The following is a 112,600-nucleotide window of genomic DNA, read 5'->3' on the forward strand; positions in this document are numbered from 1 at the left end:
GTGAACCCGCGCCTGCCAGCGCAAGCTCCGACACCAACACCGAGATGGAGATCGACAGGGACGCCCGCGCGCACGCCAGTGCGCGCGCCCATGCGGCCACCAATGCGGACGCTGCGAACAACGCGGACGCTGCGAACACTGCGAACACTGCGGACGCTGCGAACAATGCGGACGCCGCGCTCCTGCTCGCCGAACAGACAGCGAGCGCAATGTACAGCCGTGACGCGGCGAGCCAACTGATCGACCTGCAACTGCTCAGCGTTCGCCCCGGTTACTCGCGATTGACGATGCGCGTTCGACCGGATATGGTCAACGGTCACCATATTTGTCACGGCGGTTATCTGTTCACTCTTGCCGACTCGGCCTTTGCCTACGCCTGCAACAGCTACAACCGGAACACGGTCGCCTCGGCGTGCCATATCGACTTCCTCAGCCCGGCACGCGAGGGCGAACTGCTCGAAGCCGAGAGCGTGGAGCGATCGCTCTCCGGACGCACCGGCCTCTACGACACGACCATCCGCAACCAGCACGGCAAGGTGATCGCACTTTTTCGCGGCAAGTCGTACCGCATCGCCGGCGAAGTCATTGCCGGCCTCGAAGCCAAGGACAGCGAACAAGGCTCATCAACCAGTACCGCCGACCTGATGGCGGAACCGGTTGAAGGAAACCCGCAATGAGGCCTCGACCTCGAAGCTCGCTCCCGCCACTTTCCCCCGCAGCACAGCAGATCGACCGCACAGCGCGCCATGGCGCCGGTGTGCGGTCGCGCCTGCGCAATCCCCGTAGCCCGGTCCACAGCAGCGCGCAGGCGCTCGACCACATCAAGGAATACCCGTAAATGAACGAAGCTTTTATCTGCGACGCCGTCAGGACTCCGATCGGCCGCTATGGCGGTGCGCTCTCCAGCGTGCGCGCCGATGACCTCGCCGCACTACCGATTCGCGCCCTGATCGACCGCAACGCCGGTGTGAACTGGTCGCTGGTCGATGATGTGATCTATGGCTGCGCCAACCAGGCCGGCGAAGACAACCGCAACGTCGCGCGCATGGCCGGCCTGCTCGCCGGCCTGCCGGTCGAGGTGGCGGGGATCACGGTCAACCGCCTCTGCGCCTCGGGCATGGATGCCGTCGGTCTGGCCGCGCGCTCGATCAAGGCCGGCGAAGCCGAACTGATGATTGCCGGCGGCGTCGAGAGCATGTCGCGCGCACCGTTCGTAATGCCCAAGGCCGACACTGCTTTCTCGCGCAGCACCGCCATCCACGACACGACGCTCGGCTGGCGCTTCGTCAATCCGCTGCTGAAGAAACTCCACGACACGCACTCGATGGCGCAAACCGCCGACAACGTTGCTGCCAAATTCGGCGTTGCGCGCAGCGATCAGGACGCTTTCGCCCTGCGCTCGCAACAACGCTGGGGTGCTGCACACGAAGCCGAGCGCTTTGCCGACGAAATCATTCCCGTCCGCCTGTCACAAAAGAAAGGCAGCGCGAACGTCATCAGCACCGACGAACACCCGCGCCCGGACATGAGTCTGTCCCGATTGGCCAAACGCGAAGGCATCAACGCTGCGGGCCTCACCGTCACCGCCGGCAACTCGGCGGGCATCAATGACGGCGCCTGCGCGCTACTCATGGCCAGCGAGGAAGCGGCCGTGAAGCACGGCTTGACGCCGCGGGCCCGCGTCGTGGCCATGGCCACCGCCGGCGTCGCGCCGCGCATCATGGGCGTCGGTCCGGTACCCGCGATTCGCAAACTGCTCGCCAAAACCGGGCTGCGTCTGGACCAGATGGACGTCATCGAGATCAACGAAGCCTTTGCCGCGCAATGTGTCGCGGTGCTGCGCGAGCTGTCGATCCCGATCAACGCCGCGCACGTCAATCCGAACGGCGGCGCAATTGCCGTCGGCCATCCACTCGGCATGACCGGCGCCCGGCTGATCACCACCGCTACCTGGGAGCTGCGTCGCCGCTCCGGCCGCTACGCGCTGTGCGCTCTATGCGTCGGCGTCGGCCAGGGCGTGGCGATGATCATCGAGCGCGTCTGAACCAGCTACCGAAAATGGCGGCTACGCGGCAAGCCGCCCAGTGGCTGATCACGGGCCAAGGCCGTGACGACGGTGCCGAAGTCTTTTTGCAGCGTTTGCCGGTGCGATCCCTTGGTTTCGCGCTTGTAGTCACGCTTGAACTGCCCGGTGTACTCAATCTTCCGCATTCAGGTCCGTCATCAGGTCCTCGACGGTGGCGAACGACTTCAGACCACCACAGCAGAAAGGGTAAGTTTTGCGATGGTTTCGCGCGCCAAGGAAATCAACCGCTTGCGCATCGCAAATGTCTGTTGCAAAACGAGCCGATGAAATACGCCAGGTGCGCGGATCGACCACGACCGTTTAGGCGAACCCAAGCCAAACGGCTAACGCGCGATTGACCGCCAGCATGGTTTTGTCATCAACGTCTCCGAAGCTGTCACCGACTTTCTCGCAGGGCACGGTCTGAATCTTGTCAATCATCACTTGCGACAGGTGTTTAAGGCCGTTTTCGGCGGTCGGCTTGATTTCGACCCGAAATAGCGGGGTCTCCCGCAACTCGCTCGTTACCGGCAGGATGGTGACGGACGGATGCGTTGCAAACAGGTCGGATTGCACGACGAGAGCCGGTCGCGGCTTGCCGTAGGCTCCCTGCAAGACGATTGTCACGAGGTTGCCGCGCTTCATGCCGACCAGCCATCACGGCTGGCGGCTTCGTCGAGGAACTCCAGAATGTCCTTTTCCTGCGGGTCGTGTTTGAGGAGCGCGGATTGCCGCGCGCACTCCTCGGCGAAACCGGCGCTGCGCGTATCGGGAACCCAGATTTGAACCGGCCGCAAGCCGCTCTTCCGCAAATTTGTCCTGTGCTTTTGCACCCGTTCGATAACACCTGCCATTTCGCACCCCATTTGTTACATGCAACACTAGACCAAAATCATGTTACATGCAACAAATTGCTTCTCGAGCCCCCCGCCGTAGCTTCTCGCCTCTGCCGTCGGGCGGTCCCTAGTACTATTGAGAACGGCCACTATACTTGCAGCGCGATGCTCTGTTGGCGGCAGGCGTTGATGCCGGCCATATCTGAACGAGGATCGTGCCTCCGGTGCCAAGGATGATCGGTCTGGCTTGGCTAGGGCGCCCCGCCAGACCCTTTGGCCAGAGCCGGCGCGGCTTGCCCGCCGTCGTATTGCGGCACCAGCAAGGCCTCGATTTCCGCGATATCCTTTTCCGAGAGCACTCCGGCAGCCGTTTTCAGGAGCAAGGTACTGGCGAGGAACTCGTAGCGCGCCTGCGCAAGATCGCGCTTGGCAAAGAACATCTGCCTTTCGGCGTCGAGAACGTCGGTGTTGGTGCGGATTCCGGCCCGCATGCCGCGTCTGGTTCCTTCGGCCGCGACGATGCTGGCGTCAACCGCCTTGCGATAAGCGGCGACCCTGCCAACCCCTGTCTCGACGGCCAGAAACTGGCGCTTGACTTCGACCATCACCTCATTGGTGGCGAGATCGAGTTCGGCCATCGAGCGCCCGCGATTGGCCACCGCCTGCCCGGTCAGGGCATTCACCCGGCCACCGGCATACAGCGGGATATTGAGCTGCACGCCGACGGTGTTGATCGAGCTTTTCTGGTTCAGGGTCGAGAGGGTCTCGTTCTCCGCTTTCATCGCCCGCGCCACCAGGTCCAGCTGTGGTAAATGGCCGGCACGCGCACGTTCGACTTCCAGGCCCGACAGCTCGACGACCTTCCTGCGTGCCCGGATCTCCGGGTTGTGCTCCTGTGCCAGCGCAGACCATTCGTCGAGCTGGCTCGGCGCGATGCCGGTCGGCATGAAATCCGGTCGCAGCACCCACAGATCGCGCATCGGCGCGCCGGTCATGCCTTCCAGCACGCGCCTCGTCACGGCCACCCGATCGAGCGCCTCGGCACGACCGGCGCGGGCAAACTCGAGCCTCGACTCGGCTTCGGCAATCTCGGTAATCGTCCCTTCGCCACCACGCCGCATGCGCTCGGCAAGCTCGCGCTGGGCGCCATAGGCAGCAATCTCGGCATCGGTCAGTGTCAATTTCTCGAGCGCCAGCAGGGCCTCGAAGTAGGCGGTCGACACTTTGCTGGCCAGTTCCGCTTCCTTGCGATCAAACACGGCGTTGCTGTAGGCGGCCTGCACGCCGCCTTGTTGATAGCGCACGTAGCTCTCGTAGTTGAAGAGCGGCTGGCGCAGGGTAATCGCCGCCTGCTTGTCGTTGTAGTCGAGGTCCTGGGTCACATTGGCCACCGTCGACTCGCGTTCGCCGGTGTTCTTCGAATAGCTGCCGGTAATCGAAATCGTCGGCAGCAGGCCGGCGAGCCCGATGTCGATCGCGTACTGGCCAGCGTCGCGCTCAAAGCGCGCCGCCTGAAAGGCCGGGTCGTTCTGGCGTGCGGCTTGATAGGCATCGAGCAGACCCACGGCACAGGTGCCCGAAGACCACAGCGCCAGGCTGCAGGCGCTCAGTCCGAGCAGGCAGTTGCGCACACTCACTCACTCACTCCTCGGTCAGTGCGGCATTCATACGGTCAACCAGCGGCTTGAAGAGGTAGTTGAGCATTGTCCGCTCACCAGTCTTGACGAATACCTGTGCCGGCATTCCGGGCCTGATTTCGTGCGCCTTCAACTTCTTCATGCCGGCTTCGGTAACCATCACCTGCCCACTGTAGAACGGCGGCAGCTTGCCTTCCGGATCGGTCGTCGCGTCGGCGGCAACCTGCACGAACTCGCCGGGTATCTGTGGCGTGGTGCGCTGGTTGAAGGCCGGAAAAGTGATCTCGACCGGCAGGCCCAGGCGGACCTTGTCGATCAGGTCGGTGGGAATCTGCACCTCGATGCGCAAGGGCTCGTTTTTTGGCACGATGTCCATCAAGGGCGTTCCCTGCGCCAATACACCACCGACGGTGTGCACACGCAGGCCGACGACGATGCCTTCACTCGGCGCATGCACGGTGGTGTTGTCCAGTTCAAAAGCCAGGCCTTCAAGGCGACTCTCGAGCGAGCTGGTTTCCTTCTGCACCTCCGACAGCGCGTTCTCGACCTCCTTGTGGTACTCCTGCTGCCGCGCCACCATACGCATCCGTGTCTCGCCGATGCTCTGCTGTGCCCGCCCGAGATTGCCGAGATCCTCGGAAATGGCGCCATTGAGTTGCGCCAGCAGGCGTTCCTGCTCCGACAGGCGATTGCGCGGCAGATAACCTTCGGCCGCCAATTCGCGCAGCCCTTTCAGTTCTTCATGCAGCAAGCGCGACTGTTGCTCTTTCGAGTGCCGCGTCGCCTCGAGTCCCTTGGCGTACGATTGCAGGCCCGCCAGCATATTCTGCATCGCACCCAGTTCGGCTTGCAGTCCCGCCTGCCGCGAACGTAGAAGCTGCGTCTGCACGGCCATCGCGCTGCGCCCCGAGGATCGTCCCTGCTCTTCAGCAATTCGTCGGGAAAGACGATTTCCGCCTCCCCGGCCACGTCGGCCAGCAGGCGCGCCTCGGTTGCTTTCGCCACCAGCCACTGACTGTGCGTCACCTGATGCTGCGAGCGTGCGGTCGTCGAGTCGAGTCGCAGCAGGACGTCGCCTTTACTGACTTCGTCACCGTCCTTGACCAGGATCGCCTCGACCATTCCCGGCCCCAGGTTCTGTACGGTCTTGCGATTTCCCGTAACCACCACCTGCCCGCTGGCCGGCACGCCCTGATCGAGCGGCGCCAGCGCCGCCCACAGCATGAAGCCGCCGAAGCCCAGTGCCAATACCAGCCATCCGATTCGGGAAACGCGGCGATGATTGATGTCCACACCACTGCTGCCCGCCTTGGCCGTTTCGGCCGAGACGTCGGTCAGTTCAGTGATTTCGCTGTCGGAAGCGTTCTTGCGTTCGAACAAATTCTTGGCCATCGCCCTCTGCCTGGTAAATCAGACGCCGACGACCGGCGTCGATGGAAGACCACTGGCCGCCGCTGCAGGTGTCGCCGGTCGAGCCGTGCCTGCGCTATGCCCGGCGGGCGGTGACGTTGAGGCATTTGCCGCATTCGGCGCATTCGGCGCGTTGGCTGAGCGCATCGCCGCCAGGATCTGGTCGCGCGGACCGTGCGCCTTCACCGTCCCCTCGTGCATCACCAGAATGCTGTCGGCAACCGCCAGGGTGGTCATCCGGTGGGTGACGATGACCACCGTCCGCTTTTTCGCTTTCAGGCGCCGGATCGTGTCGGCCAGGGCGGCCTCGCCGAGATCGTCGAGGTTGGAATTCGGTTCATCGAGGACAATAAAAGCCGGGTCGCCGTAAAGCGCGCGCGCCAGACCGATGCGCTGCTTCTGGCCACCCGAGAGCGCACTACCCGCCTCACCGAGCGGGGTGTCGTAACCGTTTGGCAATAGCAGGATCAAGTCATGGACACCGGCCGCCTGAGCGGCCGCCAGGACCTGGTCCGAATCGACTTCGCCAAAACGGGCAATATTCTCGGCGACCGAGCCGCCAAAAAGCTCGATGTCCTGCGGCAAATAGCCCAGATACGGACCCAGCTCGTCCTTGTTCCACTTGAAAATTTCCGAGCCGTCCAGGCGCACCGATCCGGCCAGCGTTGGCCAGATGCCTACCAGCAAACGCGCCAGCGTCGACTTTCCGGAAGCGCTGGGACCGATCACGGCGACCACCTCGCCGGCCTGCAGCTTGAAGTTCACATTCCGGAGGATCAGCGTCTTGCTCCCCGGTGCCCCCGTCGCCGCGTTCTCGACGGCCACGTCGCCAAGCGGCCGGGGCAGCGGCATTCCGGCAGTGCGCGCCGGGTACATGCCCAGCAGGTCGCTCAGGCGCTTGTAAGCGGAACGTGCCGAAACCAGTTGCTTCCAGTTGCCGATCAGGGCCTCAACCGGCGCCAGCGCCCGACCAACGAGAATCGAACCGGCGATCATCATTCCCGGCGTAATCTCTCCTTCGATGGTCAGCAGCGCGCCATAGCCCAGCGCCAACGACTGCAGTGAGATGCGTGCAAAGCGGGTCAGCGCGGTCAGCATGCCGGCACGATCGCTGGCCAGCGCCTGTTGCTCGAGGAACTTCTGGTGCAGCTTGAACCAGCGCCCGCGAATCGCCGGCAGCATGCCCATGGCCTCGATCACTTCTGCATTGCGCAAGTTGTTGTTGGCTTGCGCGTTGGCCGCCATGGAGAGCTTTTGTGCCTCGCCCAGGGGTCCCGCCGAAACGCGTTCGTTAACCACCGCCAGTGCCAGCAGGAGCAGCACGCCGACCAGCGCAAAGACGCCCAGTTGCGTGTGCATCATGAAGATCACGATCAGATAGATGGGCATCCACGGCGCGTCGGTCAGCGCCACCAGCCCGGCACCGGTCAAGGTCTGGCGCATCGAAGCCAGATCGTGCAAGGCCTGCGCCGGGATTCTGGCCTGCCTGCCGCAAATTACGTTCGAAGGTCGCATCGAAGATGCGCTGGTTGACGTCGAGATCGAGGCGAGCGCCGACACGCACCAGGACCATCGAGCGGATCCATTCCAGCAAGGACATCAGTGCCAGCAAGCCAAGCGCCATCAGCGTCAGCATCAGCAAGGTGGTCGGATTGCGACTCCCGAGCGCACGATCGTAGAGCTGCAGCATGTAGATCGCCGGCGTCAACATCAACAGATTGGTGAAGAAGCTGAACGCGCCAACGGTCATGAACGCCTGGCGAAACGATAGCAGCACCCGTTCGAGCTCGGGGCGTTGCGAGGGATCAGTCATGCGCACTCTTCCTCGCAAACGAGGATCTCAAAAAAAGCCGGCCAGGCGCACCACGCGGCGCGGGCGGGTTGTAGCTGCCGGAGAGGGGCAACACTTGCGGCTCGGCTCTTCCGGCGACTGGCCGCGACGCCATCGCGCGCCGACCGCGAGGGGGTCGCAGGCGCGGCAAGGGCAGCAGCGGTCTGCGCAATTGAATGCAGAACTGTAATACTCATGAGGCTTTCCCAGGGGATGCGAAGGGTCTGTCACGGCTTCGACGCGCTTGTTGGTGCTTGTGTTGTTACTTCTTGGCATCAAAAACCATGCTCAGCGGTGCTTCTGGCAGCAGCGTCAGACCTCCCGCACAGCGGGCACCTGCCGCCACGCAGTCTGGCCAGCGGCGATAATGACATAAGCAGCAGGGGCAATCCAGCCCGCCGACTGCCTCGCCGTGATAAAAGTCACCCTTCTCGGAGCTTTGCTGATGCGCTGCTGCGAATAGCCAGCACACAACCCGAAATAACCCGCCACTCCCGCCCTGCACACGCGGTGCGCACCCCGCTCCCGCGCGTTGCGAACAACAAATCCCAGAGCACGCACACGCCTCCGCCGGGGCCGACCGACCTAGCGCCACACGCCGTGACGTAGTTCCTGTGGGAGCTGAGACAAGATCCTTGGGCTTGCTCGCTGAGTGAGAGCGACCAACCCACGGAACATGACTAATCAGCCCCCTGAAAAACTAAGGCTGCCAGCCTGAGTTTTTCGCCGCTGGAGGCGAAAGCGGGCGAGGCATGGCCGGTCCGTTTCCCTGAAGGGAGTGGTGTGAATCGAGAATTGACGCACCGTTCTGTACGATTCCGGGGGTGCAATTCCTCCGGCCGACCTGCCGCCGGCCACCGCCGCCAGCCGATGACCTCCGCGACCCCAAGCGGTGAAGTTGCCGGCGTTGAGGACGCGGTGAAGGGCAGGCGAAGCCCGGCGAAGCGTACCAATTTGATGAAGGGTTCGAGGTGTTAGCACTCTCGTCATCTCCAGTCGCCTTCGGGCGAAGTGATCTCGCGGAAGCCCTCAATGTTCTGCGGAGCCGACCGGGGAAGGCACAGCATGTTCACAGAAACAATTCGGCCAAAAACGTCTTCTTCATGCCCTGCGAAGTTCTTTCGATTGAATAAGGGTGGAAGATGCCAGTAGAGGCGGTAATCCAAGCGCAACAATCGTTCAATCAATTCTGTGGACTTTTCCTTGCGGTCATTCTCGACATACAACGCGGGCCGAAATCGATTGATTGTCTCAACAGCACCGGCCAGTACGTCGCCCTCCATACCCTCCACGTCTATTTTTATGAAATGGCAAGCCGCCATGTCCAATCCGTCTAGAGTGAGCAGGCTTACACACTCTCCCGTGGACCAATTGCCTAAGGACAGCCCCCCAGAGTTCACGCTTTCAGCATAGTCAATTGTCGGCACGACGATTCGGCCGGGTTCCCGGCCAACCGCAGCGTGGCGCGCATCGACGTTCCTTAGTCCGTTCAGTGCGATGTTCGCGCAAAGCATCTGGAATACAATTCGCTGTGGCTCAAACGCGACTACTCGGCCTTGTGGTCCCACGGCCTGAGCCAGAAACACCGTGTGTGCACCAATATTGCTACCGATCTCCAAGATCGTTTGGCCGGGTTTCAGCATCTGTCGAAATATATCGACCTCGCGCTCGGAAAATTCACCGTAGAGATCGAGCGACTGCCCGATGTATTGATCCGTAGTGAAATACAGCATCCAGCCATACCTGCAGCGTCTGAGCCGGACATGACCATTTTCAAGAACGGGTACATCGTACGTCACTGCTGAACTCGGTCGGATTCGGCGTGCCGACTCAGCGTTGTGCAACTCATCCAACTCCTGTAAATGTAGATCCACAACGTCAACATCCGAGGGAGCCATTTCCGCATGTATACGTTCCATGCTATTGTCTATTTTCGAATGCTTCAGTGGCACTAACCGATTTTTCAGGTCGAGTTCGCTGTTCTCTTGGAGCCTCTCCGTCAATCCCACCTGAATACGTTGAAAGACGTCGTCCCAATCGTCCAACGCCGCCTGCCGAAATAGACGCATGCTGGGATACCAGGGGCTGTCGTCACGGTCTAGTAGCCAACGCCAATCCGGCACAAAAGGCAGCAACACCCACGTCGGCTTGCCCATGGCGCCCGCCAGGTGTGCCACAGACGTATCCACCGTGATCACGAGGTCAAGGTTCTCAATCAGTGCGATCGTGTCCGCAAACTCTATTAACTGCGCGCCAAAGTGCAATATTTCCGTGTGCGCCTTGAGCACCGCTTTATCGCTATCTCTGACTTCTTTTTGCAGACTGACATATTGATAATCGTGCGGCAGGTGTTTGGCTACCTCCAAAAGGGAAATGCTGCGGTTGTGATCGTTCTTGTGTTCTGGATTGCCACTCCATACCAATCCGATGCGAGGCTTGCTGCGCGCTCCCAGCCGGGCTTGCCATTCAGTGAGCTTGCCGGGTTGACTGGTGATGTGGACCTGATGCGGGATCGATCCAAGATCGGTACCGAAGCGCAACGGAAGGCTCATGAGAGGACACTGAAAATCGAAAGATTTTCGCAGCCCTAATGAACTGACGAATTCGACTTGCGTACTCTGGCGCTGGAACAGGGGAATAAGCTGTGCAGAGCCGAAAAACGTGACCTTGGCTCCGCGCTGCGCCAACAACGGTAGATATCTGGCGAATTGAATCTCATCCCCAAGGCCCTGCTCAGAAAAAACCAGGATGCTGCGTCCGGCTATATCCTCGCCCTGCCACGCTCGCGCATTTATTTTGGCGCACTTGCTTGAAAAGCCCGCTGTCTTCCAGCGCCATTCATAATCCAGCCAGCCCTCTCGATAATTACCACCAAGCAGTTTGAGCATCCCGCAGTTGAGGTAGGCCTCGGCATAGTCCGGCTTGATCTTCAGGGCGCGGTCGTAGCAGGCCAGCGCTTCATCAAGCCGCTTGAGTTCTAGCAGCGTGTTGCCGCGGTTGGAATAGGCCTCGGCATAGTCCGGCTTGATCTTCAGGGCGCGGTCGAAGCTGGCCAGCGCTTCATCAAGCCGCTTGAGTGTTTTGAGCGTGATGCCACGATTGTTACAGGCGCCGGCATAGTCCGGCTTGATCTTCAGGGCGCGGTCGTAGCAGACCAGCGCTTCATTGAGCCGCTTGAGTTCGTGCAGCGTGTTGCCGCGGTTGGAATAGGCCTCGGCATAATCCGGCTTGATCGTCAGAGCGCGATCGTAGCTGGCCAGCGCTTCATCGAGCCGCTTGAATTCTTGCAGCGTGTTTCCACGATTGTTGTAGGCGTCGGCATAGTCGGGCTTGATCGTCAGGGCGCGGTCATAGCTGGCCAGTGCTTCATCCAGCCGCTTGAGTTCGTGCAGCGTATTTCCGCAATTGTTGTAGGCCTCGGCATAGTCCGGCATGATCTTCAGTGCACGGTCGTAGCTGGCCAGCGCTTCATCGAGCCGCTTGAGTTCGTGCAGCGTGTTCCCGCGATTGTTGTAGGCCTCGGCATAGCCTGGCTTGATCGTCAGGGCGCGGTCATAGCTGGCCAGCGCTTCATCGAGCCGCTTGAGTTCGTGCAGCGTGTTCCCGCGATTGTTGTAGGCCTCGGCATAGTCCGGCTTGATCTTCAGTGCACGGTCGTAGCTGGCCAGCGCTTCATCGAGCCGCTTGAGTTCGTGCAGCGCATTTCCACGATTGTTGTAGGCCTCGGCATAATCCGGCTTGGCCTTCAGTGCGCAGTCGTAGCTTGCCAGCGCTTCATCGAGCTGTCTGAGCTTTTGCAGCGTGTTCCCGCGATTGTTGTAGGCCTCGGCATAGTCCGGCTTGATCTTCAATGCACGGTCGTAGCTGGCAAGTGCCTCATCGAGCCGCTTGAGTTCTATCAGCGTAGCCCCGCGATTGCTGTAGGCGTTGGCATAGTCCGGCTTGATCGTCAGGGCGCGGTCGTAGCTGGCCAGCGCTTCATCGAGCCGCTTGAGCTCTAGCAGCGCGTTGCCGCGGTTGGAATAGGCCTCGGCATAGTCCGGCTTGATCGTCAGGGCGCGGTCGTAGCTAGCCAGCGCTTCATCGAGCCGCTTGAGTTTTTTGAGCGTGATGCCACGACTGTTGTAGGCTTCGGCAAACTCTGGCTTGATCTCCAGAGCGCGACGATAATGCAAAATCGCTTCCTCGAACTTCCCTTGTTCGGCCAGCGCCATGCCGAGATTCCGGTAGGCATTGGCATCCTCTGGTTTGATCTCCAGGGCGCGACGGCAACTCGGAATCGCTTCCTCGACATTCCCTTGCATTTTTCGTCTCTTACGCATCACTCGGCCTCAGTTCGACCTCACCCTCGATCTCGACGGGGATTTGGAGCGGCGAAACTCTGCGAGCCCGACCGCGCTCCTCGGTCCTGATCGAAGACGCTGATGATGAGTCACTGAACCCATGGATAACTGCCGGCTGGCGTGTGAAGCCTGGAGCAGAGTTGACCATTCCGGTGAGGCGAGCCCCAATATGTGCCTGCTCGTTACTGGCTTGCAAGCCGACCTTACCCAGCGGTTTAGCGACGCTTCCCTCCATGTTGGTTGTGGACCATGGCGAGGACCATGGCCAGAGATGATTCCTCGGGTACCGACGAAGCGGGCCCATGGAAACAGCAGCGTGACGCCTGGTGGCAGATGGAGAAGTTCTGGAAGAACCAGGCCAAGCTCAACAAGACGATGTTCTGGTGTTGGCACAGTGCGACTTCCTCGCGCCGGGGTTCTTGTGATGCCTACCGCTTAAGTTAAGGAGTCTGCGCGATATTTTCCTTGCGGCAGACATACCTCGCCAGACTGAGCCGCCACAATGACGGTTGCTAACGGTCATGGCACGCGGAGACACCCCAAATCATGAAAGTCATGACCGTCTCCCCCTTTTCCCCGACCCTTCTCCCGCGAGGTGAGAAGGGAGATTCGTGAGTCGCTTGCGCGACTTTCACATTAAGGTGAATGTAAGGCCGGACAGCCCGAAGCCAGTCGTTTGGCCTGACCAAATCCAGCGATTAAAACTCTCACCGAACAGTTGCCGGGGCTCTGGCACACGCTGTAGCGTTGATAAGCCGCTCATTGACACCATCTGAATCCCCACACCACAGAACACAGCGCTGGAATTTCTCAGCGCCACACCCCGACCCGCCAGCCCCGCGCAGTTGGGTATCGACCTGCTCGGGGTAGTCGCAGTAAAGGGTAGCCCTGTTCGCCGCGTAACAAACGGCGGCCACGACCACCGTTTTCCGCTTCGCCCAAAACGCCGTTGATGCCGGCCCACAGAGCTGCTCGACACCTCGCAAGAATCGCTTCCTCAAAACAGCGACAGATCCCAAGAAGGAATTTCACTCCTATCGCAGGGGAACGCGCTGGCAGGTGCTTTGTGGTCGGTTTTTTTTGTAAGTAATGCGGATGCGGCGTAGTTATTCTTTAATAAAACATTCTTCAGCCACTTACCATGTGATAGTGGCGGAGAGAGCGGGATTCGAACCCGCGTTAGGATGTTATCCTAAACACGCTTTCCAGGCGTGCGACTTAAACCACTCATCCATCTCTCCGCAGGACGGGGCGGATTCTAACAGAACGCTACGGAAACACCAAACCCAACTGGCCCTGCCCCCGCGGGCGGTGAAGCCCTTGCCGCCGGGCGTGATCGGGCGCTGCCTGCGAAAAGCCGCGACCTGCCTCAAGCCCTTGGGCGTATGGACGTTCCTGACGCCTTCAAGTGTACGCCTCGCCCGCCCTTGACCCCAGGCCCAACGCCGGCAACACCTCACCCGACGTCGCCGAGCACCTCACCTAGTGTCGGTGGCCAGCGGCCCGCTCCACGGAACGACGACCCAAACCGCTTAATGAACAGGCCCCTCCGCCGCATCCTCCAGTGGTCCCTGCGCGGCCTCTTGTGCCGGTTGCGCTACCTGTGCCTGCACGGCTGCCGAGTTCCGTAGCAAGCGGTTCAACTGATTGGCCAAATTGGCAGTAGTGTCCAGACTCAAGGCCATCCGACACGCAAGCGTCCCAGCAATGGCTTCGGGAGCCTTCACTCCGGGCTGCCCGAGGCGAGCCAGGTTCGCCATCGTCTGCGGTTCGACGAACCCAAAGTCGATAAAAACCACGCCGGTACCGCTTTGCACGGTGGTGAAGTTGCTAAAAACCGGCTGCTGTGAATGCTCAACGGGCTGCAGTCGGACCGCCACGGAAACGGATTGTGCAGCAGCTTGATCTGACTTGGCTACTTTCGCCTCTGGCAAGGCGTCGGCACCGCTAAGGACATCGTTCTTATCTACCATTGGGTATCTCACGTTAAACCGAAAAAGGATTTAAAACTCGCTTTGGCTGGAAGCCGTACTTCAGAGAACTGGAAACTGTCGTTTAAGCCACCAGCCGCTGCCAGGTATCCGACAGGGCCAGCTCGCGATTTTTGCAAGGCCTTTGTCATTACTTTCGCAACATTAAGCTCCAACTCCAGGCGCCAGGACGACTACTGTGCCCTACCGTCTCACCTACGAGCGCAGCGCCACCTTCCTGCGACGCAAGCAAGCGAGCCCACCCAGGCCAAGCGCGAGCAGAGCGAAAGAGCCTGGTTCAAGAACAGTTCGCGTGCCGTCATCGATAAATAGCAACGCATCAAAATATTCGTCGCGCCAGTTCACAACGCCAAAGCCAATAGTGTAGGTATCGTCTGCTAATAGAGTGTAGTTAAAGGATTCCCAGCCCGTATGCCCTGGCAGCCCAACGCTCTGACTGCTCGCTAGCAAGGCGAAAATGCTCAACCCCGAAGAGTCGGTTACGACGGCGAAAGCGGTGTCATCAGGGTGAGTTCCATCGTCGTAGACCCATTCACTGTCTTCAACAGAGAAGAAGTTGTAGTACTGCGTCAAAACGTCGTCGGCACTACCGGTGAAGGACTGCTTTATTCCGGAACCGTTGTAGGCCTCGGGGATGTATGACGTTATAGTTCCCTCCGGCAAGCCAAAGAACTCATCCAGATCCGCAATGTTCGGATTGAAATTGACTCCATTGTTACTCGTCAGCTGAGCCATCCGGGTTTGAAAAGGGTAGACAGTCCACGTGCTGCCGTCAGGAGAGGGGTCATATGTTGTCACCGTCGTGGTGGGGGTCGCGATTACATCACCAATGTGAGTCCAGCCTGTCAGACCAGATTCAAAACCTGGATTTGACAGAGCGACAGGTGCACCAAAGGCGGCAGCGCTTAGCGAACAGAAAGCACAGAAAACTCCAGATCTGGCAAGCCTGTTCATTGGTTCACACCCGAAAAAAAAGCGCCAAAACTCCTGTTACTCATGATAATTCTCCTCTGAAAAGACGCGAAACAAACCGAGTTAAAACACCACCGTAATATCCTCTTGACTCTTGCCACAAGTAGAAGCAATAAACATACCACCCATTCCAAACCATGGATTTATTTATATTTTTCCCTGGTAACAGGCAGCCTTCCAAGTAGCAATGTAAAAAATACCGACACTCAGGTGCTAAGCATCAATCCGCCACCGCCTCTATGAGCGACGCCAAACCCAGACCGCGAGCACAAGAAATATCGGCTCAGCAAATTGGCATGAGTGAAGCAGTCGGCAGGGCCGTTGGACGCCGGCACAGGAGGGAGGGGATCAAATACACATCGCCCGGCACTGTGCAGTGGCATGTTTGCCAGCGCCAACTGATTTTCGATTCTGTTGATTAATGGTTTCTGGCCATGTCTTGCGATGGCCCATATTCGAGGTCCCAGGTGACGCTCTTGAGGTGGCGTTGTTGGTGCAGCACTCTATCCAACAAAACGTATCGGCGGCATTGCCCGCGATTCCGGCGACCCGTAACGTCGTCTGGAGGATCCAGAACGAGCTTCGGACGCACCGGAATCAGGGGGTATGTCAAACAAGAATCAGCCCTTAGAACAAATCGCAGCAGGCAAATTGTGGTTGCACTTCGAGTGTACTCAAGCCTGCTGCGCCACTTGCATCAACTGAATAGTCCATAGGCGTGCCACCAAAGGTATCAGCAGCACTTGTCGTCTCCAATGGCTGATCCTCTTGTGAAACCCAATCCAGCTCCGGATTGCTCCACAGACTGTCCAAGCTATTGTCGCTGCTCATCAATTCACCAAGACTCGGCAGACTGACTCCTGCTGCAGCGGCATCGAAGGTCGAGACATTCAAGTACACGTCGGTCATGTCGACCACGGCGCCATCAGACAATGTCGCACTGCTCCGCTCAAGATGCAGGTTATCCTGCGCATCACGGAACGGCAACTCGGTAAAGTCCAGAGACAAGCTGAGCACACCGGCATCCGCAAGGCTGATCAACTCGCCAGCATCGGTCTGATGATTGCCGTTGGCATCTTGCCAGACTTTAAGGCTAGCAAAGTCTGCATCGCTGGCATCGACCACGCCATCCCGGTTACTGTCGAAGCTGGCGAGCTTCGCGAAACCATCGCCCTTTTGAGAACCGCCAAACATTTCCGAAATATCATCAATTCGATCGTTAGCGTTGCCGTCGATGACCAGGAAGCCATCTTCCCCGGACAGCCACCCCGACTTAATTCCTGCACCCGTACCGAGCAAGTCAAAAGTACCCTGAGAATCGGCACGCGAAATAGTATGGATGCCATCACCGTTCAGATCGATGACAATCGGAGTTATTCCCGCATCCCAGCTCAGATCGTTTTCACCCGAAGTCAGCACGATCGGTGCGGTAGTGAAGGCAAGGTTTGGATTGCCGGGGTCAGCTTCAACATCTGAATCAAGGTTGGGATTCCCTCCGGCGTTTTGTAGGGTCCATGGATATTTCGCCACCGAGATGGCGCCTGTTTTAGCCAAAGCCTTGTCGAACTCCAGGCCGTAAGTACCCGGGTCGAGATTCGAAAACAGGTAATTACCGAACACATCTGTCGTGGTCGTGGCAAGAACCCCTCCACCAGCGTCCAGCAGCGTCACAACTACATGACCGACACCCGCCTCGTTAGCGTCCTGGATTCCATCCTTGTCTCTGTCCAGCCAGACTCGGTCACCGAGGGTCGCCTTGCGATAGAGACCGGCATCCCAGTCGAGCTCACTTTCGCCTGGGGAAAGATTGATTATGGAAGTGACGCCAGAGCTGTCCACATCGGAGTCCAGATCATCCGGGCCAACATTCGGCTTCGTGTAGTAGTACCCGGGTTGCGCAAGCACCTGGATCCGGTAGTCGCCGGCAGCAAGGTCGCTAAACAGGTAATTACCGCTGGCATCCGTGTTCATCGACAGGCCCGTAGGACTGCCACTCGCATCCAGCAGGTTTACCACAAAGCCCCCAAGACCGGGCTCTCCCGGATCCTGTATGCCATTGTAGTTCATGTCCTGCCATACTCTATCGCCAATGGATCCCCTCTGTTCAATATGAACCACGGCGTCGTCGTCGTCGCTGACGGTGCCACCGTCCGGCGTGTCGCCGGTGGCGGTGGCGATGTTGGTGCGATCACCGGTGACGCTGAAGGTCGAGGTCAGCGTCACCGAGGCGCCAGCCGCCAGGCTGGGGATGGTGCCGATGGTGACGTCGTCGCCGGGAACACCCGCGGTGCCGTTGTCGTCCACGACGCTGACGTCGCTCAGGTCCGCGTCGCCGGTGTTGCTCACGACGTAGGTGTAGAGCACGTCGCCGGCGGTGGTGGTGAGAACGGCGCCGTCGGCGGCGCTGCCGGCGGTCTTGACGATCTGGATCGCCGGGGCAATGACATCGACCACGGCGTCGTCGTCGTCGCTGACGGTGCCACCGTCCGGCGTGTCGCCGGTGGCGGTGGCGATGTTGGTGCGATCACCGGTGACGCTGAAGGTCGAGGTCAGCGTCACCGAGGCGCCAGCCGCCAGGCTGGGGATGGTGCCGATGGTGACGTCGTCGCCGGGAACACCCGCGGTGCCGTTGTCGTCCACGACGCTGACGTCGCTCAGGTCCGCGTCGCCGGTGTTGCTCACGACGTAGGTGTAGAGCACGTCGCCGGCGGTGGTGGTGAGAACGGCGCCGTCGGCGGCGCTGCCGGCGGTCTTGACGATCTGGATCGCCGGGGCAATGACATCGACCACGGCGTCGTCGTCGTCGCTGACGGTGCCACCGTCCGGCGTGTCGCCGGTGGCGGTGGCGATGTTGGTGCGATCACCGGTGACGCTGAAGGTCGAGGTCAGCGTCACCGAGGCGCCAGCCGCCAGGCTGGGGATGGTGCCGATGGTGACGTCGTCGCCGGGAACGCCCGCGGTGCCGTTGTCGTCCACGACGCTGACGTCGCTCAGGTCCGCGTCGCCGGTGTTGCTCACGACGTAGGTGTAGAGCACGTCGCCGGCGGTGGTGGTGAGAACGGCGCCGTCGGCGGCGCTGCCGGCGGTCTTGACGATCTGGATCGCCGGGGCAATGACATCGACCACGGCGTCGTCGTCGTCGCTGACGGTGCCACCGTCCGGCGTGTCGCCGGTGGCGGTGGCGATGTTGGTGCGATCACCGGTGACGCTGAAGGTCGAGGTCAGCGTCACCGAGGCGCCAGCCGCCAGGCTGGGGATGGTGCCGATGGTGACGTCGTCGCCGGGAACGCCCGCGGTGCCGTTGTCGTCCACGACGCTGACGTCGCTCAGGTCCGCGTCGCCGGTGTTGCTCACGACGTAGGTGTAGAGCACGTCGCCGGCGGTGGTGGTGAGAACGGCGCCGTCGGCGGCGCTGCCGGCGGTCTTGACGATCTGGATCGCCGGGGCAATGACATCGACCACGGCGTCGTCGTCGTCGCTGACGGTGCCACCGTCCGGCGTGTCGCCGGTGGCGGTGGCGATGTTGGTGCGATCACCGGTGACGCTGAAGGTCGAGGTCAGCGTCACCGAGGCGCCAGCCGCCAGGCTGGGGATGGTGCCGATGGTGACGTCGTCGCCGGGAACGCCCGCGGTGCCGTTGTCGTCCACGACGCTGACGTCGCTCAGGTCCGCGTCGCCGGTGTTGCTCACGACGTAGGTGTAGAGCACGTCGCCGGCGGTGGTGGTGAGAACGGCGCCGTCGGCGGCGCTGCCGGCGGTCTTGACGATCTGGATCGCCGGGGCAATGACATCGACCACGGCGTCGTCGTCGTCGCTGACGGTGCCACCGTCCGGCGTGTCGCCGGTGGCGGTGGCGATGTTGGTGCGATCACCGGTGACGCTGAAGGTCGAGGTCAGCGTCACCGAGGCGCCAGCCGCCAGGCTGGGGATGGTGCCGATGGTGACGTCGTCGCCGGGAACGCCCGCGGTGCCGTTGTCGTCCACGACGCTGACGTCGCTCAGGTCCGCGTCGCCGGTGTTGCTCACGACGTAGGTGTAGAGCACGTCGCCGGCGGTGGTGGTGAGAACGGCGCCGTCGGCGGCGCTGCCGGCGGTCTTGACGATCTGGATCGCCGGGGCAATGACATCGACCACGGCGTCGTCGTCGTCGCTGACGGTGCCACCGTCCGGCGTGTCGCCGGTGGCGGTGGCGATGTTGGTGCGATCACCGGTGACGCTGAAGGTCGAGGTCAGCGTCACCGAGGCGCCAGCCGCCAGGCTGGGGATGGTGCCGATGGTGACGTCGTCGCCGGGAACGCCCGCGGTGCCGTTGTCGTCCACGACGCTGACGTCGCTCAGGTCCGCGTCGCCGGTGTTGCTCACGACGTAGGTGTAGAGCACGTCGCCGGCGGTGGTGGTGAGAACGGCGCCGTCGGCGGCGCTGCCGGCGGTCTTGACGATCTGGATCGCCGGGGCAATGACATCGACCACGGCGTCGTCGTCGTCGCTGACGGTGCCACCGTCCGGCGTGTCGCCGGTGGCGGTGGCGATGTTGGTGCGATCACCGGTGACGCTGAAGGTCGAGGTCAGCGTCACCGAGGCGCCAGCCGCCAGGCTGGGGATGGTGCCGATGGTGACGTCGTCGCCGGGAACGCCCGCGGTGCCGTTGTCGTCCACGACGCTGACGTCGCTCAGGTCCGCGTCGCCGGTGTTGCTCACGACGTAGGTGTAGAGCACGTCGCCGGCGGTGGTGGTGAGAACGGCGCCGTCGGCGGCGCTGCCGGCGGTCTTGACGATCTGGATCGCCGGGGCAATGACATCGACCACGGCGTCGTCGTCGTCGCTGACGGTGCCACCGTCCGGCGTGTCGCCGGTGGCGGTGGCGATGTTGGTGCGATCACCGGTGACGCTGAAGGTCGAGGTCAGCGTCACCGAGGCGCCAGCCGCCAGGCTGGGGATGGTGCCGATGGTGACGTCGTCGCCGGGAACGCCCGCGGTGCCGTTGTCGTCCACGACGCTGACGTCGCTCAGGTCCGCGTCGCCGGTGTTGCTCACGACGTAGGTGTAGAGCACGTCGCCGGCGGTGGTGGTGAGAACGGCGCCGTCGGCGGCGCTGCCGGCGGTCTTGACGATCTGGATCGCCGGGGCAATGACATCGACCACGGCGTCGTCGTCGTCGCTGACGGTGCCACCGTCCGGCGTGTCGCCGGTGGCGGTGGCGATGTTGGTGCGATCACCGGTGACGCTGAAGGTCGAGGTCAGCGTCACCGAGGCGCCAGCCGCCAGGCTGGGGATGGTGCCGATGACGACGTCGTCGCCGGGAACGCCCGCGGTGCCGTTGTCGTCCACGACGCTGACGTCGCTCAGGTCCGCGTCGCCGGTGTTGCTCACGACGTAGGTGTAGAGCACGTCGCCGGCGGTGGTGGTGAGAACGGCGCCGTCGGCGGCGCTGCCGGCGGTCTTGACGATCTGGATCGCCGGGGCAATGACATCGACCACGGCGTCGTCGTCGTCGCTGACGGTGCCACCGTCCGGCGTGTCGCCGGTGGCGGTGGCGATGTTGGTGCGATCACCGGTGACGCTGAAGGTCGAGGTCAGCGTCACCGAGGCGCCAGATCGCCAGGCTGGGGATGGTGCCGATGGTGACGTCGTCGCCGGGAACGCCCGCGGTGCCGTTGTCGTCCACGACGCTGACGCCGCTCAGGTCCGTGTTACCGGTGTTGCTCACGACGTAGGTGTAGAGCACGTCGCCGGCGGTGGTGGTGAGAACGGCGCCGTCGGCGGCGCTGCCGGCGGTCTTGACGATCTGGATGCTCCCGTCCACACCAAAGTAGTGGCTCGGGTCCGTATCCGTCGGCTTGGTCGCGCCTTCAATTGGAGTGGTGCCATCGGCGTAGACCGGTGTCCCGGTTGCCGTACCCATGTTGGTGTACTGCCCTGTGGCGGCCGTACCGGTGGCTTGGTAAACCCAAGTCTCACCGGGCTTCAAAATACCATCGTCGTCAACATCACCACTTTGATAGAGTGGAGTAACGCCAAGAACATCGTCGGTAACCATGATGTCAGCGAGGTAGACACTCCCGGCAGTGGTAGTAACTTCGTAGGTCCACGTCACCAGACTGCCGGTGGTTATATAGGGACCAGTTACACTATCAGCATCGATTCCATTGGTTGATTTTTCAATGTGGATATTGGCGTCAAAATTGATCGGCACCGTCGCATCGAATACATCAATAGTCTGGCCATTAACGCGAAGGACACCTTCGTTGACAATTGTGTCCGTACCTGCAGCCAGGTTGGTGTAATCATCAATCGTCACCAGGAAAGTGAAGGTCTGGCTTTCTCCACCGGGGAGCAATTCGGTACTGGTGAAACCAGCTTCGTCCAAAGGAAACAGCGTGGCGCCGCTATCCGGGACAGCGACCGTAGTCGCGCCGTTGTTGTAGGTGTATTTTGTGCTGTCAGCCACATAACTGGCGTCATCAAACACCGGCGTGTCGTAGTCAAGGACGTTGTAACCGCCGGCCGGGAGATCGACTCGACTGAAGTTGAGCACGGTGATGGTGTACTGTATGGTGTCGCCCGGGTCGAATTTTCCATTACTGTTGAGATCCGTGAACAGCGAAGCCGATTTGCCAGCCTCTACAACGGGCAGCGGTATGACCACGGTACCCAAATCCAGCGCATCACCATCGCCGCTGAAGGAACGAGCGGGATCCTGACCCCAGGCGACGGCAATGTCGACCGGGTCACCGTTGCTATCGGTAGCGAAGATGATCGCTCCGGACATATCCTGATCGTCTTCAGCTCCGGTGAACACTGGAGGAAAGGCTACCTGGCCGGGGGGGTTGGTTCCATCGTTACCAGTCGTTGTGTTATCTATAATCTTTATCGATTGCAGCGCCGTGGCGGAAACTGTGGCGTCGACCATACCGTCCCCGTCGAAGTCGATGTGGATGGTTGCGTCCTTCACTGGCGTAACCCATACCACGCTACGACTGGCAATATCGGAATCATTGGTGGTGTTGCCAAAACCCAGACCGACCACAACCTGTGACGTGAGCTCACTAGCGGGAATAAGGGGGTGACCCCAGTCAAAAAGCTGGCCGGTGCTGCCCGCGCTTGCGCCGGTGTCGGTCTGAGTCAGTGCGAAGAAATCAGGTCCGTCGGCCACGCCGTCCGCGTTCGAATCACTGTAAAAACGTGCTCCAGAGCCATTTGGGACAGCCGGACTGAGGGCGGCGCTATGAGCCGCGACATTAATACTGCTATCTGGACTGGAGCCGCCGAAGAAATCATAACGAACGGTAATGGCGTCGTCGTTCGGGTTGTACAGCCAGACTCTTGTTGCACCTACACTGTCGCCAACTGGCGTGTAATAGTCGTTCGACCAGTCATCGCGAGGGGCCAGTGCATACCAGCGCATCTCGTAGCTCGAGCCGATATCACCGGTCACCAGATGGACCTGCACGTCCCTGCCGGAGGTCGCGTTATCAGGATCAAAGGTCGTGATACGGGCGTCCTCGTTCACGCGAATGACGAAGTTGTCGCCAGCGTTGAGCAGCGTCGTCTGGAGAACGCCGTTGAGATAGACAGGGGTGTTCGGCGTCCCGGCCATGACGTAGAGTGCGGTGTACTCGAACGGGCTGGTACCGCTGAGGTTTGGCGTGTTCTGTCCGACCGGTGCTATAAAGTCGTCGCCCCAGGAGTCGGTATCGAAGACCTCGACGCCACCTGCCAACAGGGAACCTACACTTCCAGGGCCCGGGAATGCGGCGCGGACTACGGCAATTGGGAAAGAGGCCTTGATGAGATCGGCACCGTCAAAGAGAATATTTGCCGCGTTTCTCGGGATCGGCACCGGGTTGGACAAGACGATGGACTCACCACCAAGGAACATATCGCTCCCTCCGGTACCAGGAGCAATACCGTTAAGGAGGTTGCCATCGCCCCAGATCAGGGTTGTCGACTGCACCGCGGTGGTGACGTCGGGCTCGTAACCATCTTCCCAGTGATCGTAATAGATCACCGTACCAGGCGCCGCAACCGCGATCGAAATAAGGGTAGTGATCGGGCTGTCGGCAGCTGCGTTGATGGTATCGAAGGTGGTTAGCAGATTGGTCTCGCGCAGCGGTACGAAGTAAGTTTGAATCGGCGCTGGCAGAGCGTCAGTAAAGGTCGTTGAAGCGACGACGTTGCTGGTCGCATTGGTGGGCAGGCCGGACGGACCAAACGCCACGACGGGGGTAGCGGTCACCTGCACAGTGGCATTCCACGCCGGCGCCCGCTGCGGGCCAATGCCATCCGGATCAACAGGGACTACCCATTGGGTGATGATCTGGCCATTCCGAAGCCCATCGAGATCGCCCCAGCCACCATCCGTGGCGCTGAACTTTGGATACAGATTGGCCACGCCATCGTCACCGGGATCGCTGGCAAGGTCGAACGCCGCGAAGACATAGCTCGATCCCGTAGCGATTCCGTCCAGGGTCAAGGTGACGGTTGCGCCCGGGGCATAGTCTTTTTTGTTGGTCTTCAGTGTCGTCGCCATGGCTGCATGCTCCTGAAAGGAAATTCGTGAAATGTGATCCGGGTCTGTCCGAAGTGCCGTCGTTCGTCTTCAGCACCCTCGTTTTTCTTGCCCAATACGGGCCCAACTGCCAATGTCCTACGCGCTTGCCGCCTCGGCAGTACGAGGCACGCAGCGACGATCACGAAAACAGGAGCGACCCTACCGGGAGAAGAATCTCTTGCCTATCCCCCAAATGGGTACCCGTGCCGCCGGATAGCTTCTGTCCAGACTACGTCTCACCAGACGCACTCAGGCAATAAGCCAACTGGCCGCGTCGGTGTATGCCGACCTTGCAAAAAACAGCCTGGAGATGCTTCTTGATCGTATCCGGGGAGACGTTCAAGTCCTTGGCTATCTCCTTGTTTGTCTTGCCCTGCGCGGCAAGCCTGGCGATCAATTCCTCGCGCGCGGTCAGGAGAGCAAACGCAACGCCGTCCGGCGCGAGCTCTGCTCCGGCTTTCGGGACTGCCTCGCGCAGCAGCGGTTTCATCGATTGCCTGAACACCTGCTCCATGATCCAACGCGGCAGCCACAAGCTTCCCTGATTCATCGCGTGAATGGCTCTGGCGTATTGATGTACTGACGCGCTGACCGGGATGCAGCCGGCGATACCTCGCCTGACTACCTCTTCGACCGCCAGCGGATAGGCGTCGTCCCAAAGCAGCACCAGCCTGACGCGTGGAGCGACATCGCGTATCGTTCTCAGGCATTCGACGCCGACACGAGCGATCAGCGCCGTGTCGACCATGATCAGATCAACGGGGCGTTCCCCGACGAACGCTTGAAGGTCCTCGCTCGTCGCGATGCAGGCGCCCGTCAAATGAAGGCCATGCTCGCCCATCAGGGCCGCTCCAAGCTGGTTGATGAGCGCCCAACGAGCTGAAGTGACGAGCACCGAAATCGTTGTCGCGCCAGCCAAGGGCAAAAGCGCGCCGGAAGCCCCCTGTTGCCGAAGATCAACGATCGGACCGTGACTTGCTGACAGCCCTCGACGTGCGCCTTGCCGGCGGTCATGCTCGCACCTCTGTGCTTGCGAGCCATCGCTTCGTCGCCATCCGCTTTCCCGGCGATGGTCGCGGCGCTGCTCCAGCAAGGCGGACAGCCGAATTTCGCGGTCATCGCTGCCATCCACTTCGAGACTGCGTCGTACACGTGCTTCGAGTTGAGCAATAGAGAAGGGTCTGGCAAGCACGTCGCTTGACGCGTAGAGCCCGGTGGGTATCTGCGCTTCGCCATGCGCGGCGTCGGCCAGGAAGATGACAGGCGTTTTGCGCGCGGTTTCAGGAGCACGGATGATGCCGTGCGCGGACCATCGCTCAGGCGAACAGTCGGCAATGATCAGGCTCGGCTGAAGCCGTTCGCAAATTCCCAACTGCGCAGAAAACTCGATGGCCAGCGCGCGATAACCAAAGTTTCGGAGGCCAGCCACAAGATCGTCACCCACTTTGGCCGTGCTGCTGACGACGATGACGACGACGGCTTGCCGCTTCACGGTAGCAGCGGCGGTCGCGGGTAGCATCTCGTTGGTCACGATATTGGACATCAAGCAGCAGTTCCGCGGAAGACGCTGATCGAAACAACCCAGCCTGCGCCTATCGTTGCGGCGGCAAGCAAGCAACGACCGCCAACAGACAGGAGCAAGGGGCCGGGAGAGCAGCCCCCGCGTGCATGGTTGAGAACAGGCAAAGCGCGCGCCAGCCAACTTGCTCGATGGCACACTCCTTCGCTCACCAAGCAATATCCACGCCATAAATTGCACGTAAATGATATAAGGCAGTTATCTTTTTTCGATAGGGAACCGCTGCCGGGCAACTGTAAAATTTACCGACATAGTGAAGCTGCTGGCGGTGCATTCGTCGGTCCAGCGTCAGCGGCTGATATGCTGCCCCCGGAAAAGCGGCGCTGCCACTTGCCGGGCGGAGTTACAAAGACGTGCTTGTGGCTTACCCGGGCCAGGCAATCCTGCCTGGGGCTGATGACTTGTCGCCCGTCATGGGCAAGTGACCTGGCGACGCCGCAGGGTCTCGAAGAGGCAGACCGCAGCAGCCGCAGCAACATTCAGCGATTCACTGCTACCGAGCATCGGGATGTGCACGCGCTGATCCGCCGCAGTGGCGACTGCCGGCCTTACGCCGCGTCCTTCGCTACCAAACACCCAGGCCAGCGGTTGTCGAAGGCTGGCCGCATAGAGGCTGCTCGACCCGTCGAGCACTGTCGCCACTGAATGGCCGCGATAGAGAGCAAGAAAGGCCGCAAGATCGCTGTGCTCATGGATGTCGAGCTGGAAATGCGCGCCCATCGCCGCCCGCAGCGTCTTTGGCGACCAGGCCTGCGCGCAATCTTCGGATAGCAGCACCTGTCGGAAACCGGCGGCAGCGGCGCTGCGCAGAATTGAACCGAGATTGCCCGCATCCTGGATCCCATCGAGGAGTACCGTATCGCCATCATGAGCGAGACCGCGAACTGGCTGCGGCGGTGTGACGATGGCCATGATTCCGCTTGGCGTGTCCACCACCGCCAAGGCGTCGAACAGCGTGTCCGCCAGGAGGGTAACGGCAAGCGACGCCCGGCCCTCCAGGTAGCGGGCGTTTTCGGGCCGCCTGGCACCAGTTTCGCTGACCAGCACTTCTTCGATGCTGCCGTAATTCTGCTCGTAGGCCTCGATAAGGTGCATGCCGTCGAGCAGCACGTGGCCGCTCTTGCGCCGCTCACGACTGCTTTGCGAGAGTTTCAGGAGTGCTTTGTAATGGGCATTGTCGCGTGCGGCGATCCGTCTCATGACTCGCCAAGCCGCGCCACCGGCGCGAAGCTGCGGCGGTGCTGCGGACTCGCGCCTTGTTCGCGCAGCGCCTGCAGGTGAAATGCGGTCGGGTAACCCTTGTGGCGATCAAAACCGTACTGCGGATAGCTGGCGTGCAGCACGAGCATGCCGGCATCGCGGCAGGTCTTGGCGAGAATCGATGCGGCGGCAATCGCTGCGACCTTGCCGTCGCCGCCGACGATGGCTTCGACCGAACACGACAGCTGTGGACAATGACAGCCGTCGACCAGTGCATGACTCGGGAATACCGGACCCTGAGCGCCGGCGAGCGCCGCGACGGCACGCTGCATGGCCAGCAGGCTGGCCTGCAGGATGTTGATCCGGTCGATCTCGGCGGCACTGGCTTCAGCGACGGCCCAGGCCAGTGCGCTGCCGCGAATCTCCGCGGCGAGCAATTCCCGCTTGCCGGCCGAAAGTTTCTTCGAGTCGTTCAGACCGCTAATTGGCCGACCTGGATCGAGGATCACGGCGGCGGCGACCACCGGTCCCGCCAGCGGCCCGCGGCCGGCTTCGTCGACGCCGCAAACCAGACCTTCAACCGGCAACAGCAAGAGCATCGACGCGCAGCGCTGTTCTTGGCAGGCAGGCGATGACTGCTGCAGCCGCCTTTTCGGCGGCGTTCTGCCGCAACTGCAAATGGATCTCGCGAAATACGGCCTTGATGCGCTCGCACGCCTCTCTGTCCGCATAGAGATTGAGCAGTGCCTGTGCCAGATTCTCGGCGGTCGCTTCGTCCTGGATGAACTCCGGAACGACGAATCTGCCGGCCAGGACGTTGGGCAGACCGACATAGGGCAGGTAGCCCATACGGCGCATCATTCGGTACGACAGCGGCGCCATCTTGTAGACGATGGCCATCGGTCGCTTGAGCAGTGCGGCCTCCAGGGTCGCCGTGCCGCTGGCGACCAGAACCGCATCGGCGGCCATCATCGCCTGATGGGCGTGTCCGAAGAGCAGGCGAATAGGCAACTGCTTCGCCCCCCGGCGGTGCAGTGCGCTTTCGAACAAGACGCGCGTTTCGCGCGTCGTCAGCGGAGCGAGAAAAATCGCCTCCGGAATCTGCTCGTGCATGTGGCGGGCGGTTTCGATGAAAGTCTCCGCCATGTACTGCAGTTCGGACTGCCGGCTGCCGGGCAAGAGCGCGAAGACCGGCGTCGCCGGCGAAATGCCGAGCAGCGTCCGCGCTGTATGGCGACCGTCTTCGAGCGGCAGCATGTCGGCCAGAGGATGGCCGACATAGCTCACGGGAATGCCCTGCTTCTCGTACAGCGCCGTCTCGAACGGAAAAAGTGCCAGGACCCGCGAAACTGCCGCACCGATGCTGTGGATGCGTTCGCCACGCCAGGCCCAGATCGACGGGCTGACGTAATGGACGCAGGCAAGGCCACGCCGCTTGAGCGCCTTTTCGAGCGATAGATTGAAATCCGGCGCATCGACGCCGATGAACACGTCCGGCGGGTCAGCCAGCAAGCGGCGCTTGAGATCGCGGCGGATGGCGGCAATCTCGCGATAGTGGCGAAGCACTTCAATGTAACCGCGGACGGCCAGCTTTTCGAGCGGATGCCAGGCTGTGAAACCCGTAGCGAGCATCTTCGGGCCACCGACACCAAAAAAAACAGCCCCCGGAAGCCTCGCCTGCAAGGCCTGAATCAGCTGACTGGCGAGGAGATCGCCGGAGGCTTCGCCAGCGACCATGGCGATGCGCAGCGGTGCCGCAGCGTTCATCGAATGATGCCGCGCTTCGATGCCGCGAGGAAATCCAGGAGCGGCTGGATCTCCGGATGAACGAGCACCTCTTCGTTCAGCTTGGCGCGCGCCTCATCCAGCATCAGCCCCGACTTGTAGAGGGTGCGGTAGGCGCGCTTCAAAGCCAGCAGCGCCTCGGGAGAAAAACCACGCCGCTTGAGCCCCTCGGCGTTGATCCCAAAGGGACTGGCCGTGTTTCCAGCAGCCATCACGAACGGCGGAACGTCCTGTAGAACCACCGTCCCGACAGCGGTCATGGTATGAGCGCCGACACGGCAGAACTGGTGCACCCCGGTATAGCCACCGAGAATTGCCCAGTCGTTGATATGCACATGGCCGGCCAGCTGCGCGTTATTGGCAAACACGGTATGGTTGCCCACCTGGCAATCATGCGCTATATGCACATAGGCCATGATCCAGTTGTCATTGCCGACGCGGGTGATACCGACATCCTGGGCAGTCCCCAGGTTGAAGGTGCAGAATTCGCGAATGGTGTTGCGGTCACCGATCTCCAGTCGCGTCGGCTCACCGGCGTATTTCTTGTCCTGCGGCACCTCACCCAGCGAATTGAACTGAAAGATCCGGTTGTCACGACCGATGCGCGTCCGCCCGGAAATCACCACATGCGGACCGATCACCGTGTTGTCGCCGATTTCCGCGTCTTCGCCGATGATCGAATAGGCGCCGACTGAAACATTGCTGCCGAGTTGCGCGCCAGGCGCGACGAGCGCACTTTGATGAATCATGGCACCTGTCACACCCCGGCTCCGCCGACATCGCGCTTGGCGCACATCAGTTCGGCCTCGGCGACGATCTCGCCGTCGACGCGGGCCTCCGCCTTGTATTTCCAGATACCGCGCATCTGGCGCAGAATCTGCACGTGCAAGTGCAACTGATCGCCCGCGGTCACCGGCTTCTTGAAGCGCGCGCCGTCAATGCCGACGAAATAGAAGACGGAATTCGCGTCGGGCTTGGCGCCCATGGTCTTGAAAGACAGGATGCCGGCCGCCTGCGCCAGAGCCTCCATGATCAAGACTCCCGGCATCACCGGGTGATGCGGAAAGTGACCGACAAAAAATGGTTCATTGACGGTCACGTTCTTGTAGGCATGGATGGACTTGCCGAGCTCGAAATCGAGCACCCGGTCGACCAGGAGAAAGGGATAGCGGTGCGGCAGATGTTCGAGGATTGCGTGGATGTCCATTGCGTTCAAGACCTGTTCTCCCTTTGTTCGAGTTTCTTTTCAAGTTCGGCGACCCGCTCGGCGAGTCTCGCCAGACGCTTGATCTGTGCCGCATTGTGCAACCACTCCTGGTGCCCTTCGAGCGGAAAGATGCTGGTGTATTGCCCGGCTCGGGGCAAGCTCTTGGTCACCATACTGCCCGCCGAGATATGCACGTCGTCGGCGAGTTCCAGGTGACCGATGATCATACCGGCGCCGCCAACGGTACAGCGACGACCGATGCGGGTACTGCCGGCGATCCCGACACAGCCGGCCATCGCCGCATGCTCACCAATACTGACGTTGTGACCGATCTGAATCTGATTGTCGAGTTTGACGCCATTGCCGATCACCGTGTCGTCCAGAGCGCCTCGGTCGATTGAGGTATTGACTCCGACTTCGACATCATCACCCATCACCACCCGACCGATTTGCGGGATCTTGACCCACTGCTCACCGTCCTTGGCAAAGCCAAAGCCGTCACCACCGACAACCGCACCGGCGTGGATAATCGCCCGCCTGCCGATCACGCAACCATCATAGACCACGACATTCGGGTAGAGCACGCAATCGTCGCCAATCACGACGTCATCACCGATCACACAGCCCGGGTAAAAAGTGACATTCTCGCCAATGTGCGCGCGCTCGCCAATGACGGCATTCTCGCCAACACTTACCGATGGTCGCAGCTCCGACTTGACCACGGCGCCGCGATGGATGCCGGGCCGACGTTGCCGGAACGGATTGAGCAAGGCAACGACGCGCGCATAGTAGGCGTAGGCATTGGGGTGCACGATTCGCGGTAGCGAGGTCTCGGCTGAAAACTGCGGCGGCACGATGACCGCCGTCGCCCGCGTTATTTTCAGTTGCTGCAGGTATTTGGAACTGGCAAGAAAGGCGATGCGCCCTTCGCCGGCTGAAAGGAGGCTGGCGACCTGCGAGACAAGCACCGATCCGTCACCTTCAAGCACTCCGCCGAGGGAGGCGACGATCTCGTCCAGCCGTAGCCCCCCTGACACCTCCACTCCGTTGCCTGGCGAGCTAACGGTCATGACATGTCGAGACGCCCCAGATCGCACCACAGATCATGAACGTCATGACCGTCCTCCTCCACTTGCAGCGCGCATTCCGGCTTGCACGCCGGAATCGTTCGACGGGCAGGGGACGAAGGGCGATTCGTGAGGCGCGTACGCGACATTCACATTAAGGGCTTATTTTCCGTCCCGGGGATCGGACAAGGCCTGGATCACCTTGTCAGTGATGTCGAGTTTCGGGCTGACCCAGACCACATCCTGAACGATCAGGTCGTACTTCTCATTTTCAGCAAGCTGCTTGATCGCCTTGTTGGCCTTTTCGATGATTGCCGCGTTCTCTTCGTTCTGGCGCAGGTTCAGATCCTCACGGAACTCGCGTTGCTTGCGTTGAAACTCTCGCGACAACTCACCAAGATCCTTCTCCTTGCTACGGCGCTCGGGCTCGGCCATGGTCACACCATTTTTCTCCAGCGCTTCCTGCAAGCCCTGCACCTGCTTCGCCAGACGTTGTAAATCCTGGTCGCGCTTGGAGAACTCCTGCTCAATCTTCTTGGCCGCGCGCACGGCAGCGGGTGCGTCGCGGAAAAGACGCTGGGTATTGACGTACCCCACCTTGAGTTGATCCACCGCCGACGCATAGGACACGGGCAGCGAGGCCATCAACGCAACCAGCAGTCTGGCAATCGTCTTCTTCAAGCTTGTTCTCCTGGGTTAGAAAGTCGTTCCAAACTGGAACTGGAACTTCTGGAGTTTATCATTACTTTGCTCGTTGATCGGCTGACCGTAGCTGAATTTCAGCGGCCCGAGAGGCGAAATCCACGCCGCAGCGAGGCCGACCGAAGTCCGCAAGCCCTCTTCGGCATAGGTGTAGTTGTCGGTGAAAACATTGCCGGCATCAAAAAAAGGACCGAAGCGGAAGGACTTGTCGATGCCCGGAAACGGCATCAGGATCTCGGAATTGAACACTGCCTTGCGTGTGCCGCCGAGGCGCGTATCCGGATATAGCGGATCTACCGGACCCAGGCTGGCGGTATCGTAGCCACGTACCGAACCTACACCACCAGCATAGAAATTCTTGTAGAAAGGCAAGGTCTGCCCCGACAAACCGTCCCCGTAGCCAAGGTCGACATTGAGCATCAGCACAAGGTCCTTGACGAGTTCAAAGTAGTGTTGATTCTGATAGCTCGCCCGATAAAAAGTCAGGTCGGCGCCGGGAATCGCCACCTCCAGTCCGGCTCGCTGGGTTCCACCTTTGGTCGGATAGATGGCGCTGTCCCGCGTGTCACGAGCCCAGCCCAAAGTCGTCGGCAGGGTAAGATTGGAGTCGCCGTTCTGCGCCTGGAACTGGATATACTGGATTGGCGTTGCCAAGGTAACCGGCGTAATGTCGATATTGGTTTGATCTATCGCCAAACCGAAAGTAAGCGAGTCCACCTCCGTGAGCGGGTAACCAAAGCGGATCCCACCACCGTAGGACGTGGACTGGAATTCGTAGCCGAGAGAAGTCGGGTTGAGCGTGCGATAGTAGAGATCGAAGCCCTGACTGATACCGTCAACGGTAAAGTATGGATTGGTATAGTTGATCCCCAGAGTACGGTTCAACTTGCCCGTATTCAACTGCAAAGCCAGGTACTTGCCGCTACCAAAAATGTTCGACTGCGATATCGAACCTGAAAGGATGACCTTCTCCGAACTCGAGTAGCCGGCGCCGAGTGAGATATTGCCGGTCGACTTCTCGGCCACATTGATGTTGACATCAACCTGGTCAATGGTCCCGGGCACTGGCGGTGTCTCGACGTTGACTTCGCCAAAGTAGCCGGTCCGGTCAATCCTTTCACGCGATTTCACGACCCGGTTCGCGTCGTACCAGGCGCCCTCCATCTGACGCACTTCCTGACGAATCACCTCGTCGCGCGTTTTGGTGTTGCCGGTGATGTTGATGCGCCGGACGTAGGCACGCTTCCCGGGATCGACGAAAATCGTGAACGCCACCAGATGCTTTTCCTGGTCGAGTTCTGGCGCAGCGTTGACGTTGGCAAACGCGTAGCCTTGGGCACCGAGTTTATCGGCAATCGATTTCGTACTCTCGTTGAGTATTTTGCGCGAGAAGACGTTGCCCGGCTTGATCTTGACCGATTCCCTGAACTCTTCTTCCGGCAAGATCAGATCGCCGGCGAGTTTCACCGACGAAACAAGATAAGGCTCGCCTTCCTTGATGCTGATCGTGAGGTAGATGTCCTTCTTGTCGGGACTGATCGAAACCTGCGTCGATTCGATGTTGAACTCCAGAAAGCCACGATCCAGGTAGTAGGAACGCAGCGTTTCGAGATCTGCTGCCAGCTTCTGTTTCGAGTACTGGTCACTCTTGGTATACCAACTGATCCAGCTTGGCGTTTTCAGCTCCATCACGCTCAGCAGGTCCTTCTCCTTGATGGCATGGGCGCCGACAATGTTGATCTCCCTGATCTTGGCGGTGTCACCTTCGTCGACGTTGAAGTTGATCGCCACGCGATTACGGTCCAGCGGCGTGATGGTGGTGGTGATGGTCACCGCATACCTGCCACGCGACAGATACTGGCGTTTCAGTTCCTGCTCGGCTTTCTCGAGTGTGGCTCGGTCGAAGGTGCGCGAGACGGCGATCCCCACCTCCTTGAGGCCCTTCAGCAACTGCTCCTTGTCGAACTCCTTCAGGCCGACAAAGTCGATCTGTGCAATCGCCGGCCGCTCGTGGACGACGACGATCAGCACGTCGCCATTTATTTCAACGCGCACATCCTCGAAGAAGCCGGTGGCGAACAAGGTCTTGATGACTTGCGCCGCCTTCTCGTCATCCATCGTTTCGCCAACTTTGACCGGCAGGTAACTGAACACTGTCCCGGCTTCGACGCGTTGGATGCCTTCGACACGAATGTCGGCGACCGTAAACGGTTCCATGGCCATGGCGCCAGCAGCAAAAAGGGTGGCCAGCAGACCTGTGAGCAGCGATTTGTTCATGAACTCAGCCGGAAAACAGTCGATTGATATCGTTGTAGAAAGCGAAAGCCATCAGCAGGAACAGGAGTGCCATACCGATCTTCTGACCGATTTCCATGCTGCGCTCGGAAACTGGCCCACGCTTGATGATTTCGACGAGATAATACAGCAAATGCCCTCCGTCCAGAATCGGGATCGGCAACAGATTCAGGACACCGAGGCTGATGCTGACCAGCGCCAGGAACTTGATGTAATAGTCCACTCCCAGCCTCGCCGATCGGCCAGCATAGTCGGCAATGGTCACCGGCCCGCTGATATTTCGCCACGACACTTCGCCGGTAATCATCTTGCCGATCATCAGCAGGGTGAAGGTCGACTTGTCCCAGGTTTCCGCAACTGCCTTGCTCAGTGCCGCCAGAGGGCCATAGCTAACGGTGACCATCAACTCGGCTCGCGAGTGATCCCCATCGCTCACTGCGACGCCAATGCGCCCGACCTCCTGCCCCTGCTCGTCGACCGAAACCGGGGTCACCCTGACCGTAATCTGCTGCCCATTACGCAGCAAGTCCAGAGCAAGCGGCTTGCCAGGAGAACCGCGAACGATGTGCACGAAGTCTGACCAGTTGCCGATCGCCTGCCCATCGACGGCCAGCACCTCGTCTCCTGAAAGCAATCCAGCGTCGGCCGCAGCGCTGTTACCACTGACCGTCCCGAACACCGCCGGCAGTTGCGGGCGGAAGAGGCCCAGGCCAAGCCGTCCCAAGGCGTCCCCCTCCCAGCCCGACTGACGGACAGGCGAGACATCGAGACGACGGAGGCTGATCTCGTGGCGCGCGTTGATCACCTCGAGGTCGATCAGATCCTGATCGACTGCCCGTTGCAGCAGCAGCCAGCGCATCTCCTGCCAGGTCTGAACTTTGTCACCAGCCACCTTGAGCACCAACTCACCGTCTTCCAGGCCGGCCGCAGCGGCGGCGCTGGCCGCCACCGGCGCAGACAGCAGCGGCTTGAACTCCTCGGTACCGTGCCAGAAGAGTCCCCAATAGAGCACGATGGCCAGCAGAAAGTTGGCCGCCGGCCCTGCTACAACAATGAGCATGCGCGACAGCACCGGTTGCCGGTTGAAGCTGCGCGGCAAGTCTTCGACAGCAACCTCGCCTTCGCGCTCGTCGACCATCTTGACATAACCGCCCAAGGGGAAAGCCGCAATGGCCCACTCGGTGCCGTCCACCCCCAAGCGCTTCGCCCACAGCGGTCGGCCGAAACCGACTGAGAAACGCAGCACTTTGACGCCCACCCAACGGGCGGCCAGATAGTGACCGAACTCATGCACCACGACCAGAATTCCGAGGGCCAGAACGAATGCCGTCAGGTAGTACAGAAAGCCGCTCATTGTCGGCCCAGGGCGACGACGAATTCCTCGGCGGCGGCGCGCGCCATGCCATCGGCGGCAAGAACTTCGGCCAGCGAGCCCGGCACCCGGGTTGCCGGTAGCCGGTCCATGGCGCCAGCAATCACTCGGGGAATTGCCGTAAAGCCGATCCGCCCGTCGAGAAAAGCTTCGACCGCAATTTCGTTGGCGGCATTCAGGGTCGTTGGCGCGCAGCCGCCTTCCTTGAGCGCACGATAAGCCAGGGCAAGACAGGGAAAACGCTCCAGATCTGGGCGCTCGAAATGCAGCGATGCGACCTTGAACAGATCCAGGGGCTCGACGCCGGCGGCCATGCGCCGCGGGTAAGCCAGCGCATGTGCGATCGGGGTGCGCATGTCCGGATTGCCAAGTTCGGCGATCACCGAGCCGTCAGCGTATTGAACCAGGGAATGAATGATGCTTTCCGGATGGATCACCACTTCGATGCGCTCAGCCGGGACGTTGAACAGCCAATGCGCCTCGATCACCTCCAGGCCTTTGTTCATCATCGTTGCCGAATCGACCGAAATCTTTCGTCCCATCACCCAGTTCGGATGCGCACAAGCCTGCTCCGGAGTGACCGCAGCGAGGTCGGCAAGCGCCGTCAGGCGAAACGGGCCGCCCGAGGCAGTGAGATACAGGCCGAGCACCCCGCCGTCGTCGAGATCACCCGAATAACCACTCGGCAAGGACTGAAAGATCGCATTATGTTCGCTATCGATCGGCAACAGGATGGAGGCACTCTGGCGAACAGCACGCATAAAGACCGCGCCGGCCATGACCAGGGCCTCCTTGTTGGCGAGCAGGATCTTCTTGCCGGCGACGGCCGCTGCCAAAGTCGGCGGCAAGCCGGCCGCACCGACAATGGCCGCCATGACAGTATCAACTTCGGGCAGGGCCGCCATGCGCAGCAGCGCATCAGGACCGTAGCCAACCTCGGTCTGGCAGCCGACGGCGAGCAAGCGCGCCGCCAGTTCGGTCGCCAGCGCAGCTTCGCCGACCACCGCATGGCGCGGCTGAAACTCGAGGCACTGCTCAAACAGGCGATCGATCTGCCGATGCGCACACAGGGCCACCAGTCGATAGCCCTGCCGATGGCGGCGAATGACGTCCAGGGTATTGACCCCGATCGACCCGGTCGATCCGAGGATGGTCAGGTTTTGCACGACACTGCCAGCGCTCACGGGAAGCTCAACAGCCAAACGAGCGCCACCAGCGGCAATGTCGAGGTGAGACTGTCGATACGATCGAGAACTCCCCCATGGCCTGGCAACACATTGCTGCTATCCTTCAGCCCCGCCTGGCGTTTGAGCAGCGACTCGAAGAGATCGCCGACAACGCTGATCGAGGTCAGCGCGACCAGCGCGACGAGCAACAACAGGGGCTTCTCGGCCAGCACCACAGGCAGTTTGGACGACAACAGAAAGCCATAAGCGACGACTGCGACGCCGCCACCGATTGCCCCCTCCCAGGTTTTTCCCGGGCTGATATTGGGCGCCAGCTTGTGTTTCCCAAAGCGGCGGCCGGCAAAATAGGCAGCAATGTCCGCCAGCCAGACGACGGCCATGATCGCCAGCAGGGCGAGAGGGCCCGCTTGCCGTAGCTGTACCAGGGCCAACCAGGTTGGCAGGATCAAGAGCAAACCGGTGAGCAGGCCGAACACCGCGTTCGACAAAGGCCAGCGTTGACGAAGCCAGAGCGGCACCGCGAGCAGCCAGAAAGCGGCCGCCGGCAGATAGAGGAAGGCACCCAGACGCCACGCTGCCGGCTGAGAAAAACCCGTGCCAAGCCCAACCGCCGCCGGTTCGACGGCACTCAGCAAGGCACACAGCGCGACGGCGAGAACCCCGAGCGCCATCCGTGCCACAGCAGCAAGGCGCATCAACGCCCCCCACTCCCAGGCGGCGACGGCAGCTATCGCCGTGACGAAAACCAGCCAACCCGCTGACGACAGGTAGAACAGCGCGGAGAAGAAAGCGGCAAACAGGAAAACCGCGGTGATCACCCGCGTCCTAAGCATCTCTCCGTCCGCTCATCGCTGCTGGGGTGGTCGCGGGCGAACCGTCAAGCAGCTGCTCGCTGGTTCGTCCGAAGCGGCGTTCGCGCTGCTGAAAAGAGGCCAGCGCGGCATCGAAAGCCACCGCATCAAATTCCGGCCAAAGCAGGTCAGTGAAATAGAATTCGGAATACGCCAGCTGCCAGAGCAGGAAATTGCTGATCCGTTGCTCGCCACCGGTGCGGATGAACAGGTCGGGCTCCGGCGCATAGCTCATCGCCAGATGCGGCGCCAGGTCGCTCTCTGTCCACGTGCCGTTTTTTCCCGGCTCACTTAGCAACATGTGGTTGACTGCCTGAAGGATATCCCAGCGCCCACCGTAGTTCGCGGCCACCGTCAGGATCAAGCGCTCGTTGTCGGCGGTCCGCTCCTCGGAGCTGCGGATCAGCGCCTGCAGTTCCGGCTCAAAGCGTGACAAATCGCCAACCACCCGCAGGCGAACGCCATTACGATGCAGCTTGCTGACTTCATCCTTCAATGCCTTTACGAAGAGTTGCATCAGAAGGGAAACTTCCTCTTGCGGACGACGCCAGTTCTCTGAACTGAACGCAAAAATCGTCAGAAACTCGATACCCCGCTGAAGACAGGTCTTGACCGTGGCACGCACCGTTTCGACGCCGCGATGATGGCCAGCAAAGCGCGGCAACAAGCGCTTCCTGGCCCAGCGCCCATTGCCGTCCATGATGATCGCCACATGCCGAGGCACCGCCGACGCTACCGGAACGTCGCGAGTGGAACTGGCGAAAAGAGCCATTTCTATAACTGCTCCGAAAGCCCTAGATAGCCATCAACTCGGTTTCCTTGTGGCTGAGTTGCTGATCGATTTCCGCCACGTGACGGTCGGTGAGCTTCTGGATCTCGTCCTGGGCGCGGTGCTCCTCGTCCTCGGAGCACTCCTTGTTCTTGAGCATTTCTTTCAGCGTCGCCATGGCGTCCCGCCGCAAATTGCGGACAGCGACCTTGGCACCTTCGGCCTCGGCCTTCACAACCTTGATCAGCTCGCGGCGGCGCGCCTCGGTCAGCATCGGCATCGGCACGCGGATCAGATCGCCTTGCGACGACGGATTGAGCCCCAGGTCGCAGTCGCGAATGGCCTTCTCGACCTTTGCCGCCATTCCCTTTTCCCAGGCCTGAACTCCGAGCGCACGGGCATCAATCAAGGTCACGTTGGCGACGGTGTTGATCGGCACCATCGAGCCGTAGTATTCGACCTGCACGTGGTCGAGCAGACCGATGTGAGCGCGTCCGGTGCGTACCTTGGCGAGGTCGCCACGCAGCGCCTCCAGGGACTTGTGCATTTTCGCTTCTGTCGTCTTCTTTATATCTGCTATGGACATCTTGGTCTCCTTCAGCAATACACCAGGGTGCCTTCGTGCTCGCCCATCGTAACCCGCCGCAAAGCGTCCTTCTTGAAAATCGAAAAGACGTTGATCGGCAACTTCTGGTCTCGGCAGAGTGCGAAAGCCGTGGCATCCATCACCGCCAGGTTCTGAGCGATCGCTTCGTCGAAGCTGATCCGGTCATAGCGGATGGCCAGCGGATCCTTCTTCGGATCGGCCGAGTAGATACCATCGACCTTGGTCGCCTTGAGCACGATTTCAGCACCGATTTCGGCGCCACGCAGAGCGGCTGCCGTATCGGTGGTGAAGAAAGGATTGCCGGTACCGCCAGAAAAGATTACCGTCCGACCCTGCTCCAGATAGCGAATGGCCTTGGCACGAATGTACGGTTCGACCACCTGCTCGATGTTCAGCGCTGACTGGACGCGCGAAACCATTCCGGCCGAACGCATGGCGTCGTGCAAGGCCAGGCCATTCATCACCGTCGCCAGCATTCCCATGTAGTCCGCCTGCGCCCGGTCCATGCCGGATGCGGCGGGCGCAACACCACGAAAGATGTTGCCACCGCCGATCACCACACCGACCTGGACGCCCATGTCGACAATGCCCTTTATTTCGGCAACGATTCCCGCAATCGTCTGCCGGTTGATGCCGTATGCATCGGAACCCATAAGGGCCTCACCGGAGAGTTTGAGCAGGATGCGCTTGTATTTCGGCGAGTTGTCGGACATCGTCGTCTGGCTCCTTGGTCGGTCTGGGTACGGGTCGTCGTTTACTTCTGTGCAGCGGCAGCCTGGGCAGCCACTTCGGCCGCGAAGTCGTTGCTTTTCTTGGCAATGCCTTCGCCAACGACAAACAGCGTGAAGCCGGCAACCGACGCCGCTTTGGCCTTGAGCAATTGCGCGATCGTCTGCTTGCCGTCTTCTGCCTTGACGAAGACCTGGCCAAGCAGGGTCACCTCATTGAGGAATTTCTGCACCGAGCCCTCGGCAATTTTTTCCAGCATCGCTTCCGGCTTGCCCGCCTCTTTCGCTTTCTCGATGGCAATGCGCCGCTCGCTCTCGATCAGATCGGCGGCAACGCCCGTCGGATCAAGCGCTTTCGGCTTGCCCGCGGCGATTTGCATCGCCAGATCTTTGCCCAGGTGCTCGTCACCACCCACGTAGTCGAGCAGGACGCCGATCTTGGCACCGCCATGAATGTACGAAGCGAGCCGGCCTGTGGCTGGCATGCGCACGAAACGCCGAATCGACATGTTTTCACCGATCTTGCCCACCAATGCGGTACGCGTCGATTCAACAGTCCCGTCACCCATCGGCAGGGCCGACAAGGCAGCCACATCGGCCGGATCATGGCTGGCGACCAGCGCCGCACAATCACTGGCCAGCTTCAGAAAGTCATCGTTCTTGGCGACGAAGTCGGTCTCGGAGTTCACTTCGACCAGCGCACCCACTTTGCCATCAGCCGACAGATGGATCGCCACCACACCCTCGGCTGTAATACGACTTGCCGCCTTGCTCGCTTTCGAACCAAGCTTGACGCGCAGGACTTCTTCAGCCTTGCTCAGGTCGCCAGCAGCCTCGGTCAGCGCCCGTTTGCACTCCATCATCGGCGCGTCGGTTCTCTCGCGCAACTCTTTAACCATGCTTGCGGTAATTTCCGCCATTTCATTCTCCACTTGTGAACACGGCCGGTAGTGCCGGCCGTGCCTCACTGAACATTCAGGACAAACAGACCGACGGCGACAGCACGCCGCACGGCCGCAGCAACCGACGATCAGTCGTCGCTGGCCTCTTCAATGAACTCGTCGCCAGAGACCGCTTCGATGATTTCCTCGACAAACTGGCTACGCCCCTCGAGAACTGCATCGGCGACACCGCGCGCGTACAAACGGATGGCGCGCGAAGAATCGTCGTTACCCGGGATAACGTAGTCGACGCCTTCCGGCGAGTGGTTGGTATCGACAACCGCCACAACCGGAACACCCAATTTGTTGGCCTCGGTAATGGCGATCTTGTGGTAACCCACGTCAATCACGAACAGCGCATCGGGCAAGGTCACCATGTCCTTGATGCCACCGATCGACTTGAGCATCTTGTCCAGTTCGCGCGTGGTCATCAGCGCCTCTTTCTTGCCCAGGCGCTCAAGAGAACCATCTTCGACCATGCTTTCCATGTCCTTGAGGCGCTTGATCGACAGCTTGATCGTCTTGAAGTTGGTCAACATGCCGCCCAGCCAACGCTGGTCGACGTAGGGCGAACCGCAACGCGAAGCTTCCTCGGCCATGATCTCGCGCGCCTGGCGCTTGGTCCCGACAAACAGAATGTTGCCTTTGTTGGCCGACAGCTTGCGCACGAAGCCCATGGCTTCGTTATATTTGGTAAGCGTTTTTTCCAGGTTGACGATATGAATCTTGCTGCGGGCGCCAAAAATGTAAGGCGCCATTTTGGGATTCCAGAAACGTGTCTGGTGACCGAAATGGACGCCGGCCTCGAGCATCTGACGCATCGTTGTAGACATATGTTCTTTCTCTCTATTCAGGGTTTGACCACCATCCGCCGAGCTACAGTCTGCCGTGTTGTGTTGGCAGGCACCCTTGAACAGGCGAATGTGCGAAATGAGGCGTGCCTCGTCGGCACACCCGCTGCGCCACAGCGGCGCAGCTTCCCGCTTTGCTGACCGCGGCCAGCAAAACCGGGCGATAGTACCATCAAGGGCCCTCCAGTTCAAATGACTTCACAAGCCTTTCCGCAGCGGCGCGTCCGACGCGCCCGCGGAATGTTCGCGGCGCATCGAGTGCGCTCGGCAAATTGCCTAAGCCCGTAGCTTCCTTTATCCTTGCCGCTCTTACCCTTGGCGGCGACCCGAACGTATGAGCATTACACTCAAGACCCCTGTGGAAATAGACAAGATGCGTGTCGCCGGCCGACTCACGGCCGAAGTACTCGACTACATCACGCCGCACCTGCGATCGGGAATCACGACCGGCGAGCTTGATCGCCTCTGCCACGACTACATGGTCGATGTTCAGGGCAGCGTTCCGGCGCCCCTCAACTACGCGCCACCAGGCTACCGACCGTATCCGAAGTCGGTGTGCACCTCGGTGAACCATCAGGTTTGCCACGGCGTTCCCGGCGATCGTCAACTGAAGAACGGCGATATCGTCAATCTCGATGTCACAGTCATCAAAGACGGCTATCACGGCGACAGTAGCCGCATGTTTCAGATCGGAGAAACCTCGCTTCAGGCGCGGCGGCTGTGCGAGATCACTTTCGAATGCCTGTGGCTGGGCATCGCGCAGGTTCGCGCGGGTGCGCACCTCGGCGATATCGGCCATGCCATCCAACAGCAGGCCGAGAAATCGGGCTACTCGGTGGTCCGCGAGTTCTGTGGTCACGGCATTGGCGCCAAGTTCCACGAAGAACCGCAGGTTGTTCATTATGGCCGCCCGCACACGGGTCTACAGCTACTGGCGGGAATGGTCTTTACCATCGAGCCGATGATCAATGCCGGCAAGGCGGCGATCAAGACCATGGCCGATGGCTGGACGATCGTTACCAAGGATCACAGCCTGTCTGCGCAATGGGAGCACACCATCCTGGTCACCGAAACAGGTTACGAAGTGCTTACCGTGTCCGAGGGGACGCGCCCGCCGCCCGAGGGAATCCGGGCCTAAGCCGGTGGACACCACCGCAACCGTCGACCCGCTGGCGCTGGTCGCGCAGTACCGCTCCCATCTGCAACAAGGCCAGGCGGCGATCCGCGAGCGTTATCTGGCCAGCGGCGATGCGCCGCGCCTGTTGCACGAGCGTTGTCGTCTGATCGACGAAGTTCTCTGCGACCTGTGGCGATCGCTGCAGTTGCCGGCGTCGCTGGCCTTGCTCGCGGTCGGTGGCTACGGGCGTGGCGAGCTCTATCCAGCCTCGGACGTTGACCTGCTGCTGCTTCTCCCCGCACCGCCCGACGCCGATTTGGCGACGCAGCTGGAACAGGCGGTTACCCTTTGCTACGACATTGGTCTGGAAGTCGCTCCCAGCGTCCGCACCGTCGAGGAGTGCTCGCAGGCCGCTGCCAGCGACCTCACGATCCAGACGGCACTGCTCGAAGCGCGCCTGCTGATCGGCAGCGACGAGCTGTTCCAGGCGTTTTCGGCCGAGCTCGAGCAGGTCCTTGATCCGCTTGCTTTCTTCGAAGCCAAGCGCAGCGAACAGGATGAACGGCATCTGCGCTACGACGATACGCCCTACAGCTTGGAGCCGAACTGCAAGGAAGGCCCGGGGGGACTGCGCGATCTGCACACCATCCTCTGGATTGCCAGTGCGGCAGGCTACGGCTCTACCTGGGCAGAGCTGGCGCAATACGGTTTTCTGACTCACGAAGAAGAGACCCAGCTGCAACGCAGCATCAAGTTCCTGCAGCAGTTGCGTACCCGTCTGCACGTTCATGTCGGTCGCCGTGAAGACCGCCTCCTCTTCGACTACCAGACGGCGCTCGCGGAGCAGCTGGGCTACCGGGCGACAGCGACCCGTCGGGCCAGCGAACTGCTCATGCAACAGTACTATCGCACGGCAAAAGAAGTCACCCAGATCAACACCATCCTGCTGCTGAATATCGGCGCGGTCATATCGCCACTGCCCGACCAGCCACCAGAGCCAATCAACGAACGCTTCGAGATTACCCACGATTTTCTCGACGTCAGCGATGACGAGGTCTTTGACCGCGAACCGGCCGCCATCCTCGAAGCTTTCCTGCTGATGGAGAAGCATCCCGCGCTGCAGGGCATGACCGCACGCACCCTGCGCGCGCTCTGGCACGCACGCACACTGATCGATGACGAATTCCGCAGCGACGCCGGCAATCGCGCGCGCTTTCTCGAAATCATGCAGCAGCGACGTGGTGTGCTGCATGAACTCCGACGCATGAACCAGTTCGGCATACTTGGCCGCTATCTACCGAATTTCGGCAGGATTGTCGGCCAGATGCAGCACGATCTGTTCCACGTTTACACCGTAGACCAGCACATTCTGCGCGTCCTGCGCAACTTGCGACGCTTTCTCGCCGATGAGTTCACCCACGAGTATCCACTGTGTAGCGAATTGATGAGCGACTTTCGCCGCCCCTGGGTGCTCTACATCGCCGCCCTGTTCCACGACATCGCCAAGGGACGAGGGGGAGATCACTCGCAGCTCGGCGCGGTCGATGCAGCCAAATTCTGCGCAGATCACAGCCTCGATGCCGTCGATAGCGAGCTCATTGTGTGGCTGATCGAGCAGCATCTGCTGATGTCGACCGTCGCCCAGAAGCAGGATATTGGCGACCCCGAAGTGATCGGCGCATTCGCTGCGACGGTAAAGGACGAACGCCACCTGGCAGCGCTCTACCTATTCACCGTCGCCGACATACGCGGCACCAGCCCGAAAGTCTGGAACAGCTGGAAGGGGCAACTGCTCGAACAGTTGTTCCGGGGCACTTGCCGGTCACTCCTTGCCGGTGGTGAAGTTCCCGTCAGGCAGGGGCTGATCGAGGAGCGGCAACAAGAGGCCTTGCGCCTGCTGCGCTATTTTGCCCTTCCCGACGCGGTACACGAACGCCTGTGGAAACAGCTCGACACCGTGTACTTCCTGCGCCATTCCGCAGAAGAGATCGCCTGGCATACGCGTGCCCTGCACTATCGACCGGTTGTTGACCAAGCGGTCATCAAAGCGCGCATCAACCCGCAGGGCGAGGGCCTGGAGGTAATGATCTACGCGCCGGATCAGCCCGATCTGTTCGCGCGCCTGGTCGGTTTCTTTTCCCGCGCCGGTTACACCATCGTCGACGCCAAGATTCACACCACCCGTCACGGCTACGCCCTGGACAGCTTCATGCTGCTCAAGGTTGGCGAGCTCGGCAGCGATCGCGCGATGATCAGCTTCATCGAACACGAGCTGGAAGAACGGCTGAGTCACCCGGGCCCGCCGGAGGCCCCGGGCAGCGGACGCATCTCGCGACAGGTCAAGCACTTCCCGATACAACCGCTGGTGACCATCGAGCCCGACGAGAAAGGCTTGCACTACGTGCTTTCGGTGAGCGCTGCCGACCGTCCCGGCCTGCTGTACACCATCGCCATGACTTTGGCTGCGCATGGTGCTAACCTACATACTGCAAAGATCTCCACTCTCGGCGAACGGATTGAGGATACCTTTCTGATCAGCGGCGGCGACCTCGGCATGACTGCCCGCCGGATCAAGCTGGAAACCGAGTTGCTGGAGCGTTTGAAACTCTGACTTCCTTCTTGGCGGCGCGACGACGATGAGCATCTCCAAAACCTCCCTGCAACAAGAGAATCACAGAAACGCTCGGCGAGAACGCCCGCTCAAGTGTCGGTTTTTTTTACAACGAAACCTTCGATTCTCGATCGACGCCAAGCGACGACCACGCAAGCGAATGATTTATGGGCGTATTGGGTTTTTTGAACAGTACATGGTATAAAGCTTGCTTATAGTTTTCTGAACGGTTATTTTTTGGCTATCGGAAGCAGGATCTCACGGCAGCGATTGCTCGCTGCCAGCTTGGCGGAATCGTGACGCAATTCGCGGTCGGTCCTGACCGAGAACGCTACACTGATTCTGGTCGGGTGGAAGTGGATGTCGGTTCTGGAATGGTGATCGCCGTGGAACGACGGGCCAGCCTTCACCGGATAGTAGTCGCCGGCGAAGCTGCTGGAGAGGATGACGAGATGCCTACCGACAACGACGAAACAAGAATGCTGGATTTGCAGCGTGTGGTCCAAGCTCAGAAAACTTTGGGAGCAGCATCATGAAGACTAATGAATCAATTGACGACTCGCGGGGATCGACGGATCTATCGCCCGTGGATACCGGAGCAGTCATTCAGGGTGCCGCTTCGACCCCAGAGAACAAGCGGCGACGCCTGGTGCGCGGCGCGGTAGCTTTCGCGCCATTGGTTCTGACTTTACGCAGTGGGGCGGTGGCGGCGGCGGCTTCGTGTACGGGTACGAAGCAACTGCCCACCTTGGATGCCAACGGCGAATTTACCGCGAGTGGCGCACAGGTGGGAGATGCTTGCGTTACAAATTACGAACGCAACAGTTGCCCCGGCAGCAAGATCAGCTCTGGAACCAACCCGGGCATCGCGGTTATAGAGGGTACGGTCGATCCAGCGAAGCTGAAGTGCCATAACCTGACAGGCAACGTCGCCATACTCAGCAACCCGGCAGTGAACTCACTAATACCAGGTTAATGCCAAACAGGCTTACCGTTCAGGAGCATCCCGGTGATCATCATTGCGAGCCTTTACCCATTTCCTACTTGACCAAGACAGCAGCGGAAGCGGGCTTGATCTGGGAAAACTGGGATGATATCTTCCTCGTGTATCAGCCTTCGTCCGCCGAGACCCATGTCTTCAACGAAACCACCGGATCGGTCCTGACGTGCCTGGAAGAAGGTGCCTTATCGGCAAACGAACTGAAGAATCAGACCGAAGCAGCCCTCGGCGTCAGCCAAAGTGAACTGGACGACACAGATTTCGCGTTCGCCATACAGAGGCTTGAAGAACTGGGCCTCATAGAGCGCCTGGACGACACCAGCGCTGCGCAATGATCGTCGGTGACCTGAGTCGCCGGAAATTCGGTACACACTTGGCGGGCGACGGACTCACGCTCCAGTTCGGCCCTTTCAACCTCCGCATGCGCTCCAACCTCGATTCCTTCGCGTCCCTTGCGCATCATCTCTACGAGCCTTATCCCCTCCTCGACGCGGAAACGCTCAGCGATTTTCACGTCGAGATAAGCAGTCCGCGCGGACTACACCGATGGTTTCGCCGACAGGCTCGTTTTGGCGTCGATGGCCAAACACCCTTCGCTCCCTATACCGTCGACCATGCTTTCCCAGCCCTCGAATGGGGAATCAACTGGTGCGTGGCAACGCGAGCGCATCATCTGCTGCTCCTGCATTCGGCGGCAGTCGAGCGTAACGGCCGGGCGATCCTGTTTCCTGCCTCGCCGGGTAACGGCAAATCGACCCTCTGTACTGCGCTCGTCCACTCCGGATGGCGCCTGCTCTCGGATGAATTCGGCCTGGTGCGACCCGAAGATGGCCTGCTGCTGCCGATACCACGCCTGATCCCGCTGAAGAACGAGTCGATCGACGTTATCAGAAGATTCAGACCTGAAGCGATCATCGGGCCATCTTTCCTGGCGACCCGCAAAGGTACGGTAGCGCATGTACAGCCGCCGCTGGACAGCATCAGGCGCGCGCAGGAGCCAGCCCGGCCGCGCTGGCTGATCTTCCCGCGCTGGGTTTCCGGCGCGCCGCTCACGCTTGAACCCATGTCCAGGAGCCAGGCCTTCCTGATGGTCGCGACCAACGCATTCAACTACGAGGTGCTCGACGAAACAGCTTTTCGACTGGTTACGGACATGGTTCGCGCCTGTGATTGCTATTCGCTGGTGTACTCCGATCTCAACGAGGCGATTCCCGCGCTTGACGAGCTTTGCAACAGCATGGATGACTGATGGCCAAGGCTGCGAACGAAAGGCTGCGGGCGCGAAAGCTCCTGCTCGACGCCCTGAAAATGCCGGAAGCGCTGCCCGCTCTGCCCCTCGCCGACTGGGAACTGCTGTTGCGCGTGGCTCGGCGCGCCCGGGTGCTCGGACGAATGGAATCCGCACTGCACCATGCAGGGCTGCTTGGTGACATACCGCCACGTGCGGCAGCCCATCTGAGAGCCGCCCGCAACGTCATCGCGCATCGGAAAACACTGATCTCGTGGGAAGTAAACCGTTTGCTGTGGGCGCTCAAGGGAATCAATGCGCCGCTGATTCTGCTCAAAGGGACCGCTTATCTTCTCGCCGACCTGCCGCCGGCGCGAGGCCGAATCTTTGCCGACGTGGATCTTCTGGTACCTGAAGATCGGGTCATGGAGATCGAGGAAAGACTGGTCGAACGTGGCTGGTTCAAGACAGAAATCGACCCCTACGACGACCGCTACTACCGCGTCTGGATGCACGAGATTCCTCCGCTCCGTCACCGCGAGCGAGGCACTGAAATCGACATCCACCATCGGCTCTTGCCGAAGACCAGCCATCTGGCCTCGGATCCCGCACCACTTTTTGCGGCCGCCCGGCCGCTCGCCGACCCGCGGCTGCACGTTCTTGCGCCTGCCGACATGATACTGCACGCCCTGGTGCACCTGTTTCTCGAGGGCGATCCCGACGAGGGTCTGCGCTTGCGGGATCTGGCCGATGTCCATGATCTGCTTTGCCACCATGCTCAGGAGCCTGCCTTCTGGGCGAGCCTCGTACCACGAGCACGCGCCTTGGGTTTCCAGCGCCCGCTGTTCTACGGACTGCATCATGCGCATCAATTTTTTGGCACACCGATTCCCCCGGATGTGCTGCGCGAGCTGGAAGACGCGGCGCCTGCCTGGCCGATCCGCAAGCTAATGAATCGTCTGATCCCCCTCGCCCTGCTGCCCGGACACCCGGATCACCCTTCCCGCCTGGCGGCTCTGGCCCGCTGGCTGATTTATGTGCGCGCCCATTGGTTGCGAATGCCACCCGGCCTGCTCATCAAGCACCTGTCGCACAAGGCCTGGCTGCGCTTGCGCGGATTCCGCAAACGGGTCGACCTGGCCCAGCTCGATCTCAAACAGCAGTAGCCGGAAAGAGCAGGCTGCAACAAAGGCTGGACACAACGTTATACTGTAAATAAATACAGTCATCGCCATGTCCGCCGCCCTGCCCCCCTACGTCGAACTTCACTGCTGTTCCAACTTTTCCTTCCTGCGCGGCGCCTCGCATCCGGAAGAACTGGTCGAGCAGGCGCAGGAACTCGGCTACAGTGCGCTGGCGATCACCGACGAAGCCTCGTTGGCCGGCGTCGTGCGAGCACATCGCGCCGCCAGTGCTCGCGGCCTGCAGCTGATCATCGGTGCCGAATTTCGCCTCTGCAGTGAGCCAGGGAAAAACCTCAGACTGGTCCTGCTGGCACAGAACCGCGCCGGTTACGGCAATCTGTCGGCGCTGATCACCCTGGCGCGGCGACGCTCGCGCAAAGGCCAATACCGCCTCTACCGCGGCGACCTCGAAAGTCCCGGCGACTTTGCCGGCAGCAGCGGCGCCCTGCCGGACTGCCTGGCGCTGTGGATCCCGGACGCTGGCGCCGGGGTGGACGAGGGACGTTGGCTGGCGACGCGCTTTCCAGCCCGTTCCTGGCTGGCCGTCGAACTGCACGCCGGGCCGGATGATGCGACACGCCTGGCGATGCTGCTCGAACTGGCCACGGCGAGCGGCCTGCCTGCAGTCGCTGCTGGCGACGTGCACATGCACCGGCGTTCCCGCCGCCCACTACAGGATACGCTGACCGCAATCCGCCTGAAGAGCACCCTCTTTTCCGCCGGCCACGCGCTCTTTGCCAATGGCGAGCGCCACCTGCGCAGCCGCCTGCGGCTGGCACGACTCTACCCGCCCGAACTGCTCACCGAAACCCTGAACATCGCCGCACGCTGCGCCTTCTCGCTCGCCGAACTGCGCTACGAATACCCTGACGAAGTGGTGCCCGCCGGCCAGACGGCGTCGGGCTTTCTGCGCGCAGAAGTCGAAAAAGGCCTGCGCCGACGCTATCCCGATGGAGAAGCCGCCGCAGTGCGCGAGCGCGTCGAGCACGAACTCGCACTGATCGGCGAACTCGCTTACGAACCCTACTTCCTGACCGTCTACGACCTGGTCAATTTTGCACGCAGCCGGAATATCCTGTGCCAGGGACGCGGCTCGGCCGCCAACTCGGCAGTCTGTTATTGCCTGGGCATCACCGAAGTCGACCCGGCACGTTCGCGGCTGCTTTTCGAGCGCTTCATTTCCCGGGAACGCGGTGAACCACCGGATATCGACGTCGATTTCGAACACCAGCGGCGTGAAGAAGTGATTCAGTACCTCTACCAGCGTTACGGGCGTGAGCGTGCCGCGCTGACGGCAGCGGTGATCACTTACCGGACGCGCGGCGCCTTGCGCGACATCGGCCGGGCACTCGACTTCGGCAGCGCCCAGATCGACGCGCTGACCGCCTCGCTGGCGTGGTGGGACAAGCGCGAGCAACTGCCCGAACGCCTGCGCGCAGTCGGCCTCGACCCGCAAGCGCCGCGCGTCGCCAAATGGCTGGCACTGAGCGCAGCGCTGCGTGGTTTTCCCCGCCACCTCTCGCAACACGTCGGTGGCTTCGTCATCTCGCGCGGACCCCTGGCACGGCTGGTGCCGATAGAAAATGCCGCCATGCCGGAACGCACCGTGATCCAGTGGGACAAGGACGATCTCGACGCCCTCGGCTTGCTGAAAGTCGATGTCCTGGCACTCGGCATGCTCTCGACGATCCACCGCGCGCTGGACCTGGTCGGCATCGCTTTGCCGGACGTCCCGCCCGAAGACCCGGCAGTCTACGACATGCTCTGCGCGGCCGACACGATTGGCGTCTTTCAGATCGAGTCGCGCGCGCAGATGGCCATGCTGCCGCGCCTCCGACCGCGCCACTTCTACGACCTGGTCATCGAAGTGGCGCTGGTCAGGCCAGGGCCGATCCAGGGCGACATGGTCCATCCCTACCTGCGTCGCCGGCACGGCCAGGAAGCAATCGAGCCGATGCGCCCGGAAATCGCCGCCGTACTCGGACGCACCTGCGGCGTGCCGATTTTCCAGGAACAGGTCATGCAACTGGCAGTCGTCGCCGGCGGCTTCACCCCCGGCGAGGCCGATCAGCTACGCCGGGCGATGGCCGCCTGGCGACGCAAGGGTGGGCTGGAACCCTTCGAAGAGAAGCTGATCAGCGGCATGCGCCAGCGTGGCCACGATGAAGCTTTTGCGCAGCGCGTCTTCGCGCAGATTCGCGGCTTCGGCGAATACGGTTTCCCCGAATCGCACGCCGCCTCCTTCGCCTTGCTGGTGTACGTCTCGGCCTGGCTCAAGCGCCACCATCCGGCAGCTTTTCTCTGCGCGCTGCTCAACAGCCAGCCGATGGGCTTCTACTCCCCCTCACAATTGCTGCAGGATGCGCGCCGGCATGGCGTCGAGGTACGACCGGTGACCGCAAACGACAGCGCCTGGGAAGCGCAATTCGAAAGTTCCGGCAGCGAGCCAGGGATGGTGGCCGGCGCGCCTGCCGTCCGCCTCGGTCTGGGCAGTATTTCCGGCCTGCCGCAGGCCGCCGCCATACGCCTGGTCACCGCTCGCCAACAACAGCCTCTACACAGCGTTGCTGATCTCGCGACACGCGCACAGCTGAACCACAAGGATCTCGCACTGCTCGCCGCTGCCGGCGCCCTGGCCAAGCTCGCTGGCCATCGGCGGCAAGCCGCCTGGTTTGCCGCCGGCGCCAACCAGGCCAACGCGCCATTCGACCTGCTGAGCAGCGTACCAGCCGTGGAAAGCGCTGCCAAACTCGCCACGCCATCCGAAGCCGAGGAGCTGATTGCCGACTACGCCGCCACCGGCTTCAGCCTCGGTCGCCATCCCCTGGCCCTACTGCGTAGCCAACTCAGCGCGCAGCGCTTCATTTCCGCCAGCGAGTTGCAGAACGCAGCGCACCGCCAGCTCGCTCGCGCCGCCGGAATCGTCACCTGCCGGCAACGGCCGGGCACGGCCAGCGGAATCGTTTTTGTCACCCTGGAAGACGAAACCGGGCTGGCCAATATCGTCGTGCACTCGCGGCTGGTCGAGCAGCAACGCCACGAATTGCTCGGAGCCCGCCTGCTCGGCGTTCTCGGACAGGTACAGCGCGAAGGTCAGGTCGTCCATCTGGTGGCCAAACGGCTCGTCGACCTGTCTTCGCTGCTCGGTCGCCTGCCGACAGCGAGTCGCAATTTCCATTGACCGCCAAGAGGGCCTGGCGGCCGTGCGTCAGGCAGCCCGGGCAACTACCTCGGCATAAAGATCGTGCTCGTCGGCATCGACCACGCGCACGCGCAGGAAGTCGCCAGGTTCGGCATCGAAGTATTCGTTGACGAAAACCAGGCCGTCGATTTCCGGCGCGTCCGCTGCCGAACGGGCAATCGTTCCGTCCTCATCGACCTCGTCGACCAGGACTTCGATCTCGCGCCCGATCTTCGCCGCCAGCAACTCGGCCGAGATATCCTCCTGCAGTTCCATCAAACGCCGCTTGCGCTCCTCGCGAACTTCTTCCGCCACCGCCCCGGGCAGTGCATTGGCCGTCGCGCCATCCACTGCCGAATAGGCAAAGCAGCCGACGCGATCCAGGCGCGCCTCTTTGATGAAAGCCAGCAATTCCTCGAACTCGGCTTCGCTCTCACCAGGAAAACCGGTAATGAAAGTACTGCGCACCGTGATCTCTGGACAAACCGCACGCCATGCGCGAAGCCGCTCGAGATTGTTCTCGGCGTTCGCCGGTCGCTTCATCGCCTTCAGGACGCGGGCACTGGCGTGCTGGAAAGGGACGTCGAGATAGGGCAGTATTTTCCCTTCGGCCATCAACGGCAGCAAGGCGTCGACGCTCGGATACGGATAGACGTAGTGCAGACGCACCCAGATCCCGAGTTCCCCCAGCGCTGCGCAGAGCTCGCGCAGCCGGGTACGCAGCGGCCGACCGTTGGCAAAGCCGGTTCGATACTTGACATCGACACCATAGGCGCTGGTGTCCTGCGAAATGACCAGCAATTCCCGCACACCCGCATCGGCAAGATGCCTGGCTTCCTGCAGCACGTCGCCGATCGGACGACTGACCAGGGGGCCACGCATCGACGGAATGATGCAGAAGGTGCAACTGTGATTGCAGCCCTCGGAAATCTTCAGGTAAGCGAAATGCTGCGGCGTCAGTTTGATTCCCTGCGGCGGCACCAGGCTGGTGAACGGGTCATGCGGCTGCGGCAGATGCGCATGCACGTGCTGCAAGACTTCGTCGGCCGCATGCGGCCCGGTGACCGCCAGCACCTGCGGATGCGCCTTGCGAATGACCTCCTCCCGAGCCCCCAGGCAACCGGTGACGATCACCTTGCCGTTTTCGGTCAAGGCCTCGCCGATGGCGTCGAGCGACTCCTCCACCGCGGCGTCGATGAAGCCACAGGTATTGACGACGACCAGATCCGCGCCTTCATACGAAGGCGAAATCAGATAGCCTTCGGCGCGCAGTTTGGTGAGAATCTGTTCGGAATCGACGAGTGCTTTCGGACAACCGAGCGAAACGAAACCGATGTTTTTCGGCTTTGACATGGCAGACCAGTGCTGTTGAGTAGCCCGCCAGTATACCGCCAGCCCGCAGCGATTCAGAGCTTACGAAATGCGCCTAGCCCTCCGGCACCAAATTCCTCTGGCGCCACTCCCCGCCGGCTTGCCCGGATCATCGGCGCGAGCGCGTGGAAGCGTCCGTCCGCGCTTGGGCGACCAGCAGCAGGAAGCAGCCAATGACCACGCCCGCAATCCCCGCCTGCATCAGCGTCCCCAACTGGAAGCCAGCCAGCCAGTAGTTTCCGAGCAGACGCGCGACAGCAACGACGACGCACAACAGCACACCAGCGAAGCCGGCAGCGCGTCCCAACGACAGCAGAAGAACATCCATTTTATTACCTTTTTTGCATGAAGAACGAATGCTGAGGCTCTGCCATGAAAGGGACAAGCGAGCTGATCCCCGGACAGAAAAGCGCCTTGAGCAAGGTACAAGAGCAGGCGCCGTTCAGTCCGATTGTAGGCAACAACCGTCCGGAGTCAAGAAGTCTAGAAATCAACAAATGAAGGATTGAAGGGTGCAGGAAGAGACGAAGCATCCGACAGCGTTCTGCGCCGCTCGCCAACAGCTTACGAATGGTGCACAGTGTGTTATATAAAGAAATGCCCTTGCTGGTGTCACGGCAGGCGCAGCATTCAGTCCTTCGGCAGGCAGGTGCGCGCTTACGGCGAGAACCTGCACCGCAGACGCGGGCGTGAAGCGGCCAGAGAAAGCCGCGGACCTGCGCTACAGCGAACCACAACCGACAAGAAAAGCCAAAGGAGGCCCGTCAATGAGCGAGAACGATACGCCTGGCACAGCAAACCCTGCCAGCCGCTTCCCGGTCATCCGCAGCGTAAAACCCGGCGCTGTCGTCGGTTGGATGCGTGGCGGCTGGCATGACCTGCGCCGAAGCGGTTGGCCCAGCCTGTTCTACGGGAGCTGCTTTGCCATCGCCGGCTGGTTGATGCAGATTGTTTTTGCCGAGGCCTACGCCCTCTTCGCAGGACTGACGACCGGCTTCCTGCTGGTCGGCCCGTTCCTGACGCTCGGCCTCTACGATCTCAGTCGGCGCATCGAATTCGGCCTGCCGCCGCGACTGTTGCCGACCCTCGCCGCCTGGCGCCCGAACCTGCCCAACGTCGGTCTCTTTGCCGCCCTGCTGGCCATCGTCCTGCTGGTCTGGGCGCGCGCATCGATCATTGTTTTTGCGCTCTTCTTTACCGGCGGATTACCGACCTTCGGTAACGTCGTGCATACCGTCCTGACTTTCGAGCAGCTCGACTTCGCCCTGGTCTATTTCGCCGTCGGCGGGTTTTTCGCGATGTTTGTTTTTGCCATCAGCGTCATCGCCGTACCTCTGATGTTCGACCGCAAGACTGACGCGGTCACCGCGACCATCGCCAGCCTCGTCGCCTGCGGCCGCAACCTGGTCCCGCTCTTGCTTTGGGGAACGTGCATCGGCATTCTGGGCATCATCGGCTTCGCCACCTTCTTTGTCGGCCTGATCATTACCATGCCCCTGGTCGGGCACTCTACTTGGTATGCCTATCGCGACATCGTCGCACCTGAAGAGGACGAAAAGCTCGACGATGCGGATGCAGCGGCCGTAGCCTGACCGCTGCCGCTCGCTACTCCGGCAAGCCGTTCAAAAAGTAGAGGCTTTCCAGGATCGAGCGCCAGGCTGATCAACAAGGCGCGATCCGAGGCGTAGGCACAAGCCACGCCCCCCACTACTCCCAGGCAGCGAGGAACTCCTCCCAGTGCGGCTTGCCGATTTTCTCCAGCTCGCCACGCACGAACGACATCTCGACATCGTATGCGGCGCGCGACAATTCGCCGCGCAGCAGGCGAAAGCGCACGGCAAGCAGGTAGGTATTGAGCACGTCTGTCTCGCAGTAGTCGCGCACTTCGGACATGCCGCCGGCCAGCCACGCCTGCCACACCTTGCCGCCGTCCATGCCGAGCTTGCCGGGAAAACCGATCAGTTTGGCGAGTTCGTCAAGGCGAACGCTGGCGCGCGGTTGATACATGGCCAGCAGATCCATCAGGTCGAGGTGGCGTGAATGGTAGCGGCTGATGTAGTTGTTCCACTTGAACTCACGGCTGTCGGCGTAATCGCCGTCACCGAGGTCCCAGTAGCGTGGTGCGACAACGCCGTGGATGAGCCCCCGATAGTGCAGCACCGGCAGATCGAAGCCGCCACCATTCCAGGAAACGATCTGTGGCGTGAATTTCTCGACGCCGTCAAAGAAACGCTGGATGATCTCGCCCTCACCCTGCTCGGGCTCGGCCAGAGACCAGACGCGGAAGTCCTTGCCAGCGCGCAGAGCACACGAAATGACGACTACCCGCTGCAGATGCAGCGGCAGGAAATCGTTGCCGTGAGTGGCACGACGATGCTGGAAAGCGAGTTCAGCCACCTCGTCATCGGACAGCGTCGCATCGAGTTCATGCAGCCGACGCAGACCTGCGACGTCGGGGATGGTTTCTATATCAAAGGCGAGAACGGGTTTCATCGCGCGCATCCAGGGCACTCACAGTCAGGCAGTCACCGTAGTCAACGGCAGCGAGCCATTTCACGCCGGAAAGACGCCCGTCGACAGGTAGCGGTCACCACGATCGCAGACGATGCTGACGATGGTCGCATTTTCGAGTTCGCCAGCCAGCCGCAAAGCGACGGCCAATGCGCCACCCGACGAGATACCGGCAAAAATGCCTTCCTCGCGCGCCAGGCGCCGGGTCATTTCCTCCGCCTCGCCCTGCGAAACCGATTCGACACGATCGACGCGAGCACGGTCGAAGATTTTTGGCAGGTAAGCTTCCGGCCACTTGCGAATCCCCGGGATCTGCGAACCATCTTCCGGCTGGCAGCCGACGATACAGATGCCGGCATCTTGCTCCTTGAGAAAGCGCGAAACCCCCATGATCGTTCCCGTAGTCCCCATGCTGCTGACGAAGTGGCTGATGCGTCCCTCGGTCTGGCGCCAGATCTCGGGACCGGTCCCTTCGTAGTGGGCAAGCGGGTTATCCGGGTTGGCAAACTGGTCGAGGATGATTCCACGCCCTTCGCTGCGCATGCTTTCGGCGACGTCGCGCGCCAGCTCCATGCCACCGTCACGAGGCGTCAACACCAGTTCGGCGCCGAAAGCGCGCATCGTCTGCCGACGTTCGACGCTTTGATTCTCGGGCATGACCAGAATCATCCGGTAGCCGCGCATGGCAGCGGCCATCGCCAGCGCAATGCCGGTATTTCCGGACGTAGCCTCGATCAGCGTGTCACCGGGCTGGATATCGCCCCGCTGCTCGGCGTGGACGATCATCGACAGCGCCGGTCTATCCTTCACCGAACCTGCCGGGTTGTTGCCCTCCAGCTTGGCCAGAAGGACATTGCCACGGGCGTCGCAAGCGCCGCCCGGCAAACGTTTCAGGCGCACCAGCGGGGTGTCGCCGACGCTATTCTCGAGGGTCTTATACACGGCCGTTCAACCATTTGACGTACTGCGGAACCGCCTCTTCGACTTTTGAAAACTCGTCCTTGTAGCCCGCTTTGCGCAGCTTCGCGAGGTCGGCCTGGGTAAAGTTCTGGTACTTGCCACGCAGATCTGCCGGAAAAGGGATGTACTCGATCAGGCCACTCTTGACCAGTTCGGCGAGCGGCAGCGCTTCCTGCCCGGCCAGCGCGCGGCAGGCATTGACGTTGGCGACCGCCAACTCGTTGAAAGTCTGCGCACGACCCGTGCCGACGTTGAAGATGCCCGATTTTTCCGGATGTTCGAGGAAGTGCAGGTTCACTCGCGCAATGTCGTCGACGTAGACGAAGTCGCGCCGCTGCTCGCCATCGGCGTAGCCCGCACAGCCTTCGAAGAGCTTGACCCGGCCCTCGCTCTGGAACTGGTGATAGTGGTGAAAGGCCACCGACGCCATCCGCCCCTTGTGCGACTCGCGCGGGCCATAGACGTTGAAATAGCGAAAACCGACGACTTGCGAATTGCACGAGTCGGCAGTTGCAAAGCGCTGGCGGACGATCTGGTCGAAAAGAAACTTCGAATAGCCGTAAACGTTGAGCGGCGCCTCATGTTGCCGCTCTTCCCTGAACACCCCGCCGCCGCCGTAGGTCGCGGCACTCGAAGCATAGAGAAACTGCGCTTCCTGATCGAGGCACCAGTCGAGAAGCGCCAGCGAGTAGCGGTAGTTGTTCTCCATCATGTAGCGACCATCGCTCTCCATGGTGTCGGAACAGGCACCCTGGTGGAGGATGGCATCGACATCGCCATCGAAATCGCCGGCGGCCAGGCGCTCGATGAATTCGTTTTTATCGAGGTAATCGGCAATCTCGCAATCGACGAGATTCCTGAACTTTTCGGCCTTGCTGAGATTGTCGACGGCAATGATCTTGCGCACGCCACGCTCGTTAAGCGCCTTGACCAGATTGGCGCCGATGAAACCGGCCGCGCCGGTGACGACTGTGTACATGACTCTACCTCACTTCAGTGCCGCATCAAGCTCGTCACGGCTGACCACCGCCGTGCCTAATTTGCCAACCACCAGGCCGGCGGCGACGTTCGCCGCGTGCACGGCGTCCGCCCAGGCGGCCCCGCCCGCCAAGGTCACGGCGAGCGTCGCGATGACCGTATCGCCAGCCCCGGAAACATCGAAGACCTCTCTCGCCACCGCCTGCTCGTGCACTGCTCCGGCAGCATGGTAGAGTGACATCCCCTCCTCGCTGCGGGTCACCAGCAAGGCCTCCAGCCCGAGCTCGCGGCGCAGGGCTTCGGCCTTGCGGGCAAGCCCGTCGTCGTCCTGCCAGCGCCCCACCACTTCGCGCAACTCGGCACGGTTCGGAGTGACGATGGTTGCACCGGCATACTTGGAGAAATCGTCACCTTTCGGATCGACCAGCACTTTTTTGCCGGCAGTGCGCGCCATGTGGATCATCTCGCTGATATGCGCCAGGCCGCCCTTGCCGTAATCGGAAAGAATCACCGCGTCGCATTCGCCAAGACGGGCCTCGAATTCCAGCAGTTTGGTGCGCAAGACCTCGTGTGAGGGCGTGGTTTCAAAATCAATGCGCAGCAGTTGCTGCTGGCGACCAATGACCCGCAGCTTGACCGTCGTGCTGATTGCCGCATCGACATACAGACTGACGTCAATACCACTCGCTGCCAGCAGGGCTTGCAGGTTTCGCCCAGCTTCGTCGTCGCCAACGACCGACAGCAGGCTGACGTGCGCGCCCAGCGCGGCGACATTGCGGGCGACATTGGCGGCCCCGCCCGGCCGCTCCTCGCTACGCGCCACCTTGACCACCGGCACCGGGGCCTCTGGCGAAATGCGCGAAACATCACCAAACCAGTAGCGATCGAGCATCACATCGCCGACTATCAGGAGGCGAGTGGCCGACAGGCTAGCGACTTGCATCGCGCGCCCTTTTGGCAAGACAAGCTGTGCTCACCGGGTTTGCTAGCCGGGTAGCCAGCACGGTGGCAGGCGACATGGAACTCCTAGGGTGTCAGATCGAACTCTTCGCTGCGCTTCGGCGAGTAGGTCTCCCAACCGCCGCAGGCCGGACAGCGCCAGTAGAACTGGCGCGCCTTGAAGCCGCAATTATCGCATCGATAGCGAGCCAGGCGACGCGTGTAGCCATGCACGATCCCCTTCGCCAGATCGAGATCGGGGCGGATCTCGGGCGAGGCAAAGAGCAGTCGGGCCTCGAGCAACTTGTCGAAGCCAAGCAGGGTGGGATTACGCTTCAGCTCATCACGCACCAGGCGGTAAGCCGCTTCTGGCCCACTGCTTTCCAGTTCCAGCTGGAAGACGACGTCGAGCAGGTCGAGCGAAGGGTAGTGATCAAGATAGCCGCGCAACAGTTGCAAACCCGCTTCACGCCGATCCTGCTTGCGAAAAGCGTCGAGCAAGCGTTTCGCGACCAGCGTCAGATAGAGCGGATCCTGCTGTTCAATGCGCTGCCACGAGGCAATGGCGGCAGCGAACTGATCCTGCTGGAACTGCAGGTCGCCGAGAAGCAGGCTGGCGCGAACGCACTTGCGGTTGCGTTCGAGAGCCGTTTGCAGAAAGCCTGCCGCCAGATCCGGACGCGAACGAATCATCTCGGCAGCAGCCAGTTCACAGTAGTACTCGGCGATTTCCTTGTGCGAGGCAAAATCCGGCAGTTCCGAGGCGATCGCTATCGCCTTCTCCCAGTCCTTCTCCAACTGGTAAATCTCGAGCAAATTGCGCTTGGCGTCTTCGGCCATCGCCGAGTGGCGCAGTTTTTCGAAGACCGATTCGGCGCCATCGAGCAGCCCCGCTTTGAGGTAATCCTGGCCCAGCTCGGCCAGTGCTTGCAGTTTCAAATCCTGCGGCAGGTCTTCGCGCTCGACGAGATTCTGGTGCATGCGGATGGCGCGCTCGGTCTCGCCACGACGACGAAACAGGCTACCGAGTGCAAAGTGAATTTCGATCGTCTGAGGATCGACCTTGACGGCTTCGACAAAGGCCTCGATCGCGCGATCGGGCTGCTCGTTGAGCAGAAAATTGAGCCCCTGGAAATACGAGCGTGGCAGCGTCCGCGATTCCTTGACCAGATGGCGGATATCAACGCGCGCGGCTGCCCACCCCAGCCCGAAGAACAGCGGGAAAAGCAACAGCTGCCAGTACTCGAACTCGATCATCCGTGAAACAGCAGCCGGGCACGTGCAGCACCGCTGGGCCAAGGCGCGAAGTCAGCAAATGCCGAGGGCTTGACCAGCGGAGCGCGGCCAGCGGCTCTCTTGAGTCTCGGGAATCGCCAGGCTAGCACCTCACCCCGTCGCAGCTTTCCGGGCAGACTCACATCGGACTCTCGCGATGAGCGACGAGGCGTGCCCGAAGCTGGCTCAGCTCGCGTTTCAAGCGGGCTAGCTCGCGGCGCCGCCCCAGCAGGGAAGCGAACAGAAAGAGTATGCCAGAGGCGACGCCGGCAGCAAAAGTAGCCAACAGAATAATCGCCACCGGCGCCTGCCAGGTGGCGTCAAGAAAGAAATGGACGTCTACCGGATCGGTGTTTCTGAGGGCAAACGCACAAAAAAGGAGAAACAGGGCAAATCTCAGGATCCACAACAACCAACGCATCATCAGCATCCCATAGGAAACGGGCGGCAACTCTCGTTGCCGCCCGCAATAAGACATAGCTTGACCATTCAGACCAATTCCAGCGAGCCATCGACGCGCTCCCGCAATTCCTTCCCGGCCTTGAAATGCGGCACCCATTTCTCCGGGACGTCGACCTTTTCACCGGACTTCGGGTTCCGGCCAACACGCGGCGGCCGGTAATTCAGCGCAAAGCTTCCAAAGCCGCGAATCTCGATGCGATCGCCTCTGGATAAGGCTTCAGACATCGCATCGAGAATCGTTTTCACCGACAAGTCAGCGTCCTTTGCGACCAGTTGGGGAAAACGCCCGGCCAATTGACCGATAAGGTCCGACTTGGTCATCCTCTAACCCTACTGGGGGTTGTTAAGCTTGGCCTTCAGCAAGGCGCCAAGGTTGGTGGTACCCGCACTGGCACTGCTGTCCGCAGAAAACTTCTGCATCGCTTCGTGCTGCTCGGCCTGATCCTTGGCTTTGATCGACAAGCTGATCGAACGCGTCTTGCGATCGACATTGATAATCATCGCTTCGACGGTATCCCCTTCCCTGTACACCTTGGTCAGATCGTCGATACGATCGCGCGAGACTTCAGAGGCACGCAGATAAGCTTCCATGTCACCATCAAGCATCACCACCGCACCACGTGCGTCAACCGACCTGACGATTCCGCGGACAACGCTGCTCTTCTCGTGAGTGGCAATATAGCTGGTGTAGGGGTCGCCATCGAGCTGCTTGATGCCCAGGGAAATCCGCTCCTTGTCGGTATCGATCGCCAGCACCACCGCGTCGACCTCGTCACCCTTCTTGAAGTTGCGAATCGCTTCGTCACCGGGCAACGACCACGAAAGGTCGGACAGGTGAACCAGGCCATCGATGCCGCCGGGCAAACCAATGAACACACCGAAGTCGGTAATCGACTTGATGGCACCACGCACGCGATCACCCTTCTTGTAATTCATCGAGAAGTCGTCCCACGGGTTGGCAGCACACTGCTTCATGCCCAGCGAAATACGGCGGCGATCCTCATCGATCTCGAGGATCATCACTTCGACCTCGTCACCCAGCTGAACAACCTTGGACGGGTGAACGTTCTTGTTCGTCCAGTCCATCTCCGAGACGTGAACCAGTCCTTCGATGCCCTGCTCGATCTCGACGAATGCGCCGTAATCGGTGAGGTTGGTGACCTTGCCGAAGAGGCGGGTCGTCGCCGGGTAACGGCGGGAAATACCGACCCATGGATCTTCGCCCAACTGCTTGAGACCGAGCGAGACGCGGTTCTTTTCCTGGTCGAACTTGAGGATCTTGGCCTGCAATTCGTCGCCAACGGCGAGAACTTCAGAGGGGTGACGAACGCGGCGCCATGCCAGATCGGTAATGTGCAGCAAGCCATCGATGCCACCGAGGTCGACAAACGCACCGTAGTCGGTGATGTTCTTGACCACGCCTTTGACGATGCTGCCTTCTTTGAGTGCCGCAAGCAGCGCATCGCGCTCTTCGCCAACACTCGCCTCGAGCACCGCACGCCGCGAAACAACGACGTTATTACGCTTGCGGTCGAGCTTGATGACTTTGAATTCGTAGGTCTTGCCTTCGTACGGTGTGGTGTCCTTGACCGGGCGCATGTCGACCAGCGAACCGGGCAGGAAAGCACGCACGCCGTTGGTCATGACCGTCAAGCCGCCCTTGACCTTGCCGGTAATCGTACCGGACACCAGGCTGCCGTCGTTGAGGGCCAGTTCAAGCGCGTTCCACGCCGCGACCCGCTTGGCGCGGTCGCGCGACAATCGAGTTTCGCCGAAGCCATTCTCGAGCTGCTCGATGGCGACCTGGACAAAGTCACCGACACCGACTTCCAGTTCGCCCTGATCGCTCAGGAATTCTTCAAGGTCAATATAGCTTTCCGACTTCAGGCCGGCGTTGACCACGACGAAGTTCTGGTCAATACGCACGACTTCGGCAGTGATGACCTCACCGGGGCGCATCTCCTGACGTCCGAGACTTTCTTCAAAAAGTTCGGCAAAGCTTTCTTCCATGGTGGGATTATCTGACATATGAATTGAGTTACCTAACCGCAGAGCTGCGGGGTGAGTTAGAAACGATCACCAGTTCCAATCACTCCGCAGCGCTCGCCAGAACGGTGAGCGCGGACACTGCACTGGCAGATCCTGAACGGAACGGCCACTGTGGCGACGGAATGAGGCGTGGAACTGGCAACACCTTTGGCGAACGGCAGAGCCGTTTCACCCACTATCGGAGACCTTGTTGACCCATTCCAGCACCTGCGCCACCGCCGTGGCTATGGTCAGGTTTGTCGTGTCGAGCAATTCAGCATCCGCACTTTGCTGCATCGGAGCGACGCTACGTTGGCTATCCCGTTCGTCACGTTCGCGCAGATCCAGCAAGAGGGCTGCAATACTAGCAGCGATTCCTTTTTCGATCAACTGCTTATGACGTCTCTCAGCGCGTATCTCGACGTTCGCCGTGAGGAAGACCTTGGTCATCGAATCCGGGAAGACCACCGCGCCCATGTCGCGCCCGTCGGCCACCAGGCCGGGCGAGCGGCGGAAAGCCCGCTGCCGGAAAAGCAAGGCGGCACGCACTGCCGGCAGTGCTGCCACCAGCGACGCGCCAGCGGAGATTTCCTCGCTGCGAATGGCGTCGCCGACCTCCTCGCCGGCGAGGCTGATCAAGCCGCCGGCAAAGTCGACGTCGAGATTGGCAGCGATCGCCGCGACGGCCGCTTCATCATCCCAAGCGATCGCGGCCCGGCGAGCCGCCAGGGCGGTCAAGCGATAGAGCGCCCCGGAATCCAGGTAATGCCAGCCCAGCGCTTCGGCAACGCGCGCCGCGACCGTCCCTTTGCCGGATGCCGAGGTGCCATCGATAGCCACCACCGGCACTCGCCGGGTGACTGCCGCGAAACGCTCGAAGTAGTCCGGGAAGGTCTTGCTGACCACCGCCGGGTCATTGATTCGCAGTGGCGTACCCAGCGCCGCCAGCGAAAAACACATTGCCATGCGATGGTCATCGTAGGTGGCGATCGCCGCCGGACGCAGACCCTGTGCTCGGGCAGGCGGCACGACACGGATGAAGTCGTCGCCGCTATCGACCCGGGCACCGAGCTTGCGCAACTCGCTGGCCATCGCCGCGATGCGGTCGGTTTCCTTGACCCGCCAGCTGGCGATGTTGCGCAAAGTCGTCGCTCCGTCTGCGAACAGAGCGACGGTCGCCAGGGTCATCGCCGCGTCCGGGATGTGATTGCAGTCCAGATCGACGCCCTGCAAGCGGCCGTCAACGGCAGCCGCAGCCTCGATCCAGGTGTCTCCGAAAGTAATTTTCGCGCCCATCCCGGCCAGCGCGTCGGCAAAGCGGACGTCGCCCTGAAGCGAGTCGCGAGCCACGCCCTCAACGCGTAGCGGACCGCCGCCAAGCGCTCCCAAGGCCAGAAAATAGGATGCTGACGACGCATCGCCTTCGACCTCAACGACCCCTGGCGAGCGATAGGCGCTAGCGGCCGAGACGGTGAAGCGCTGCCAGCCTTCGCGAAGCACCTCGACGCCAAAGCGCGCCATGCTGGCCAGCGTCAGCTCGACATAGGGCCGCGAAATCAATTCGCCGACCACTTCGACCGTCGTTGCGACAGCACGCAGCGGCAAAGCCATCAGCAGACCGGTGAGAAACTGGCTCGACACGTCACCGCGTACGCGGACCACCGCGGCGGAGCCAGGCGTCGGTGACGAAATCAGCAAGGGCGGAAAACCGTCCTGCGCAGCGTAAGCGATCTCGGCACCCAACTGCCGCAAGCTGTCGACGAGATCGGCGATCGGCCGTTCGTGCATGCGCGTGACACCGGAGAGTCGATAATCGCCACCGGCCAGGGCCAGCACTGCGGTCAATGAGCGGACGGCAGTACCCGCATTACCGAGAAAAAGATCAGCCTCGCGAACCGGAAAAACGCCACCGACGCCGCTGACCAGAAAGCGCCTGTCGGCCAAGGCCTCGACCTTGACACCCAGGGTCCGCAGCGCGTCGATCATGCGTGCCGTATCGTCCGACTGCAGCAGGTCGCGAAGCTCGGTGTCGCCGCTGGCCAGCGCCGCCAGCAGCAACACGCGATTGGAAATGCTCTTCGAACCCGGCAAGCGCACGGTGCCCCGCGCAGCGAGCAGTTGCGGCAGATCGATGAAGTCCACGTTCACGTCCTTGTTTTGCTCTCGGCCCACTCGCGGCGGGCCGTGCGGGCGATGTCGAAAGTCGCTTCCAGGCTGGCACCGTCGCCCCGTTGCAGGGCATCGCGCAGTTCGTCGAGCTGCTCGCGGTAGCGATCGAGCTCCTCGAGCAGTGCCTGCCGGTTGGCCAGGCAGATGTCGCGCCACATCTCGGGATGGCTGGCGGCAATGCGCGTGAAGTCTCGGAAACCGCTGGCCGCGTAAGTGAACAGGAGCTCGCGGTTGTCGCGGCGCGCCAGGTCATGCACCAGAGCAAACGACAGCAAATGCGGCAGATGGCTGACCGCCGCGAAAATACGATCGTGTTCCGCCGGAGCCAGCTCGCAGAGCAGACCGCCACAGGCTTCCCAGGCCGCGCGTACGCGGGCGACAGTCGTTTCGCTGCTTTCGGGCAAGGGCGTCAGGACCACCTGCTTTCCTTGATAGAGATCAGGCCGTGCGGCGAGTGCGCCACTGTTTTCCGCGCCGGCAATCGGATGCGCCGGAACGAACTGCCCGATGCGCTCACCAAAGCATGCGCGCGCGGCCTTGACCACGTCTTCCTTGGTACTGCCAGCGTCAGTCACCACCGTCTGCGACCCCAGGCAGGGCGCAATGCGCGCCATGAGCTCGGGAGTCGTCCCGACCGGGGTGGCAATCAGCACCAGGTCGGCATTCGACACTTCCTGGCCGACGTTGAAACCGGCGCGATCGACGATCCCCCGCTCCAGCGCCTGCGTGAGTGAGCCAAGCGTGCGCCCGAAACCGACCACCTCCGCGACCTGCCCGGCGGCCTTGAGTGCCAACGCAAACGAGCCACCGATCAAGCCGACGCCGAAGACCACGACCTTGCCCAAGGGAGCCGCGCCGCTCACGGCCGTACACCCGCGCATGAGCGACTCATAAGGATCCCTCCAAAGCCTCGAGGAAACGGCTGTTTTCGCGCTCGCTGCCAATCGTCACACGCAGCCAGTCGGGCATCCCGTAGGCGGCGATCGGGCGAACGATGACCCCGTTCGTGAGCAGCTTGTGGTTCACCGCCGCCGCGTCCGGCACGCAAAAAGTCACGAAGTTAGCGTGCGACGGGATATGCCGACAGGCCAGGCGTTTCAGGCCGGCAAGGATCTGCTCCATGCCCGCACGGTTCAGGGCGTAGCTCCTGGCGACGAATTCGTAATCGTCGAGCGCCGCCACGGCCGCCGCCAAGGCCAGATTATTGCAGTTGAATGGCTGGCGAACGCGATTCATCAAGTCGGCAATTGCCGCCGAGCACAACGCGTAGCCGATGCGCAGACCGGCCATGCCGTAGATCTTCGAGAAAGTCCGGGTGATCACCAGGTTCGCATGTTCGCCCAGCCAGGCGGTGGTGTCGACACGCTCTGCGGGCGGCAGGTACTCGTTATAGGCTTCGTCGAGAACGACGACAACATCCTCGGGCACCGCCTGCAGAAACGCCTTGAGCTGCGCATAGGGCAGAAAAGTGCCGGTCGGGTTGTTGGGGTTGGCAATCCAGATCAGTCGCGTATCTGGCCGGATCGCGGCCAGCATGGCGTCCAGGTCATGGCCGTAGTCGCTGGCCGCCACCGCAATCGGCTCGCCGCCCGCCGCAATCGTCGCCAGCGGATAGACGGCAAAAGCGAACTGCGCGAAGATTGCCGAGCGGCCTGGCGCCAGAAAGACGCGAGCCACCAGATCAAGCACGTCATTCGAACCGTTGCCGAGAACGATGTGCTCCATTCCCAGGCCCGTGCGCTCGGCAAGGGCCTGCTTCAAGGCGAAATCATCCGGGTAACGCGACAGGCCGGCGATCGCCGCAGCCACCGCCACCTGCGCCTTGGGACTCATGCCGAGTGGATTCTCGTTCGAAGCCAGCTTGACGATTTTCTCAACGTCCAGACCCAGCTCGCGTGCCAGTTGCGTTATCGGTTTGCCCGGCTGGTAAGGTGAAATGGAGCGGATGTACGGCAATGATTGTTCGTGGAGAGGCATCTGCGTTCCTCGAAAAAGTTCTTCCGGCCTAGTAGGCGGCCATCGGGTAGGAGCCAAGGATCTTCAGGTAGGGCGCACGCCGGGCAAGTTCGGCAAGCGCCGCCCCGACCGCCCCATCGTCGCGATGGCCTTCGAGGTCGACGAAGAAGACATAGGCCCACAGGGTATGCCGCGCCGGCCGCGACTCGAGCCGGGTCATCGACACGCCAGCATCGGAAAACGGCGCCAGTAACTTGCTGAGGGCGCCGGTGTGGTTATGTGCCGACATGATCAAGGACGTCCGGTCGCGCCCCGAAGGTCCTGCCTCCTGGCGACCAAGAACGACAAAACGCGTCGTATTGTTCGGTTCGTCTTCGACATTGCTGGCCAGTTGCGGCAGAGAATAGCGGTCGGCAGCGGCCTGCCCGGCAAGCGCCGCCGCCCCCCCCTCGGCGGCCGCCAACTGTGCCGCCTGCGCATTGCTGCCCACCGAAATACGCTGCGCGTGCGGCAAGGAACGGTTCAGCCACTCGTGGCATTGCGCCAGCGACTGGGCGTGTGAATAGACTTTCTTGACCTCGCCCAGCGCAGCCGCGTTCGACAGCAGATGCTGGTGGATGCGCAAGACCACTTCGCCACAGATTTTCAGCGGCGTCGTCAACAACAGGTCGAGCGTGCGCCCAATCGCCCCCTCGGTCGAGTTCTCGATCGGGACCACCGCGTAGTCGGCATGGCAGGCCTCGACTTCACGAAAAACATCATCGATCGAAATCTGCGGCATCAAGCGCGCGGCGTGGCCGAAGTGCTTGGTCGCGGCGCTTTCCGAAAAGGTCCCGAGCGGGCCCAGGAAGGCAATGCCCAAGGGCTGCTCGAGCGACAGGCAGGCTGACATCACCTCGCGAAAAAACCAGGTCACGGTCTCATTCGAGAGCGGCCCGGCGTTCTCTTCCTGGATGCGATGCAAAACCTGTGCTTCACGTTCGGGGCGATAAATGAAACCCGCCTCACCGTGACGCGCCTTGATCTCGCCGACCTGTTGGGCAAAACGCGCACGCTGGTTGAGCAGTTCGAGCAGTTGCCCGTCGAGGCTATCGATCTCCTGGCGGACAAGCGCCAATTCGCGCTGCAGTTCGTCGCTCATCGAGTACGCGCCGCCTGTTCCGCCTGTCCCGGCGGCAGCCAAGCGGCCAGCGGGCGCTGGCATGCGACAGCTCGACCGCGGCGATCAGGCAAGCGGGTCATGCACCTCACTCCTGTTCGGGATCAGCGGCAGGATCCGGCTCGGGTTCAGCGCTTGGATCCTTTTCCGCCGGCTCACTGCTGCTCTCGTCCAGTTCGCTACTGTCGGTCGACTCGCTGCTCTCATCCAGCTCGCTGCCGCCGTCCTCTTCGCTCTCGACGACTTTTTCCAGGCCGGCGAGTTTTTCACCGGCGTCGAGCGCAATCAGGGTGACCCCCTGCGTTGCCCGGCCGAGTTCGCGGATCTCACAAACCCGGGTGCGGATCAACACCCCACCCGTGGTGATCAACATGATTTCGTCGTCGTCGGAAACCAGACGCGCAGCGACGACTTTGCCGTTGCGTTCGCTGGCGGCGATGGCGATGACCCCTTGCGTGCCGCGCCCCGAATGGCGGAAATCGGCCAGCGGCGTGCGTTTGCCGAAGCCGTTTTCGGTGGCCACAAGCACGGTTTGCTGATCGCTATCAGCGATCAGCAACGACAAGGCCTGCTGCTTGTCGCCAAGCCGCATGCCGCGCACACCGCGCGCGGTACGCCCCATCGGGCGCACGTCTTCCTCGTCGAACCAGACCGCCTTGCCGGCATCGGAAACCAGGATCACGTCCTGGCTGCCATTGGTGATCTCGGCGCCGATCAGGAAGTCCTCATCGTCGAGGGCGACCGCGATGATGCCGCTCTTGCGTGGATTGGAGAAATCGGACAGCGGCGTCTTTTTCACCGTCCCCTGTGAAGTGGCCATAAAAATGTAGCGATCGGCGGCGAACTCCTTGATCGGCAAAATGGCGCTGATTTTTTCGCCGTCCTCGAAGGGGAAGACATTGACCACCGGCTTGCCGCGGCTGGTACGCGTTCCCTGCGGCACTTCGTAGACCTTCAGCCAGTAGACCCGGCCGCGGTTGGTAAAGCAGAGAATGGAGTCGTGCGTATTGGCAACGAACAGGCGATCGACGAAATCGTCGGTCTTCATCGCCGCCGCCTGCTTGCCGCGCCCACCGCGCCGTTGCGCACGGTAGTCGGCCAGTGGCTGCGACTTGATATAGCCGGTGCGCGAAAGCGTCACCACCATGTCGACCGGGGTAATGAAATCGGCAATGCCGAGATCCTGCGTACTGATGACGATTTCCGAGCGCCGCTTGTCGCCGAACTGGGCGCGGATCCCGGTCAATTCTTCGACGATCATCGCGGTGATGCGCTCGGGTCGCGCCAGGATATCCATCAGATCGGCAATACGCGTCAGCAGCTCGCCGAAGTCGGCAACGATCTTGTCGCGTTCGAGGCCGGTCAGGCGCTGCAAACGCAGCTCCAGAATTGCCTGCGCCTGCACTTCCGAAAGCAGGTAACCACTCTCCGACAATCCGAATTCGAGAGCCAGACCGTCCGGGCGAGTCGCATCGAGCTTGGCGCGACGCAACATCTCGGCAACCGTCGGCGAGGTCCACGGCCTGGCCATCAAGCCCCGACGGGCATCCGCAGGCGTCGGCGACGCCTTGATCAGCGCAATGATCTCATCGACGTTGTCGAGCGCCACCGCCAGACCTTCCTGGATGTGCGCCCGCTCGCGCGCCTTGCGCAACTCGTACACCGTACGCCGAGTGAGCACTTCACGGCGATGCCACAGAAAACACTCGAGCAGCTGCTTGAGGTTCAGCAGCCGCGGCTGGCCATCAACCAGCGCCACCATGTTCATGCCGAAGGTGTCCTGCAGCTGCGTCTGCTTGTACAGGCAGTTGAGCACCACCTCGGCGACTTCACCCCGCTTGAGCTCGATGACTACGCGCATGCCCGACTTGTCGGACTCGTCGCGCAGATCGGAGATGCCTTCGATGCGCTTGTCGTTGACCAGCTCACCGATCTTTTCGAGCAGCGTCCGCTTGTTCACCTGATACGGCAGCTCGTCGATGATGATCGCCTGGCGGTTGCCCTTTTCGAGGTCCTCGAAATGCGTCCGGCCACGCATCACCACCCGCCCGCGCCCGGTCCGATAACCTTCGCAGACACCGGCAATGCCGTAGATGATGCCGGCCGTCGGGAAATCGGGAGCCGGCATGATGGCGATCAGTTCGTCGATCGTCACCTCCGCGTTGCCCAGCAAGGCCAGACAGGCGTCCACCACCTCACCGAGGTTGTGCGGTGGAATGTTCGTCGCCATGCCTACCGCGATACCCGACGAACCGTTGATCAGCAGGTTCGGAATGCGCGCCGGCATGACCAGCGGCTCTTGCTCGGAGCCGTCGTAGTTGGGCCCGAAATCAACCGTTTCCTTGTCGATGTCGGCCAGCAGCTCGTGGCCGATTCGCGCCATGCGCACTTCGGTGTAGCGCATGGCCGCCGCATTGTCGCCGTCTACCGAGCCGAAGTTGCCCTGCCCGTCGACCAGCATGTAGCGCAGGGAAAAATTCTGCGCCATGCGCACGATCGTGTCGTAGACCGGGGTATCGCCATGGGGATGGTACTTACCGATGACATCACCGACGATCCGCGCCGATTTCTTGTACGGCTTGTTCCAGTCGTTCGACAGCTCGTGCATGGCGAAGAGAACACGACGATGCACCGGCTTCAGGCCGTCACGAGCGTCGGGCAAGGCACGGCCGACAATCACGCTCATGGCGTAATCGAGATACGATCGACGCATCTCGTCTTCGAGACTGATGGGCAGGGTTTCTTTGGCGAAGGCGTCCATTTTTTTCCGCTGTCAACGAGACATTCCGGAGGAATGTCATCGTCTTGATCAAGCCCGTGATTCTAGCACGCCAAGCCCTTCCCCAGGCGCGCCGAGTGGCTGATTTGCGAAGGTTTTGTGCGCACGCCGGTCAAGCAGGGGACGGCAAAGCACAGCCGGCGAGCTGAAAGACCGGCTCGCCCGCAGCGATCAACAAATCAGCGCTTTTCGAGTCGCTCGGCGTTGTCCTGCACCTGGCGAAGCAGAGGCGCCACGCCCTGGCTGGCGACCTCGGCAAGGCTGCCAAAGACCCGAAACCAACCGACGCTGGCGTTGATCAAGGTGGCGCACAGATCCGCCTGCCGCTCGCGGAACTCATCGGGGCCGCGACTGCCGAGCAGCGACATAGTGTCGCTGCTGCAGGCCAACACCGACTGCCCGGTGTGCGTCCAGAACTGTTTGACGACAGGAAGCATCGCCACGGCCATTGCAGTTGCAGCTTGCAGAGGAATTTCGAACTTCTCGCCAGTCATCCGGGCCACCTCGTTCCAGTCTGCCTGCCGCGAAAACGCGCCTGCGCGCAGCAGGCGGCGAGCGCGGTAACTGATGACCGCGCTGCTGCCCGTCATCAAGCGGTTGGTCTGCCGCCCCAGCCGGGTCCACTGGAAAACCGGCGCCAGCAGTTGGTCACGGAGCTCCTCTCGATTCATGCCTGTCTCTCCTGAATGCCTGGTCGATATGCGACGGCATATCCCCGCTGCGGCGATCGTACGATAGCACACCGGACAACTCGAAGGAATCGCCGGCAGCGTGCCCTTGCTGCAGTTGCCGGGCAGGCAGGACGCAGGCCCGGCGCTGGGCAATGGGGCGATGCAGAGCCGATGGTCGCAGCGCCAGGGAACAAGCAGCGCGGGCCAGCTCAGATCGGCTCAGGCGGAATCAGTCCAGCGGATGGCGGTGAACCACCGTCTCGCGGCGCTCCGGCCCGGTCGAAACAATATCGATCGGCACGTCACAGAGCTCTTCGATGCGCGCCAGATACGCGCGCGCCGCAGCCGGCAAAGCTTCCATGGTATTCGCGCCGACCGTCGACCCCGACCAGCCGGGCAGGGTTTCGAGCACCGGCTCGCAAGCCGCGACGTCGTCGGCGCCCATTGGCAGCAAATCGACGGATTTTCCGTCGAGCAGATAACCGGTGCAGATCTTCAACTCGGACAAGCCGTCGAGGACATCGAGCTTGGTGATGCACAGACCGGTCACCCCGTTGATCTGGATCGAACGCCGGAGAGCAGCCACGTCGAGCCATCCACAGCGACGCTTGCGTCCGGTGACGGTACCAAATTCGCGGCCTTTCTGCGACATCTGATAGCCCGGCAGGCCTTCCTTCTCGATATCCAGCTCGCTCGGGAAAGGCCCCCCGCCCACGCGCGTGCAATAGGCCTTGGTGATCCCGAGAACGTAATGCAGCATCCCGGGACCGACGCCGGATCCTGCGGCTGCCTGGCCGGCCACGCAGTTCGACGAGGTGACAAACGGATAGGTACCGTGATCGATGTCCAGCAAGGCACCCTGAGCGCCTTCGAAAAGCAGGTTATGGCCGGCCTTGTTGAGCGCATACAGCGCCGCCGAGACGTCGGTCACCAGGGGCTTGATCGCTTCCGCGTCGGCCATCGCCTGCGCCAGAACGGCTTCACCATCGACGGCCTGAGCCCCGAGGTAGCGGGTCAGAACAAAGTTGTGATAGTCCAGGTTCTCGCGCACGCGCTCGGCAAAACGGGCGGGATAAAACAGATCGTAGACCCTCATGGCGCGCCGCGCCACCTTGTCTTCGTAGGCCGGACCGATGCCCTTGCCGGTGGTCCCGATCCGCAGATCGGCACACTTGGCCGCCTCGCGGGCATGATCCAGCGCCGCATGGTAGCCAAGGATGAGCGGACAACCAGGACTGATCTTCAGACGCGAACGCACATCGATGTCGCCGGACTCGAGCACCTTGATTTCGCTGAGCAGGTGATGAATGTCCAGCACCACACCGTTGCCGATGAAGCAGTCGACCCCTTCGCGAACGATCCCCGAGGGGACCAGGTTGAGCTTGTACACCTTTTCGCCGACTACCAGGGTATGGCCTGCGTTGTGCCCGCCCTGGAAACGAACGACCCCCTTCGCACGATCGGTGAGCCAGTCGACGATCTTGCCCTTGCCCTCGTCGCCCCATTGGGTGCCCACGACTACGACGTTCTTGGCCATGCTTGTTATCCGTCCCTGTTGATTGCCTTGATTACCCATTGCCCGTCGCTCTCGACCAGTTGCCGGTCACACGACGGTCCGTCGCTGCTTTTTTCTTCCGGCAGCAGTTCGACGACCACGTCACCCTGCGCGCGCAAAACCGCAATCGCGGCTGCCAGAGCGCTACTGCCAGCCGCGTACGGCGCCAGCACTGCCCCCACCTGTTCGCCGCGCGAGTTCGTCAGCCGCGCCAGCTCGCGCAGGTCCATCGAAAAACCGGTCGCCGGGCGTGCCCGACCAAAGCTTTTGCCAACGCCGTCATAACGCCCGCCCAGTGCGATGGCACTCGGGAAGGCCGCGTGATAGGCCGCGAAAACAACACCATTGTGATAACGATAGCCACGCAGATCGCCAAGATCGAAAGACAAGGACAGATCCGGCAGCGCCGCGTGCAGCTCGCGCAAGGCATTCAGGGCTGCCGTGATGGCTGGCAGGGCCGGCAAAGCGCTGGCCGCTACGGCCAGCGTTTCAACGTCGCCGTAGAGGTCGGGCAAAGCCAGCAGTGCCGAGCGCCAGGGCTCATCAATAGCGCTGCACCGCTCGCGCAAACTCGGCATATCCTTGGCTTGCAGCAACTGCAGCAGGGCACCCTCGAGTTCGCTATCGAGACCGGCGGCATCCGCCAGCGCGCCAAACACGCCGACATGGCCGAGGTCAATTCGTGCGGCTGGCACGCCCGCCACTTGCAAGGCATCGGCCAGCAAGCGGATCACTTCGCGATCGGCCGCCAAACCGGCATGCCCGAAGACTTCGGCACCCAGCTGGATGGGTTCGCGACTCGCTGATAGCGACGCCGGCAGCGTGTGCAGCACACTGTCGCAATAGCATAGCCGGGTGACCCCCTGGCGATTGAGCAGATGGGCATCGATACGGGCGACCTGCGGCGTCATGTCGGCACGCACGCCGAGCGTGCGTCCCGACAATTGATCGACCAGCTTGAAAGTGCGCAATTTCAGATCCTGCCCGGAACCGGTGAGCAGCGAATCGAGGTGCTCAAGCAGTGGCGGCAGGACCAGCTCGTAGGCATGCACGCGGAAGAGGTCGAGCAAGGTGCGCCGCAGCCGTTCAATCTGTGCGGCTTCTGACGGCAGCGCGTCGGCAAGATGTTCGGGAAGCAGCCAGTTCATCGGAAAACCATCAACAGGACCAGGCCGATCAACATCGACGTCAGGCCAACAAAACGGATTTGCCCGTCTGAACAACGGATCAGGCGGCGAAAGGTCTCACGCCAGGCATTCGGTGCCACGAACGGCACCAGTCCTTCAAGCACCAGCATGAGGGCAAGCGCAAGCAACAGATTGTCGGTCATTTGGCGGTGTTGTCACCACCTCGGCCGATGCTCTTCATGTACTTGAAGAAATCTGAACTCGGCTCGACGACGATCACATCGCTCTTGCCGTTGAAGCTGTTGCGATAGGCTTCCAGGCTACGATAGAAGGCGTAGAACTCCGGATTCCGCTGAAACGCCTGCGCATAGGTTGCCGCCGCCGTGGCATCGCCTTCACCCTTCAACTTCTGAGCATCGCGATAGGCTTCGGCGACGATCACCTCGCGTTGCTTGTCAGCGTCGGCGCGTATTTTCTCGGCCTCGGCAGCACCCTGCGAACGCAGCTCGTTGGCCACCCGCTTGCGCTCGGCGTCCATCCGCCGATAGACCGATTCGCTGACATCGGACGGCAGCTCGACCCGCTTGACGCGCACATCGACAATCTGCACACCGATCTTGCGCGCATCGAGGTCCGCCTTCTCGCGCATCAACTCCATCAGCTGATCGCGCTCACCCGAAACCACGTCATGCACGGTGCGTTTGCCGAACTCCTCGCGCAGGCCGGCATTGACCGTTTGCGACAGCCGTGTCTTGGCACGCGATTCGTCACCGGCAACCGAAACGTAGTAAAGCTTGGGATCGATGATCCGCCATTTGGTGAAGGAATCAACCAGGACGTTGGTCTTCTCGGAAGTAATGAAGCGCTCGGGCTCGGCGGCGTCCAGGGTGAGGATGCGCTTGTCGAAATAACGCACGTTCTGGATCAGTGGCCACTTGAAATACAGGCCCGGTTCGTCGATGACACTGCGCACTTCGCCAAGCTGGAAAACGATCGCGTGCTGGCGCTGATCAACGGTGAAAATCGTCGCCCCGAGCACGACCAGCGCGCTCACCACGAGAGCCGCAAAAACGTTCATGCCCGTTCTCATTAGCGGACCCCCCGGTCACGCTGGCGCAGGGTTTCGCGCGAACGTCCTTCGCTCATTTGCGGCGGCACCTCGTTGGACATTGGCGCTGACGAACGAGCGACACCGGGCGCATCCGGGCTGCTGCCTGCGCCACCAGGCGCCGCCGCGACCGCGCCGGCGGCCTGAATCAGCTTGTCGAGCGGCAGATAGAGCAGATTGCCCTGCCCCTTGCTATCGACCAGGACCTTGCTGGTGTTCGCATAGACTTCCTGCATGGTGTCCAGATACATGCGACTGCGGGTCACTTCGGGCGCCTTGGCGTACTCGGTATAGATCTGCGTGAAGCGGCTCGCATCACCCTCGGCCGTCGCGATGACACGCTGCTTGTAGCCTTCGGACTCCTCGAACAGGCGCGAGGCCGTACCGCGTGCTCTCGGGATGACGTCATTGGCGTAAGCCTGGCCCTCGTTTTTCTGCCGCGCACGGTCCTGCGAAGCTTTCACCGCATCATCGAACGCCGCCTGAACCTGCTCCGGCGGTTGCGCGTTCTGCATGGTGACCTTCGAAATCAGGATTCCGGTCTTGTAGCGATCGAGAATTTCCTGCATCAGCTGCGAAGCAGTCACTGCCACCTGCTCGCGACCTTCATAAAGGACGAAGTCCATCTTGTTCTTGCCGACGATCTGGCGAATGGCGGTCTCGGCCACCTGCATCACCGCTTCGTCCGGGTTTCTGTTGGCAAACACGTAGTCAACGGGATCCTTGAGAATGTATTGCACGGCAAACTGAATGTTGATGATGTTTTCATCGTCAGTCAGCATCAGGGCCTCTTTGAGCACCTTGTTCCTCTCGGTGCCGCGATAACCGACTTCGAGCGTCCGCACGCCAGCGATGTTGACCAGCTCATGCGACTGGATCGGATACGGCAGGCGCCACCTCAAACCCGGCTCAGAGCTCTCCTTGTAGCGACCGAACTGGAGCACCAGACCGCGCTGCCCGGCGTCGACAATGTAGAAGCCGCTGGCCAGCCAGACGATGAGCACCAGGACCAGGAGCAAGCCAATGCCGCCGCCAAGGAACTTCGGGCTGAACTGTACCGGCGGGCGATCGCCACCATCGCCGCCGCGGTCCCCACCGCCGCGTTTCTTGTCGAAAATCCCCGACAAACGACGATTGAGATCACGCCACAACTGATCGAGATCAGGCGGCCCCTGATTGGGACGCCGCCCACCACCGCCATTATTATCATCGCTGCCGCGATTTCCCCACTGCGGATCATTCAGCGACATAAGTACTCCAAGGCTTGAAATCATGCGGAACCATCTGAATCGAAAACCATATCCATATCCTGTAAAGCAGCGTCGCCGGACACCCGCTGAGGCAGGTTGCGGGTCTTGGCGAGAGCGATCTCGGCCAGGGCTTCGCGCAGCAGCGACAGACCGTCGCCGCAACGAGCGCTGACGCGAACCCGCAGGAGTGTACCATATTCATCCCGTTCGACCGTCGGCGGCAGCCCGGTCAGGTCGAGCTTGTTGAGGACCATCAGTTGCGGGACCTCGGCGGCGCCGATCTCGGCAAGCACCTTGTTGACATCGCCCACCTGTTCATCACGCGCCGGACTCGCCGAATCGACCACGTGCAGCAGCAGATCGGCCTCGGCTGTCGCTTCCAGGGTGGCGTGGAAAGCAGCCACCAGCGAGTGCGGCAGATCGCGAATGAAGCCGACGGTGTCGGAAAGCACGACATGCCCGACCTCGGCCAGCCACAGCTTGCGCGTCGTCGTATCCAGCGTCGCGAAAAGCTGGTCGGCAGCAAAAACGCCGGCGTGGGTGAGCGCATTGAAGAGCGTCGATTTGCCGGCGTTGGTATAGCCGACCAGGGACACATTCAGCAATTCGCCGCGTCCGCGCGCCTTGCGCTGCACGCCACGCTGACGCTCAAGCTTGACGAGCCGCTCCCTGAGCGACTTGACCCGCAGACCGAGCAGGCGACGGTCGGTTTCCAGCTGCGTTTCGCCCGGACCGCGTAGTCCGATACCGCCTTTCTGCCGCTCCAGGTGCGTCCAGCCACGCACCAGCCGCGTCGACAGGTGTTCGAGCTGCGCCAGTTCGACCTGCAACTTGCCTTCGGCGCTTTTTGCCCGCTGCGCGAAAATGTCGAGGATCAGGCTGGTCCGATCGATGACGCGACACTGCAGCGCCTGCTCGAGATTGCGCTCCTGACCAGCGCTCAATTCGTGATTGAAGATTACCAGGTCGGCCTCGTGCGCCAGTACTTCGGCAGCCACTTCCTGGACCTTGCCCTTACCGGCGTAGGTCGCCGCATCCGGGCTGTGGCGACGACCATGCACCACCGCACTGATCGATGCGCCCGCAGAAAGTGTCAGCAGACGAACCTCGTCAAGTTGCTCGGACAGGTCGTCGCGGCCGAAATCGAGCTGGACGATGACCGCCCGTTCCTCGCCTGAGGGACGCTCATGCATGCAATTGTTCCAGGAAGATTGGCTCCGACCTGAAAAGATCGGAGCAGGTCAGAAAATCGGAAAAGCGGAGTCGGGGCGCGACCTGACGCCCACCTGACCAGAAGCCGATCGATCAGCCGTCGCCGTTGGCATCCTGCTGGATGGTAATCGGACGCGACGGAACGACCGTCGAAATCGCGTGTTTGTATACCATCTGGGTAACCGTGTTCTTGAGCAGGACGACGTACTGGTCGAAGGACTCGACCTGACCCTGCAGCTTGATACCATTCACCAGATAGATCGAAACTGGAACCCGTTCGCGCCGCAAGGTATTAAGAAACGGGTCTTGTAGAAGTTGCCCTTTATTATTCATCCTGCGAACTCCATGTTTATTCGTGTTTTGGAGAGGCCAGCATAATTGATTTCAGTGTCGTTTGCCATATCAAGCTCAAAGGGGAATCAGCACCCGCTACCTCTGGTGCCCAGTGACCACCATTCTGGCGACGATGCTGCGATGTGGGCCAGCGGCTATAGTAGTCTTGCAAAGGCACGCGCCACGTCGTTTTCCGACACGGAGCGGCCGCTTGGCGCACACGGGTAAGGTCTTTCATCACGCAAAGGAGGAACGGATGCAGCCAGGGTCATCGGGTGACCTCGATTGGGGAGCCATCGCGCTGCTGGCGCTCATCGTCACAGGCCTGGTGTCGGGCCTGCGCTTCTTTTTTCGGCAAAACCGCAAGGACCTCGAAAGCCTGCAGGAAACGCTGCAGGCCGAAAACGAGGATGACCCGAAGTAGCTCGTCAGGGCTGGCGCGCCCGCATGACCACGTCACCTGCTCGCACCGTCTGGCGCCCGCCCTTGCCTTCTCTTGCCCCGCTACGGCGAATCGCCATTCGAGCGCCCGCTACCCTGGCTGCAATCTCACCGCCCCCTGGAAACCGTCCGCATGATTGGCGCCATCACCCTGCTCCTGGTTTTTCAGCTGATCGGCGAAGTCATTGCCAGGACGCTGGCTTTGCCGATTCCGGGCCCGGTCATCGGCATGGCCCTGCTCTTCGCCGCCCTCGTCGCGCGCGGCGGCCCCTCCCCGGAACTGCGCGGTACCGCACAGGGGCTCCTGCAACACCTCTCGCTGCTCTTCGTTCCCGCCGGCACCGGCGTCATGCTGCACTTCCAGCGCATGTCCGACGAGTGGCTGGCGCTGGCCCTTTCCCTGCTCGGCAGCACTCTGATCACCATCGCCGTCACCGCCCTGACCCTGCGTTTCCTGGCCCGGCGCCGCGATCACCGGAGCGACGCGCCGTGAACGCCCGCTTCGACGAGATCTGGGTATACCTCGCCGCCTCGCCGCTGCTCGGCCTCACCCTGACGCTGCTCGCCTACCAGGGTGCCGTCTACGTAAACAAGCGCTGCCATGGCCATCCGCTGGCCAACCCGGTGCTGCTCGCGGTAGCGACTCTGGTCAGCCTGCTCTGGCTCACCGATACGCCGTACGGCACTTACTTCGACGGCGCGCAGTTCGTCCATTTCCTGCTCGGCCCGGCGACCGTCGCCCTGGCCATTCCGCTCTACGCCCAGCTCGACCGCCTGAAGCGCCTGGCCATCCCGCTGCTCGGCGCCCTGCTCGTCGGCTCGCTGACCGCCGCGCTCTCGGCAGTGGCCATCGGCGGCATTCTTGGTGCCAGCAAGGCGACCCTGCTCTCGCTGGCTCCGAAGTCGGTCACCACCCCGATTGCCATGGGCATCGCCGAACGCATCGGCGGCCTGCCGTCGCTGACCGCCGTCCTGGTGATCAGCACCGGCGTCATCGGTGCCATCGGCGCGCGCTACATCTACCGCGCCCTGCACATCGACGACGACAGCGTGCGCGGCTTCGCCCTCGGTATCGCCGCGCACGGCATCGGTACCGCCCGCGCCTTCCAGGACAGCGAACAAATGGGCGCCTTCGCCGCCCTGGCGATGGGCCTCAACGGCCTGACCACGGCGCTGCTGCTACCGGTGCTGATTCCTTGGCTGCTGCTGGGGTAGGGTCCCGGCAACCCCTGCGCCAGCAACGCTGGCGAGCAACATCGGCCCGCCCAATCGTCCGAGGAATCGGGTGACAGCAGGCTGCAGCTCGGCTCCTGCCTGACACCCGTGAGAAGGCTGGCTGCTGCAGCCTGATCGCGCGGTCAACACGCCCTCTCGGACGCACAAGGCCTCCGGTGACATAGCGGTCCGCCGTCTCAATTACCGGCCACGCTTGAACTTGGGCGCCTTCGTCGTCAAACCAGCTTGCGACAAGATGTCACACGACAGCTCATTGCTCGCCTGCGATACTTGCCAAGGGGTCGATCGCAGAGCGAAACGACCCGGTTTCGAATTCGCTTCTTGTTGGAGGTCACCATGAAGTCCCTCAGAACTGTCTTGATTGCTTTGGCGCTGCTCGTTGGCGGTTTCTCGAATCCAGTCCTGGCTGGCGAGACAGATCCCCTCTTCATTGCCCTATCGAGCGATGCGACACGGCGCGTTGGCCACGTACTTCATTTTGCCGAACTGCAGCGCAGCAGAGGACACCCCTTGACGATCTGGCTGAATGAAAGCGGCATCCTTCTCGCTTCCAGCAAGTACACCGAGAAGCATGCGGATCACCAAAAGGCACTCGCCGAACTGATGAACAAGGGCGCGAGCGTATTGGTATGCCATTACTGCATGCAGCAGTTCGATGTCCAGGCGTCCGACCTGCTGCCCGGCTTCCAGATCGGCAATCCGGAGCTGCTCGGTAGCGCATTGTTCAAGGACGATACCAAGACCTTGTCGTGGTGAGTGCCAGAGTGAACGCAGGGCATCCATTCCGCCCTTCGTTCAGGCATCGAAACGCGACCGAGCTGCTGGATACCCAGAGCCCAGAGCCCCCATCCCCTGAATCAGTGCACCACCTGTCAGCAAGCGGAAGAATGCCCCGCTTCTGTACACCCGCCCTTAGACCTCACCCTCGCCGGGCTGAACGCTTGGTGAGCAAGCTCGACTACCTGCCAATACCCGCTGCGTAGCGCGACAGCCCAAAGACGACTATCGGCCACAACCGGCCGTAGCAGCCCAGAAACAATCGAGCTGCACGAACAGCAGGTAACTCATTAGCTACCGGCCGGTGGGTCCTGAACTCGGCTGGATCTGCCGTTGGGACGCCGCCCGTGCTCCGTCGGTAAAGTGCCCAGTTGCCGGCGGCGAAGTATCCGACGACATCCTGTAGCGAGTAGCGAAGGGAGAAAAACCGTACAAGGCTTGCAATTACTATGTCGAGGCGATAGAGTCTTTCAAAATGCATACCAGTAGTTACCAGTGTTAGAGATTTCAGTAAGCAATAGGGGTCTGCCCCTATTACCATGAAAACGCTACCCAAAAAGCGTGCGATAAAGCCGCGCAGCGCCGGGTGGCTCTACTTTTGCCACGAGTGAGGTTTCATCAGGCAAGGAGGTTTTGTCATGAAGAACACTGCTGGATGTCTCTGTACATTGGTGCTTACCTGCTTCGCTTTGGCAGGTCATGCGCACGCGACCATATTCGGCGTGAAATCGTGTGGGTCGAGCCCCCCACAATGCGGTGCTGTCCCCTCCGCTGCGCCCGCCCAGCTCTTCTCATTTCAAGAGGATGGTTCATTATTTACTGAGATCGGGGCGGTGCAGCTTAACGGGCAAAATATCGACGTGGACGGGCTTGCGCTCTCCCCGATACATGGGCTTGCCGGCTTCGAATTACAGGCGACTGGTTCGCGGCTGCTGACAATCAATCCGATGACGGCGGTAGCAACTGCGGTAGGACCCCTGCTCGGCAGTCGTGACATTCGGGGAGCGGTCTTTGATCTCACTGGGATCCTCTGGGTCCTTGACGCAGCCGCCGATGTGGTCCTCCAGATTGATCCCCTGACGGGAGAGGCGGTGGGAACGCAGACCTCGCTCACCTTCGGTGGGATGCCGTTTGACCTCACCACGGGGACCGATATTACTGTGAGTCAGGACGGGACGTTTTTTATCAGCAATAGCAACACGATCTTGACCCTCGATATTGGGAGCGGAGGATTGACGCTCCTTCACACGGAGACCGCCGTGGAGCCTGGCACCACGGCCAATCCCTTTTATACGGGTCTCGCGTTTGCCATCCCATCGATTTCGTCGAATCTCTTCACGTATGAGGTCAATGGCTTCGATGACATCTATGTCTATGACGTCGGGTTAAACCGTGCGGTGCTATTCGGAAACATTCTCAGTAGTTTTAACGCAGGCCGTGGCGACCTCGCTTCGGTGGTGACCGCACCCACCACACCTATCCCGGAACCCAACACCATATTGCTGCTCAGTATAGGCCTAGTGGTGCTCTTGGCTTGGCGGGGCTGGCAGCGAACACTCGGGTCATTAGACGCTGCGGAGAGAAGCGCCTAGGAGTGGAGTTGTATCCCACCAAGCAAGCGTCGGTTGGGCTGACGCAGGAAGCCCAACATTCACCCGCCACCGCCTACAGCTGGCGCTTGATGTGCGCGGGGCCGCTGCCGAAGTTGAACGACTGTTTCGGCCACCAACGGCTGCTGTACACAGTTACCCCCCGTTGAGGCAGCGACGGCGTGATTGTCCGCTACGGGTCGGCTCCTGCCACAACGCAATAGACAAAACAGCCACTCGGCATGATTCCGCGCCCACCCTCGGTGTCGAATCCACGCAGACCGCCAGCGTCGCGGCGGCAGCTGCCGAGCGACGACTGCTTTGCCTGATCAGGCACGATCAACTCGGCTCGATTTGGGCTTGCTCGTTTTTCCTTTGTTACCAGCAAGCTTGCTCTTTTCGCCAGCCTGCTCCAGCCACAAGAGCGTATCCGCATAGGCGACAAAGCGGCTGAGGTAATCCGGTGACAACTCCCGCAGAGTCGCCAGGGAGCGTATCGCCAGGGCCTGTGGATTCAGGGGACCTGGGGCTTCGGGGCCTTCGCTGATTGCCCGCTTTACCCGCTTGTCGGAACCGTGTTTATCGAGGAGTTCCCGCAGCTGTCGCGCAGAAGTCGACTCCCCGGCCCGGTTACTGCTGCTGCCACGGCCGCCAGGACGTTTGGCGCGCAGCTTGTCCGACACCACCGCAGCACCGGATCGTGGCTGCGATTTCGCCAGCAAAGAGGACTGCAGCACGGCCTCTTCCTGTCGCCGCAACAGGTCGACAAAAGAGATGTCCTTGTCTTCCTCAGCCGAGCCAAACGAATTCTGGCCAATTTGCTTTGTTAGGCTGGCAAGAGCACTGACTGCTGAGGCACCCGCCTCCCGACCATTTTCTCTTTTCAGCTTGACCGCAAGTCGCTTCATTGCGTGGACCTTACCCTCCTCGAACAAGGAACGGGCAATGTCGGCTGACTCGGGGAATTGCGCGGCGATAGCGGCGGCGATCGTCGCGGCACCCGCTTGTGCGCTCGCGAAGTCATCCTCGTAGTCAGCCAGCGCAATGAGCGCTTTCCTTTCCAGGATCAGGCGAACTGACTCTCTTTGCTCCGCAGCTCTCGCGGCCATCGATTCGATCACTCTGAAGCGAAGCGGATCAAACTTGTCGGCACCATTGCGCGCCAGATCAGCAATCACTTGCCGGACATCGGCAGCGCCCATTTCGGACAGCTCCACTCCGAGTGAAGGCATCCCGCGGTCGGAAACAGGGTCAGCGCCCCTATCCATCATCCGACGACTTCGCTTCGTTTCCTTGCTGCTTGGCCCGCGGCACGGGCGCCATCTCGACGCGACGATTCTGCGAGCGGCCCTTCTCGTCCTGATTGGAAACGACCGGTTGCTGCGCACCAAACGCGGCTGCGAAGACCATCGCTGGCGGCATGCCGTCCTCGATCAATGCCCGGGTCACGGTGAGCGCTCGTTCCGCCGACAACTGCCAGTTGTCACTGTAGCGATTGTTGCCGTGCTGAATCGGCAGGTCGTCGGTAAAGCCGCTGACCATCAATAGTTGGTCTCTTTGGTCCAGATAGACCTTGAGCGGTCCCACCAGAGTGCGCAGCAACTCACGCCCTTCTGGCTGCAACTCGTCGGAATTCAGCGAAAACAGGACGCTACCGCTGATACCGATGCGACCGTCACGCAGGGTCACCCTGCCCGCTGCCAGCGGATCGGCCAGCGCTCGTTCAAGCGCCATTCGCCGCTGCTCCTCCACCTGGCGCTTCTCGACTTCCCGTTCCAGTGACTGCGCAAGCTCCAGCTGAAATCCAAGCGCCCACACCAGAAGCAGGACGAAGACGCCGACCAGTGCCGACATGAGGTCCCCGAAAATCGCCCAGATGGGCGTCGCCTCGGAAAAGCCGTCGTCCAGCTCTTCCATCAGCCGACCTCTTCGCGCAGGGTCTCGGAAGCGCGCTTCCCGTGACTGCGAAGCTGGCGCAACTCCTCGAAAACCTCCTTCTGGGAAAGCATGCTGTGATCGATGATCTCCCGGGCCTGGGCCACGTAGTAGGCCAGTTGCTCATCGCTGCGGGTCGTCGCGTTCGTCAGCGATTGCTCGATGTGATCAAGGCTTTCGACGAGCTTGCCATTGGATTCATTGAACAGACCGACGGCCAGAGTGAAGGCTTCGCCGAGACTCGACATTTCTATCGCGCTCCCGGCAAAATCATCGGCAATCTGTGCGGCTTTGCCAGCCAGATTCTCGGCGATTCCCGAGAGCTTCGACGCTTCCGATTCCACCTGCCCGGAAAAGCGCGAACCCACATCCTCCAGCAGGGTGGCCGAGGAGGTAAGCAAGGACTCGACCGCTTCTCGCTGCCCGCTGGTGGCCTGCTGCAGAGAGGTCGCCAGGCTGCCGAGTTCGCTCATGATCCGCTGCCGCTCGGCCAGCAAAACGTTGTCACGTTCCATGTTGTTCGACATCTCGCGGCGAAGGAGGGCAATCACTTCGGCGGCAGCGCGTGGGGTTTCGGAAGCTGTCTGAATGAGCCGGGTCATGGGTTCTTCGAGTGAGTTCCCCAGGCTCGCCAATTGTGCAGCCACCGTCGACTCCAGGCCGGCAAGACTGGCAACAGCGGCCTGGCCGCGTCGTTCTTCGTCGTTTCTCAGCGCCTGCAGCTCCGCCTTCAGGGTCGCGGTCAGCTGATTCATGCGCTCGCCATGCCCCTGCAACCATGAGGCTTCGGCATTGATCCGGGTCTCGACCAAGACCTCGGAGGATTGCAGGAGAGTGCTCACTTCAGCGAGCATGCGGCTGGAAGTCGCACGGGCAGTATCCGCCATTGCACTGGCCGTCTGCTGCAGTGAGTCCGACAGCGCCTGGTGTTGAGTGCGAGAGCGCTCGCCCGCCTGTTCGAAGGAACGGGTCCAAAGCTCAAGTCGCTCCCCGTCGGCCAGCTGCTGGCGTTCTGCCCAACCAGCCGAGCGCCTATCGAAGGATTCCAGGAGCGAGCTGGTCAGGCCTTCAAGTTGCTGTTCGGCGGTGGTGGTCAGGTGCTGATGTGTTCTTTGCGTTTCAGCGCCGATGCTGGTGATCAGGCCTTCGAACAGTGGCCTGATGTTCTCGCCGAGCAGCCGTCCACTCTCGATCGCCTGGCGACCGCTCTCGGCGACACTTTCCCTGAGGGATCGATCGACCGAGCTGGCGAGCTCGGAATAGCTGCTGCTTGCGGATTGGTGAAAGCGCTCCTGGTTGGCAATCAAGCTTTCTCCCAGCTGTTCACCCATGCGCTCCATTGCCGCCGCCAGGAGATGCAGTTTTTCCACCACGTCGGGAAGCGCCTTGGCTTGCGCCTGCACCGCCTTGAAGGCCTGTTGCCGGCTGTAGACCAGAGAAAATTCCCGGAAGATCCTGGCGACCTGGCCATCCAGCTGCCGGGTGGCGGACATTCGGTCGCGTCGGCTGATGGTGGCACTCAAGCCGAGCATGGCGGACGCCGCCACGCCGGCCACGGAGGTGCCGAAAGCGAGCCCGAGACCTTTGATGGGCGCAGCCAGACCGGCGCGAATGGCCTGCAACTCATTCGTTCCTTCGAGCGCAAAAACCGCTCCCTGCAGGGTGGCGACCATGCCAAGGAAGGTTCCGAACAGGCCCAGCATGACCAACAGACCGACCAGATAGGGGGTGATCACGGGCGCGGGCAAACCCACACGCTCGCCTTCGATACGCAGCCGCACCGAGTTCTGCAACGACGGATGCAGTCTGGCCAGCCATCGCTCAAGAAAATCAGCACCCACTTCCTGCGTCGTCCCCGACAATCCCGACAGCGCATTCGAGAGCGTCGACGTCGCTTGCCGGAACTGCAGAATTTCGATAAAGCCGATGCTATAGACGCCGCCAATCACCACGGTCACGACCAGGCCCAATGGATCGGAAGTGATAAACGTCAGCCCCATCGCAGCAATCGCCGCGGCTCCCAACAAAAATGCCGTCGCAAAAAGCAATCTACTTATCAAGCGCTCTCACCCTCTTCCTTAAGTGCTTCCATGAGTCCAAGAACCGGCTGCAGGCGAGCTTCAAGCTCCGCCAGCAGCGACCCTTGCATTTCACCCGCAAATTGCGCAAGCCAGCCTCCCGGTTGACTCCACAACTGTCGATCATCGTCGGACTCCCGGTCGACAATCGTCTCCTGATGGCGCTGGTAGAGATCCTCAAAGCGCTTTCCAAGCAGCCGTGGAACTTCCGCAAACAGGTTCTGGGCAGGCGCAGAAAGGGCCTCATCAAGCCCTGTATCGAGGACGACCAGCCTGGCCAGCCTCGCTGAACGACCCGAGACAGCAAGCCGGACATCGGCCCTGAGCTTGTTGATTCTGAGAGCAATCTCCCGTTGCTGATTCACATAGAACATCTGGTAGCGCTTAGAGCTCGCCATCTCCTCGGCCGGCGTACTCGCTGTCACCCTCGGAAAGCTTAGCCACGAGGCGCCCGCACCGGGAGTAAAGCTATCGACGATGGTTTCCACGAGGGTCGTGCGAACTCTGAGAAAATCGGCCATTACCGACTCACTGGACACCGCCACACCTGCCTCTGGCATGGGCTCGGAGGTCATCGTCGAAAGCCTGGCGTGCACCATTGACAGGGCAATGGAATCAGGCAGAGCGATTAGTCGCCCGAGTCGTTCAGCAAAGTCCTTATGCGAAACCTCGCCATCGGCAACAGCGAGATCAGACAGAAAGCGAACTAATCTAGGGCCTTGCAAAGCTGTTGGCGACCGGGCTTGAGTCATAAAATGGCGTCGGCCAGATCGCTACGGCCTAAATCGCTACGGCCTAAATCGCTTAAAAACTCCAGAAAACTCATTGCTTTAAACCTGAAAGAAGAGCTTGGCCGGGCTGTGGTTCATGCAGGTAAAAGTACAAGCGCTAGAAACTTCTGCATCATTTCCCTGCTCGGCAGAGGACATGACGCCTGTCGGAAAGAACAGGGATTTCGACGGCGGCAAGAGTATATGAGGCCCCAGCAAACGGCGTCAATCTCGAACTTGGGCCCAGGACAATCCTCGCCAGTCGGGGTGATAGCAAACACCCCGGAATCGCGTCAATGGTCAATGACTTCGTCGAGCGGACCTCTTCACCGCCCTGTCTTCGTCAAGACTTGCGGGTGGGGCATAGTACTGCAGAACTGCCGTCGGCAAGCAGCACGTCAGGTCCTTCCCGGACGGGACGCACGCACACCCGTTCCGCCCGTTCCGTGGTGATGCCGAGGCCCAGGCTTTGCATCAGGCAAGCAGCGCGAAGCGAAAAACGAACGAAAGAACAAGATACACAAGATACACAAGATACAATACGCCGCCCTGCCCCCCTTGCTTCGCTTACGGATCTGACCGGCGATCCGCTGCCTCACCGCTGAGCTGATGACCCACTTCCCACAAGCCCGACTACGCCAGGCCAGCAACTCGCGAGTAGCGTGCCGATGCTGAGTCGTTTGCTCGTCGCCCTGCTGTGGCTGCTGCACTTCCTGCCACTCGCGGCCCTGGCCTTCCTCGGCCGGACGCTTGGCCTGGTGCTCTTCGGCCTTGCCGGCAGGCGCCGGCACATCGTGCTGGTAAATCTGCGCCTGTGTTTCCCGGAACTCGACGAAGCGCAACGACGGCGCCTGGCGAAGGAACATTTCAAGGTCCTCGGCCGCAGCATCCTCGAACGCTCGCTCCTGTGGTGGGCAAGTGCGCAGCGCTTGTCGCCGCTGCTGCGGGTAAGCGGCGAAGAGCACATGCGCCAGCTGCTCGACGCCGGGCGGCCGGTGCTGATGCTGACGCCGCACTTCGTCGGGCTGGACGCGGGCGGTGCAGCCATCGCCATGCGCTTCGATAGCGCGAGCATCTACGCCGTGCAGTCCGACCCGGTTTTCGACGCCCTCCTGCACCGCGGCCGCCTGCGCTTTGGCGATCAACTGCTGCTCTCGCGCCAGGAAAGCGTGCGCGCCAGCGTCCGGGCGATGAAATCGGGCCGGCCGCTCTACTACCTGCCGGATATGGATTTCGGCAGCAAGGAGTCGATTTTCGTGCCTTTTTTCGGCGTCCCGACGGCGACCATCAGCGGTCTGTCGCGGCTGGCACGCCTGGCCGGCGCCACCGTCGTTCCCTGCGTGACGCGTATTCTGCCCGGCGGCGCCGGCTACGCAGTCGAGGTCGGCGAGCCGTGGGCGAACTTTCCGAGCGCCGACGTCGAGGCCGATACCCGCCGCATGAACGCCTGGATCGAAGCCGCCGTACGGACCATGCCCGAGCAGTACTACTGGGTCCATCGCCGCTTCAAGACCCGCCCGCCGGGTGTACCGCGCCCCTACTGACCTGTGCGCGGCGACGGCAAGCCGGCGCCGTGCAAGCCCAGGCCTGCGCGCGCCATCTGACGACCAGACAGCAGCCAAGTGCGGCAAGCAGCACAGCGACGCAGCCTGGCTTCCGGTAGAATCGCACCTTCCCTCCGACCACCCTGCCGCCCATGGAATACCTCACTTACTTCATCGATATCGTCCTGCACCTCGACAAGCATCTGGCGATGCTGGTTCAGCAATACGGGCAGTGGATCTACGTCATTCTCTTCGTGATCATCTTCAGCGAAACCGGTTTCGTCGTCACGCCCTTCCTGCCCGGGGACTCGCTGCTTTTCGTCGCCGGCGCCCTGGCCGCGGTTGGCGGCATGGATATTGCCATCTTGATGGTCGTGCTGATGGCCGCGGCGATCCTCGGAAATATGCTCAACTACCAGATTGGCCGCTATCTCGGCCCCAAGGTCTTCCACTGGGAACAATCACGATTCTTCAACCGGGCGGCACTCGACAAGACGCACGCCTTCTACGAGAAGCACGGCGGCAAGACGCTGGTGATCTCGCGTTTCCTGCCACTGTTTCGCACTTTCGCGCCCTTTGTCGCCGGCATTGGCGCCATGAGCTACGCGCGCTTCACTTTCTTCAACCTCATCGGTGGAGTCAGCTGGGTCGGTTCACTGACCCTGGCCGGCTACCTGTTTGGCAATCTGCCGTGGATTCAGAAGAATCTGACGCTGGTGATCCTGGTGATTATCGCCATTTCGCTGCTGCCATTACTCATCGGCTGGCTGCAACACCGCAAGGCCGAAGCCGAGCCCAAGGCCTCCTAAGAATGCCGCCCCACTTCCTTGACCAGGCGCGCCGCCTTGCGCAACGAGCACTACGAGGAGCGCAAGGGAACCGCCTGCGCCGCCGCACTTGCCAACTGCCTGCCAACGGGAGCGGGAGCCGGAGCGCCTGCCCATGATCGCGATCGTCATCCTGATCTCCGGACGCGGCAGCAATATGGCATCGCTACTTGCCGCGGTCGACGCCGGAACACTGCCGGTACGCATTGCAGCAGTCCTCGCCAACCGCCCCGACGCGGGGGGGCTCGAAACGGCGGCCGCGCGTGGCGTGCCGACCGGCGTCGTTGACCACCGACATTTCGCCAGGCGCGAAGACTTCGACACCGCCATGGCCGCGGCCATCGACGCTTTCGCGCCCGAGCTGGTGGTCCTGGCCGGCTTCATGCGGATTCTTGGCGAAGCTTTTGTCCGCCACTACGACGGTCGACTGATCAATATCCACCCTTCCCTGTTGCCGACCTTTCCCGGCCTGCACACGCACCGACGCGCGCTGAGCGAAGGCGTCCGCATCCACGGCTGCACGGTACATTTCGTCACTCCCGACCTGGACCACGGCCCGATCATTGTCCAGGCCGCCGTGCCGGTGCTCGACGGCGACGACGAAGACACCCTCGCCGCACGCGTGCTGGCGCAGGAGCACCAGGTCTATCCACTGGCGGTGCGCTGGTTTGCCGAAGGGCGTCTGCGTGTGCACGCCGGTCGCGTCGTCCTCGACTCACCGCAGAGCAAGCACGGCGCACTGATCGCGCCGCAGACTTTCGCGGGGTGAATCGGCCAGCCGATGCCGATGGCCCTGCTCATCGCCGTCGCGGCCTCGCTCGGCGTGCATGCCTTGTTGCTCTTCGCTCCGGAGTTCGATTTGCCGCCTTTCCCTGAGCCACCGCCGCTACGCGCCGAGCTCAAACCAGCACCAGCGATAGAAACGCCGCTCGAGCCGCCGCCGAAAGCCGCCCTGACCGCCGCCAGCAAAGGACCGGCAAAGCACCGCCAGGCGCGCGCCGCAGCGCGGCCGCCAAAACCGGCGCCGGTGCTGCAAGCGCACGCGTCGCCGCTGGCAGTCGCGGCGCCGGCCATTGACTCACCGCCAAGCACCGCGCCGGCCATTGACCCACCGCCAAGCACCGCGCCGGCAGCTGCAGCGATCGGCCCGCTCGCACTGGCGACGCCTTCGGCAGCAGCCGCGGGCATGCCTGACGCGTCCCGGCTGCCGGCACGCGGGACGATTCGCTACCGCGTCGACCGCGGCGATCAAGGCTTCATGATTGGCCAGTCAACGCACGACTGGGTAGTCGTCGACGGCGTCTACCGGATTACCGCGGTGACCGAGACCAATGGTCTGGTAGCGCTGTTCAAGCCCTTTCGGATCGAACTCGAAAGCCGCGGCACGGTGACCGCTGCCGGGCTGGTTCCCGAACGATTCAGCAGCCGCCGCGAGGGCCGCGCGACCGGCGAACAGGCCGAGTTCGACTGGCAGCAGATGCAGGTGCACGTCGGCCAACGGCCGCCGCAAGCACTGAGCACTGGCGCCCAGGATCTGCTCTCCTTTCCTTACCAGCTGGGACTGCTTCCCGATCTGGCTAGCGGCACCCTGATGCCCGTGGCCACCGGCAAGAAATACGAGCAGTACCGGTTCGAGGTCGTCGGCGACGAGGACGTCGAGACCCCGGCCGGAAGCTTTCGCTCGCTGCACCTGCGGGTAGGCGGCGTTTCGCCGACCGAACTGTGGCTGGCCTACGATCGTTCGCTGCTGCCGGTGAAGATCCTGCATACCGACCACAAAGGCGCCATTTTCGTCGAAATCGCGACGTCCATCGAATTAAGCGAGGAACCATGAGCGCGCATCCTGCCGTAGCACGAGTTAGTCCGGCCCGCATAACAGCAGCCCGTTTCACCCCGGCCATTTTCCATCATGCCCAGAAGCTGCTCTCCGAACTGCTGCGCTCGGAGTTTGCGGCCGATCGCGTGGTTGCCGACTATTTCCGCCAGCATCGCGAACTCGGCCACGCCGATCGCAGCTTTGTCGCTGACGCGGTGTTCACCGTGCTGCGCCGCAAACGTTCCCTGTCCGCGCGCTGCGCCGGCGAGCTGACCTCACGGCGCTTGTTGCTCGCCGCGCTGGCCTGCCTGCAAGGCATGAACCGGCGCGAACTCGACGCGGTGCTGAACGAGGCCGAGAGTCACTGGCTGGCGCATGCGAAAGCCGTGCAAGTCAGCGAGTTGCCGGCGGCCATACGCCTGGATCTGCCCGACTGGCTGCATGCGCTGCTCAGCGAACAATTCGCCGCCGACGAAATCGAGCCACTGGTCGCCGGACTCAATCAGCCGGCACCCCTGGATCTGCGCGTCAATGCCCTCAAGAGCGGGCGCGATGAGGTCCTCGAACGACTACGCACCGACGGGCTGAGCGCCGAAGCGTGCCGCTATTCACCGCTCGGCATCCGCCTGGCCGGCAAGCCGGCGCTGTCACAACACCCCTTGTTCGTCGATGGCAGTATCGAAATCCAGGACGAAGGCAGTCAGCTGCTTGGCTTCCTGCTGCAACCCAAACGGGGTGAAATGGTCGCCGATTTCTGTGCCGGAGCAGGTGGCAAGACTTTGCTGCTCGGCGCCCTGATGCGCTCGCAGGGAAGGCTCTACGCCTTCGACGTTGCCGAACACAGGCTGGCCCGTCTGAAGCCCCGTCTGGCTCGCTCGGGACTGTCGAACGTCCATCCGGTCCGCATCGAATCCGAGCGCGACATCAAGATCAAGCGTCTGGCAGGAAAGCTTGATCGCGTGCTGGTCGACGCGCCCTGCTCCGGCCTCGGCACGCTGCGCCGCAACCCCTACCTGAAGTGGCGGCAGACACCGGCAAGCGTCGCCGAACTGAGCGCCAGGCAGGCGGACATTCTGGCCGCCGCCGCCAGCCTGGTGAAAACCGGCGGGCGCCTGGTCTACGCGACTTGCAGCCTCCTCGAACAGGAGAACGAGGCCATCGTGCGCACATTTCTGGAGCAGCATCCCGAGTTTGTCCTCTGCTCGGCCCAGGAGATCCTTGGCAAACAGGCGATTGCCATCGACTGCGGCGAGCAGCTACGCCTGCTGCCGCACCGCCACGGCACCGATGCCTTCTATGCCGCGGCAATGGAACGGCGAGTGAGCGAGTGAGTGGTAAGCCGGGCACGCAAAAAAAATCCCGCAACTTGAACAGTGCGGGATGCAAAGCCCATCTTCAGAGGATGGGCGTCAGGGAGGATGCCTTGCTTTTCAGTGAGCCCGCTGCAGCGAATCGCTGATACTCAGCCTGGCCCGCGCGTGCAGCATCAGAGGCCGTCGACCACCAAGCGTTCAACGACGTTTGCGACGCCTGCACTGCCAGTAACGTGCGCCGTACCAGACCGCAGTACCTCCGGCGGAGATCAGCAAGGCTTTGAGCAGTTCCATTTCGCCAACGCTGAGCACATCCCAGGCGACGATCCCGACGAAGATACCGATGCCTTCGGAAATCGGGACAGAGACGGGAGGGACAGCCAAAACCTTCAATTACCGGCCGGCGCGTGCTGCAGCGTCTCGCTGCAAGCGACCGCATTAGCGTCCTGTTCAATGCCCACGTGGCACGCGCAAACGGCTTCGCAAGCGAAGAAATGTTGGCGCGTGGCAGCAAAGAACTGCTCGTAGCTGAGCTTTATTTCGATCATTTGGTCTTCCTTTTCCGTCATTCAGGAACAGCCGCCGATGATAGTGATGCGCAGCCGACTCGTCTGCAGTCATTGCGTCAGCTTTCAGTGACGTTTTGTGACAGCGGCCAGGCGAGGGTGAAGCGGGCGCCGCCAAGCGGCGACTCCGCAGCGCTGGCCTGGCCGTGATGTTGCTCCATGACCAACTGCACGATCGCCAGCCCGAGACCGTAACCGCCGGTCGACCGATCACGCGATCGGTCGAGGCGGGTGAAGGGCGAGAAAACCCTTTCGCGCTCGTCCGCCGGGATGCCAATGCCGTCGTCGTCGACATGCACCAGGATTTGCTCGCCGAGCACCTGCGCGCTGACCCGGATTTTCCCTTGCGCATACTTCATGGCGTTGCGCAGCAGATTTGAAATGGCGTGCGGCATCGTCCGGCGATCGAGTTCGACGTAGAGCATCGACGGCAAAGACGCGGTATCGACCTGCAGGTCGAGCTCGCCTTCCAGCAAGCGGCTGGTCTCCACCTGTTCGTCAAGCCAGGTCGCCAGGTCAACGGCGGTGAGCTGCAGATCGGGTTGTTCACGGCCGAAACGCGCATAGGTCAGACTGGCGTCGATCAGGCCGTCGAGTTCATCGAGGTCCGCTTCCATCAAGCGCCACAGGCGCTCGCGATCGGCCGGCACTTCGGAGCCTGCCAGCATCTCGAGGGCAAAGCGGATGCGCGCGATGGGCGTGCGCAACTCGTGCGAAATGGCACTCGACAAGTCTTTCTGCGTGGCAATCAGCCGCTGGATGCGTTCGGCCATGCCGTTGAGGGTCTCGGCGAGCGGTCCGAAAGCGCTGCTGCGCATCGTTGGCGCACGCGCCTCGAAAAGCCCCTCGCCGAGAGCGCGGGCGGTCTGGCGCATGGCTTCCAGGTCGCGCCAAACGGGGTGCACCCAGAGCCAGACGACAATCGCCAGACAGACGCCAATCAGGCTCCAGGTCAGCAGACTGATGCGCAGGTCGAGCGGCATGCCGCGGTGGTACTGGGGATTGCGGTCCGGCGAGATCGGGCCGACGACGAGGACCTGCGAGCTCTGCTTGAGTCGATGATAGAGGATGTCGCCCTGAGCATCGATCGCCAACTCTCCGTTGTCTAGCTTCTCGGCCTGTTTCGGCGGCAGATGCAGCGTCCAGCGCTCGACGATATCGAGCCGGTAGGCAAACTTCTGGTCAAGAGCAGCGATCGCCTGCGGCCATTTTGAACGCGGTTTGCGGAACAGTTCGTCTTCGATCAGAACGATGGTGCCGTGCATGAAGCGGCTGGTGTAATCGTCGGTAATGCCCTTCACCGCTGTCGAAATGACGAAGTCGGCGAAGATGGCAATGGCCACGAACGAACCCATGACCAGCAGGTAGAAGTTGAAGAACAGCCGCGCCAGGCTGTAGCGCTCGCGCCAGGGCGCCGGCGAGTACGGCGCGAGGATCGACAGCAGTTTGCTGCTATTGCCAATCATGCTTGCTGAACAGGTAGCCTTTGCCGCGGACGGTCTTGATCCGTGTCGGGTTCTCGGGGTCGTCACCGAGTTTGCGGCGCAAGCGCGAAATACGCGCGTCGATGGAACGGTCAAGGCCGTCAAAACCGATGCCACGCAGTTCCTGCAACAAATCGTCGCGAGACAGAACGCTGCCGGCGTGGCGAGCAAGCAGCCACAGCAGGTCGAACTCGGCAGTGGTCAGATCGATGCAGTCCGGCCCCAGGCAGGCGGTACGCGTTGCCTGGCTGATATGAAAACTGCCGAAAGTGAGTTCGGCGGGTCTGCTCGCTTCGGCACGCGCATCGGCGCCGCCCGCGCCGACCGGCGAACGGCGCAACAGCGCCTTGATCCTGGCCAGCAACAGACGCGGCTGCACCGGCTTGGCGATGTAGTCGTCTGCTCCCAGTTCCAGGCCAAGGATCTGGTCGAAATCCTCATCACGTGCGGTCAGCATCAGGATCACCCCCTGGTAGCGTGCCCGCACGGCACGGCAGATCTCGAAGCCATCCTTGCCCGGCAGCATGACGTCGAGAATCACCAGATCCGGGTGCTCGGCGAGGATACGTGCCTCGGCAGTGTTGCCATGTCCCTCGACAAGCACTTCGAGATCATTCTTGCGCAGGTACTCGGCAGTGAGTTCGGCGAGGCGCTCATCGTCCTCGACCAACAGGATTCGTGTCTTCATCGCGTAATGATAGCGGGTTGTCGGTGGCGAACAAATGCATGCCGGCGATCAGCGCCCAAACAGCCGGCAGAAACCGGTCATCCATGGCCGGAACAGGACGCCCTCGGGCATGCGTGCGCCCGTTTTGCTCAGCACACTTATTGCCTTACAATCGCAGGTTCGTTCTTTTAAGGGTGTTCAATGTACGCTGGAATCGTCGACTGGCCTTGGTGGGCCTACGTGCTGGCAACGCTGGCTTTGACCCACGTCACCATTGCCTCGGTAACCATTTTTCTGCACCGCCATCAGGCGCATCGCGCGCTCGACCTGCATCCGCTGGCGGCGCATTTCTTCCGTTGCTGGCTGTGGCTGACCACGGGCATGGTGACCAAGGAGTGGGCGGCTATCCATCGCAAGCACCATGGCAAATGCGAAACCGCCGAGGATCCGCACAGTCCCCAGGTGTACGGCATCCATCGGGTTCTGTGGACGGGCGTGTTTCTGTACGTCAAGGAGGCCAGAAATACCGAGACCCTGCAGCGTTACGGTCATGGAACACCCAACGACTGGCTGGAGAATCACCTCTACTCACCGTGGCACAAGCTCGGCGTGGTGCTCTTGCTGGCCATCGACACCGCCGTCTTCGGCGTCTTTGCCGGGCCGCTGATGTGGGCCGTGCAAGTGGCCTGGATTCCCTTCTGGGCGGCCGGCGTGATCAACGGCCTCGGCCATTTCTGGGGTTATCGGAATTTCAGCACCGAAGACGCCAGCACCAACCTCTCGCCCCTGGGCATCCTGATCGGCGGTGAGGAGCTGCACAACAATCATCACGCTTTCCCGACCTCGGCCAAGCTATCGTATCGCTGGTACGAATTCGACATCGGCTGGCTCTATATCAGCATTCTCGCGGCGCTTGGCCTGGCCCAGGTCAAGAAAGTGGCACCGCGACCTCGGCTGGGAACGCTGCGGCCGGTGGTCGACCTCGACACCTTGCAGGCGGTAATCACCAACCGTTACGACGTCCTCTCACGCTACACCCAGTCACTGAAACAGGCCTACCGCGAGGAAATAGGCAAGCGCCAGGACCGCCGTCGTTTCAAGGGCCTCAAGCCCTGGCTGGCCGAACATGTCGGCGACGTCCCGCAGGAATTGCGCGCGCGGCTCGAATTGCTGCGCGGCGAGAGCCGTGCGCTACACACGCTCTACGCCATGCGCCAGGAGTTGGTGGCGGTCTGGGAGCGCTCGAACGCTTCGCGCGAGTATCTGCTCAAGGCGCTGCAGGACTGGTGCGAACGCGCCGAAAACTCGGGGGTCCGCCAGTTGCAGGAACTGTCAATGCGTCTGCGCAGCTACGTTCCGGCCTGACCCAACAAGCCCGATGCGTCTCTCGCTGCAGGCCTGTTTCGGCCTATTAGCCCTGTTTGCTGTCGGGCTGACCGGCGCCGGGCTGCTGATCGGCGAGCTGATGAATCTACAGCCCTGCCCCTTGTGCATTTTTCAGCGTCTGCTCTATCTGCTGATCGCCTGCCTTGCCCTCTGCGGCGTGCTGCTTCCCGGCTGGTGGCGCGCCTGGGGAGTGCTGATCGGCTTGACCGCTACCGGCGGACTGGGCACCGCCGCCTATCAGACCTGGCTGCAGCAGAATCCAGAAAGCAGCATGGCCTGCGGATTTGGCGAGCCGACCGTGATCGAGCAGATCGTCAACTGGTTCGGCGTGCGCTGGCCCGACCTCTTCCTGGCCACCGGCTTCTGCTCGAGCAAGGACTGGGTTTTTCTCGGCCTGTCGATGGCCAACTGGTCGATCGTCTGCTTCCTTGCTTTCATGATCGCTGCCACGCAACTGGTGAGCAAAGGCCAACGGCCCTGAGGGCCGCGCCGCTCGCTCAGGAGCGGCCGCTACTGCCGAAGCCAGCTTCGCCGCGCGCGCTGGCGGCAAAATCCTCGACGACGTTGAACGCTACCCGCAAGACGGGTACCACCACCAGTTGCGCCAGGCGCTCGAGCGGTTGCAGGGTGAAAGCTTCGCTGCCGCGGTTCCAGGTCGACACCATCAGCTCGCCTTGATAGTCGGAATCGATCAGGCCAACCAGATTGCCAAGGACGATCCCGTGCCTGTGACCAAGCCCCGAACGCGGCAGGATCATCGCCGCCAGACCGGGATCGGCAAGATGAATCGCCATTCCGGTCGGAATCAGCACCGTTTCGCCCGGCTGTATTTCTATCGGGGCAGCGATACAGGCGCGCAGATCCAGTCCGGCCGCGCCGCCGCTGGCGTATTGCGGCGGCGTATCGCCCAGCCGCGGGTCGAGCAGTTTGACGTCCACCGACAGCTCGCCTGCGCTGTTCATCACGCCTTCTCCAACAGCAGCGCGATGCGTGCCACGAGCTGCCGCGCGAGGTCAATCTTTGGTGCTGGAGCGAGCGGATGCGGGCCGTCATCGTCGAACAGAATCAACGTGTTCTGATCACCAGCGAAACCGTCCTGGATGAGGTTGCCGACAATCAACGGGATTCTCTTGCCGCGCCGCTTGCTTTCCGCGTACTCGAGCAGATTCTCGCTTTCGGCTGCAAAGCCCACGCACAGTGGCGCCGCGGGCAGCGCGGCGACTTCGCCGAGGATGTCCGGATTGGCGACCAGCTCGATGGTCGGCGGCGAGGCCTGCAGGCGCTTCTTGATTTTCTGCCCGACGACCTGTGCCGGCCGGTAGTCGGCGACGGCCGCCACGGCGATGAAGACGTCGTTCTCGGCGACCAGCTCGAGCACCGCCGCGTGCATCTGCAAGGCGCTGGTCACGGAAACGCGCCCGACTCCCGCCGGACAAGCTAGAGCGACGGGCCCGGAAACCAGCGTCACCTGCGCTCCTGCCTCGTGCGCTGCGCGGCTGATGGCGTAGCCCATCTTGCCGCTCGACAGGTTGGTGATGCCACGCACCGGGTCGATAGCCTCGAAAGTGGGCCCGGCGGTGAGCAGCACCCGCTTGCCGGCCAGCAGCTTCGGTTGAAAGTGCGCGACCAGCGCGTCGCGGATTTCTTCCGCTTCCAGCATTCGCCCCGGACCGCTTTCACCACAGGCCTGGTCGCCACTGCCCGGACCAACGATGAGCACGCCGTCGCCGCGCAGAGTGGCGACGTTGCGCACGGTGGCCGGGTTTTCCCACATCTGCCGGTTCATCGCCGGCGCCACCAGCAAGGGGCAGTCGCGCGCCAGCACCAGAGTGGTGAGCAGATCGTCGGCCAGGCCGTTGGCCAGCTTGGCGAGAAAATCGGCTGATGCGGGAGCAACCAGGAGCAGGTCGGCTGCCCGCGAGAGATCGATGTGCGCCATGTTGTTGGCCACCCGCGCATCCCATTGGTCAGTAAAGACCGGCTGGCCGGACAGCGCCTGAAAAGTGACCGGGGTGACGAAATGCGTCGCCGCCTCACTCATCACTACCTGCACGCTGGCGCCCTCCTTTATCAGCAGGCGGAGCAATTCTGCCGCCTTGTAGGCGGCGATGCCGCCAGTGACGCCGAGGACGATGCGTTTTCCTGCGAGTTCCATGCGCTGTGCTCTTGACCTGATTGGGATTGCTTGGCGGCACATTCTACTGGAGAAGATCGCCCCGAGGTGAGCCGCCACCCGGCAGCGATAGCCGCCCCCGGCTGTTATCACTGCGCTGCGTGCCAATCAGTCGATCAACCCGCCGCTGCGTAGCCGGAGCGAGCGGGCGAGCGGTTCACTTCCGTCCCGGCGGGCGTGGGATAATCGGCCCATGCTCGCCACACCTGCCACACCCGCCACACCGGCAATGACCGCCATCCAGCGGCTGCCCGATCTGCTGATCAGCCAGATCGCCGCCGGCGAAGTTGTCGACCGACCCGCTTCAGCGCTCAAGGAGTTGCTTGAAAACGCACTCGACGCGGGCAGCTCGACGATCCAGATCCAGCTCGAAGAAGGCGGCGTCAAGCTGATCCGCGTCAGCGACGACGGCGCCGGCATCGCGCGCGACGAACTGGCGCTTGCCCTCACCCGCCACGCGACGTCGAAGATCGGCTCGCTCGAGGATCTCGAACGCGTCGGCACGCTCGGCTTTCGTGGCGAAGCGCTGGCTTCGGTCGCCGGTGTCGCGCGGGTCACGCTGACCAGCCGTAGGCGCACCGCTATCGATGATCACGGCGAGCGTGGCAAGCACGGCGACGGCAGCGCAGCAGCGCACGCCTGGCGACTCAGCGCCGAGCCGGGGGCGGCAGCCGAGCCCGCCGCGCTGCTCGCCGGCACGGTGGTCGAAATGCGCGACCTCTACTACAACACGCCGGCTCGCCGAAAATTCCTCAAATCCGACGCCACCGAATTCGCGCATTGCGCCGAGGCGTCAAGCGCATCGCACTGGCGCACCCGGAGGTCGCTTTCACGCTGGCGCACAACGGCCGCGTCAGCCTGCACCTGAAGAAAAGCGACGCCCGCGGCCGTGTCGGGGCGATCCTCGGCGATGACTTTCTGGCCGAATCCCGGCCACTCGACGTGCTCGCCGGACCGCTGCGCGTCACCGGCTTCTGCGCGCTGCCAGCCTACTCGCGAGCACGCAATGACGCCCAGTATTGCTACGTCAACGGCCGCTTCGTGCGCGACAAGCTGTTGGTGCATGCCCTGCGCGAGGCCTACCAGGATCAGTTGCACGGCAGCCGTTACCCGGCCTACTGCGTTTTCCTGGAAATCGACCCGGCGACTGTCGACGTCAATGTGCATCCCCAGAAAACCGAAGTCCGCTTCCGCGATGCACGCGCCGTGCACCAGTTCGTCTTTCACGCCGTGCAGCGTCTGCTGGCCAGTCCGCTGGCCGCCACGACCAGCGCTGAAGCGCAGCAAGCGCCCTGGCCCGAGGAGTCAGCCGCGCGGGCCCCAAGGGCCAACGGCCGAGCGACCGCGCCAGCAAGCGACGGCTCGTCGTACGGCGACCGGCGTACCCTACCAGGGTTCGCTACGCGTCGGCGAGCCGCGCATGCCTGGCACGGCCAACAGCGCCAGCGCCTACCTCGCCTTCGTCGGCACGGCGCAGTCGCCGGATGGCGGCCAGCCCGGCACCTTAGCCGACGCCCCTCCCCCGGAGACCGGCGGCCCGCCACTCGGCTATGCACTCGCGCAACTGCACGGCATCTATATCCTGGCGCAAAACAGCCAGGGCCTGGTGGTGGTGGACATGCATGCCGCCCATGAACGCATCCTCTACGAAAAGCTGAAGCTGGCGCTTGCTGATCAGCAAGTGGCCACCCAGGCGCTGCTGATTCCAGCGGTTTTCAGCGCCGCAGCGGTGGACGTCGCCGCCGCCGAGGAGCACGCCGACGCGCTGCAGCAGCTCGGCTTCGATCTGGCGCCGATGGGCCCTCGTCAGCTCGCCGTCAGACGCGTTCCGGCGCTGCTGCAGGCGCCGACCCGGCAAGCCTGGCGCGCTCGCTGCTCGACGAGCTGCGCGAGCATGACGTCAGCCAACTACTCACCGCCCGCCGCAACGAGTTCCTCGCCAGCATGGCCTGCCACGGCGCCGTGCGCGCCCGCCGCCTGCTGTCGATCGCCGAAATGAATGCCCTGCTCCGGCAAATGGAGGAAACCGAACGCGGCGACCAGTGCAATCACGGCCGTCCGACCTGGACGCAGCTGAGCATGGCCGAGCTCGACCGCCACTTCCTGCGCGGCCGCTGAAGCGTGACGCACAGACAGCTCCGTACAGCTGCCGCCGGCAATCCTGCTGATGGGCCCGACCGCCAGCGGCAAGACGGCGCTGGCCATGGCCCTGGCCCGCCGTTTCCCCGTCGAGCTGATCAGCGTCGATTCGGCGCAGGTCTTTCGCGACATGAATATCGGTACCGCCAAGCCCGACGCCGCGACCCTGGCCGAATTTCCGCACCAGCTGATCGACGTGATTGCACCGACCGAAGCCTACTCGGCGGCACGCTTTCGCGCCGACGCGCTGGCGGCGATGGCCGAGATCAGCGCGCGTGGCCGCGTGCCGCTGCTCGTCGGCGGCACCATGCTCTACTTCAAGGCGCTGCTCGAAGGCCTGGCCGAGCTGCCGCAGGCTGATCCGGCGACGCGCGCAGCGATCGACCGCGAAGCCGCGCGACGCGGCTGGCCGGCGCTGCACGCCGAACTGGCAGAGATCGACCCGGCAACGGCCGCGCGTCTGCACTCGACCGACGCGCAGCGCATCCAGCGGGCGCTCGAAGTATTCCGCCTGAGTGGCCGCCCGCTGTCGGCGCTCCTCGCCGCTGGCGAGAAGCAGACAGCAGCCTACCGAGTTCACCGCCATCGGTCTGCTGCCGTCCGACCGTGCCGTCCTGCACCAGCGCATCGCCGAACGCTTTGCCGCGATGCTAGCCGCCGGCCTCGAAGCGGAAGTGGCCATGTTGCGCGAGCGCTACCCACTTCACGCGGCGCTGCCGTCAATGCGCTGTGTCGGCTATCGGCAGGTATGGGAAGTCCAGGAGGGCCTGCTTCCACACCACGAGCTGCGCGACCGCGGCATCTTTGCCACCCGCCAGCTGGCCAAGCGCCAGATCACCTGGCTCAGGAACACCCTGCGCCCGCAAGATCGTCGACTGCCTCGCGGCCGACGCCGACGAGCGCGTCGCCAGGCTGCTCGGCGGCATTCTGCGCTGAGTGGGCTTGCGGCAGGGTTGGCTGCAATGTGAATTCGACGCGTTTCGTCGCCATGCCAACCGCAGCGCAGCCCTCGTCGCCTAACGAAAGCGGTTGTTCGGTCTGGCGTCGGCGACGCCTACGCCTCACGCCGCGCTGCGCACCTCCTCGATGCTCACCGTCTGCTGCAGGACATCGCGAACCCCATTGCCGATTTCCGTGAGCGTCTGCATTTGCGACACCAGGCCATTCTCGACGTGAACCAGTTCTTCGATACGTTCTTCCAGCGTGTCGGTCGCCTGGTGAATGCGCTTGATGCTCTCCAGCCGGCGCTTGAGCTGGATCTGATGCTCACGAATCTGAATCTCCATCGGCGCCATGATCGCCTTCAACCATGACTCGGCCTCACGATTGGCGTGCTCGAAGGTCTTGCGCACCTGCACCGCAACCTCCTCGAAGAAGCGCTGCGTGAGCTGCGACTTTTCGTGGGTCAGCAACTGGAACATGGTGTTGATGTGGGTGTCGCACCACTGGTCGAGGCGATCGATCTCTTTTTCGTAGCGGCGCAGCGAAAATGCGATTGGCGTACCCAGCTTCAGGCCGTGCTCGACGGCAAACTTCTTGTAGATGACCTCCATCATGGTCGTGATTTCGGCAACCTCGCCGCGCGAGCGGCTGAGGTTGTCACGCGCCACCTCAAAGAAATGCGCCATCGCCGTAGATAGCGTCTTCGAGAAGGTTGCCGCAACCATCGTTTCACGCGTGTTATTGGTCAGCAGGCGCAGCGGGTCCACACCGAGGTGCGCAAAGAGCTTGTTGGTCAGCTGTGAAAAAACGCTGCGCACCGCGTAGTAACGCTGCAAGCCACTCTCGAACTCCTCCTTCTCATGACGCACCTTGCCCATCATGTACTCGACAACACCCTTGTTCTTGCCGCGCAGTTCGGTGAGTTCGACGAGCTGTTCGCGCAAGCCGATGAGGCGCGAGTCGAGCAGACTGCGCGTGCGCAGGTAGCAATCGGCGAACTCGCTGTCGGTATTGTCGCGAACGATTTCCTGCTTGGCCGGAATCAGCTCTTCGGTCAGCGCTCGCTCGAGGTCGGCCAGGCGGCTGCGTTCGAGCAAGGGCTGATCGTCGTTGATCTTGGCCAGCAGCGCCTTCTGGGCAGAGACGGGGAAAATCTGGTTTTCCGGCAGATCCAGCGTCCACGCACAGGTGTCGATCTGTCGGCGAACTTCGGCGTCGATCTCTTGCGGCGACTTGAGTTCGTCCCACAGGCTGTCGATCTTGTTGAGAACAACGATGCGCCCTTTCTTGCGGCCACCCGGCCTGCCGATGTGCTCGCGCCAGACCGTCAGATCGGACTGCGTGACACCGGTGTCAGCCGCCAGGATGAAGAGCACGGCGTGCGCGTTGGGGAGTAGCGACAAGGTCAGCTCCGGCTCGGTACCGATCGCGTTCAGGCCCGGCGTGTCGAGAATCACCAGCCCCTGCTGCAACAGGGGGTGCGGAAAATTGATGATCGCGTGCCGCCAGCGGGGGATCTCGACGTTGCCATGCTGGTCGACGCGAAAGATGGCCGTATCGCCATCCACGATCGAGAAGCCGAGGCCTTCGGCGACCTTGCGGTCGACGCGGATGACTTCGCTGACATGCCGAAGCGCCGCCTGCATCGCCCCCGCCGAAGTGGTGTCGAGCGGGACGATGGTCCACTCGTCGGGAAAGCGCTTGTACTCGCTGATACTGGTATTGGACTCGCGGCTGTCGATCGGCAACAGCTCGATCGACGCCGGCTTGCTGGCGTCGAACATCAACTCGGTCGGGCACATCGTCGTGCGACCGGCGGTCGAAGGCAGAATGCGATTGCCGTAATCGGCAAAAAAGATGGCGTTGATCAGTTCCGACTTGCCACGCGAGAATTCGGCGACGAAGGCCACATGCAGGCGATCTTCACGCAGTTTATCGAGCAATAGCGAGATTCGTCGATCCGTCTGGGCGTCGGAAAGTTCGTTTTCGACGAGCCAGCCGGAAAAGCTGGCGAGCCGACTCGATAGCTCGGAACGCCATTCGCTATAGGCGGCAAGATTTTGGGCGAGCGTCATGGCCAGTTCCAGCGCGGGTGAAAGGTTTTGACTCTATCACAAAAGGCCGAGCAATCAGTGACATGGCATAGCAGCCGCGCGAGGCAGGAAGCGGCGGCGGTCAACGCTGGCAGGCCGGGCAGTAGAAGCTTGAACGGCCAGCCTGCCGGAGCGCGCGTATCGGCGTCGCACAGACCACGCAGGGCTCGGCCTGGCGATCATAAACCGCGCACGAAAGCTGGAAGGAACCGGCGCCGCCATCGCTATGCACGTAGTCGCGAACCGTGCTGCCGCCGGCAGCGATCGATGCCGCAAGCGTCGCACGAATCGCCTCCGCCAGGACTCGGTAGCGCTGCAGGCTGATCCGGCCGGCACGCCGCAGCGGTGAAATGCCGGCGCGAAAAAGGCTTTCGGCAGCATAGATATTGCCGATACCAACGATCAGATGACTGTCCATCAGCAGCGGCTTCACCGGCACCCGCCGCCCGCGAGTGACTGCGTAGAGCCACTCGCCGCAAAAGCCATCCGCCAGCGGCTCCCGGCCCAGGACGGCGAGCGCCGGGTGCGCTTCGACGTCGGCGCCTTCGTGCCAGAGCAGCGCACCGAAGCGGCGCGGGTCGCGCAGGCGCAGAACGGTATGCTTGAATACCAGGTCCACGTGGTCGTGCTTCTGCGCTGGCGTTCCCGGCGGCACCAGGCGCAAACTGCCCGACATGCCGAGGTGAATCAGCAGCCAGCCGCCGCCGCGACTGCTTGCGCAGTCGAGCAGCAGATACTTGCCGCGCCGTAGAATGGCATCAATACGCAGGCCGGCCAGCCGCGCATCGAGTCCGAGCGGAATCTCGTGACGCAGCTTCGGCGTGCGCACGATGGCCCCGACCAGGTATCGCCCAGGCAAATAGGGAAGCAATCCCTGGCGACTCACTTCAACCTCTGGTAGTTCCGGCATTGCTGCTACCTCGAAAAGTCCATAACATGCGCAGCAGGAATTATGACGCAATCTCCCCCGTCCGCTCCTGCAACGGTTTGCAGCCAGCAAGGAAACCATGAAACCGATCATCAGCACTCTCCTCTGCGCCACCCTGTCGCTGGCCCTCGCCATGCCCGCCCAGGCCGCCGACGAAACAGCAGACGGCAAGCAGAACAAAACAATGAAGCAGAACAAGGCGAGTAAGCGCACGCCACAGAGTGCTTTGCCACAGACGCTCGCAGCGCATCCCGAGGCCACCGACAACAAGGAACTGACCGGCCAGATCGTCTATCAGGTACTGCTGGCCGAAGTCGCCTTGCAGCGCGGCCAGATAGAGTTCGCCAGCCAGGCCTACGCCGACCTGGCGGTGCGCACGCGCGACCCCAAAGTCCTCGAAAGAGCCATCGAGGTCGCCGGTTATGCGCGCCGCTTCGAGCGCGTTATCAAACTCGCGCGCTTGTGGGTGCAGGTCGAGCCGGACTCGAAACGTGCACAGCAGGTGCTCGTCGGCGTGCTGGTGCTGACCAATCAGCTGAACGGCCTGGCACCCCGCTTGATCGACATGCTCGCGGCCGACCAGCCGGCACTTCCCGGCAATCTGCTGGCGCTCAATCGGATGTTTGCGCGCAGCCCGGACCGTAAGGCCGTCCTGCAACTGATCAGCACCATCGGCGAGCGCTTTCCAAAGCTTCCCGAAGCGCATTACGCGGTCGCCGTCGCCGCCAGCTCTGCCGGCGCGAACGATCGCGCACTGAGCGAAGCACGGCAGGCGCTCGCCCTGCGCCCGGATTGGCAGATCGGTGCGCTACTCGAGGCGCAGCTGCTGGCTCACAACTCGCCGGCGGAGGCGATTGCCTCGCTGCAGAACTTCGTCGACAAGAATCCGGACGCACGCGAGGCGCAGCTGCATCTGGCGCGCGCTCTGGTTGGCGAGAAACGCTATGCCGAGGCCAAACGCCTCTTCGAGCAGTTGCTGCAAGCCTACCCGGACAACCCGGACGTCGTCTTTCCGGTCGCCATCCTCGCCCTCCAGGAAAATGACAGGACGCTCGCCGAGGCGCAACTCAAACATCTGATAAGCCTCGACTTCCCGGACAAGAGCGCGCCTTACTATTACCTTGGCCAGATCGCCGAGGAAAGCAAGCGTGGCGACGAAGCGCTGGCCTACTATCAGCAGGTGGGCCCTGGCGAACACTATCTACCGGCGCAGATCCGCAGCGCCGCCATCCTCGCCCAGCAGGGCAAGCTCGACGAGGCGAGGAGCCAACTCAGCGCGGCAGCCGCGAGAGACCCGCAAATGCGCGTGCAACTGTTGATCGCCGAAGCGGCACTGCTTCGCCAGGCGGAGCAGAGCGCAGCGGCGCTGGCCTTGCTGGAACATGAACTGGGCGAGCAAGCCGACCAGCCTGAACTGCTCTACGAATCGGCACTGCTGGCCGAGCGACTCGGTCGCCTGGAAGTGATGGAAAAGCGCCTGCGCAAGCTGATCGAGCTGCAACCGAAAAGCGCGCAGGCTTACAACGCACTCGGTTACTCCTATGCCGATCGCAATATGCGACTGGCCGAAGCGCGTCAATTGATCGAAACGGCGCTCCAGTTGGCACCCAACGACCCGTTCATTCTCGACAGCATGGGCTGGGTGCTGTTTCGGCAAGGTGAGCTCGAAAACGCACTGATGCATCTGCAGCGCGCCTATGCGCAGCGCCCCGACGCCGAGATCGCGGCCCACTTGGGTGAAGTGCTGTGGATGCTCGGGCGCACGGACGAAGCGCAGCGCACCTGGAACGAGGCGCTGCAGCGGCATCCGGAAAGCGAGGAGGTCCAGCAAGTGCTGAAGAGGTTCTCGCCCTGACTGCGACTTTGACCTCGCCCTACCCCGTGGTCGAGCACCGCCAGGCGCTTGTTCCACGCCATCCGAGCTGCGGCTGTCCGCCGTGCTGCTTCTTGCGCTGCTCGCATTGACCGCCTGCAGTAGCGCGCCGCCCTCGGCGGAGCGGCCATCGCCCCCAACACGCGACGAGCTGCAGGCTTTCTCACTGGCTGGCCGCTTTTCCTTGCGCCAGGAAGGGCAAAGCCACAGCGGCCGGCTGGACTGGCGACACGCCGAAGAGAGCGATGAACTGCTGCTGTCCTCACCCCTCGGACAAGCCATGGCCGAAATCGTCAGCAGGCCTGATGGCGCCCGCCTGAACAGCGGTGACGGAAAAACGCAAACGGCAGCCAGCGCCGACGAGCTGCTGCAGGCCGTGCTTGGCTACCCCCTGCCCCTGGACAAACTGGCCGACTGGGTACGCGGCCGGAGTCCGCAGGGCGGGACAATGGCCGTCGACGCCTTGGGCCGTCCCCTGCGCCTGCAATACGAAGACTGGCGAATCGCCTACGAGTACGACAGCGACGAGCCACAAGCCCTGCCTGGCCGGCTCTTCGTCGAACGCGAGACGCTCCTTGAACTGCGCCTGCGCATCGACGAGTGGTTGCCGCTGACACCACCAGGCGCCCCCCTCTCGCCGAGCGCCTCGGCCAGCTCGGCGCCTTGACCAGCCGCGCAGACTTCGCCATGACGAACTCCGCCGGCCAGATCTGGAATTGGCAAAGCGTCTATCCGGCGCCCGCCAAGCTGAACCTCTTCCTGCACGTCGTCGGCCGGCGCGCCGATGGCTACCACCTGCTGCAAACGCTGTTTCGTTTTCTCGGGCACGGCGACCGCCTGCGCTTCGCCCCGCGCGCCGACGGCGCCATCCGTCTGGCAACACCATTGCCGGGCGTGCCGCCGGAGAGCGACCTCACCGTTCGCGCCGCGCGCCTGCTGCAGGCGGCAAGCGCTTGCCGAAAGGGCGTCGAGATCAGCATCGACAAGCAACTGCCCATGGGCGGCGGCCTGGGCGGCGGCAGTTCGGATGCCGCGACCGTCCTGCTGGCGCTCAACCATCTTTGGCAACTCGGCTTGCCTCGCCAGCAGTTGCAGGAAATCGGCCTGCAGCTCGGCGCCGACGTACCGGTCTTCATTTTCGGGCGCAATGCTTTTGCCGAAGGGTCGGTGAAACGCTGCAAGCGGTCGACCTGCCGGCGCGCTGGTACCTGGTTCTCGAACCGCCGCTGGCGGTCGCCACGGCCGCCATCTTCGCGGCCCCGGAACTGAAACGCGACTCATTGCCGATCAGCGTCGAGCAATGGCAGCCGGGATTCGGCGGCAACGACCTGGAGACCGTCGCGGCGGCCCGTTATCCGGTGATTGCCGAGCATCTCGCCTGCCTGTCGTCTTTCGCGCCGGCCCGCATGAGCGGCTCGGGGGCCTGTGTTTTCGCCGAGTTCGAAGGCCGCGAGCAGGCCGAGGCAGCCCTCCGAAAAATCCCTGCAAAGCTTCGCGCCTGGGTCGCTGCGGGCCTCGCAGCGCACCCCCTGCGCGAACTGGCGAGCGAATAAGGCGCGCGCAATCAGAAGAATTATTGCTTTTGCACTTCTTTTCCCGAGAAATCCCGGGTACAATGCGCGCCTCGTTCGCCAGCCAGGCGATGCGAGCGACAGCTGGGGAGTCGCCAAGTTGGTTAAGGCACCGGATTTTGATTCCGGCATTCGAAGGTTCGAATCCTTCTTCCCCAGCCACTCTATTTCTGTCAAAGCGGGCAGGCCTCCTTACCTGCCCGTCTTGCTTTATACGGCGCGGCTTCACGGGCGCCTCGGGAAAGCGCAGCATGGCCTACGACAGCCTGATGGTTTTCACCGGCAACGCCAATCCTGCATTGGCTGCCGACGTTGTCAAGCGCCTCAATATCTCGCTCGGGCGAGCGCAGGTGGGTCGCTTTTCCGACGGCGAAATAAGCGTCGAGATTCAGGAGCACGTGCGCGGCATGGACGTGTTCATCCTGCAATCGACCTGCGCGCCGACCAACGAAAACCTGATGGAGCTACTGGTGATGGTCGATGCGCTCAAGCGCGCCTCGGCTACCCGGATCACCGCCGCCATTCCGTATTTCGGTTATGCCCGCCAGGATCGACGCGTACGCTCGGAGCGGGTGCCGATTGCCGCCAAACTGGTCGCCGACCTGCTCACCGCTGCCGGCGTACACCGCGTACTGACCATGGACCTGCACACCGAGCAGATCCAGGGCTTCTTCAACATCCCGGTCGATAACATCTATTCGCTGCCGATCATGCTGGGCGATGTCTGGAAGAAGAACTTCGACCATCTGATGGTCGTCTCGCCCGACGTCGGCGGCGTAGTGCGCGCACGCGCGCTGGCCAAGCGTCTCGAGTGCGACCTGGCGATCATCGACAAGCGGCGCCCGAAAGCGAATGTTTCGGAAGTGATGAACATCATCGGCGAAGTCCAGGGACGCACCTGCGTGATCATGGACGACCTGGTCGACACCGCCGGGACGCTGTGCAAAGCGGCAACCGCGCTCAAGGAAGATGGCGCCCGGCACGTGGTCGCCTACTGCGTCCACCCGGTACTCTCGGGCAAGGCCGTCGAGCGAATCAACGCTTCCGATCTCGACGAGTTGGTAGTCACCGACACCATTCCGCTGCGCGAAGACGCGCGGAACTCGCCGCGCATCCGGCAACTGTCGGTCGCCGAAGTGATGGCCGAAACGATTCGTCGGATCAGCAACGAGGATTCAGTTTCGTCCTTGTTCATCGAATAGGACAGCGAGCGCGCCGAGCGCCGTCAGATCCATTTTCCACCCCTCGCCTGGTCGCGGGCGGGGTTGTGTTTCAACCAGGAGTTGTCCATGAAGTTTGAAATTGAAGCGCGCAAGCGCACTTTGCAGGGGTCCGGAGCGAGCCGCCGCCTGCGCCGCGAAAACCGGGTCCCGGCCATCGTCTACGGGGGCACGAGAGATCCGCTGATGATCGACATCGACCACAACGAAATCCTGCTCAACCTGCGCAAGGAAGGCTTTCGCTCGTCGGTTCTGACGCTCAAGCTCGATGGCAAGCGCCAGCAAGCCTTGCTGCGCGACGCGCAGGTGCACCCCTGGAAGCCGCTGGTCCTGCACTGCGACTTCCTGCGGGTAGACGCTACCCATACCATCGAGCAGCGTATCCCGCTGCACTTCCTGAACGGCGAAATCGCCCCCGGCGTCAAGCTTGAAGGTGGCGCGGTCGCCGCAGCACTCAACGACATCGAAGTCAGCTGCCTGCCGCAGGACCTGCCGGCATTCATCGAAGTCGACCTCAAGGAACTCAGCATCGGCGACATGATTCACGTTTCCGAACTCGTCTTCCCCGACAAGGTCACGCCGGTGGTTTCCGGCGACGACCAGGTCGTCGTCTCGATCATCGCTCCGAAGGTTGTCGAAGAGGACGAGGTCGAAGGCGAAGAAGAGGAAGGCGCCGCAGCAGCCGACGAGGACGACAAGGCCGAATAGTTCGATAGTTCGAATAGTTCGAATCGTTCGAACTGGCCGGCAGCCTGGCGTCCCGCCAGACCCAGGCCGCCGTCCGGCACTCGCTGCCCACGGCGGCCTTTTCTATTAACGGTGCAATCGATGTCATGCCCCCACCCCGCCTGATTGTCGGCCTCGGCAACCCCGGCGGCCAATACGAAGACAACCGGCACAATGTCGGCTTCTGGTTCGTTGACCAGCTTGCAGCCCGCCTGCGCGCACCGCTGGCAGCACAGGGGAAGTTCCTTGGTCGCGTTGCGCGCAACGGTGAACTGTGGCTGTTGCAGCCGATGACCTTCATGAATCTCTCCGGCCAGGCGGTCGCTGCGCTGGCCCGCTTCTACAAGATTGCCGCCGAGGAAACCCTGGTCGTCCATGACGACCTCGACCTCGAACCGGGCAGCATCCGTCTCAAGCAGGGCGGCGGCAACGGCGGGCACAATGGCCTGAAAGACATTCAGGCGCGCCTGGCGACGCCGGATTTCTGGCGCCTGCGCCTGGGGATCGGTCATCCCGGCGAGCGCGCCGAAGTCATCAACTATGTCCTCAAGGCGCCTCGACGCGAAGAACAGGAACTGATCGACCGCGCCCTCGACCGCTGCCTGCTGGCCTGGCCCGATCTCGCCGTCGGCGACTACGCGGCCGCGCAACGCCAGCTGCACGTCAAGACCGTCTCACCATAGGAATCCGAGCATGAGCCTCAAATGCGGTATCGTCGGCCTGCCCAACGTCGGCAAATCGACCCTCTTCAATGCCCTCACCAAAGCGGGAATCGCCGCCGAGAACTACCCTTTCTGCACCATCGAGCCCAACGTCGGCATCGTCGAAGTGCCCGATCCGCGCCTCGCGCAGCTGACCGCCATCGTCAAGCCACAGCGGGTACAGCCCGCGATCGTCGAGTTTGTCGATATCGCCGGGCTGGTCGCCGGGGCCTCGAAAGGCGAAGGCCTGGGCAACCAGTTCCTGGCCAACATCCGCGAGACCGACGCCATCGTCAATGTCGTACGCTGCTTCGACGACGAAAACGTCGTCCATGTCTCGGGCCGCGTCGACCCGCTTTCGGACATCGAAACGATCATGACCGAACTGGCGCTCGCCGATCTGGCCGCCGTCGAACGCACGCTCAACCGCGAGGGCAAGAAAGCCCGCTCCGGCGACAAGGAAGCGCAACAACTGGTCGGCGTCCTCGAACGCCTGCTGCCACACCTCAACGAAGGCCATCCGGCACGCACGCTGGCGCTTTCCGAGGACGAAAAAACCGTGCTCAAGCCGCTCTGCCTGCTGACCATCAAGCCGATGATGTACGTCGGCAACGTCCTCGAAGACGGCTTCGAGAACAACCCCTATCTTGATAGCCTGGGCGCCCATGCCGCCAGGGAAGGCGCGCCGGTGGTCGCCCTCTGCGCCAAGATCGAAGCCGAACTCGCCGATCTCGACGACGCAGACAAACAGGACTTCCTCGCCGACCTCGGCCTCGAAGAACCCGGCCTGAACCGCCTGATCCGCGTCGGCTACCAGCTGCTTGGCCTGCAGACCTACTTCACCGCCGGCGTCAAGGAAGTCCGCGCCTGGACCATTCACGTCGGCGATACCGCCCCGCAGGCCGCCGGCGTCATCCACACCGACTTCGAACGAGGCTTCATCCGCGCCCAGACCATCGCCCTGGCCGACTTCATCACCTACAAGGGCGAACAGGGCGCCAAGGAAGCCGGCAAGATGCGCGCCGAAGGCAAGGAGTATGTGGTCAAGGACGGCGATGTGTTGAACTTCCTGTTCAACGTCTAAGCAGAACTCTGGATTTCGCCGACCGTCAGCGGACGATCAAAGCGTTGGCGATTGCGTGAGCGCTCGGCGCTTCGATCAACGCTTCGCGAACGGCAGCGGCATCGGCAACCGCGCTTTAGCCATCAACAGGAGCATGTCTTCCACTCGGCTCCGCCAGGGAGGAGATAGCCCTCGGGGACGATTGAATTACCGATGACGGACTCTTACAATTCACGGAGTGACTTTGCCGAGGAACGAGCATGAGAAGCACAATTACCGAACGCGGACAAACGGTGGTTCCAGCCGAGATTCGGCGGCAGTTTCACTTGAGCCCGAGCGATCGCCTAGAGTGGGTCGTGGATTCACAGGGAATTCGAGTTGTGCCGGTACGGGCAAACCCGATCGCGGCTTTTCGCGGCCAAGGCAAAGGCGGAAGCACACAGCGCCTACTGCAGGATCGCAAAGAAGAACTGGTCGGCGAATGATTACGTATTTGCTTGACACCTCCGCGCTCCTGACCTTGCGAGACGACGAGCCGGGCGCAGCCCGGGTGGCGGACTTGCTCGAACAGGCACAAGCGAGGACAGTGCAATGTTTCGGCTCGTTCATGTCGCTGATGGAAGTGTTGTATCGCGTCTGGCGCGACGAAGGCGAGGCTGCCGGCCGCCTGGCCCATGAACAGTGTCTGGCGCTTCCCGTTGTCTGGACGCATGAAACGCCGGACTTGCTGAAAAAAGCCGCCGCGATCAAGGCAACTTGCCCCCTATCGGTCGCGGATGCCTGGATTGCCGCATCGGCGATCGAGCAAGGAGCCGTGTTGATCCACAAGGATCCGGAGTTCAAGGTGGTGCCGGTACGCCAGGAACTGCTGCCATTGAAAGAAAAGTAGTTCCCGAGCAAGACAGGCAAAGTGCGCTTCGTCGCGCCGACCCTGGCACACCGAACGACGGCGGCCGGTCCAGCGACCCACGCTTCGTCCAATGAAACCTTGCTCTCGGGCCGCGGTAGCGAGAGGAGATGGTCTCGTTCCTGACCTGAGTTGGAGAATTTCGTACGGCGCCCAAGCCTGGATGCGCAGGTGCATCCAGCCAAGAACCGGGTCGAGCAGATACCAGTACAGGCGAGTGGCCTGTGCCGGTTGCCGGAAAGTGTGACGCAGATTCCCGCGCCCTGGGCGCGCGAGGGAAGCCGCTTCACGCTGTGTTGTGCGAGGCGTTGACGCTTGGCGTTGCCACCGACGATATCGTCGGTCTTGGCGGCCGCTCGACTGCTGGGCGAATGCAGTCGCAGACTGTGGCGGGTGATCGACCATCACGTGCGCCAGGCGCGCGCCCGGGAGCGTCTTGCCGGCGTTCGCGCTATCGGCGTCGATGAGACCGCCCGAAAGCGCGGCCAGACGTACGTCCCTGTTTTTTATGATCTTGATGAACAGCGCTTGCTGTTTGCGACGCCCGGTCGCGACAAGGCTTAAGAAACGGAAGCAGGCGGATCGCGGTAGGGGCATCGTGAATGGTACGCCATTCGGCCCGAACCCGCAGGGTGCAAGCTCTTTGCCGTACCATAGAGTCTTCCCAAGCGAAACGACACAGGGATCTCCATGAACGCATTCCTTACTCGATCTATTTTCGCCCTCGCGATCCTCCTGATCAGTCCATCGCTCTTCGCGCAATCCGCCAATCCCACGCTGACCGTCGACAGTGAGCGCGGCAGTCACAGTCTCAGCCTCGACGAGTTGCGTGACAGTCTGGAAACACGCGAGATCGAGGTCATCAATCCGGATCTGGGGCGACCGGTGAGCTAC

At 61.8% G+C, this 112,600-nt stretch carries 95 protein-coding genes, 2 tRNA genes and 6 pseudogenes; 38 read left to right on the forward strand and 65 right to left on the reverse strand.

Annotated features, from left to right (window positions below):
* The first annotated feature begins 182 nt into the window (after positions 1 to 182).
* Together paaI and pcaF are read left to right on the forward strand one after the other, a co-directional pair.
* Positions 183 to 677, forward strand: coding sequence for a hydroxyphenylacetyl-CoA thioesterase PaaI (paaI, locus tag V5B40_RS14325; RefSeq protein WP_332355228.1), 495 nt, complete (start codon positions 183 to 185; stop codon positions 675 to 677).
* Between the two features lie 161 nt (positions 678 to 838).
* On the forward strand, positions 839 to 2,044 hold the full coding sequence (gene pcaF, locus V5B40_RS14330; RefSeq protein WP_332355129.1) for a 3-oxoadipyl-CoA thiolase: 1,206 nt from the start codon (positions 839 to 841) through the stop codon (positions 2,042 to 2,044).
* Between the two features lie 38 nt (positions 2,045 to 2,082).
* Here pcaF and V5B40_RS14335 read toward each other — a convergent pair.
* The 8 genes and pseudogenes from V5B40_RS14335 to V5B40_RS14370 form a co-directional block, all read right to left on the reverse strand.
* Positions 2,083 to 2,211, reverse strand: a pseudogene (locus V5B40_RS14335) (type II toxin-antitoxin system mRNA interferase toxin, RelE/StbE family); the annotation flags it as partial.
* A 175-nt stretch (positions 2,212 to 2,386) separates the two neighbouring features.
* Entirely contained in the window at positions 2,387 to 2,710 is a 324-nt protein-coding gene (locus V5B40_RS14340; protein ID WP_332355130.1) for a type II toxin-antitoxin system PemK/MazF family toxin, read from the reverse strand.
* Entirely contained in the window at positions 2,707 to 2,862 is a 156-nt protein-coding gene (locus V5B40_RS14345) for an antitoxin MazE family protein (protein WP_434735877.1), read from the reverse strand. Before V5B40_RS14345 ends, V5B40_RS14340 begins: the two co-directional genes overlap by 4 nt.
* A gap of 290 nt (positions 2,863 to 3,152) precedes the next feature.
* The gene (locus tag V5B40_RS14350; RefSeq protein ID WP_332355132.1) at positions 3,153 to 4,538 is read right to left on the reverse strand and encodes a TolC family outer membrane protein; all 1,386 of its coding nucleotides are present in this window, start codon (positions 4,536 to 4,538) and stop codon (positions 3,153 to 3,155) included.
* Between the two features lie 4 nt (positions 4,539 to 4,542).
* Positions 4,543 to 5,433 (reverse strand): HlyD family type I secretion periplasmic adaptor subunit, encoded by an 891-nt coding sequence (locus tag V5B40_RS14355; RefSeq protein ID WP_332355133.1) that lies wholly within the window; start codon positions 5,431 to 5,433, stop codon positions 4,543 to 4,545.
* A 185-nt stretch (positions 5,434 to 5,618) separates the two neighbouring features.
* Positions 5,619 to 5,930 (reverse strand): annotated as a pseudogene (locus V5B40_RS14360) (hemolysin D); the annotation flags it as partial.
* Positions 5,931 to 5,948: 18 nt separating this feature from the next.
* Positions 5,949 to 7,761, reverse strand: a pseudogene (locus V5B40_RS14365) (type I secretion system permease/ATPase).
* A gap of 1,004 nt (positions 7,762 to 8,765) precedes the next feature.
* Positions 8,766 to 12,083, reverse strand: a complete 3,318-nt coding sequence (locus V5B40_RS14370; protein ID WP_332355134.1) for an FkbM family methyltransferase — start codon at positions 12,081 to 12,083, stop codon at positions 8,766 to 8,768.
* Positions 12,084 to 12,383: 300 nt separating this feature from the next.
* Here V5B40_RS14370 and V5B40_RS14375 point away from each other — a divergent pair, with 300 nt between their 5' ends.
* Complete coding sequence (locus V5B40_RS14375) at positions 12,384 to 12,566, forward strand: hypothetical protein (protein WP_332355135.1); 183 nt, start codon at positions 12,384 to 12,386, stop codon at positions 12,564 to 12,566.
* Between the two features lie 706 nt (positions 12,567 to 13,272).
* Here V5B40_RS14375 and V5B40_RS14380 read toward each other — a convergent pair.
* The 22 genes from V5B40_RS14380 to rpsB form a co-directional block, all read right to left on the reverse strand.
* Positions 13,273 to 13,363 (reverse strand) — tRNA-Ser (locus V5B40_RS14380).
* A 291-nt stretch (positions 13,364 to 13,654) separates the two neighbouring features.
* Complete coding sequence (locus V5B40_RS14385; protein WP_332355136.1) at positions 13,655 to 14,095, reverse strand: hypothetical protein; 441 nt, start codon at positions 14,093 to 14,095, stop codon at positions 13,655 to 13,657.
* Between the two features lie 213 nt (positions 14,096 to 14,308).
* Positions 14,309 to 15,067 carry a PEP-CTERM sorting domain-containing protein gene (locus tag V5B40_RS14390; protein WP_332355137.1) on the reverse strand — a complete coding sequence of 253 codons (759 nt, stop codon included), beginning with the start codon at positions 15,065 to 15,067 and terminating at the stop codon, positions 14,309 to 14,311.
* Positions 15,068 to 15,712: 645 nt separating this feature from the next.
* Positions 15,713 to 20,668, reverse strand: coding sequence for a beta strand repeat-containing protein (locus tag V5B40_RS14395; protein ID WP_332355138.1), 4,956 nt, complete (start codon positions 20,666 to 20,668; stop codon positions 15,713 to 15,715).
* Positions 20,634 to 23,615, reverse strand: coding sequence for a hypothetical protein (locus tag V5B40_RS14400; RefSeq protein WP_332355139.1), 2,982 nt, complete (start codon positions 23,613 to 23,615; stop codon positions 20,634 to 20,636). Before V5B40_RS14400 ends, V5B40_RS14395 begins: the two co-directional genes overlap by 35 nt.
* Before the next feature lie 250 nt (positions 23,616 to 23,865).
* Positions 23,866 to 25,179 carry a LuxR C-terminal-related transcriptional regulator gene (locus tag V5B40_RS14405; protein ID WP_332355140.1) on the reverse strand — a complete coding sequence of 438 codons (1,314 nt, stop codon included), beginning with the start codon at positions 25,177 to 25,179 and terminating at the stop codon, positions 23,866 to 23,868.
* A gap of 447 nt (positions 25,180 to 25,626) precedes the next feature.
* The gene (locus V5B40_RS14410) at positions 25,627 to 26,415 is read right to left on the reverse strand and encodes a TrmH family RNA methyltransferase (protein ID WP_332355141.1); all 789 of its coding nucleotides are present in this window, start codon (positions 26,413 to 26,415) and stop codon (positions 25,627 to 25,629) included.
* Positions 26,412 to 27,014 (reverse strand): ribonuclease HII, encoded by a 603-nt coding sequence (rnhB, locus tag V5B40_RS14415; RefSeq protein WP_332355142.1) that lies wholly within the window; start codon positions 27,012 to 27,014, stop codon positions 26,412 to 26,414. Before rnhB ends, V5B40_RS14410 begins: the two co-directional genes overlap by 4 nt.
* Positions 26,992 to 28,182: a lipid-A-disaccharide synthase gene (lpxB, locus tag V5B40_RS14420; protein WP_332355143.1), complete on the reverse strand. Its 1,191-nt coding sequence runs from the start codon at positions 28,180 to 28,182 to the stop codon at positions 26,992 to 26,994. The genes rnhB and lpxB overlap by 23 nt, the downstream gene beginning before the upstream one ends.
* Positions 28,179 to 28,949: an acyl-ACP--UDP-N-acetylglucosamine O-acyltransferase gene (lpxA, locus tag V5B40_RS14425; RefSeq protein ID WP_332355144.1), complete on the reverse strand. Its 771-nt coding sequence runs from the start codon at positions 28,947 to 28,949 to the stop codon at positions 28,179 to 28,181. Before lpxA ends, lpxB begins: the two co-directional genes overlap by 4 nt.
* 8 nt (positions 28,950 to 28,957) lie before the next feature.
* On the reverse strand, positions 28,958 to 29,407 hold the full coding sequence (gene fabZ, locus V5B40_RS14430; RefSeq protein ID WP_332355229.1) for a 3-hydroxyacyl-ACP dehydratase FabZ: 450 nt from the start codon (positions 29,405 to 29,407) through the stop codon (positions 28,958 to 28,960).
* Between the two features lie 5 nt (positions 29,408 to 29,412).
* Positions 29,413 to 30,477: a UDP-3-O-(3-hydroxymyristoyl)glucosamine N-acyltransferase gene (gene lpxD / locus V5B40_RS14435; RefSeq protein WP_332355145.1), complete on the reverse strand. Its 1,065-nt coding sequence runs from the start codon at positions 30,475 to 30,477 to the stop codon at positions 29,413 to 29,415.
* A gap of 159 nt (positions 30,478 to 30,636) precedes the next feature.
* Positions 30,637 to 31,119: an OmpH family outer membrane protein gene (locus tag V5B40_RS14440; protein WP_434735879.1), complete on the reverse strand. Its 483-nt coding sequence runs from the start codon at positions 31,117 to 31,119 to the stop codon at positions 30,637 to 30,639.
* Between the two features lie 51 nt (positions 31,120 to 31,170).
* Positions 31,171 to 33,453: an outer membrane protein assembly factor BamA gene (gene bamA / locus V5B40_RS14445; RefSeq protein ID WP_332355147.1), complete on the reverse strand. Its 2,283-nt coding sequence runs from the start codon at positions 33,451 to 33,453 to the stop codon at positions 31,171 to 31,173.
* Between the two features lie 4 nt (positions 33,454 to 33,457).
* Complete coding sequence (gene rseP / locus V5B40_RS14450) at positions 33,458 to 34,825, reverse strand: RIP metalloprotease RseP (protein WP_332355148.1); 1,368 nt, start codon at positions 34,823 to 34,825, stop codon at positions 33,458 to 33,460.
* Entirely contained in the window at positions 34,822 to 36,027 is a 1,206-nt protein-coding gene (gene ispC, locus V5B40_RS14455; protein ID WP_332355149.1) for a 1-deoxy-D-xylulose-5-phosphate reductoisomerase, read from the reverse strand. Before ispC ends, rseP begins: the two co-directional genes overlap by 4 nt.
* Positions 36,024 to 36,863 carry a phosphatidate cytidylyltransferase gene (locus V5B40_RS14460; RefSeq protein ID WP_332355150.1) on the reverse strand — a complete coding sequence of 280 codons (840 nt, stop codon included), beginning with the start codon at positions 36,861 to 36,863 and terminating at the stop codon, positions 36,024 to 36,026. The genes ispC and V5B40_RS14460 overlap by 4 nt, the downstream gene beginning before the upstream one ends.
* Positions 36,856 to 37,653, reverse strand: coding sequence for a polyprenyl diphosphate synthase (uppS, locus tag V5B40_RS14465; RefSeq protein ID WP_332355151.1), 798 nt, complete (start codon positions 37,651 to 37,653; stop codon positions 36,856 to 36,858). The genes V5B40_RS14460 and uppS overlap by 8 nt, the downstream gene beginning before the upstream one ends.
* A gap of 22 nt (positions 37,654 to 37,675) precedes the next feature.
* A complete protein-coding gene (gene frr / locus V5B40_RS14470; protein ID WP_332355152.1) occupies positions 37,676 to 38,236 on the reverse strand; it encodes a ribosome recycling factor in 561 nt (186 codons plus the stop codon).
* Between the two features lie 11 nt (positions 38,237 to 38,247).
* Complete coding sequence (gene pyrH / locus V5B40_RS14475) at positions 38,248 to 38,970, reverse strand: UMP kinase (RefSeq protein WP_332355153.1); 723 nt, start codon at positions 38,968 to 38,970, stop codon at positions 38,248 to 38,250.
* A 41-nt stretch (positions 38,971 to 39,011) separates the two neighbouring features.
* A complete protein-coding gene (gene tsf, locus V5B40_RS14480; RefSeq protein ID WP_332355154.1) occupies positions 39,012 to 39,905 on the reverse strand; it encodes a translation elongation factor Ts in 894 nt (297 codons plus the stop codon).
* Between the two features lie 110 nt (positions 39,906 to 40,015).
* The gene (gene rpsB, locus V5B40_RS14485; protein ID WP_332355155.1) at positions 40,016 to 40,759 is read right to left on the reverse strand and encodes a 30S ribosomal protein S2; all 744 of its coding nucleotides are present in this window, start codon (positions 40,757 to 40,759) and stop codon (positions 40,016 to 40,018) included.
* A 352-nt stretch (positions 40,760 to 41,111) separates the two neighbouring features.
* On the opposite strand from rpsB, the gene map reads away from it, so the two are divergent.
* The 8 genes from map to V5B40_RS14525 all read left to right on the forward strand — a co-directional run bounded on the left by map (position 41,112) and on the right by V5B40_RS14525 (position 51,098).
* Positions 41,112 to 41,915 (forward strand): type I methionyl aminopeptidase, encoded by an 804-nt coding sequence (gene map, locus V5B40_RS14490; protein WP_332355156.1) that lies wholly within the window; start codon positions 41,112 to 41,114, stop codon positions 41,913 to 41,915.
* Positions 41,916 to 41,919: 4 nt separating this feature from the next.
* Positions 41,920 to 44,505, forward strand: coding sequence for a [protein-PII] uridylyltransferase (locus tag V5B40_RS14495; RefSeq protein ID WP_332355157.1), 2,586 nt, complete (start codon positions 41,920 to 41,922; stop codon positions 44,503 to 44,505).
* Between the two features lie 296 nt (positions 44,506 to 44,801).
* Complete coding sequence (locus V5B40_RS14500; RefSeq protein WP_332355158.1) at positions 44,802 to 45,041, forward strand: hypothetical protein; 240 nt, start codon at positions 44,802 to 44,804, stop codon at positions 45,039 to 45,041.
* On the forward strand, positions 45,038 to 45,481 hold the full coding sequence (locus V5B40_RS14505) for a hypothetical protein (RefSeq protein WP_332355159.1): 444 nt from the start codon (positions 45,038 to 45,040) through the stop codon (positions 45,479 to 45,481). Before V5B40_RS14500 ends, V5B40_RS14505 begins: the two co-directional genes overlap by 4 nt.
* Positions 45,482 to 45,576: 95 nt before the next feature.
* Positions 45,577 to 45,840, forward strand: a complete 264-nt coding sequence (locus tag V5B40_RS14510) for an HPr-rel-A system PqqD family peptide chaperone (protein ID WP_332355160.1) — start codon at positions 45,577 to 45,579, stop codon at positions 45,838 to 45,840.
* Positions 45,837 to 46,754, forward strand: a complete 918-nt coding sequence (locus V5B40_RS14515; RefSeq protein WP_332355161.1) for an HprK-related kinase A — start codon at positions 45,837 to 45,839, stop codon at positions 46,752 to 46,754. The genes V5B40_RS14510 and V5B40_RS14515 overlap by 4 nt, the downstream gene beginning before the upstream one ends.
* Positions 46,754 to 47,899 carry a nucleotidyltransferase domain-containing protein gene (locus V5B40_RS14520; RefSeq protein WP_332355162.1) on the forward strand — a complete coding sequence of 382 codons (1,146 nt, stop codon included), beginning with the start codon at positions 46,754 to 46,756 and terminating at the stop codon, positions 47,897 to 47,899. The genes V5B40_RS14515 and V5B40_RS14520 overlap by 1 nt, the downstream gene beginning before the upstream one ends.
* Before the next feature lie 67 nt (positions 47,900 to 47,966).
* Positions 47,967 to 51,098 carry an error-prone DNA polymerase gene (locus V5B40_RS14525; protein WP_332355163.1) on the forward strand — a complete coding sequence of 1,044 codons (3,132 nt, stop codon included), beginning with the start codon at positions 47,967 to 47,969 and terminating at the stop codon, positions 51,096 to 51,098.
* A 27-nt stretch (positions 51,099 to 51,125) separates the two neighbouring features.
* Here V5B40_RS14525 and rimO read toward each other — a convergent pair whose 3' ends face one another.
* Both rimO and V5B40_RS14535 read right to left on the reverse strand, forming a co-directional pair.
* Positions 51,126 to 52,451: a 30S ribosomal protein S12 methylthiotransferase RimO gene (gene rimO / locus V5B40_RS14530; protein ID WP_332355164.1), complete on the reverse strand. Its 1,326-nt coding sequence runs from the start codon at positions 52,449 to 52,451 to the stop codon at positions 51,126 to 51,128.
* A 127-nt stretch (positions 52,452 to 52,578) separates the two neighbouring features.
* A complete protein-coding gene (locus tag V5B40_RS14535; protein WP_332355165.1) occupies positions 52,579 to 52,797 on the reverse strand; it encodes a hypothetical protein in 219 nt (72 codons plus the stop codon).
* 439 nt (positions 52,798 to 53,236) lie between these two features.
* Here V5B40_RS14535 and V5B40_RS14540 point away from each other — a divergent pair, with 439 nt between their 5' ends.
* Positions 53,237 to 54,061 (forward strand): DUF2189 domain-containing protein, encoded by an 825-nt coding sequence (locus V5B40_RS14540; protein WP_332355166.1) that lies wholly within the window; start codon positions 53,237 to 53,239, stop codon positions 54,059 to 54,061.
* Between the two features lie 115 nt (positions 54,062 to 54,176).
* Here the strand turns inward: V5B40_RS14540 and V5B40_RS14545 are convergent, their stop codons facing one another.
* The 21 genes from V5B40_RS14545 to hfq all read right to left on the reverse strand — a co-directional run bounded on the left by V5B40_RS14545 (position 54,177) and on the right by hfq (position 76,941).
* Positions 54,177 to 54,962, reverse strand: coding sequence for a 3'-5' exonuclease (locus V5B40_RS14545; protein ID WP_332355167.1), 786 nt, complete (start codon positions 54,960 to 54,962; stop codon positions 54,177 to 54,179).
* 60 nt (positions 54,963 to 55,022) lie between these two features.
* Positions 55,023 to 55,922: a cysteine synthase CysM gene (gene cysM / locus V5B40_RS14550; protein WP_332355168.1), complete on the reverse strand. Its 900-nt coding sequence runs from the start codon at positions 55,920 to 55,922 to the stop codon at positions 55,023 to 55,025.
* Positions 55,915 to 56,919, reverse strand: a complete 1,005-nt coding sequence (gene rfaD, locus V5B40_RS14555; RefSeq protein ID WP_332355169.1) for an ADP-glyceromanno-heptose 6-epimerase — start codon at positions 56,917 to 56,919, stop codon at positions 55,915 to 55,917. The genes cysM and rfaD overlap by 8 nt, the downstream gene beginning before the upstream one ends.
* Before the next feature lie 9 nt (positions 56,920 to 56,928).
* Positions 56,929 to 57,861 carry a D-glycero-beta-D-manno-heptose-7-phosphate kinase gene (rfaE1, locus tag V5B40_RS14560; protein WP_332355171.1) on the reverse strand — a complete coding sequence of 311 codons (933 nt, stop codon included), beginning with the start codon at positions 57,859 to 57,861 and terminating at the stop codon, positions 56,929 to 56,931.
* 83 nt (positions 57,862 to 57,944) lie between these two features.
* Positions 57,945 to 59,114 (reverse strand): lipopolysaccharide assembly protein LapB, encoded by a 1,170-nt coding sequence (lapB, locus tag V5B40_RS14565; protein WP_332355172.1) that lies wholly within the window; start codon positions 59,112 to 59,114, stop codon positions 57,945 to 57,947.
* 157 nt (positions 59,115 to 59,271) lie between these two features.
* On the reverse strand, positions 59,272 to 59,691 hold the full coding sequence (locus V5B40_RS14570) for a LapA family protein (RefSeq protein ID WP_332355173.1): 420 nt from the start codon (positions 59,689 to 59,691) through the stop codon (positions 59,272 to 59,274).
* Positions 59,622 to 59,915 carry an integration host factor subunit beta gene (locus V5B40_RS14575; protein ID WP_169065129.1) on the reverse strand — a complete coding sequence of 98 codons (294 nt, stop codon included), beginning with the start codon at positions 59,913 to 59,915 and terminating at the stop codon, positions 59,622 to 59,624. Before V5B40_RS14575 ends, V5B40_RS14570 begins: the two co-directional genes overlap by 70 nt.
* 9 nt (positions 59,916 to 59,924) lie before the next feature.
* Complete coding sequence (gene rpsA / locus V5B40_RS14580) at positions 59,925 to 61,622, reverse strand: 30S ribosomal protein S1 (RefSeq protein WP_332355174.1); 1,698 nt, start codon at positions 61,620 to 61,622, stop codon at positions 59,925 to 59,927.
* Between the two features lie 189 nt (positions 61,623 to 61,811).
* A complete protein-coding gene (locus tag V5B40_RS14585; RefSeq protein ID WP_332355175.1) occupies positions 61,812 to 63,764 on the reverse strand; it encodes a bifunctional 3-phosphoshikimate 1-carboxyvinyltransferase/cytidylate kinase in 1,953 nt (650 codons plus the stop codon).
* A gap of 2 nt (positions 63,765 to 63,766) precedes the next feature.
* Positions 63,767 to 64,672: a prephenate dehydrogenase gene (locus tag V5B40_RS14590; RefSeq protein ID WP_332355176.1), complete on the reverse strand. Its 906-nt coding sequence runs from the start codon at positions 64,670 to 64,672 to the stop codon at positions 63,767 to 63,769.
* A gap of 7 nt (positions 64,673 to 64,679) precedes the next feature.
* Entirely contained in the window at positions 64,680 to 65,768 is a 1,089-nt protein-coding gene (gene hisC, locus V5B40_RS14595) for a histidinol-phosphate transaminase (protein WP_332355177.1), read from the reverse strand.
* Between the two features lie 28 nt (positions 65,769 to 65,796).
* Entirely contained in the window at positions 65,797 to 66,888 is a 1,092-nt protein-coding gene (gene pheA / locus V5B40_RS14600) for a prephenate dehydratase (protein ID WP_332355178.1), read from the reverse strand.
* A 106-nt stretch (positions 66,889 to 66,994) separates the two neighbouring features.
* Positions 66,995 to 69,667 carry a DNA gyrase subunit A gene (gene gyrA / locus V5B40_RS14605; RefSeq protein ID WP_332355179.1) on the reverse strand — a complete coding sequence of 891 codons (2,673 nt, stop codon included), beginning with the start codon at positions 69,665 to 69,667 and terminating at the stop codon, positions 66,995 to 66,997.
* A gap of 197 nt (positions 69,668 to 69,864) precedes the next feature.
* The gene (locus V5B40_RS14610) at positions 69,865 to 70,356 is read right to left on the reverse strand and encodes a hypothetical protein (protein ID WP_332355180.1); all 492 of its coding nucleotides are present in this window, start codon (positions 70,354 to 70,356) and stop codon (positions 69,865 to 69,867) included.
* Positions 70,357 to 70,585: 229 nt separating this feature from the next.
* Positions 70,586 to 71,893, reverse strand: coding sequence for an adenylosuccinate synthase (locus V5B40_RS14615; RefSeq protein ID WP_332355181.1), 1,308 nt, complete (start codon positions 71,891 to 71,893; stop codon positions 70,586 to 70,588).
* 5 nt (positions 71,894 to 71,898) lie between these two features.
* Positions 71,899 to 73,059, reverse strand: a complete 1,161-nt coding sequence (locus V5B40_RS14620) for an ATP phosphoribosyltransferase regulatory subunit (RefSeq protein ID WP_332355182.1) — start codon at positions 73,057 to 73,059, stop codon at positions 71,899 to 71,901.
* Positions 73,056 to 73,241 carry a DUF2065 domain-containing protein gene (locus tag V5B40_RS14625; RefSeq protein ID WP_042330770.1) on the reverse strand — a complete coding sequence of 62 codons (186 nt, stop codon included), beginning with the start codon at positions 73,239 to 73,241 and terminating at the stop codon, positions 73,056 to 73,058. The genes V5B40_RS14620 and V5B40_RS14625 overlap by 4 nt, the downstream gene beginning before the upstream one ends.
* Positions 73,238 to 74,116, reverse strand: a complete 879-nt coding sequence (hflC, locus tag V5B40_RS14630) for a protease modulator HflC (protein ID WP_423753296.1) — start codon at positions 74,114 to 74,116, stop codon at positions 73,238 to 73,240. The genes V5B40_RS14625 and hflC overlap by 4 nt, the downstream gene beginning before the upstream one ends.
* A gap of 11 nt (positions 74,117 to 74,127) precedes the next feature.
* A complete protein-coding gene (hflK, locus tag V5B40_RS14635; RefSeq protein WP_332355183.1) occupies positions 74,128 to 75,396 on the reverse strand; it encodes an FtsH protease activity modulator HflK in 1,269 nt (422 codons plus the stop codon).
* A 20-nt stretch (positions 75,397 to 75,416) separates the two neighbouring features.
* Complete coding sequence (gene hflX / locus V5B40_RS14640) at positions 75,417 to 76,589, reverse strand: GTPase HflX (RefSeq protein ID WP_332355184.1); 1,173 nt, start codon at positions 76,587 to 76,589, stop codon at positions 75,417 to 75,419.
* Positions 76,590 to 76,701: 112 nt separating this feature from the next.
* Complete coding sequence (gene hfq / locus V5B40_RS14645) at positions 76,702 to 76,941, reverse strand: RNA chaperone Hfq (protein WP_169065140.1); 240 nt, start codon at positions 76,939 to 76,941, stop codon at positions 76,702 to 76,704.
* Positions 76,942 to 77,197: 256 nt separating this feature from the next.
* Here hfq and V5B40_RS14650 point away from each other — a divergent pair, with 256 nt between their 5' ends.
* The 5 genes from V5B40_RS14650 to V5B40_RS14670 all read left to right on the forward strand — a co-directional run bounded on the left by V5B40_RS14650 (position 77,198) and on the right by V5B40_RS14670 (position 80,987).
* Positions 77,198 to 77,365 (forward strand): hypothetical protein, encoded by a 168-nt coding sequence (locus tag V5B40_RS14650; protein ID WP_332355185.1) that lies wholly within the window; start codon positions 77,198 to 77,200, stop codon positions 77,363 to 77,365.
* Between the two features lie 150 nt (positions 77,366 to 77,515).
* Entirely contained in the window at positions 77,516 to 77,875 is a 360-nt protein-coding gene (locus tag V5B40_RS14655; protein WP_332355186.1) for a CidA/LrgA family protein, read from the forward strand.
* Complete coding sequence (locus V5B40_RS14660; protein ID WP_332355187.1) at positions 77,872 to 78,597, forward strand: LrgB family protein; 726 nt, start codon at positions 77,872 to 77,874, stop codon at positions 78,595 to 78,597. Before V5B40_RS14655 ends, V5B40_RS14660 begins: the two co-directional genes overlap by 4 nt.
* Before the next feature lie 357 nt (positions 78,598 to 78,954).
* The gene (locus tag V5B40_RS14665) at positions 78,955 to 79,374 is read left to right on the forward strand and encodes a DsrE family protein (RefSeq protein WP_291997953.1); all 420 of its coding nucleotides are present in this window, start codon (positions 78,955 to 78,957) and stop codon (positions 79,372 to 79,374) included.
* A 659-nt stretch (positions 79,375 to 80,033) separates the two neighbouring features.
* Positions 80,034 to 80,987, forward strand: coding sequence for a PEP-CTERM sorting domain-containing protein (locus V5B40_RS14670; protein ID WP_332355188.1), 954 nt, complete (start codon positions 80,034 to 80,036; stop codon positions 80,985 to 80,987).
* Between the two features lie 326 nt (positions 80,988 to 81,313).
* Here V5B40_RS14670 and V5B40_RS14675 read toward each other — a convergent pair whose 3' ends face one another.
* From V5B40_RS14675 to V5B40_RS14690, 4 genes are read right to left on the reverse strand one after another with little or no spacing between them, the layout of a single operon-like run.
* Positions 81,314 to 82,186, reverse strand: coding sequence for a DUF2894 domain-containing protein (locus V5B40_RS14675; RefSeq protein ID WP_332355189.1), 873 nt, complete (start codon positions 82,184 to 82,186; stop codon positions 81,314 to 81,316).
* Positions 82,187 to 82,244: 58 nt separating this feature from the next.
* Complete coding sequence (locus V5B40_RS14680) at positions 82,245 to 82,901, reverse strand: OmpA family protein (RefSeq protein WP_332355190.1); 657 nt, start codon at positions 82,899 to 82,901, stop codon at positions 82,245 to 82,247.
* Positions 82,901 to 84,919 carry a hypothetical protein gene (locus tag V5B40_RS14685; RefSeq protein WP_332355191.1) on the reverse strand — a complete coding sequence of 673 codons (2,019 nt, stop codon included), beginning with the start codon at positions 84,917 to 84,919 and terminating at the stop codon, positions 82,901 to 82,903. Before V5B40_RS14685 ends, V5B40_RS14680 begins: the two co-directional genes overlap by 1 nt.
* Positions 84,920 to 84,975: 56 nt before the next feature.
* The gene (locus V5B40_RS14690) at positions 84,976 to 85,749 is read right to left on the reverse strand and encodes a DUF3348 family protein (RefSeq protein ID WP_332355192.1); all 774 of its coding nucleotides are present in this window, start codon (positions 85,747 to 85,749) and stop codon (positions 84,976 to 84,978) included.
* Between the two features lie 689 nt (positions 85,750 to 86,438).
* Between V5B40_RS14690 and V5B40_RS14695 the strand changes: the two genes are divergently transcribed.
* The 5 genes from V5B40_RS14695 to V5B40_RS14715 all read left to right on the forward strand — a co-directional run bounded on the left by V5B40_RS14695 (position 86,439) and on the right by V5B40_RS14715 (position 91,285).
* A complete protein-coding gene (locus V5B40_RS14695; protein WP_332355230.1) occupies positions 86,439 to 87,311 on the forward strand; it encodes a lysophospholipid acyltransferase family protein in 873 nt (290 codons plus the stop codon).
* Positions 87,312 to 87,463: 152 nt separating this feature from the next.
* Positions 87,464 to 88,120, forward strand: coding sequence for a DedA family protein (locus V5B40_RS14700; protein ID WP_332355193.1), 657 nt, complete (start codon positions 87,464 to 87,466; stop codon positions 88,118 to 88,120).
* Positions 88,121 to 88,253: 133 nt separating this feature from the next.
* A complete protein-coding gene (gene purN, locus V5B40_RS14705) occupies positions 88,254 to 88,907 on the forward strand; it encodes a phosphoribosylglycinamide formyltransferase (RefSeq protein WP_332355194.1) in 654 nt (217 codons plus the stop codon).
* An 18-nt stretch (positions 88,908 to 88,925) separates the two neighbouring features.
* The gene (locus V5B40_RS14710) at positions 88,926 to 89,972 is read left to right on the forward strand and encodes a DUF3108 domain-containing protein (protein ID WP_332355195.1); all 1,047 of its coding nucleotides are present in this window, start codon (positions 88,926 to 88,928) and stop codon (positions 89,970 to 89,972) included.
* On the forward strand, positions 89,969 to 91,285 hold the full coding sequence (locus tag V5B40_RS14715) for an RsmB/NOP family class I SAM-dependent RNA methyltransferase (protein WP_332355196.1): 1,317 nt from the start codon (positions 89,969 to 89,971) through the stop codon (positions 91,283 to 91,285). Before V5B40_RS14710 ends, V5B40_RS14715 begins: the two co-directional genes overlap by 4 nt.
* A gap of 180 nt (positions 91,286 to 91,465) precedes the next feature.
* On the opposite strand, the gene V5B40_RS14720 is transcribed toward V5B40_RS14715, so the two are convergent.
* The 4 genes from V5B40_RS14720 to V5B40_RS14735 form a co-directional block, all read right to left on the reverse strand.
* On the reverse strand, positions 91,466 to 91,651 hold the full coding sequence (locus V5B40_RS14720) for a hypothetical protein (RefSeq protein ID WP_332355197.1): 186 nt from the start codon (positions 91,649 to 91,651) through the stop codon (positions 91,466 to 91,468).
* A gap of 5 nt (positions 91,652 to 91,656) precedes the next feature.
* A complete protein-coding gene (locus V5B40_RS14725) occupies positions 91,657 to 91,815 on the reverse strand; it encodes a hypothetical protein (RefSeq protein ID WP_332355198.1) in 159 nt (52 codons plus the stop codon).
* Between the two features lie 77 nt (positions 91,816 to 91,892).
* Positions 91,893 to 93,299 carry an ATP-binding protein gene (locus tag V5B40_RS14730; protein ID WP_332355199.1) on the reverse strand — a complete coding sequence of 469 codons (1,407 nt, stop codon included), beginning with the start codon at positions 93,297 to 93,299 and terminating at the stop codon, positions 91,893 to 91,895.
* Complete coding sequence (locus V5B40_RS14735; RefSeq protein WP_332355200.1) at positions 93,286 to 94,005, reverse strand: winged helix-turn-helix domain-containing protein; 720 nt, start codon at positions 94,003 to 94,005, stop codon at positions 93,286 to 93,288. The genes V5B40_RS14730 and V5B40_RS14735 overlap by 14 nt, the downstream gene beginning before the upstream one ends.
* Before the next feature lie 180 nt (positions 94,006 to 94,185).
* On the opposite strand from V5B40_RS14735, the gene V5B40_RS14740 reads away from it, so the two are divergent.
* A complete protein-coding gene (locus tag V5B40_RS14740; protein WP_332355201.1) occupies positions 94,186 to 95,349 on the forward strand; it encodes a DesA family fatty acid desaturase in 1,164 nt (387 codons plus the stop codon).
* A 13-nt stretch (positions 95,350 to 95,362) separates the two neighbouring features.
* Positions 95,363 to 95,851, forward strand: a complete 489-nt coding sequence (locus V5B40_RS14745) for a disulfide bond formation protein B (protein ID WP_332355202.1) — start codon at positions 95,363 to 95,365, stop codon at positions 95,849 to 95,851.
* Between the two features lie 16 nt (positions 95,852 to 95,867).
* On the opposite strand, the gene dut is transcribed toward V5B40_RS14745, so the two are convergent.
* Positions 95,868 to 96,332, reverse strand: a complete 465-nt coding sequence (gene dut / locus V5B40_RS14750) for a dUTP diphosphatase (RefSeq protein ID WP_332355203.1) — start codon at positions 96,330 to 96,332, stop codon at positions 95,868 to 95,870.
* Entirely contained in the window at positions 96,332 to 97,525 is a 1,194-nt protein-coding gene (gene coaBC / locus V5B40_RS14755) for a bifunctional phosphopantothenoylcysteine decarboxylase/phosphopantothenate--cysteine ligase CoaBC (RefSeq protein ID WP_332355204.1), read from the reverse strand. Before coaBC ends, dut begins: the two co-directional genes overlap by 1 nt.
* A gap of 247 nt (positions 97,526 to 97,772) precedes the next feature.
* On the opposite strand from coaBC, the pseudogene mutL reads away from it, so the two are divergent.
* Positions 97,773 to 99,661, forward strand: a pseudogene (gene mutL / locus V5B40_RS14760) (DNA mismatch repair endonuclease MutL).
* Between the two features lie 49 nt (positions 99,662 to 99,710).
* Positions 99,711 to 100,618: pseudogene (gene miaA / locus V5B40_RS14765) on the forward strand (tRNA (adenosine(37)-N6)-dimethylallyltransferase MiaA).
* 125 nt (positions 100,619 to 100,743) lie between these two features.
* Here miaA and V5B40_RS14770 read toward each other — a convergent pair.
* Both V5B40_RS14770 and mutM read right to left on the reverse strand, forming a co-directional pair.
* A complete protein-coding gene (locus V5B40_RS14770) occupies positions 100,744 to 102,699 on the reverse strand; it encodes a dynamin family protein (RefSeq protein ID WP_332355205.1) in 1,956 nt (651 codons plus the stop codon).
* 100 nt (positions 102,700 to 102,799) lie between these two features.
* Positions 102,800 to 103,627, reverse strand: a complete 828-nt coding sequence (gene mutM, locus V5B40_RS14775; RefSeq protein WP_332355206.1) for a bifunctional DNA-formamidopyrimidine glycosylase/DNA-(apurinic or apyrimidinic site) lyase — start codon at positions 103,625 to 103,627, stop codon at positions 102,800 to 102,802.
* Between the two features lie 97 nt (positions 103,628 to 103,724).
* On the opposite strand from mutM, the gene V5B40_RS14780 reads away from it, so the two are divergent.
* The 12 genes and pseudogenes from V5B40_RS14780 to V5B40_RS14835 all read left to right on the forward strand — a co-directional run.
* The gene (locus V5B40_RS14780; RefSeq protein WP_332355207.1) at positions 103,725 to 105,500 is read left to right on the forward strand and encodes a tetratricopeptide repeat protein; all 1,776 of its coding nucleotides are present in this window, start codon (positions 103,725 to 103,727) and stop codon (positions 105,498 to 105,500) included.
* An 82-nt stretch (positions 105,501 to 105,582) separates the two neighbouring features.
* Positions 105,583 to 106,185 (forward strand): lipoprotein insertase outer membrane protein LolB, encoded by a 603-nt coding sequence (lolB, locus tag V5B40_RS14785; RefSeq protein ID WP_332355208.1) that lies wholly within the window; start codon positions 105,583 to 105,585, stop codon positions 106,183 to 106,185.
* 20 nt (positions 106,186 to 106,205) lie between these two features.
* Positions 106,206 to 107,071: pseudogene (gene ispE / locus V5B40_RS14790) on the forward strand (4-(cytidine 5'-diphospho)-2-C-methyl-D-erythritol kinase).
* Positions 107,072 to 107,174: 103 nt separating this feature from the next.
* Positions 107,175 to 107,251 (forward strand) — tRNA-Gln (locus V5B40_RS14795).
* An 89-nt stretch (positions 107,252 to 107,340) separates the two neighbouring features.
* On the forward strand, positions 107,341 to 108,291 hold the full coding sequence (locus tag V5B40_RS14800) for a ribose-phosphate pyrophosphokinase (RefSeq protein ID WP_169065162.1): 951 nt from the start codon (positions 107,341 to 107,343) through the stop codon (positions 108,289 to 108,291).
* Between the two features lie 87 nt (positions 108,292 to 108,378).
* Positions 108,379 to 109,017: a 50S ribosomal protein L25/general stress protein Ctc gene (locus V5B40_RS14805; protein WP_332355209.1), complete on the forward strand. Its 639-nt coding sequence runs from the start codon at positions 108,379 to 108,381 to the stop codon at positions 109,015 to 109,017.
* Positions 109,018 to 109,142: 125 nt separating this feature from the next.
* Entirely contained in the window at positions 109,143 to 109,718 is a 576-nt protein-coding gene (gene pth / locus V5B40_RS14810) for an aminoacyl-tRNA hydrolase (protein ID WP_332355210.1), read from the forward strand.
* A gap of 10 nt (positions 109,719 to 109,728) precedes the next feature.
* Complete coding sequence (gene ychF, locus V5B40_RS14815) at positions 109,729 to 110,820, forward strand: redox-regulated ATPase YchF (protein WP_332355212.1); 1,092 nt, start codon at positions 109,729 to 109,731, stop codon at positions 110,818 to 110,820.
* 239 nt (positions 110,821 to 111,059) lie between these two features.
* The gene (locus tag V5B40_RS14820; protein WP_169065165.1) at positions 111,060 to 111,284 is read left to right on the forward strand and encodes an AbrB/MazE/SpoVT family DNA-binding domain-containing protein; all 225 of its coding nucleotides are present in this window, start codon (positions 111,060 to 111,062) and stop codon (positions 111,282 to 111,284) included.
* A gap of 8 nt (positions 111,285 to 111,292) precedes the next feature.
* Positions 111,293 to 111,688: a PIN domain-containing protein gene (locus V5B40_RS14825; protein ID WP_332355213.1), complete on the forward strand. Its 396-nt coding sequence runs from the start codon at positions 111,293 to 111,295 to the stop codon at positions 111,686 to 111,688.
* Between the two features lie 333 nt (positions 111,689 to 112,021).
* Positions 112,022 to 112,270, forward strand: a complete 249-nt coding sequence (locus V5B40_RS14830) for a transposase (protein ID WP_332355214.1) — start codon at positions 112,022 to 112,024, stop codon at positions 112,268 to 112,270.
* Between the two features lie 126 nt (positions 112,271 to 112,396).
* Positions 112,397 to 112,600: hypothetical protein (locus V5B40_RS14835; protein WP_332355215.1), on the forward strand; the 204-nt coding region annotated here is incomplete at its 3' end.

The sequence above is a fragment of the Candidatus Accumulibacter meliphilus genome (assembly GCF_036625345.1).
In the GTDB taxonomy this organism is placed as follows: domain Bacteria; phylum Pseudomonadota; class Gammaproteobacteria; order Burkholderiales; family Rhodocyclaceae; genus Accumulibacter; species Accumulibacter meliphilus.

Bases quoted from the DNA above. Each gene is read 5' to 3' on its own strand.
- pcaF (WP_332355129.1), top strand. From the start codon at position 839: ATGAACGAAGCTTTTATCTGCGACGCCGTCAGGACTCCGATCGGCCGC.
- V5B40_RS14340 (WP_332355130.1), bottom strand. From the start codon at position 2,710: ATGAAGCGCGGCAACCTCGTGACAATCGTCTTGCAGGGAGCCTACGGC.
- V5B40_RS14355 (WP_332355133.1), bottom strand. From the start codon at position 5,433: ATGGCCGTGCAGACGCAGCTTCTACGTTCGCGGCAGGCGGGACTGCAA.
- V5B40_RS14370 (WP_332355134.1), bottom strand. From the start codon at position 12,083: ATGCAAGGGAATGTCGAGGAAGCGATTCCGAGTTGCCGTCGCGCCCTG.
- V5B40_RS14375 (WP_332355135.1), top strand. From the start codon at position 12,384: ATGGCCAGAGATGATTCCTCGGGTACCGACGAAGCGGGCCCATGGAAA.
- V5B40_RS14385 (WP_332355136.1), bottom strand. From the start codon at position 14,095: ATGGTAGATAAGAACGATGTCCTTAGCGGTGCCGACGCCTTGCCAGAG.
- V5B40_RS14390 (WP_332355137.1), bottom strand. From the start codon at position 15,067: ATGAACAGGCTTGCCAGATCTGGAGTTTTCTGTGCTTTCTGTTCGCTA.
- V5B40_RS14400 (WP_332355139.1), bottom strand. From the start codon at position 23,615: ATGGCGACGACACTGAAGACCAACAAAAAAGACTATGCCCCGGGCGCA.
- V5B40_RS14405 (WP_332355140.1), bottom strand. From the start codon at position 25,179: ATGTCCAATATCGTGACCAACGAGATGCTACCCGCGACCGCCGCTGCT.
- V5B40_RS14410 (WP_332355141.1), bottom strand. From the start codon at position 26,415: ATGAGACGGATCGCCGCACGCGACAATGCCCATTACAAAGCACTCCTG.
- rnhB (WP_332355142.1), bottom strand. From the start codon at position 27,014: ATGCTCTTGCTGTTGCCGGTTGAAGGTCTGGTTTGCGGCGTCGACGAA.
- lpxB (WP_332355143.1), bottom strand. From the start codon at position 28,182: ATGAACGCTGCGGCACCGCTGCGCATCGCCATGGTCGCTGGCGAAGCC.
- lpxA (WP_332355144.1), bottom strand. From the start codon at position 28,949: ATGATTCATCAAAGTGCGCTCGTCGCGCCTGGCGCGCAACTCGGCAGC.
- fabZ (WP_332355229.1), bottom strand. From the start codon at position 29,407: ATGGACATCCACGCAATCCTCGAACATCTGCCGCACCGCTATCCCTTT.
- lpxD (WP_332355145.1), bottom strand. From the start codon at position 30,477: ATGACCGTTAGCTCGCCAGGCAACGGAGTGGAGGTGTCAGGGGGGCTA.
- V5B40_RS14440 (WP_434735879.1), bottom strand. From the start codon at position 31,119: ATGGCCTCGCTGCCCGTGTCCTATGCGTCGGCGGTGGATCAACTCAAG.
- bamA (WP_332355147.1), bottom strand. From the start codon at position 33,453: ATGAACAAATCGCTGCTCACAGGTCTGCTGGCCACCCTTTTTGCTGCT.
- rseP (WP_332355148.1), bottom strand. From the start codon at position 34,825: ATGAGCGGCTTTCTGTACTACCTGACGGCATTCGTTCTGGCCCTCGGA.
- V5B40_RS14460 (WP_332355150.1), bottom strand. From the start codon at position 36,863: ATGCTTAGGACGCGGGTGATCACCGCGGTTTTCCTGTTTGCCGCTTTC.
- uppS (WP_332355151.1), bottom strand. From the start codon at position 37,653: ATGGCTCTTTTCGCCAGTTCCACTCGCGACGTTCCGGTAGCGTCGGCG.
- frr (WP_332355152.1), bottom strand. From the start codon at position 38,236: ATGTCCATAGCAGATATAAAGAAGACGACAGAAGCGAAAATGCACAAG.
- pyrH (WP_332355153.1), bottom strand. From the start codon at position 38,970: ATGTCCGACAACTCGCCGAAATACAAGCGCATCCTGCTCAAACTCTCC.
- tsf (WP_332355154.1), bottom strand. From the start codon at position 39,905: ATGGCGGAAATTACCGCAAGCATGGTTAAAGAGTTGCGCGAGAGAACC.
- rpsB (WP_332355155.1), bottom strand. From the start codon at position 40,759: ATGTCTACAACGATGCGTCAGATGCTCGAGGCCGGCGTCCATTTCGGT.
- map (WP_332355156.1), top strand. From the start codon at position 41,112: ATGAGCATTACACTCAAGACCCCTGTGGAAATAGACAAGATGCGTGTC.
- V5B40_RS14505 (WP_332355159.1), top strand. From the start codon at position 45,038: ATGAAGACTAATGAATCAATTGACGACTCGCGGGGATCGACGGATCTA.
- V5B40_RS14515 (WP_332355161.1), top strand. From the start codon at position 45,837: ATGATCGTCGGTGACCTGAGTCGCCGGAAATTCGGTACACACTTGGCG.
- V5B40_RS14520 (WP_332355162.1), top strand. From the start codon at position 46,754: ATGGCCAAGGCTGCGAACGAAAGGCTGCGGGCGCGAAAGCTCCTGCTC.
- V5B40_RS14525 (WP_332355163.1), top strand. From the start codon at position 47,967: ATGTCCGCCGCCCTGCCCCCCTACGTCGAACTTCACTGCTGTTCCAAC.
- rimO (WP_332355164.1), bottom strand. From the start codon at position 52,451: ATGTCAAAGCCGAAAAACATCGGTTTCGTTTCGCTCGGTTGTCCGAAA.
- V5B40_RS14535 (WP_332355165.1), bottom strand. From the start codon at position 52,797: ATGGATGTTCTTCTGCTGTCGTTGGGACGCGCTGCCGGCTTCGCTGGT.
- V5B40_RS14540 (WP_332355166.1), top strand. From the start codon at position 53,237: ATGAGCGAGAACGATACGCCTGGCACAGCAAACCCTGCCAGCCGCTTC.
- V5B40_RS14545 (WP_332355167.1), bottom strand. From the start codon at position 54,962: ATGAAACCCGTTCTCGCCTTTGATATAGAAACCATCCCCGACGTCGCA.
- rfaD (WP_332355169.1), bottom strand. From the start codon at position 56,919: ATGTACACAGTCGTCACCGGCGCGGCCGGTTTCATCGGCGCCAATCTG.
- rfaE1 (WP_332355171.1), bottom strand. From the start codon at position 57,861: ATGCAAGTCGCTAGCCTGTCGGCCACTCGCCTCCTGATAGTCGGCGAT.
- lapB (WP_332355172.1), bottom strand. From the start codon at position 59,114: ATGATCGAGTTCGAGTACTGGCAGCTGTTGCTTTTCCCGCTGTTCTTC.
- V5B40_RS14570 (WP_332355173.1), bottom strand. From the start codon at position 59,691: ATGGGTGCCGCATTTCAAGGCCGGGAAGGAATTGCGGGAGCGCGTCGA.
- V5B40_RS14575 (WP_169065129.1), bottom strand. From the start codon at position 59,915: ATGACCAAGTCGGACCTTATCGGTCAATTGGCCGGGCGTTTTCCCCAA.
- rpsA (WP_332355174.1), bottom strand. From the start codon at position 61,622: ATGTCAGATAATCCCACCATGGAAGAAAGCTTTGCCGAACTTTTTGAA.
- V5B40_RS14590 (WP_332355176.1), bottom strand. From the start codon at position 64,672: ATGCGCGGGTGTACGGCCGTGAGCGGCGCGGCTCCCTTGGGCAAGGTC.
- hisC (WP_332355177.1), bottom strand. From the start codon at position 65,768: ATGCCTCTCCACGAACAATCATTGCCGTACATCCGCTCCATTTCACCT.
- pheA (WP_332355178.1), bottom strand. From the start codon at position 66,888: ATGAGCGACGAACTGCAGCGCGAATTGGCGCTTGTCCGCCAGGAGATC.
- gyrA (WP_332355179.1), bottom strand. From the start codon at position 69,667: ATGGACGCCTTCGCCAAAGAAACCCTGCCCATCAGTCTCGAAGACGAG.
- V5B40_RS14610 (WP_332355180.1), bottom strand. From the start codon at position 70,356: ATGAATCGAGAGGAGCTCCGTGACCAACTGCTGGCGCCGGTTTTCCAG.
- V5B40_RS14615 (WP_332355181.1), bottom strand. From the start codon at position 71,893: ATGGCCAAGAACGTCGTAGTCGTGGGCACCCAATGGGGCGACGAGGGC.
- V5B40_RS14620 (WP_332355182.1), bottom strand. From the start codon at position 73,059: ATGAACTGGCTGCTTCCCGAACATCTTGCCGACGCGCTGCCGTCAGAA.
- V5B40_RS14625 (WP_042330770.1), bottom strand. From the start codon at position 73,241: ATGACCGACAATCTGTTGCTTGCGCTTGCCCTCATGCTGGTGCTTGAA.
- hflC (WP_423753296.1), bottom strand. From the start codon at position 74,116: ATGAACGTTTTTGCGGCTCTCGTGGTGAGCGCGCTGGTCGTGCTCGGG.
- hflK (WP_332355183.1), bottom strand. From the start codon at position 75,396: ATGTCGCTGAATGATCCGCAGTGGGGAAATCGCGGCAGCGATGATAAT.
- hflX (WP_332355184.1), bottom strand. From the start codon at position 76,589: ATGCATGAGCGTCCCTCAGGCGAGGAACGGGCGGTCATCGTCCAGCTC.
- hfq (WP_169065140.1), bottom strand. From the start codon at position 76,941: ATGAATAATAAAGGGCAACTTCTACAAGACCCGTTTCTTAATACCTTG.
- V5B40_RS14650 (WP_332355185.1), top strand. From the start codon at position 77,198: ATGCAGCCAGGGTCATCGGGTGACCTCGATTGGGGAGCCATCGCGCTG.
- V5B40_RS14655 (WP_332355186.1), top strand. From the start codon at position 77,516: ATGATTGGCGCCATCACCCTGCTCCTGGTTTTTCAGCTGATCGGCGAA.
- V5B40_RS14665 (WP_291997953.1), top strand. From the start codon at position 78,955: ATGAAGTCCCTCAGAACTGTCTTGATTGCTTTGGCGCTGCTCGTTGGC.
- V5B40_RS14670 (WP_332355188.1), top strand. From the start codon at position 80,034: ATGAAGAACACTGCTGGATGTCTCTGTACATTGGTGCTTACCTGCTTC.
- V5B40_RS14675 (WP_332355189.1), bottom strand. From the start codon at position 82,186: ATGGGCGCTGCCGATGTCCGGCAAGTGATTGCTGATCTGGCGCGCAAT.
- V5B40_RS14680 (WP_332355190.1), bottom strand. From the start codon at position 82,901: ATGGAAGAGCTGGACGACGGCTTTTCCGAGGCGACGCCCATCTGGGCG.
- V5B40_RS14685 (WP_332355191.1), bottom strand. From the start codon at position 84,919: ATGGGGCTGACGTTTATCACTTCCGATCCATTGGGCCTGGTCGTGACC.
- V5B40_RS14690 (WP_332355192.1), bottom strand. From the start codon at position 85,749: ATGACTCAAGCCCGGTCGCCAACAGCTTTGCAAGGCCCTAGATTAGTT.
- V5B40_RS14700 (WP_332355193.1), top strand. From the start codon at position 87,464: ATGGAATACCTCACTTACTTCATCGATATCGTCCTGCACCTCGACAAG.
- purN (WP_332355194.1), top strand. From the start codon at position 88,254: ATGATCGCGATCGTCATCCTGATCTCCGGACGCGGCAGCAATATGGCA.
- V5B40_RS14710 (WP_332355195.1), top strand. From the start codon at position 88,926: ATGGCCCTGCTCATCGCCGTCGCGGCCTCGCTCGGCGTGCATGCCTTG.
- V5B40_RS14715 (WP_332355196.1), top strand. From the start codon at position 89,969: ATGAGCGCGCATCCTGCCGTAGCACGAGTTAGTCCGGCCCGCATAACA.
- V5B40_RS14725 (WP_332355198.1), bottom strand. From the start codon at position 91,815: ATGATCGAAATAAAGCTCAGCTACGAGCAGTTCTTTGCTGCCACGCGC.
- V5B40_RS14730 (WP_332355199.1), bottom strand. From the start codon at position 93,299: ATGATTGGCAATAGCAGCAAACTGCTGTCGATCCTCGCGCCGTACTCG.
- V5B40_RS14735 (WP_332355200.1), bottom strand. From the start codon at position 94,005: ATGAAGACACGAATCCTGTTGGTCGAGGACGATGAGCGCCTCGCCGAA.
- V5B40_RS14740 (WP_332355201.1), top strand. From the start codon at position 94,186: ATGTACGCTGGAATCGTCGACTGGCCTTGGTGGGCCTACGTGCTGGCA.
- V5B40_RS14745 (WP_332355202.1), top strand. From the start codon at position 95,363: ATGCGTCTCTCGCTGCAGGCCTGTTTCGGCCTATTAGCCCTGTTTGCT.
- dut (WP_332355203.1), bottom strand. From the start codon at position 96,332: ATGAACAGCGCAGGCGAGCTGTCGGTGGACGTCAAACTGCTCGACCCG.
- coaBC (WP_332355204.1), bottom strand. From the start codon at position 97,525: ATGGAACTCGCAGGAAAACGCATCGTCCTCGGCGTCACTGGCGGCATC.
- V5B40_RS14770 (WP_332355205.1), bottom strand. From the start codon at position 102,699: ATGACGCTCGCCCAAAATCTTGCCGCCTATAGCGAATGGCGTTCCGAG.
- mutM (WP_332355206.1), bottom strand. From the start codon at position 103,627: ATGCCGGAACTACCAGAGGTTGAAGTGAGTCGCCAGGGATTGCTTCCC.
- V5B40_RS14780 (WP_332355207.1), top strand. From the start codon at position 103,725: ATGAAACCGATCATCAGCACTCTCCTCTGCGCCACCCTGTCGCTGGCC.
- V5B40_RS14800 (WP_169065162.1), top strand. From the start codon at position 107,341: ATGGCCTACGACAGCCTGATGGTTTTCACCGGCAACGCCAATCCTGCA.
- V5B40_RS14805 (WP_332355209.1), top strand. From the start codon at position 108,379: ATGAAGTTTGAAATTGAAGCGCGCAAGCGCACTTTGCAGGGGTCCGGA.
- pth (WP_332355210.1), top strand. From the start codon at position 109,143: ATGCCCCCACCCCGCCTGATTGTCGGCCTCGGCAACCCCGGCGGCCAA.
- ychF (WP_332355212.1), top strand. From the start codon at position 109,729: ATGAGCCTCAAATGCGGTATCGTCGGCCTGCCCAACGTCGGCAAATCG.
- V5B40_RS14820 (WP_169065165.1), top strand. From the start codon at position 111,060: ATGAGAAGCACAATTACCGAACGCGGACAAACGGTGGTTCCAGCCGAG.